Origin of the sequence: Streptomyces sp. NPDC088785 (genome assembly GCF_044750685.1) — a bacterium.
Lineage (GTDB): Bacteria > Actinomycetota > Actinomycetes > Streptomycetales > Streptomycetaceae > Streptomyces.
Genome location: NZ_JBIVKH010000010.1, coordinates 56,215 through 171,557, shown reverse-complemented (window position 1 = coordinate 171,557; position 115,343 = coordinate 56,215). Strand labels below are relative to the sequence as shown.

General features: G+C 72.7%; 91 protein-coding genes and 2 pseudogenes (1 of these 93 running past the window's edge). 45 read left to right on the top strand and 48 right to left on the bottom strand.

Annotation, left to right across the window (positions count from 1 at the left end):
• From ACIP5K_RS25560 to ACIP5K_RS25545, 4 genes are all read left to right on the top strand, one after another.
• Window positions 1-384, top strand: partial view of a VOC family protein gene (locus ACIP5K_RS25560; protein ID WP_401413028.1) — the 3' portion only. The gene continues 18 nt to the left of window position 1, outside the view; 384 of the gene's 402 nt are visible here — the last part of the coding sequence; the start codon falls outside the window, past its left edge; it ends in the stop codon at window positions 382-384.
• 67 nt (window positions 385-451) lie between these two features.
• Entirely contained in the window at window positions 452-1,900 is a 1,449-nt protein-coding gene (locus ACIP5K_RS25555) for an MFS transporter (RefSeq protein ID WP_401413026.1), read from the top strand.
• Window positions 1,901-1,967: 67 nt separating this feature from the next.
• Window positions 1,968-2,342, top strand: coding sequence for a cupin domain-containing protein (locus ACIP5K_RS25550; RefSeq protein WP_401413024.1), 375 nt, complete (start codon window positions 1,968-1,970; stop codon window positions 2,340-2,342).
• Window positions 2,343-2,562: 220 nt separating this feature from the next.
• On the top strand, window positions 2,563-3,411 hold the full coding sequence (locus tag ACIP5K_RS25545) for a LysR family transcriptional regulator (RefSeq protein WP_401413022.1): 849 nt from the start codon (window positions 2,563-2,565) through the stop codon (window positions 3,409-3,411).
• A 33-nt stretch (window positions 3,412-3,444) separates the two neighbouring features.
• On the opposite strand, the gene thpR is transcribed toward ACIP5K_RS25545, so the two are convergent.
• A complete protein-coding gene (gene thpR, locus ACIP5K_RS25540; RefSeq protein WP_401413020.1) occupies window positions 3,445-4,080 on the bottom strand; it encodes an RNA 2',3'-cyclic phosphodiesterase in 636 nt (211 codons plus the stop codon).
• Window positions 4,081-4,408: 328 nt separating this feature from the next.
• Here thpR and ACIP5K_RS25535 point away from each other — a divergent pair, with 328 nt between their 5' ends.
• A complete protein-coding gene (locus tag ACIP5K_RS25535) occupies window positions 4,409-4,633 on the top strand; it encodes a hypothetical protein (protein ID WP_401413018.1) in 225 nt (74 codons plus the stop codon).
• A gap of 7 nt (window positions 4,634-4,640) precedes the next feature.
• On the opposite strand, the gene ACIP5K_RS25530 is transcribed toward ACIP5K_RS25535, so the two are convergent.
• The 8 genes and pseudogenes from ACIP5K_RS25530 to ACIP5K_RS25495 all read right to left on the bottom strand — a co-directional run bounded on the left by ACIP5K_RS25530 (window position 4,641) and on the right by ACIP5K_RS25495 (window position 11,013).
• On the bottom strand, window positions 4,641-5,306 hold the full coding sequence (locus ACIP5K_RS25530; RefSeq protein ID WP_401413016.1) for an HAD family hydrolase: 666 nt from the start codon (window positions 5,304-5,306) through the stop codon (window positions 4,641-4,643).
• Window positions 5,307-5,447: 141 nt separating this feature from the next.
• Window positions 5,448-6,143, bottom strand: coding sequence for an endonuclease (locus tag ACIP5K_RS25525; RefSeq protein ID WP_401413014.1), 696 nt, complete (start codon window positions 6,141-6,143; stop codon window positions 5,448-5,450).
• Window positions 6,144-6,205: 62 nt separating this feature from the next.
• A pseudogene (locus tag ACIP5K_RS25520) lies at window positions 6,206-6,472 on the bottom strand (DNA polymerase ligase N-terminal domain-containing protein); the annotation flags it as partial.
• A 46-nt stretch (window positions 6,473-6,518) separates the two neighbouring features.
• Window positions 6,519-7,277: a glycosyltransferase gene (locus ACIP5K_RS25515; protein ID WP_401413013.1), complete on the bottom strand. Its 759-nt coding sequence runs from the start codon at window positions 7,275-7,277 to the stop codon at window positions 6,519-6,521.
• On the bottom strand, window positions 7,274-7,888 hold the full coding sequence (locus ACIP5K_RS25510) for a class I SAM-dependent methyltransferase (protein ID WP_401413012.1): 615 nt from the start codon (window positions 7,886-7,888) through the stop codon (window positions 7,274-7,276). The genes ACIP5K_RS25515 and ACIP5K_RS25510 overlap by 4 nt, the downstream gene beginning before the upstream one ends.
• Window positions 7,885-8,697 carry a PIG-L deacetylase family protein gene (locus tag ACIP5K_RS25505; protein WP_401413010.1) on the bottom strand — a complete coding sequence of 271 codons (813 nt, stop codon included), beginning with the start codon at window positions 8,695-8,697 and terminating at the stop codon, window positions 7,885-7,887. The genes ACIP5K_RS25510 and ACIP5K_RS25505 overlap by 4 nt, the downstream gene beginning before the upstream one ends.
• Window positions 8,694-9,737 carry an acyl-CoA dehydrogenase gene (locus ACIP5K_RS25500; RefSeq protein WP_401413008.1) on the bottom strand — a complete coding sequence of 348 codons (1,044 nt, stop codon included), beginning with the start codon at window positions 9,735-9,737 and terminating at the stop codon, window positions 8,694-8,696. The genes ACIP5K_RS25505 and ACIP5K_RS25500 overlap by 4 nt, the downstream gene beginning before the upstream one ends.
• 295 nt (window positions 9,738-10,032) lie before the next feature.
• Window positions 10,033-11,013 (bottom strand): TIGR03557 family F420-dependent LLM class oxidoreductase, encoded by a 981-nt coding sequence (locus tag ACIP5K_RS25495; RefSeq protein WP_401413006.1) that lies wholly within the window; start codon window positions 11,011-11,013, stop codon window positions 10,033-10,035.
• Between the two features lie 353 nt (window positions 11,014-11,366).
• Between ACIP5K_RS25495 and ACIP5K_RS25490 the strand changes: the two genes are divergently transcribed.
• The 5 genes from ACIP5K_RS25490 (at window position 11,367) to ACIP5K_RS25470 (ending at window position 22,634) form a co-directional block, all read left to right on the top strand.
• Window positions 11,367-12,497: an aromatic acid exporter family protein gene (locus ACIP5K_RS25490; protein WP_401413004.1), complete on the top strand. Its 1,131-nt coding sequence runs from the start codon at window positions 11,367-11,369 to the stop codon at window positions 12,495-12,497.
• A gap of 110 nt (window positions 12,498-12,607) precedes the next feature.
• Complete coding sequence (locus tag ACIP5K_RS25485; protein ID WP_401413002.1) at window positions 12,608-13,669, top strand: YihY/virulence factor BrkB family protein; 1,062 nt, start codon at window positions 12,608-12,610, stop codon at window positions 13,667-13,669.
• A gap of 66 nt (window positions 13,670-13,735) precedes the next feature.
• Window positions 13,736-16,330 (top strand): S8 family serine peptidase, encoded by a 2,595-nt coding sequence (locus tag ACIP5K_RS25480; RefSeq protein ID WP_401413000.1) that lies wholly within the window; start codon window positions 13,736-13,738, stop codon window positions 16,328-16,330.
• Complete coding sequence (locus ACIP5K_RS25475; protein WP_401412998.1) at window positions 16,330-19,269, top strand: FG-GAP-like repeat-containing protein; 2,940 nt, start codon at window positions 16,330-16,332, stop codon at window positions 19,267-19,269. Before ACIP5K_RS25480 ends, ACIP5K_RS25475 begins: the two co-directional genes overlap by 1 nt.
• 77 nt (window positions 19,270-19,346) lie before the next feature.
• Window positions 19,347-22,634, top strand: coding sequence for an ATP-binding protein (locus ACIP5K_RS25470; protein WP_401412997.1), 3,288 nt, complete (start codon window positions 19,347-19,349; stop codon window positions 22,632-22,634).
• A 40-nt stretch (window positions 22,635-22,674) separates the two neighbouring features.
• Here the strand turns inward: ACIP5K_RS25470 and ACIP5K_RS25465 are convergent, their stop codons facing one another.
• The 7 genes and pseudogenes from ACIP5K_RS25465 to ACIP5K_RS25435 all read right to left on the bottom strand — a co-directional run bounded on the left by ACIP5K_RS25465 (window position 22,675) and on the right by ACIP5K_RS25435 (window position 29,875).
• A complete protein-coding gene (locus ACIP5K_RS25465; RefSeq protein ID WP_401412995.1) occupies window positions 22,675-22,812 on the bottom strand; it encodes a hypothetical protein in 138 nt (45 codons plus the stop codon).
• A 36-nt stretch (window positions 22,813-22,848) separates the two neighbouring features.
• Window positions 22,849-23,181, bottom strand: coding sequence for an ANTAR domain-containing protein (locus ACIP5K_RS25460; RefSeq protein ID WP_401412993.1), 333 nt, complete (start codon window positions 23,179-23,181; stop codon window positions 22,849-22,851).
• A gap of 226 nt (window positions 23,182-23,407) precedes the next feature.
• The gene (locus ACIP5K_RS25455; protein WP_401412992.1) at window positions 23,408-24,148 is read right to left on the bottom strand and encodes a GAF domain-containing protein; all 741 of its coding nucleotides are present in this window, start codon (window positions 24,146-24,148) and stop codon (window positions 23,408-23,410) included.
• On the bottom strand, window positions 24,145-24,948 hold the full coding sequence (locus ACIP5K_RS25450; RefSeq protein ID WP_401412990.1) for an ANTAR domain-containing protein: 804 nt from the start codon (window positions 24,946-24,948) through the stop codon (window positions 24,145-24,147). Before ACIP5K_RS25450 ends, ACIP5K_RS25455 begins: the two co-directional genes overlap by 4 nt.
• 265 nt (window positions 24,949-25,213) lie before the next feature.
• Window positions 25,214-27,430 carry a transketolase gene (gene tkt, locus ACIP5K_RS25445; protein ID WP_401412989.1) on the bottom strand — a complete coding sequence of 739 codons (2,217 nt, stop codon included), beginning with the start codon at window positions 27,428-27,430 and terminating at the stop codon, window positions 25,214-25,216.
• Between the two features lie 658 nt (window positions 27,431-28,088).
• Window positions 28,089-29,222: pseudogene (gene tal / locus ACIP5K_RS25440) on the bottom strand (transaldolase); the annotation flags it as partial.
• A gap of 185 nt (window positions 29,223-29,407) precedes the next feature.
• A complete protein-coding gene (locus ACIP5K_RS25435) occupies window positions 29,408-29,875 on the bottom strand; it encodes an ATP-binding protein (RefSeq protein WP_401412987.1) in 468 nt (155 codons plus the stop codon).
• 156 nt (window positions 29,876-30,031) lie between these two features.
• On the opposite strand from ACIP5K_RS25435, the gene ACIP5K_RS25430 reads away from it, so the two are divergent.
• Window positions 30,032-30,409 carry an STAS domain-containing protein gene (locus ACIP5K_RS25430; RefSeq protein WP_401412984.1) on the top strand — a complete coding sequence of 126 codons (378 nt, stop codon included), beginning with the start codon at window positions 30,032-30,034 and terminating at the stop codon, window positions 30,407-30,409.
• 33 nt (window positions 30,410-30,442) lie between these two features.
• On the opposite strand, the gene ACIP5K_RS25425 is transcribed toward ACIP5K_RS25430, so the two are convergent.
• Window positions 30,443-30,667 (bottom strand): cold-shock protein, encoded by a 225-nt coding sequence (locus ACIP5K_RS25425; RefSeq protein WP_401412982.1) that lies wholly within the window; start codon window positions 30,665-30,667, stop codon window positions 30,443-30,445.
• Between the two features lie 249 nt (window positions 30,668-30,916).
• Here ACIP5K_RS25425 and ACIP5K_RS25420 point away from each other — a divergent pair, with 249 nt between their 5' ends.
• From ACIP5K_RS25420 to ACIP5K_RS25405, 4 genes are all read left to right on the top strand, one after another.
• The gene (locus tag ACIP5K_RS25420) at window positions 30,917-31,318 is read left to right on the top strand and encodes an ATP-binding protein (RefSeq protein ID WP_401412980.1); all 402 of its coding nucleotides are present in this window, start codon (window positions 30,917-30,919) and stop codon (window positions 31,316-31,318) included.
• 228 nt (window positions 31,319-31,546) lie between these two features.
• On the top strand, window positions 31,547-32,971 hold the full coding sequence (locus tag ACIP5K_RS25415) for a GDSL-type esterase/lipase family protein (RefSeq protein WP_401412979.1): 1,425 nt from the start codon (window positions 31,547-31,549) through the stop codon (window positions 32,969-32,971).
• A gap of 199 nt (window positions 32,972-33,170) precedes the next feature.
• A complete protein-coding gene (locus ACIP5K_RS25410) occupies window positions 33,171-38,147 on the top strand; it encodes a DUF5979 domain-containing protein (RefSeq protein WP_401412977.1) in 4,977 nt (1,658 codons plus the stop codon).
• 158 nt (window positions 38,148-38,305) lie between these two features.
• Entirely contained in the window at window positions 38,306-38,587 is a 282-nt protein-coding gene (locus ACIP5K_RS25405; RefSeq protein WP_401412976.1) for a hypothetical protein, read from the top strand.
• Between the two features lie 160 nt (window positions 38,588-38,747).
• Here the strand turns inward: ACIP5K_RS25405 and ACIP5K_RS25400 are convergent, their stop codons facing one another.
• On the bottom strand, window positions 38,748-39,266 hold the full coding sequence (locus tag ACIP5K_RS25400; RefSeq protein ID WP_401412974.1) for a MarR family winged helix-turn-helix transcriptional regulator: 519 nt from the start codon (window positions 39,264-39,266) through the stop codon (window positions 38,748-38,750).
• A gap of 112 nt (window positions 39,267-39,378) precedes the next feature.
• On the opposite strand from ACIP5K_RS25400, the gene ACIP5K_RS25395 reads away from it, so the two are divergent.
• On the top strand, window positions 39,379-40,875 hold the full coding sequence (locus tag ACIP5K_RS25395; protein ID WP_401412973.1) for an MFS transporter: 1,497 nt from the start codon (window positions 39,379-39,381) through the stop codon (window positions 40,873-40,875).
• A gap of 12 nt (window positions 40,876-40,887) precedes the next feature.
• On the opposite strand, the gene ACIP5K_RS25390 is transcribed toward ACIP5K_RS25395, so the two are convergent.
• On the bottom strand, window positions 40,888-41,274 hold the full coding sequence (locus ACIP5K_RS25390) for a hypothetical protein (RefSeq protein WP_401412972.1): 387 nt from the start codon (window positions 41,272-41,274) through the stop codon (window positions 40,888-40,890).
• A gap of 321 nt (window positions 41,275-41,595) precedes the next feature.
• On the opposite strand from ACIP5K_RS25390, the gene ACIP5K_RS25385 reads away from it, so the two are divergent.
• Window positions 41,596-42,168 carry a hypothetical protein gene (locus ACIP5K_RS25385; RefSeq protein ID WP_401412970.1) on the top strand — a complete coding sequence of 191 codons (573 nt, stop codon included), beginning with the start codon at window positions 41,596-41,598 and terminating at the stop codon, window positions 42,166-42,168.
• Window positions 42,169-42,516: 348 nt separating this feature from the next.
• Here the strand turns inward: ACIP5K_RS25385 and ACIP5K_RS25380 are convergent, their stop codons facing one another.
• From ACIP5K_RS25380 to ACIP5K_RS25370, 3 genes are all read right to left on the bottom strand, one after another.
• Complete coding sequence (locus ACIP5K_RS25380) at window positions 42,517-42,900, bottom strand: hypothetical protein (RefSeq protein WP_401412968.1); 384 nt, start codon at window positions 42,898-42,900, stop codon at window positions 42,517-42,519.
• A gap of 169 nt (window positions 42,901-43,069) precedes the next feature.
• A complete protein-coding gene (locus tag ACIP5K_RS25375) occupies window positions 43,070-43,603 on the bottom strand; it encodes an isochorismatase family protein (RefSeq protein WP_401412966.1) in 534 nt (177 codons plus the stop codon).
• A 30-nt stretch (window positions 43,604-43,633) separates the two neighbouring features.
• Window positions 43,634-44,413 (bottom strand): response regulator, encoded by a 780-nt coding sequence (locus tag ACIP5K_RS25370; protein WP_401412964.1) that lies wholly within the window; start codon window positions 44,411-44,413, stop codon window positions 43,634-43,636.
• Window positions 44,414-44,518: 105 nt separating this feature from the next.
• Here ACIP5K_RS25370 and ACIP5K_RS25365 point away from each other — a divergent pair, with 105 nt between their 5' ends.
• Entirely contained in the window at window positions 44,519-46,132 is a 1,614-nt protein-coding gene (locus ACIP5K_RS25365) for an ATP-binding protein (RefSeq protein ID WP_401412963.1), read from the top strand.
• Window positions 46,129-47,388 carry a PP2C family protein-serine/threonine phosphatase gene (locus tag ACIP5K_RS25360; RefSeq protein WP_401412961.1) on the top strand — a complete coding sequence of 420 codons (1,260 nt, stop codon included), beginning with the start codon at window positions 46,129-46,131 and terminating at the stop codon, window positions 47,386-47,388. Before ACIP5K_RS25365 ends, ACIP5K_RS25360 begins: the two co-directional genes overlap by 4 nt.
• Window positions 47,389-47,462: 74 nt before the next feature.
• On the opposite strand, the gene ACIP5K_RS25355 is transcribed toward ACIP5K_RS25360, so the two are convergent.
• Window positions 47,463-48,233 carry an SDR family oxidoreductase gene (locus ACIP5K_RS25355; protein ID WP_401412959.1) on the bottom strand — a complete coding sequence of 257 codons (771 nt, stop codon included), beginning with the start codon at window positions 48,231-48,233 and terminating at the stop codon, window positions 47,463-47,465.
• Between the two features lie 83 nt (window positions 48,234-48,316).
• On the opposite strand from ACIP5K_RS25355, the gene ACIP5K_RS25350 reads away from it, so the two are divergent.
• A complete protein-coding gene (locus tag ACIP5K_RS25350) occupies window positions 48,317-48,643 on the top strand; it encodes a sigma factor (protein ID WP_401412958.1) in 327 nt (108 codons plus the stop codon).
• On the opposite strand, the gene ACIP5K_RS25345 is transcribed toward ACIP5K_RS25350, so the two are convergent.
• Window positions 48,610-49,095, bottom strand: coding sequence for a MarR family winged helix-turn-helix transcriptional regulator (locus ACIP5K_RS25345; protein WP_401412956.1), 486 nt, complete (start codon window positions 49,093-49,095; stop codon window positions 48,610-48,612). The two genes, ACIP5K_RS25350 and ACIP5K_RS25345, sit on opposite strands and share 34 nt — an antisense overlap.
• A 1,067-nt stretch (window positions 49,096-50,162) precedes the next feature.
• Here ACIP5K_RS25345 and ACIP5K_RS25340 point away from each other — a divergent pair.
• Together ACIP5K_RS25340 and ACIP5K_RS25335 are read left to right on the top strand one after the other, a co-directional pair.
• Window positions 50,163-52,484 carry a hypothetical protein gene (locus ACIP5K_RS25340; RefSeq protein ID WP_401412954.1) on the top strand — a complete coding sequence of 774 codons (2,322 nt, stop codon included), beginning with the start codon at window positions 50,163-50,165 and terminating at the stop codon, window positions 52,482-52,484.
• Between the two features lie 79 nt (window positions 52,485-52,563).
• On the top strand, window positions 52,564-58,665 hold the full coding sequence (locus ACIP5K_RS25335; protein ID WP_401412952.1) for a hypothetical protein: 6,102 nt from the start codon (window positions 52,564-52,566) through the stop codon (window positions 58,663-58,665).
• A 432-nt stretch (window positions 58,666-59,097) separates the two neighbouring features.
• Here ACIP5K_RS25335 and ACIP5K_RS25330 read toward each other — a convergent pair whose 3' ends face one another.
• A complete protein-coding gene (locus ACIP5K_RS25330) occupies window positions 59,098-60,237 on the bottom strand; it encodes a magnesium and cobalt transport protein CorA (protein WP_401412950.1) in 1,140 nt (379 codons plus the stop codon).
• Between the two features lie 115 nt (window positions 60,238-60,352).
• On the opposite strand from ACIP5K_RS25330, the gene ACIP5K_RS25325 reads away from it, so the two are divergent.
• A complete protein-coding gene (locus tag ACIP5K_RS25325) occupies window positions 60,353-61,519 on the top strand; it encodes a winged helix DNA-binding domain-containing protein (protein ID WP_401412949.1) in 1,167 nt (388 codons plus the stop codon).
• Window positions 61,520-61,540: 21 nt separating this feature from the next.
• On the opposite strand, the gene ACIP5K_RS25320 is transcribed toward ACIP5K_RS25325, so the two are convergent.
• Together ACIP5K_RS25320 and ACIP5K_RS25315 are read right to left on the bottom strand one after the other, a co-directional pair.
• On the bottom strand, window positions 61,541-62,185 hold the full coding sequence (locus ACIP5K_RS25320; protein ID WP_401412948.1) for a LysE family translocator: 645 nt from the start codon (window positions 62,183-62,185) through the stop codon (window positions 61,541-61,543).
• Window positions 62,186-62,326: 141 nt separating this feature from the next.
• The gene (locus ACIP5K_RS25315) at window positions 62,327-63,160 is read right to left on the bottom strand and encodes a response regulator transcription factor (protein ID WP_401412947.1); all 834 of its coding nucleotides are present in this window, start codon (window positions 63,158-63,160) and stop codon (window positions 62,327-62,329) included.
• 137 nt (window positions 63,161-63,297) lie between these two features.
• Here ACIP5K_RS25315 and ACIP5K_RS25310 point away from each other — a divergent pair, with 137 nt between their 5' ends.
• The 4 genes from ACIP5K_RS25310 (at window position 63,298) to ACIP5K_RS25295 (ending at window position 70,310) form a co-directional block, all read left to right on the top strand.
• Entirely contained in the window at window positions 63,298-64,839 is a 1,542-nt protein-coding gene (locus ACIP5K_RS25310) for an AMP-binding protein (protein ID WP_401412946.1), read from the top strand.
• A gap of 151 nt (window positions 64,840-64,990) precedes the next feature.
• Window positions 64,991-65,215 (top strand): hypothetical protein, encoded by a 225-nt coding sequence (locus tag ACIP5K_RS25305; protein ID WP_401412944.1) that lies wholly within the window; start codon window positions 64,991-64,993, stop codon window positions 65,213-65,215.
• A 471-nt stretch (window positions 65,216-65,686) separates the two neighbouring features.
• Window positions 65,687-68,560: a carbohydrate-binding protein gene (locus tag ACIP5K_RS25300; RefSeq protein ID WP_401412942.1), complete on the top strand. Its 2,874-nt coding sequence runs from the start codon at window positions 65,687-65,689 to the stop codon at window positions 68,558-68,560.
• Window positions 68,561-68,582: 22 nt separating this feature from the next.
• Window positions 68,583-70,310, top strand: a complete 1,728-nt coding sequence (locus ACIP5K_RS25295) for a ThuA domain-containing protein (protein WP_401412941.1) — start codon at window positions 68,583-68,585, stop codon at window positions 70,308-70,310.
• Between the two features lie 66 nt (window positions 70,311-70,376).
• Here ACIP5K_RS25295 and ACIP5K_RS25290 read toward each other — a convergent pair whose 3' ends face one another.
• The 5 genes from ACIP5K_RS25290 to abc-f form a co-directional block, all read right to left on the bottom strand.
• Window positions 70,377-72,941, bottom strand: a complete 2,565-nt coding sequence (locus ACIP5K_RS25290; protein ID WP_401412939.1) for an ABC transporter permease — start codon at window positions 72,939-72,941, stop codon at window positions 70,377-70,379.
• 92 nt (window positions 72,942-73,033) lie between these two features.
• The gene (locus ACIP5K_RS25285) at window positions 73,034-73,804 is read right to left on the bottom strand and encodes an ABC transporter ATP-binding protein (protein WP_401412936.1); all 771 of its coding nucleotides are present in this window, start codon (window positions 73,802-73,804) and stop codon (window positions 73,034-73,036) included.
• A 188-nt stretch (window positions 73,805-73,992) separates the two neighbouring features.
• Window positions 73,993-74,619, bottom strand: a complete 627-nt coding sequence (locus ACIP5K_RS25280) for a response regulator (RefSeq protein WP_401413143.1) — start codon at window positions 74,617-74,619, stop codon at window positions 73,993-73,995.
• A gap of 47 nt (window positions 74,620-74,666) precedes the next feature.
• Complete coding sequence (locus ACIP5K_RS25275; RefSeq protein ID WP_401412934.1) at window positions 74,667-76,376, bottom strand: sensor histidine kinase; 1,710 nt, start codon at window positions 76,374-76,376, stop codon at window positions 74,667-74,669.
• 142 nt (window positions 76,377-76,518) lie between these two features.
• Window positions 76,519-78,153 carry a ribosomal protection-like ABC-F family protein gene (abc-f, locus tag ACIP5K_RS25270; protein WP_401412932.1) on the bottom strand — a complete coding sequence of 545 codons (1,635 nt, stop codon included), beginning with the start codon at window positions 78,151-78,153 and terminating at the stop codon, window positions 76,519-76,521.
• 590 nt (window positions 78,154-78,743) lie between these two features.
• On the opposite strand from abc-f, the gene ACIP5K_RS25265 reads away from it, so the two are divergent.
• On the top strand, window positions 78,744-80,366 hold the full coding sequence (locus ACIP5K_RS25265; protein ID WP_401412930.1) for an AMP-binding protein: 1,623 nt from the start codon (window positions 78,744-78,746) through the stop codon (window positions 80,364-80,366).
• A 22-nt stretch (window positions 80,367-80,388) separates the two neighbouring features.
• On the opposite strand, the gene ACIP5K_RS25260 is transcribed toward ACIP5K_RS25265, so the two are convergent.
• Window positions 80,389-80,895, bottom strand: a complete 507-nt coding sequence (locus ACIP5K_RS25260; RefSeq protein ID WP_401412928.1) for a GNAT family N-acetyltransferase — start codon at window positions 80,893-80,895, stop codon at window positions 80,389-80,391.
• Window positions 80,896-80,932: 37 nt separating this feature from the next.
• Window positions 80,933-81,625, bottom strand: coding sequence for a hypothetical protein (locus tag ACIP5K_RS25255; RefSeq protein ID WP_401412927.1), 693 nt, complete (start codon window positions 81,623-81,625; stop codon window positions 80,933-80,935).
• A gap of 237 nt (window positions 81,626-81,862) precedes the next feature.
• Between ACIP5K_RS25255 and gcl the strand changes: the two genes are divergently transcribed.
• Together gcl and ACIP5K_RS25245 are read left to right on the top strand one after the other, a co-directional pair.
• Window positions 81,863-83,650 carry a glyoxylate carboligase gene (gene gcl / locus ACIP5K_RS25250; protein WP_401412925.1) on the top strand — a complete coding sequence of 596 codons (1,788 nt, stop codon included), beginning with the start codon at window positions 81,863-81,865 and terminating at the stop codon, window positions 83,648-83,650.
• Between the two features lie 140 nt (window positions 83,651-83,790).
• A complete protein-coding gene (locus ACIP5K_RS25245) occupies window positions 83,791-84,222 on the top strand; it encodes a hypothetical protein (protein ID WP_401412924.1) in 432 nt (143 codons plus the stop codon).
• A gap of 381 nt (window positions 84,223-84,603) precedes the next feature.
• Here the strand turns inward: ACIP5K_RS25245 and ACIP5K_RS25240 are convergent, their stop codons facing one another.
• The 3 genes from ACIP5K_RS25240 to ACIP5K_RS25230 all read right to left on the bottom strand — a co-directional run bounded on the left by ACIP5K_RS25240 (window position 84,604) and on the right by ACIP5K_RS25230 (window position 88,077).
• On the bottom strand, window positions 84,604-86,061 hold the full coding sequence (locus tag ACIP5K_RS25240; RefSeq protein ID WP_401412923.1) for a catalase: 1,458 nt from the start codon (window positions 86,059-86,061) through the stop codon (window positions 84,604-84,606).
• A gap of 220 nt (window positions 86,062-86,281) precedes the next feature.
• Window positions 86,282-87,178: a 2-hydroxy-3-oxopropionate reductase gene (locus ACIP5K_RS25235; protein WP_401412921.1), complete on the bottom strand. Its 897-nt coding sequence runs from the start codon at window positions 87,176-87,178 to the stop codon at window positions 86,282-86,284.
• A 62-nt stretch (window positions 87,179-87,240) separates the two neighbouring features.
• Window positions 87,241-88,077 carry a TIM barrel protein gene (locus ACIP5K_RS25230; RefSeq protein WP_401412919.1) on the bottom strand — a complete coding sequence of 279 codons (837 nt, stop codon included), beginning with the start codon at window positions 88,075-88,077 and terminating at the stop codon, window positions 87,241-87,243.
• A 153-nt stretch (window positions 88,078-88,230) separates the two neighbouring features.
• Between ACIP5K_RS25230 and ACIP5K_RS25225 the strand changes: the two genes are divergently transcribed.
• The 8 genes from ACIP5K_RS25225 (at window position 88,231) to ACIP5K_RS25190 (ending at window position 95,529) form a co-directional block, all read left to right on the top strand.
• A complete protein-coding gene (locus ACIP5K_RS25225; protein WP_401412917.1) occupies window positions 88,231-88,494 on the top strand; it encodes a hypothetical protein in 264 nt (87 codons plus the stop codon).
• On the top strand, window positions 88,491-88,859 hold the full coding sequence (locus ACIP5K_RS25220; protein WP_401412915.1) for a helix-turn-helix domain-containing protein: 369 nt from the start codon (window positions 88,491-88,493) through the stop codon (window positions 88,857-88,859). The genes ACIP5K_RS25225 and ACIP5K_RS25220 overlap by 4 nt, the downstream gene beginning before the upstream one ends.
• A gap of 149 nt (window positions 88,860-89,008) precedes the next feature.
• Window positions 89,009-89,533 carry a 2-oxo-4-hydroxy-4-carboxy-5-ureidoimidazoline decarboxylase gene (uraD, locus tag ACIP5K_RS25215; protein WP_401412914.1) on the top strand — a complete coding sequence of 175 codons (525 nt, stop codon included), beginning with the start codon at window positions 89,009-89,011 and terminating at the stop codon, window positions 89,531-89,533.
• Window positions 89,533-89,949 (top strand): hydroxyisourate hydrolase, encoded by a 417-nt coding sequence (gene uraH, locus ACIP5K_RS25210; RefSeq protein WP_401412912.1) that lies wholly within the window; start codon window positions 89,533-89,535, stop codon window positions 89,947-89,949. Before uraD ends, uraH begins: the two co-directional genes overlap by 1 nt.
• A gap of 5 nt (window positions 89,950-89,954) precedes the next feature.
• On the top strand, window positions 89,955-90,890 hold the full coding sequence (pucL, locus tag ACIP5K_RS25205) for a factor-independent urate hydroxylase (RefSeq protein WP_401412910.1): 936 nt from the start codon (window positions 89,955-89,957) through the stop codon (window positions 90,888-90,890).
• Between the two features lie 85 nt (window positions 90,891-90,975).
• A complete protein-coding gene (locus ACIP5K_RS25200) occupies window positions 90,976-92,403 on the top strand; it encodes a nucleobase:cation symporter-2 family protein (RefSeq protein ID WP_401412908.1) in 1,428 nt (475 codons plus the stop codon).
• Between the two features lie 45 nt (window positions 92,404-92,448).
• Complete coding sequence (locus tag ACIP5K_RS25195) at window positions 92,449-93,843, top strand: 8-oxoguanine deaminase (protein WP_401412906.1); 1,395 nt, start codon at window positions 92,449-92,451, stop codon at window positions 93,841-93,843.
• 237 nt (window positions 93,844-94,080) lie between these two features.
• On the top strand, window positions 94,081-95,529 hold the full coding sequence (locus ACIP5K_RS25190) for a nucleobase:cation symporter-2 family protein (protein ID WP_401412904.1): 1,449 nt from the start codon (window positions 94,081-94,083) through the stop codon (window positions 95,527-95,529).
• A gap of 94 nt (window positions 95,530-95,623) precedes the next feature.
• Here ACIP5K_RS25190 and ACIP5K_RS25185 read toward each other — a convergent pair whose 3' ends face one another.
• The 4 genes from ACIP5K_RS25185 to ACIP5K_RS25170 form a co-directional block, all read right to left on the bottom strand.
• Window positions 95,624-96,454: a chitosanase gene (locus ACIP5K_RS25185; RefSeq protein ID WP_401412902.1), complete on the bottom strand. Its 831-nt coding sequence runs from the start codon at window positions 96,452-96,454 to the stop codon at window positions 95,624-95,626.
• Window positions 96,455-96,762: 308 nt separating this feature from the next.
• On the bottom strand, window positions 96,763-97,215 hold the full coding sequence (locus tag ACIP5K_RS25180; RefSeq protein ID WP_401412901.1) for an acyl-CoA thioesterase: 453 nt from the start codon (window positions 97,213-97,215) through the stop codon (window positions 96,763-96,765).
• A 147-nt stretch (window positions 97,216-97,362) separates the two neighbouring features.
• Window positions 97,363-98,004 (bottom strand): hypothetical protein, encoded by a 642-nt coding sequence (locus ACIP5K_RS25175; RefSeq protein ID WP_401412900.1) that lies wholly within the window; start codon window positions 98,002-98,004, stop codon window positions 97,363-97,365.
• A gap of 77 nt (window positions 98,005-98,081) precedes the next feature.
• Entirely contained in the window at window positions 98,082-98,675 is a 594-nt protein-coding gene (locus ACIP5K_RS25170) for a histidine phosphatase family protein (protein ID WP_401412898.1), read from the bottom strand.
• A 284-nt stretch (window positions 98,676-98,959) separates the two neighbouring features.
• Between ACIP5K_RS25170 and ACIP5K_RS25165 the strand changes: the two genes are divergently transcribed.
• Together ACIP5K_RS25165 and ACIP5K_RS25160 are read left to right on the top strand one after the other, a co-directional pair.
• Complete coding sequence (locus tag ACIP5K_RS25165) at window positions 98,960-101,968, top strand: DEAD/DEAH box helicase (RefSeq protein ID WP_401412895.1); 3,009 nt, start codon at window positions 98,960-98,962, stop codon at window positions 101,966-101,968.
• On the top strand, window positions 101,965-103,269 hold the full coding sequence (locus ACIP5K_RS25160) for an SWIM zinc finger family protein (RefSeq protein ID WP_401412893.1): 1,305 nt from the start codon (window positions 101,965-101,967) through the stop codon (window positions 103,267-103,269). Before ACIP5K_RS25165 ends, ACIP5K_RS25160 begins: the two co-directional genes overlap by 4 nt.
• An 83-nt stretch (window positions 103,270-103,352) precedes the next feature.
• On the opposite strand, the gene ACIP5K_RS25155 is transcribed toward ACIP5K_RS25160, so the two are convergent.
• From ACIP5K_RS25155 to ACIP5K_RS25140, 4 genes are read right to left on the bottom strand one after another with little or no spacing between them, the layout of a single operon-like run.
• Window positions 103,353-103,895 carry a hypothetical protein gene (locus ACIP5K_RS25155; protein WP_401412891.1) on the bottom strand — a complete coding sequence of 181 codons (543 nt, stop codon included), beginning with the start codon at window positions 103,893-103,895 and terminating at the stop codon, window positions 103,353-103,355.
• A gap of 36 nt (window positions 103,896-103,931) precedes the next feature.
• On the bottom strand, window positions 103,932-104,390 hold the full coding sequence (locus ACIP5K_RS25150) for a hypothetical protein (RefSeq protein ID WP_401412888.1): 459 nt from the start codon (window positions 104,388-104,390) through the stop codon (window positions 103,932-103,934).
• A gap of 51 nt (window positions 104,391-104,441) precedes the next feature.
• On the bottom strand, window positions 104,442-105,080 hold the full coding sequence (locus ACIP5K_RS25145; protein ID WP_401412886.1) for a peptidase: 639 nt from the start codon (window positions 105,078-105,080) through the stop codon (window positions 104,442-104,444).
• Complete coding sequence (locus ACIP5K_RS25140; protein WP_401412885.1) at window positions 105,077-106,285, bottom strand: pyridoxal phosphate-dependent aminotransferase; 1,209 nt, start codon at window positions 106,283-106,285, stop codon at window positions 105,077-105,079. Before ACIP5K_RS25140 ends, ACIP5K_RS25145 begins: the two co-directional genes overlap by 4 nt.
• Window positions 106,286-106,391: 106 nt before the next feature.
• Between ACIP5K_RS25140 and ACIP5K_RS25135 the strand changes: the two genes are divergently transcribed.
• Window positions 106,392-107,027, top strand: a complete 636-nt coding sequence (locus ACIP5K_RS25135) for a winged helix-turn-helix transcriptional regulator (protein ID WP_401412884.1) — start codon at window positions 106,392-106,394, stop codon at window positions 107,025-107,027.
• Window positions 107,028-107,333: 306 nt separating this feature from the next.
• Here ACIP5K_RS25135 and ACIP5K_RS25130 read toward each other — a convergent pair whose 3' ends face one another.
• The gene (locus ACIP5K_RS25130; RefSeq protein WP_401412882.1) at window positions 107,334-108,098 is read right to left on the bottom strand and encodes a hypothetical protein; all 765 of its coding nucleotides are present in this window, start codon (window positions 108,096-108,098) and stop codon (window positions 107,334-107,336) included.
• A gap of 8 nt (window positions 108,099-108,106) precedes the next feature.
• Window positions 108,107-109,381 (bottom strand): VWA domain-containing protein, encoded by a 1,275-nt coding sequence (locus ACIP5K_RS25125; protein ID WP_401412880.1) that lies wholly within the window; start codon window positions 109,379-109,381, stop codon window positions 108,107-108,109.
• Between the two features lie 442 nt (window positions 109,382-109,823).
• On the opposite strand from ACIP5K_RS25125, the gene ACIP5K_RS25120 reads away from it, so the two are divergent.
• Entirely contained in the window at window positions 109,824-111,296 is a 1,473-nt protein-coding gene (locus ACIP5K_RS25120; RefSeq protein ID WP_401412878.1) for a basic amino acid/polyamine antiporter, read from the top strand.
• 38 nt (window positions 111,297-111,334) lie between these two features.
• On the top strand, window positions 111,335-112,603 hold the full coding sequence (locus ACIP5K_RS25115; RefSeq protein WP_401413141.1) for an arginine deiminase: 1,269 nt from the start codon (window positions 111,335-111,337) through the stop codon (window positions 112,601-112,603).
• Between the two features lie 437 nt (window positions 112,604-113,040).
• On the opposite strand, the gene ACIP5K_RS25110 is transcribed toward ACIP5K_RS25115, so the two are convergent.
• The gene (locus ACIP5K_RS25110) at window positions 113,041-113,814 is read right to left on the bottom strand and encodes a trypsin-like serine peptidase (protein WP_401412877.1); all 774 of its coding nucleotides are present in this window, start codon (window positions 113,812-113,814) and stop codon (window positions 113,041-113,043) included.
• Between the two features lie 77 nt (window positions 113,815-113,891).
• Between ACIP5K_RS25110 and ACIP5K_RS25105 the strand changes: the two genes are divergently transcribed.
• Together ACIP5K_RS25105 and ACIP5K_RS25100 are read left to right on the top strand one after the other, a co-directional pair.
• Window positions 113,892-114,332: an SRPBCC family protein gene (locus tag ACIP5K_RS25105; protein ID WP_401412875.1), complete on the top strand. Its 441-nt coding sequence runs from the start codon at window positions 113,892-113,894 to the stop codon at window positions 114,330-114,332.
• A 34-nt stretch (window positions 114,333-114,366) separates the two neighbouring features.
• Window positions 114,367-115,275, top strand: a complete 909-nt coding sequence (locus ACIP5K_RS25100) for a HipA family kinase (RefSeq protein ID WP_401412873.1) — start codon at window positions 114,367-114,369, stop codon at window positions 115,273-115,275.
• The last annotated feature ends 68 nt before the right edge of the window (window positions 115,276-115,343 follow it).

The following is a 115,343-nucleotide window of genomic DNA, read 5'->3' as shown; positions in this document are numbered from 1 at the left end:
CACATCGGCATCGTGGTCGACGACCTGGCCGCGGCCAGGGAATTCCTGGAAAGCCTGGGAATGGTCCTGGAGCGGGCCCAGGAGGTTCCGGAACGGCAGGTGAAGATCGCGTTCTACCACTGCGGCGACGGCCGTATCGAACTCATCGAACCCACGACGCCGCAGGCGCGCGAGAGCCGGCTGGGCGCGGGCCGCCAGGCCACCCTGGAACACATCGGCGTGGAGGTCGACGACGTGCCGACGATCATGCGGGCCGTACAGGGGCTGGGCGTCGAGCTGACCACGGACGAGCCGGTGCCCGTCGGGCCGAACCTCAACGCCTGGACGCGGCCCGCGACGTCCAGGGGCATCCAGTTCCAGCTGGTCCAGCGGGACGCCGTGTAGTGCGAAGCCGTGCGGCGAGGCCCTATGCTCCGTACATACTAGTAGGTACAGTCAAGGAGCGGATCCCGTGAAGAACACCGCGGTGCGACGGCCGGCCGAGACCGTCGCGGAACCCCAGGAGCCCCCGGAGCCCGGACGCCGGGCCGGATGGGTGCTGGCCGCCCTGCTCGGCGGCATGTTCCTCGGTAACGTGGACATCGCCGTCGTGAACGTGGCCATCCCCTCGATCAGGAGCCACCTGCACGCGACGGGCGGCGAACTCGAACTGATCGTCTCCGGGTACACCCTCGCCTACGCGATGCTCCTGATCACCGGTGCGCGGCTCGGCGAGATCCGCGGGCGCCGCCGCACCTATCTCGTGGGCCTGGCCGTGTTCACCGCGTCCTCGCTGGCCTGCGGACTCGCCCCGAACGGCGCCGCGTTGGTGGCGGCGCGCGTGGTGCAGGGGATCGGCGCCGCCCTGATGGTCTCCCAGGTGCTGACCGGTATCCAGGTCACCTTCCGGGGCGCGGCCCGGCGGCGCGCGCTCGGCGCCTACACCGGCGTCCTCGGCGTCAGCTCGGTCGTCGGGCAGGCCCTGGGCGGCGTGCTGGTGTCGGCGGACATCCTCGGGAGCGGCTGGCGGCCGATCTTCCTCATCAACGTGCCGCTCGGCATCGGCCTGCTGGTCATCGCGTACGTGTTCCTGCCCGCCGAGCGGTCCCCCCGGCGCGGAAAGCTCGACCTGAAGGGCGTGGGCCTGCTCTCCCTGGCCCTGTTCCTGCTGGTCACGCCGCTGGTGCTGGGGCAGGACGCGGGCTGGCCGCTGTGGACCTGGCTGAGCCTCGCGGCCTCCCTGCCGGTCTTCGCGCTGTTCGCGCGGGTCGAGCGGGCCATCGCGCGGCGGGGCGGCGACCCGCTGATGAACGTGTCGCTGCTCTCCCGGAGCCCGGTCTCGCTCGCCCTGGTGTCCCAGGCCGCCACCCGGGCCGGCTACTTCGCCCTCCTCTTCGTCCTCGCGCTCTACCTCCAGCAGGGCCTGGGCAGGAGCGCGGTGTACGCGGGCCTCGTGCCCATCGCCTGGGTGGCGACGTTCGCCGCGGTCGGCCCCCTGCTGGGCCGCATGGGCACGCGCGGCCGCCGGCTGGCGGCGCCCGTGGGCGGCCTGCTCATGGCGGTCGCCTTCGCCGGGATCGCGGCGGGTCTCCAGACCACCGGCTGGCTGGTCCTGCTGCTCGGCATCGGCGGGATCGGCTACGGCGCCGCGTTCAGCGGCACGCTGGCGCACCTCACCGAGTCGGTCGAGCCCCGGTACGCGCCGGACGTCAGCGGCCTGTTCAACACCACGCTCCAGGTCGGCGGAACGATGGGCGTCGCGGTCTTCGGCACCGTCTACCTGGCGCTGGCCGAGCACACCGGATCGGCGCACGGGGCGTTCGGCACGACCAACGCCGTCCTCGCGGCGGTGTCGGTCGTGGCCGCCGGACTGGTCCTCCTCGCCGGACGGTCCGGGGAGCCCGCGCGGCGCGCCGCGTAGCCACCGCACCACCACAGCAAGTCCAGAACAGCAGCAACCCCACCACTCACATCGAGGAGCAAGAGTCATGGACGTCATTCGCCATCCCGGAGACGCGACCAAGGGGCCCGAGGAGCGCTTCCAGGGCGACGTCTGGCTGTGGCCGCGCATCGGCGCCACCGCCCACGCCGAGGTCCGCAACGTCCTGTTCACCCCCGGCTCGCGCAGCGCCTGGCACCGCCACCCGGCCGGCCAGGTCCTGCACGTCACCGAGGGCGTCGGCCTGCTGGGCTTCCGCAGCGGCGAGGTGGAGGAGATCCGGGCCGGTGACACGGTCGTGTGCCACCCGGGCGAGGAGCACTGGCACGGAGCGGGCCCCGGCACCTTCATGACCCACATCGCGGTCACCGACGGCCCGACGGACTGGAAGGAACACGTGACGGAGGAGCAGTACCGCGGCTGAGCGCGCGCCGTCGCACAGGCCCGCCGGAGCGGGGGCCCCGGACCGCGGTCCGGGGCCCCCGCTCCGGCGAATGCGGGCGGGGTAGCGGATATCGGGCGGCAATCTCGACAAATGCGTTGGATTCGAAGGTGATTAATGGGATATGGCCAGAACATTGCAGGAGTGGGACGGCAATGCCGGATGCGGATGGGTGATCGATCGTCTGCATATGCTGCTCGACATGAGTATCGAGCTGCACCACCTGCGCGGATTCCTGGCACTCGCGGAGGACAAGCACTTCACCCGTGCCGCCAAGCGGATGCAGGTGTCGCAGCCCACGCTCAGTCGCAACATACGACGCCTGGAGGAGCTCATCGGCAGACGCCTGCTCGAACGCACGACCCGGCAGGTGGCGCTCACCCCCGCCGGTGAGGCCCTCTACGGCCAGCTCAGCTTTCTCATACCGAGGCTGGAGGCGGCGCTGCGCCCCGAACCGGAGGACGAGACCTTCCGCGTGGGTTTCGCCTGGGGCTTCCCCTCGGGCTGGCCGCAGGAGGCGATCGCGCGGTTCGAGGCGGAGACCGGCCTGTCGGTCCACGTGCGGCGCCACGACGCGAAGCTGGCGGGGGTGGACCGCGGCGACACCGACGTGGCGGTGCTGCGGGGGCGGGTGCAGGCGCCCGGCATGCGCACGGTGACGCTGCTGGAGGAACGCCGGATCGTCGCCGTGTCGACGCGCTCGGAACTGGCCACGCTGGAGGAGATGCGCTGGCAGGAGATCGCGGACCACCAGCTCGTCCTGAACGAGGTCAGCGGCACCACCAACCTGGACGACTGGCCCGCGGACCGGCGCCCCGACGTGGCGGTCGTCTGCCGCAATTTCGACGAGTGGCTGGAGGCGGTCGCCGCGAACAAGGGGCTGGGCGTGGTACCGGAATTCGTCGGCCGCCAGCACTTCCACGCGTTCGTCTCCTTCATCACGATCCCGGACGCGCCGACGGTGCCGCTCAACCTGGTGTACCCGCACCACGGCGGCCACCCCCACATGGAGACGTTCGTCCGCATCGCCCGCGAGACGCTGGCGGCGTGAGCGGCACCCCGCGTGCCCGGCCGCACGCGGACCTCAGCCGTGCGCGGACCCGCCGGGCTCCGGTCCGGTGAACGGCCACGCGGCCACGTCCCGGTAGCGGATCACCCCCGGGCCGCGCCCGAAGTTGCTCGCGACCAGGTGGAGCCGCTCGGTCCGCCACGCCCGCCCGCTGAACCCGGCGAGCCCGTCGGCGGCCAGGCCCACGGAGGCCGGATCGTCGCGCCGGGCCCGCGCGAGCGTCAGGTGGGGCCGCAGCGCCCGGTCCTCGAACGGCACGCCCTGCGCCCGCACGCCCGCCCGCACCTCCGCGGCCAGCCGGTGCAGTTCCGCCAGGTCACCGTCGATGCCGCTCCACAGCACCCGCCCGTCGAAGTGTCCGCCGCCGCGCAGGGCGAGCGTGAGCGGTGGCCGCCGCGCGGCGCACGCGGCGAGCGGCGCGGACAGCAGCGGAACCGTATCGACGGGCAGCTCACCGAGGAAGAGCAGCGTGATGTGCCAGTCCTCGATGCGGTTCCACCGCAGTCGCGGGTGGGCGTCGTACGCCGGGCGCAGCGCCCGGCGGAGTTCGTCCTTGGCCCCGTCGGGCGGGGCGAGGGCGACGAAGGCCCGGACGGTGTCGGTCGGACGGGGGCGCTGGCTTTGGAGGGCGGAGGCATCGCTGGACGGCACGGAGTCCTTCGTACCGCACGCGGCCCTCGTTCGGAAACGACGGGGGCGGCTTCCCGCAGGTCCGCTGGGTCGCTCACCCGTGCGGCACCACCGCGTCGGTGCCGTCCCCGCCCGCGTCTTCTACCGTGACGGGGACGGCGTCCACCGGGACGCCGTGCCAGGGACGGTGACAGGGGAGGAACCGAATGCAGGGTCGACACGGCCGGCGCGGCGTGCTCGGAGCCGCACGGAGACCGGCCGCGCAGGGACTGGCCGCGCAGGGATTGGCCGCGCAGGGATCGGCCGCACCGGGACCGGCGTCGGGGCGGCCGGGGACCGGGCGGCCGGCGTGAGCGCGCCCGATCAGGACGCGGTCTCCCAGGCGGAGGCCGCCGCGGCGTTCCTGGCCGCACAGCAGATCACCGAGCGGGCCTGCGCCGAGTGCGGGACCAGCATCGCGGGGGTCAACGGCCGGTACGCCTGCGGCGGCTGCGGCTGGACGAACCACTGGTCGGACGGCCTGTCGCAGCTCCCCGAGGGGAGCGACGGCACCGGACCGCCGCCCGCCCGGTGACCCGCCCTCAGGCTCCGCCGAACGGGCTGCGGCCGAGACCCGCCAGCAGCTCCGCGGTGTCCGCGTAGACCTCCGCCGCGCCCGCCTCCTCCAGCGCGGCCCGGCTCACCCCGCCGCTGAGCACCGCCACCGGCGTGACCCCCGCACGGCTCGCCGCGCGCATGTCCCACACCGAGTCGCCCACGAAGACGCTGTCCTCGGCGCGCGCCCCCGCCAGCTCCAGCGCGTGCTCGACCGGCTCGGGCGCCGGTTTCCCCTCCTCCACATCGTCGGCGCTCGCGGTCGCGGCGATGACGTCGTCCGCGTCGATCGCCCCGCGCAGAGCGTCGAGTTCGGGGCCGCCGGCCGAGGTGGCCAGGACGACCGTCCACCCCTCGCCGTGCAGGCGGCGGAGCAGATCCGCCGCCCCGTCGAAGGGGGCGAGGCGCTCGAACCAGGTGCCGTACAGGGCCTTGTGGCCCGCGCTGACGGCGTCGTCCCCGTCCCGGTCGCGGTCCTCGCCCAGCAGGTGGTCGAGCAGATCGCCGCCACCGAGGCCGATGGCGCCGTGGACGGCGGTCATCGGCACCCGGTGCCCGGCCTGGCGCAGCGCCTCCCACCAGCACACCGCGTGCAGGTAGTTGGTGTCGACGAGCGTTCCGTCCACGTCGAACACAGCGGCTCGTGCACTCACGGGGTCTCCTTCACAGGGGTTTCCGGTTCACAGCGGTTTCTGTCCACCGCGGTCTTCAGTCGGTATCGGTCATCGGTCATCGGTGTCGGTCATCGGTATCGGTGTCGGTATCGGTCAGCGTCCGCGCCCGCCGTGTTCGCGTCACCGCGCGGCGCCCCCGTCCGGCCGGCGCGCGCCGTGCGCCCGGTCCAGGCAGTCGTCGACCACCCGCTGGTCGAGGGCGGCCCGGACGAGCGCCGCCGCCAGCACCCCCGGGGAGGCGTCGCCCGCGAGGCGGACGAGCGCGTCGGGATCGGTCGGCAGACCGAGGCGTTCGGCGCCGCCCAGGGCCTTCGGGTCCAGGAACGGCGCGTACTCGGGCCAGACGTCCTGCACCTCGCGCAGGAAGACGGCGGAGCCGGTCGCGCCGATGCCGGGCATGCGGCGCAGCAGCGCGCGCAGCGCGTCGGGGTCCCCGTCCGCCCGCTCGCGCAGCGTCCGCAGGTCTCCGCCGAACTCGCCGAGGACCAGCCGCGCGCCGTCCCCGAGCCGGGTCGCCGTCCGCTCGTCGTAGCGGCGGTAGCCGCCCGCGCCCAGGGCGTCGACGCGCCGCTGCCGGGGCGCGTCCGCCATCCGGCGGGGATCGCGCAGCCCGGCGTCGTACAGGGCCCGGGCCGTCGCGACCGCGACCGAGGCCCGGATCCGCGCGCCGAGCAGGAGCGCGAGCACCAGCGTGCGGTAGAGCGGCTGCGGCGTGTTCCGCAGCCGGATGCCCGCCTCGGCGGCGTAGGTCCGGCCGTGCTCGCGCAGCAGGACCCCCAGGACGTCCCGCGGCGCTGTCCGTCGCTGTCGGCTCATGACCGGGTCCGCTCCCCGTCCCCCTCCGCCGCGGCGACCTGGCGCAGGGTGCGGCCGGTGCGCGCCGAGCGGGCCCGCCGCGGGTCGGGGGAGGGCCCCTTGGGGACGGACCAGGACCTGAGCACCCCGTCGACCTCCAGCCGGAAGTCGAAGTGCAGGGTGCTCGCGTCGTGGATCTGGACGACGAACACCGGTTCCGACGCCCGGCCCCGCGCGTCCGGGTCCCGCGCGTCCCGCGCGTCCGGTGCGCCGGGCTCTCCGCGCGGCTCCTTCGTACGGTCGAAGTGCCGCTTGCCGTGGTAGGCCCGCAGGCCGTCCCGCTCGCTCACGGCGACCTCCTCCGTTCCGGTCGTGGACACCGGCTCTCCCTGTCGTTCAACGGTCACACGCGTACGGGACCGGGGCGAGCGGCACGGTCGCGGCCCGGTCCGCCGACCGCTCCAGGGCGGCGAGCAGGTCGGCCAGGCCGCCCGGAGCGCGGCCGCGCAGCCGGTCCGCCGTGCGGACGGGGTGGTCGTCGGCGCGGGCGATGCGGTGGCCCGTCGCCGCCAGCCGCGCCACGAGATCGCGGTCCTCGCCGCTGGTGAGCGGCGCGAAGCCGCCGACCCCTAGATAGGCGGCGGCGGACACGCCCATGTTGGCGCCGTGCACGTGCGGGTGCTCCCAGGGGATCCCGGGCGCCGGGCGGGTGCGGTGGTACAGGGCGTCGTGCCGGTTGCGCACGTGCCGGTGGCCGGGGTGTCCGGGGGCGAGCCGGATGGTGCCGAGGACGGCGTCGTGGCCGCGCCGGGCCCAGGCGGTCTGGCGGGTCAGCCAGTGCGCGGGCACCGTCGAGTCGGCGTCCGTCATGGCCAGCCACGGATGGGGCCCCGCGTCCTCCAGCAGCTCCAGGGCGCGCAGCACACCGGCCGCGCGCGCGGCGCCCACGGCGTGCCGGTCGATCCGTACGACGTGCGCGCCCTCCCGGGCGGCGAGGGCCGCCGTGTCGTCCGTGCACGCGTCGGCGACCACCACGGTCACCACGGGCAGCGGCGCCATCCGGGCCGCCGCCGTGCGGATGGCTCGTACACACGCGACGATCCGGTCCCCCTCGTCGTGGGCGGGGACGACCACCGCCACGGCGGACACGCTCATATCAGGCCCTCGGCGCCGGCCGGCGACAGGGCGGCGCCCGGACCGGCGGCGCGCTCGTGCACGGTGAGGGTGAAGTCCGGGTCGTCGTAGCGGGCCAGCGGGCGCAGCTCCGGCAGCGTGCCGAGCTGCTCGGCGATCTCCGTGCCGGTGCAGGTGTGCTCGGCGACCGGATGGTTCCAGTGCACGGTGACCAGGTGTCCGCCGGGGCTCAGGCTCCCGACGCCGCGCTCCAGGATGCGGGCGCGGGTCGCGGCGTCGAAGTAGTAGAGGAGCTCCGAGAGGACGATCAGGTCGAAGGGGTCCGCGGGCCACTCCTCGGGCACCGCCATGTGCCGCACCGTCGCGTGCGGGTGGCCGGCGAGGCGGCGCGCGGCGGTGTCGACGGCCGGGCGGACCCGGTCGGTGGACAGCAGGGCGTCGCAGCGCCCGGCCAGGAGTTCGCTGAGGACGCCGACGGAGCAGCCGGGCTCGAAGGCGCGGCGGTAGCGGGCGCGGGGGAGCGCCGCGACGGTCAGGCCGTACTTGCGCCGGTCGTACCAGCGCTCGGCCAGGTGCCAGGGGTCGGTGCCGTGGGCGTACTGGCCCTCGAAGTAGCTGACGGGGGTGTTCAACGCATCACCGTTTCGAAGGTGCGGGTGTGGTGGGCGATCTCCTGCGGCGGCAGCACGGGCGCGCTTCCCGTGCCCCGCGGTTCCAGCTGGCTGGTGAAGCGCGTCAGCGCGGCCCGCTTGCGGGCGAGGTCCGCCCCGGCGAGCGGCAGGACGCCGGCCCGGTGCCACGGGACGCGGGGATCGCCGGGGCGGGCCCAGTGCCACATCCACACCGGGTACGTCCACACCGTGACGCCGTGGTCGCCGCCCGCCCGCCGGGCGGCGCGTCCGGCCGCCTCGTGGTCGCTGTGCAGATCGCCCTCCCACGGCGCCAGGCACAGGGCGGCCCCCGCCCGCGCGACGACCTCGCCGACGACCGTACGGGCGTGCTCCTCGTGCCGGTCGAGTGCGGTGTCGGGCAGCCCGGCGTGCACCGGGTCCGGCAGCGGGCCGAGTTCGCGCAGCGCCGCGGCGAGTTCCGCGCGGCGCCGCGCGGCCAGCCGGCCCGTCGTCGCGGTGTCGCCGGGGCCGTGCGAGGCCTCGCCGTCGGTCAGGCACACGATGTGCACGGGCACGCCCGCCGCGCGCAGGCCCGCGACGGTGCCGCCGCAGCCCAGCACCTCGTCGTCGGGGTGGGCGGCCACCACCACGACCGGCCCCTCGGGGACCCGCAGCCGGGGCAGCGCCCGCGGCAGGTCCGCCGCCCGCCAGTCGGCCTCGGGGGTGCCGTCCGCGTCGATCAGCGCCGCGGCCTCCCGCCGGGCGGCGGTGTCCGGACCCATGTCCGTGTCCATGTCCATGTCCGTGCCCGTGTCCGGGGTCCCGCTCACCGGTCCGCTCCCGGCGTGTCCTGCGCCACGAGCCGGCCCAGCTCGGCGAGGTTGCTCTCGGCGTGGTGCTGACGCACGTACACCGTCAGGTCCGCCACCGCCCGCGCGTGCCGTTCGTCGTGGCACAGCGGTCCGGCGCCCGTCGCGCGGCCCACGTGGCCCATCACCTCGGTGCACACCCTCTCGACCAGTGCCCGCACCCGCAGGCCGCGCAGCCGGGCCTCCCCCCGCCGGTCCAGCGGATCGGCGTCGATCGCGTCGCCCGCCTCCCGCACCATCGTCCCGGCGGTGTGCAGGAGCAGGTCCACCGAGCCCAGGTGGGCCGCGGCGTGGTCGTTGAGCCCGCCGCCCGCGGCCCGGTCGTAGAGGGCGGTGGCGACGGCCTGCGCGCCGCCGAGCCAGCAGGCCGCCACGCCGATCCCGCCGTGCAGGAAGCCGGGACGGTCCAGGTAGCCGTCCGGGCCGCCGACGGCCCGCGCGGGGACGTCGGCGAAGGTCACGTCCAGGGTGTCGCTGCCCCGCATGCCGACCGCCGGCCAGGTCCCGTCCACGGGCCGTACCCCGGGGTGGCCGAGCGCCACCGCGAAGAGGCGGTAGCCGTCGTCGGCGTCGGCGGTCACCAGGGCGTGCGTGCAGGACCTGGCGCCGGAGCAGTACGGCTTGAGGCCGCTCAGCAGCCAGCCCTGCCCGGTCCGCCGCGCCCGCACGCCGGGGCCCGGGGGACGGGCCGCCCACACGCCCCAGCGCTCGTCGGGCGCGGGCAGCGTCCCCTCCGTCTCGTGCAGGATCGCGGCCGCGTCGAGATGGCCCTCGGCCAGCCGCGCCAGCGACAGGTCCCGGCGGCCGAGACCGGCCAGCGCCGCGAAGCGGCGGGCGGTCGCCCGGCCGGGCAGCGGCACGTCCGCGGCCTCCTTGGCCACGAAGTCCGCGAACAGCTCACCCGCCCGTGCCTCCGGGGTGGCCGGGGGCGGGCCGTCCCCCTCTCCGGGGTGGTCGGTCCCGTGCGGGAGGTGTCCCTCCTCGCGATGGTCGGTCGTCACGCGGTCCTCCTGTGTCTCGTCGGCGTCCCGTCGCTTGCGGTGGACGTCCCCCGCCCCGCGGGCCGGCCGGTCCCGGTGATCGCGTCCGGGGCGTGAGCTGGGTGCCCTCACGGCGGCGTCCGAAACAGCGCCCGGCCCTTCCGCGAACCGGTGCGCGGGCCCGTCGCCCGCTGGTCGGCCCGGTGGGCCGCCGGTTCGCCGTGCCCGTCGGCGTCCCCGTCGGCGTCCGTCGGCGTCCGGGGTGCCCCGGACGACCGGCGGACGGCGGGCGCGCCGGCCGGACCCGTCGGCGGTGTCAGGACCCGGTGCCGGACGGGGTCAGCCGGCGGATCCGGGCGTCGAGTTCCCGCTGGTAGAAGTCGATGAAGCCGTCCGGGTCCGGGCCCGCGTTCTGCATGACCAGGTGGTCGAAGCCGGCGTCGACGAAGGGCTGGGCCGCGGCGAGGAAGTGCTCCGGGTCGGTGCCGCAGGCGAACTTCTCCCGGATGTCCTCCTCGCGCACCGTCTCCGTGGCCGCCGCGAAGTTCACGGGGTTGGGCAGCTCGCTCATGACCTTCCAGCCGGTCAGCGCCCACCGCGAGGTCTCCAGCGCGGCCTTCGCCGCCGTGTGCTCGTCGGGGGCCCAGGCCAGCGGCACCTCGGCGTAGCGGGGGCCGGTGCCGCCCGCCTCCTCGTAGTGGCGGGTGATGGCCGGCTTGGCCTCGGTGGCGAAGAGGCCGTCGCCCAGCTCGGCGGCGAGCCGCGCGGAGGGCGGACCGCTGGCGGCCACCGCAATGCGCGGAAGCTCGTCGGGGAGGTCGAAGACCCGGGCGTCGTGCAGCTGGAGGTACGTGCCCTCGTAGGACCGGTAGCCGCCGCTCCACAGCAGCCGGATGATCTCCAGGGCCTCCCTGAGCATGGCGTGCCGGGGCGGCACGGTCTGCGGGAAGCCGGGGCCGACGATGTGCTCGTTGAGCCGCTCGCCGGAGCCGACGCCGAGGACGAACCGGCCCTCCGACATCAGCGCCAGCGTCGCGGCGGCCTGCGCGATGATCGCCGGGTGGTAGCGGACGGTCGGACAGGTCACCCCGGTGGCCAGGCCGATCCGCGTGGTCCTGGCGGCGATGCCGCCCAGGACGGACCAGGCGAACGGCGAGTGGCCCTGGTTGTCGAGCCACGGGTGGTAGTGGTCGCTGATCTCCACGAAGTCGAAGCCGGCCTCCTCGGCCAGCACCGCCTGCCGGATCAGTTCCGCGGGCCCGAAGGCCTCGGCGGCGAGCTTGTAACCGACCTGCACGGGTCTCGTCCTTCCGATCGCGAAGTAGTGCCGAACGCGCCGCGCGCTCCGGTGCCGCCTGCGGCGACGGGGACTGCGCGGGGCTCAGCCGTTCAGGTTTCCACCACTTTTCCTTCCAAACAGGACTTCCTACTCTCGTCGCTGTCGCGGCTCCCCGCACCGGGAGCCCGCGTCATGGCCGGGGAACGGGGAAAGCGGGCGCGGAGGCGGCCCGTCCGGCGCTGTCGCCCGCGTCACGGTTTGCTCAGATTTGCAAGGGTTACTTGTGGTGACCTGGTCCTCGATCCGGAGGGCCGCCGGACGAGAGGCAGTCGGGGCGCGTGGTGGAGCGGATTCGCGGAGGATGGGCGTGGGTGCGGCGGGCGGCGGGCTCGTCGGGGCACGAGCGCGACACGGCCCTGCTCATCGGCAAGTGCGTGGTGGCCGCCACCCTGAGCTGGTGGATCGCCCATGCCGTGCTGGACGCGACGTCACCGGCGTTCGCACCGTTCTCCGCCGTACTGACGATGAACGTGACCGTGTCGAAGTCGGTGTGGCAGACCCTGCGCTACATCGCGGCGGTCGTCGTCGGCGTGGCGGTGCAGGCGGCGATCGGCTTCACGGCCGGGCCGGACCTCTTCGCGTTCGTCCTGGTCGCCGTCATCGCCCTCACGCTGGGCCAGTGGCAGGCCCTGGGCGAGCAGCGGTCGCAGGTGGCCACGGCGGCCTTCTTCGCGTTCTCCACCTACACCTCGGCCGCCACCAACGCCGACCGGGCCGCCCAGCTCGGGCAGATCATCCTCCTCGTGCTCATCGGCTGCGGCATCGGCATGGCCGTGAACCTGAGCATCGCCCCGCCCCTGCGCTACCGCAGCGCCGAACAGGGCCTGCACGCCCTGGCGGGGGAGATGGAGTCGCTCCTCGACGACATGGCCGACGGCCTGTGCAGCGGCGACGTGGACGCCGAGCGCGCCGAACGCTGGGTGGCCTCCGGCGAGCGGGTCCAGGCCGCGGTGGGCCAGGCCCGCGCGGGCCTGGAGATGGCGGAGAGCAGCGTGTCCCTCAACCCCCGCCGGTTCCTGCCCGCCCACCGCAGCTACCTCACGTTCACCCGGTACCGCCAGAGCCTGAGCGCCATGGAGCGCGCGGTGTACCAGCTGGGGTCGCTGACCCGGAGCCTGGGCCGCTGGAGCGAGAGCGAGAACACGTACACGTACGGTCCGGCGCTCACCGCCTACGCCGACTTCGCCGGACGGCTGCGCGACATCGCGCACGTCATCGCCGAACTCGACACCGACACCCTGGCCGAGCAGGCCGACGAGATGTGCCGGCTCGCCACCCTCGCCCAGAAGGCGCTCCAGAACGTCCTCGACGCCGCCGACGAGTACGGGCTGCCGCTGGCGGACGCGACCCGGCCCTACGGCGTGCTGATCGTCGAGGCGACGCGCCTCATGGAGGAGTTCCAGAACACGTGTGACGTCCTCAAGGACACGACCGAGGACTGACGGCCGCCCCGCCGACGGCACCCGTCACCCGGACGGGTGAATCGGCCGGTGGGCGGACGGCCGGGACGGCCCGCACGCATGCATGCCTGCCGACGGGACACGTGGTGTGCATGACGAAAAGCACGGACGAGCAGGCCGGCGAGCGGGCCACGGAACCTTCCGACCGGGACACGGAGAGCGGCACAGCGGCGTTCGGCGCGTCCGAGGCCGTCGAGCGGCGGGCCCCCGACTCCCCGACGGACCTGCCCAAGAAGGCCTGGAAGGCCGTGCTCAAGCGGAGCCTGCGCGAGTTCCAGGAGGACGAACTCCTGGACCGCGCGGCGGCGTTGACCTACTACGGCGTCCTGTCGATCTTCCCCGGGCTGCTGGTCGTGGTGGCGATCCTGGGCGTGGCGGGGGAGAGCGCCACCAAGAAGATCCTGGACGGCCTGGAGACGCTGGCACCGGGACCCGTCCGGGACATCCTCACCAAGTCCGTCTCCCAGTTGCAGGGCAACGCGGGAACCGGATCGATCATGGCCGTCATCGGCGTCCTGCTCGCCGTCTGGACGGCCTCGGGATACGTGGGGGCGTTCGTCAGGACGGCGAACAAGGTCTACGACGTGCCCGAGGGCCGGCCCCTGTGGAAGGTGCTCCCGCTGCGCTTCGGCCTCACCCTCGCGCTGATGGCGCTGGCGATGGCGAGCGCGGTGATCGTCGTGTTCACCGGCGGCATCGCCGAGCAGGCGGGAAGCACCATCGGCATCGGGGACAGCGCCCTGGCGATCTGGTCGGTGGCCAAGTGGCCGGTGCTGGCCGTGCTCGTGGTGCTGATGATGGCCCTGCTGTTCTGGGCCACACCGAACGTCAAGGGCCGCGGCTGGCGCTGGGTCACCCCCGGCGGGTTCGTCGCGCTGCTCATCTGGCTCGTGGGATCCGCCGGCTTCTCCTTCTACGTGTCCGGCTTCTCCTCGTACAACAAGACGTACGGGACGATGGCGGGCGTCATCGTCTTCCTCGTCTGGCTGTGGCTCACCAACCTCGCCCTGCTGCTGGGCCTGGAGTTCGACGCCGAGATCACCCGCCAGCGCGCCATGGCCGCCGGCCACCCGGAGAGCGTCGAACCCTTCGTCGAGCCGAGGGACACCCAGGCCTGGGACGAGGAGGACGAGGAAGCGGCACGGGCTCAGTAATTCCTCAGTAACGGGTGCTTCCTAGCGTGCGAACTCCACCGCACCGTTCCCGGAGGAGCACCCCCGATGCACCTGCCCCGACCGCCCCGGCGCAGATCAGCCGCATGGGCGACGGCCGCGCTCGCCGCGACCGCTCTGACCGCCGGCCTGATGCCGGCCGCTGCCGCCGCCGACACCCCGTCCGCCGTGGCCGGCGCGAAGATCGACTCGGCCCTGAGCGGCGCCGTCGCCCACGGCGGCGACGCGACGTTCTTCATCGTCCTGAAGGACAGGGCGGACCTGTCCGCCCCCAGGAAGCGGACCGGCCACGCCGCCAGGGCCACGGCCGCCTACAAGGAACTGCGCGCCCACGCCGACGCCAGCCAGGCACCGCTCAGGTCCTTCCTCGACAAGAAGAAGGTCGGCCACAAGGACTACTGGATCGCCAACACGATCCAGGTCACCGGCGACAAGAACCTCGTCGACGCGCTGGCCCGCCGCCCGGACGTGGCGTCGGTCGTCAAGAAGCGGACGTTCGAGCTCGACGCCATGGAGACCTCCGACAAGAACGTCTCCGCCTCGCGCACCACGCCGGCCGGGCCGGACGCCTCAGCGGACGGCGACGGCGACACGGCGCCCGCGTGGGGCGTGGCCGACATCGGGGCCGACCAGGTCTGGGACCAGTACGCGGACCGCGGCGAGGGCATCGTCGTCGCCAACATCGACTCCGGGGTGCAGTACGACCACCCGGACCTCGTCGCCAACTACCGCGGGAACAACGGCGACGGCACCTTCAGCGACGACTACAACTTCTACGACGCCACCGGCAGCTGCGCCGGCACCGCCCCCTGCGACACCGACGGCCACGGCACCCACACGATGGGCACGATGGCCGGCCGGAACGGCATCGGCGTCGCGCCGGACGCGAAGTGGATCGCGGCCAAGGCCTGCGCCGACAACCTCTGCCCCGACGACGAACTCCTCGCCGCCGGCCAGTGGATCCTCGCGCCGACCGACCGCAACGGGCAGCACCCGCGCCCGGACCTCGCCCCGAACATCGTCAACAACTCCTGGGGGGAGACCGGCGGCACCGACCCCTTCTACACGGACATCCTGGCCGCCTGGGACGCCGCGGGCATCTTCGAGGCGTTCGCCGCGGGCAACTCCGGTGACGGCGCGACCTGCGAGACGTCCGACCCGCCCGGCGCCCAGGCCGACTCCTACGGCGTCGGCGCCTACGACGCGAGCGGCGCGATCGCCGGGTTCTCCGGATTCGGCCCGTCGCGGATCGACGGCTCGGCGAAGCCCGACATCTCCGGTCCCGGCGTCGACGTCCGGTCCGCGTGGCCCGGCTCGTCCTACAACACCATCAGCGGTACGTCGATGGCGACGCCGCACGTCGCGGGCGCGGTCGCGCTGCTGTGGTCGGCGACCCCCTCGCTCATCGGCGACATCGACGGCACCCGCACCCTCCTCGGCGAGGGCGCGCGCGACGTCGACGACACGCACTGCGGCGGCACCGCGGGCGCCAACAACGTCTGGGGCGAGGGCAAGCTCGACATCCTCGCCTCCGTCGACAGGGCCCCGCACACCGCGGCCACCGTCACCGGCAGGGTCACCGACCGGGCGACCGGCCGGGGCCTGGACCACATCACCGTGCGGGCCACCGGCACCGCGGGCGCCGACCGCACGGTCACCACCGCTACCGACGGGACCTACCGACTGCCGCTCACCCCGGGCACGTACTCCTTCGCCTTCAGCGGCTACGGCTACGCGAACGGCTCGACGACCGGCGTCGCCCTCGCCGCCCGGCAGTCCCTCACCCAGGACGTCGCGCTGGACGCGGTCGCCTCGCACAAGGTCTCCGGCACCGTCGTCGACGTCACCGGAAAGGCCCTGCCCGGCGCGCGCGTCGAGCTGACCGGCACACCGCTCGGCGCCGTCACCACCGACGCCAAGGGCAGGTACGCCTTCGCCGAGGTCTCCGAGGGCTCCTACACCCTGACCGTGCGCCCGGCCGCCCCGGTGCTCTGCAACGGCGTCCACACCTCCGCCCTCACCGTCGGCGCCGCGGACCTGACGGCGGACGTCCGGGCCCCCCGCCGCACGGACGGCGCCGGCAACTCCTGCGCCCCGGCCGCGTACTCCTGGACAGCGGGCTCCAAGAAGGTCGCCCTGTCCGGCGACGAGGACGCCGTGAAGGTGCCGCTGCCCTTCCCGGTGCGGCACTACGGCGTCTCGTACACCTCGGCGTCGGTCACCACCGACGGCCTGATCGACTTCCTGTCCGCACGGGTCGGCGACTACGCCAACAGCACCCTCCCGACGACCGGCGCCAACGGCGTGAAGGGCATCATCGCCCCGCTCTGGGACGACCTGACGCTCGACAAGCAGTCCTCGGTGCAGACGGCCACCAACGGCACCAAGGGCCACCGCACGTTCGCCATCGTCTGGAACAACGCCGCCTACGCGAACGGGACATCGGGTCGCGCCACCTTCGAGGCCGTCTTCGACGAGGCCACCGGCGCCGTCACCCTCCAGTACAAGACGGTCGCCGACCACGGGAAGGGCGCCACCGTCGGCATCGCGGACCAGTCCGGCACCGACGCCCTCCAGTACTCCGCCAACCAGCCCGTGCTCGCCGACGGCACCGCCGTCCGCTTCACGCAGGGAGCCAAGTGATGACAGCCCACGGAAGAGCCCCCCACGCGCGGCGGGCCCTGGCGCTCGCCTCCGGCCTGGTCGCGGCGGGCCTGTGCCTGACCGCCGTGCCGCAGGCCCGGGCCGCCGACGCCGACAGCGGTCCGGCGATGAAGCTGACCGGCACCCAGGCCAGGAAGCTCGCCGCCGACGTCACCCTCGACCCGTGGGCCGAGGCGCCGGACACCGCCACCGGCGGCGCGGACGCCAAGGCGGGGGAGAGCGCCGGTGAGCAGGACACCGCCGCCCCCGAGGCCTCCGTCGACCCCGCCACCCAGGTCACCACCACCGCCAAGGCCACGCTGGAAGGCGTGCGCGGCATGGGCGCCACGGTGCCGGCCGGCCGGAACGGCGACTACTTCTCGGTCAACAGCATGGGCTACGTGCAGCTCCACGCCACCGACGGCAGCACGAAGTGGGCCCGCACCAGCAGCTCCTTCTACCCGGACTGGCAGGTCAAGCCCCTCCAGCCGTGGCGGGCCGAGCCGTACCCGGCGCAGATCCTCATGGGCTACAACGCGGTCTCGCCGTTCTCGCCGCACTCGGACTCCGGGTACACGACCGGCGACCTGACCGGCGACGGCGTACCGGACCTGGCGTTCACCGCGCAGGTCGGCACCAGCCCGTACCCGCGCGCGTTCACCTCACCGGGCTCGCCGCTGACCAGCGGCACCTTCGTGACCGTCCTCGACGGCAGGACCGGCGCCACGGTCTGGTCGAAGCTGTACGACCACGCCTCCATGGTGAAGATCGTCGCCGGCACCCTGCTGATCGCCGACGCGCCCCGGATGAGCGGCGACGCGAAGGTCCCGGCCGACGCGACGGCCACCCTCACCGGCATCCGCTTCACGCCCGGCGCCGACGGCGGAGCGACCCCGGCGTCGACCTGGACGTACGACACGAAGGAGGCCCGCCCCGCGAACTGGGGCGACATCCAGGACCTCGGCAAGGGCAAGGTCGCCGTCTCCTGGAACCTGGAGAAGGCCGCGGGCGTCGACGCGCGCGGCCGCACCCTCCTGCTCGACGCCGCCGACGGCTCCGTCACCTGGCAGAGCGACAGCGTCCTGTACAACCGCCAGATGCGGCTGGACGCCGGCCGCAGGCGGATCGTCGCGCTGGAACAGGCGGACGCGACGGACGCGGTGCGCTACGAGGTCGCCGCCTACGACCTGAAGACCGGCCACCGCGCCACGCTCCAGGACCGCGACAACGTGATCCCCACCGCGCTGGCCGTCGGCGACCTCGGCGGCCGGACGGGCGACGAGATCGCGGTCGCCGAGTCCTCGCTCGACGAGAACTACCTGATCAACGCCGCCACGGTGCGCGTCCTCGACGGCACCGGCACGGCGCTGCGCTGGTCGAACTCGGTCAAGCGGGACGACGACGACGGCGACGACGCGCCGAACACCTTCGGCCTGTCCGTCGCCGACGGCAGACTCGTCACGACCGGGCAGGACAACGACCACTTCGAGGACCCCGAGAACCGCGGCGGCACCCGCTTCGCGTCGCTGACCGTGTTCTCCGCCAGGGGCACCGTCGCATGGCAGGCCAAGGGCGTCGCCGGGTCCGCGATGTACCAGGACCTCTACAGCGACGCCCGGGGCACGCACGTCCGCATCGTCGACCCGTCGCAGAACATCCGCACGTACAAGCTCGCCAACGGCAAGGCGCAGAGCGTCACGCCGCTCCAGGGCGACATCGCCTACGCCAAGAGCGCCGACCTCGACAAGGACGGCAAGGACGACGTCGTCATGGGCGGCTCGTCGAACGGCCTGTGGGCGTACTCCGGACCGTCCCTCGTGGACGGCGGCACCCCCCGCGCGCTGTGGCGGGCGACCCTGCCCGGCGCCGTGCACGACATCGAGACCGGCGACGTCGACGGCGACGGCAGGACCGAGATCGTCGTCGCGGCCGACACCGCGACCGTCGTCCTGGACGGCAGGACCGGCAGGACGCGCGCCACGATCGACGGCGGCGGCCAGTTCGTCCACACGGCCGAGCTGACCGACCTCGACGGCGACGGCCGGCAGGACATCCTCGTCCCCACCGACGCCCTGCGCGCCTACTCCGGCGACGGCCACGCCCTGTGGACGTACCGCGCCCCCGCGTCCGCGGGCGACGTCCGCTTCGCCGACCCGTCGGCCGCCGACGGCCGGGTGTACGCCTCGTACGCCAGCCTCGACGCCTACCAGCTGGACACGGCCGTGACGAACGCGGTCGCGCTCGACGCCAGAAACGGCAGGACCCGCTGGTCCGCCGCGCCGAAGGCACCCGCCGACGCGATCGGCGGGATCCGCACCCTCACCCCGAACCACGGCGTCTTCGCCTCCGCGCAGATCCCGTACGCCGACGGACACGCGGTCGTCTACGTGTGGAACGTCGACGCGCCCCTCAAGATCGACGGAGTCAGCTCCATCACCGCGCAGAACCTGTTCGAGATCCGCGACGGCCGCACCGGCGAGGTGCTGCACACCTGGGTCTCCGGCGGCTACCTCACCCACAACAGCTTCTTCGCGAAGGACGGCGCGCTGTACGAGGGCGGCGTCGCCTCGTTCCGCCGGTTCCGGGCCGGCGGCGACGACGTGCAGCAGGGCGTCCTGCCGATGTCGTTCGGCGGCGGCTTCCTGACCGGACCCGGCGGGCGCGACCTGCTGGCCGCCGGCGTGGACGGCGGCCTGTACCTGTGGGACCCGAGCATCTTCGAGTCCGACGACTCCTGGGCCGGGTCCGTCGGCCAGATCCCCGCACTCATGGGCGCCCGCGACTGCTTCGCGGGCGACCTCGACGGGGACGGCGTCGACGAGGTGCTGTCCCTCAACGCCGACAAGTCCGGCCGCGACCGACTCGTCGGCCTGTTCGGCGGCGGGTACTACATGGGCGACTACGCCATCCACCAGGTGACCGCGTACAAGCTGTCCTGACCCGGACCGCCCCACCCGCGGACCCCCCGGGCCTCGCCCGGGGGGTCCGCGGCCCGCTCGGTTACAGTGGCGCCCTCATGAGCGAGCAGCGCACGGACCGTACGACGCCGGCCGCTCCGCTGCTGCGACTGCACCTTTTCGGCGGTTTCACGGCGAGTCGTGACGGCGGCCCCGCACCCGCCGAACGCTGGCCGCGCCCCAGCGCCCGCACCCTGGTCAAACTGCTCGCCGTCGTGCCCGACCACCAGCTCCACCGCGAGCAGGCCATGGACATCTGCTGGCCGGACGCCGACCGGCAGTCCGCGACCGGCAGCCTGCGCGTCGCCCTGCACGCCGCGCGCCGCGCCCTGGAACCCGGACTCGCGCCGCGGGCCACCTCCTCGTACCTGATCACCGACGGCGCGCTGCTGCGGCTCGACCCGGCCACCGTACGCATCGACGCCGACGACGCCGAGGCGGCGGCCCGCACCGCCCTCGCCTCCACCGACCCGGACGAACTCGCCGCCGCCCTCGCCCTCTTCACCGGCGAACTGCTCCCCGAGGACCGGTACGCGCGCTGGGTCCAGCCCCGCCGCGACCGGCTCACCGCACTGCGCGAGGAGGTGCTCCTCGCGCTCGCCGCCGCCCACATGGCGCAGGGCACCTTCGCGGACGCGGCCGCCGCGGCCGCGAAGGTCCTCGCCTCCGCCCCCGCCGCGGAGGCCGCCCACCGCATCCTGATGGAGACACACCTGCGCCAGGGCCTGCGACGGCTCGCGGTGCGCCAGTACCACCTGTGCCGGGCGGCGCTCGACACCGAACTGGGCGTGCGCCCCGGCCCGGAGACCGAGCGGCTGCACCGGCTCGCCCTGACCGACGCCCCGGCCCCGACCCTGCACGCGCCCGCGCTGCCCGCCCCGCTGCGCGCCCCCACCGAGAGCCCGCTGCGCGGCCGTGACAACGTTCTCCACCGGCTCCTCGCCCCCGGCGGCCCACCCATCACGCTGCTCACCGGCGAGGCGGGCGTCGGCAAGACCAGCCTGGCCGGAGAAGCCGCCCGGCGCGCCGCGGCGGCGGGCACCGCCGTGCTGTGGGGCGGCGGCCACGACGCCGAGGGCCACACCCCGTACGGGGCGTTCGCCGAGGCCCTCGACGGCTGGCTCGCCGACGGCGACGCGGGCGAACGCGCCCGGGTGGCCGCCGAACATCCCGAACTCGCCGCGTTCCTCCCGTCGCTGGGGCGCACCGGCGTCGAGGGCGGGCGCTCGCCGGAGGAGGAGCGGGACCGGCTGTTCCGGGCGGCGGGCGCGCTGCTCGGCGAACTCGCCGCCGCCCGGCCCGTACTGGTCGTCCTCGACGACCTGCACGCCGCCGACGAGGGCTCGTTCCAACTGCTGAGCCACCTGGCCAGGCGGGCCGCGGCCGACGGCCCCGACGTGCGGTTCCTGGTCACCCACCGCGACGAGGAGATGCCCGACGGCGACCCGCGCCGCTCGGCGCTCGCCGCACTGCGGCGCGCCCGACTGTGCGTGCGCGAGGACGTCGGCCGCCTCGACCGGGAGGCCTGCCTGGCCGTGGCCCGCGACGGCGGCGCCCCACCCCAGCGGCTCGACCGGGTCTGGGAACTCTCCCTCGGCAACCCGCTGTTCGCCCTGGAACTCGCCCGGCACCCGTGCGCCGACGAACCCCCCGACGGCGTCCGGCAACTGGTGGGCGTCCGGCTCGGACGGCTCGGCCCGGACACCCGGCGGATCGTCGAGGCGCTCGCCGTCGCGGGCGGGGAGACCGCGCTCGGCGAACTCCTCGACATCGCCGAGCACGGGCTGCGGCCCCCGCTCGACGCGGCCGCCGCCGCCGACGCCCTGGAGGACGCCATCGGCGCGGCCCTCGTCGAGGAACGGCAGGTGGTGGTCGCCGGACGGGCCGAGGCGGGCCTCGCCTTCCGGCACCCCCTCGTCCGGCTCACCTGCTACGAGCGGCTGACCGCCGTGCGCCGCAGGCAACTGCACGCCGCGTTCGCACAGACGGTGCTGCGCCGCCGCCCCGACGCCGTCGACACCCTCGCCTCGCACTTCGCCCGCGCCGACGACCCGCGCGCGGCCGCGTACCTGCGCAGGGCCGCGGAACGGGCCGCGGCCGTCTACGCCAACGACACCGCCGACCGCTACTACCGCGACCTGGTGGCCCGGCTCGACGTGGACGCCGCCCGCGCCCGCCTCGGCCACGCCCAAGTGCTGCGCCGCATGGGCGACTTCACGCAGGCGGCGGCCGTCCTGCGGCTCGCGCTCGCGGAGTTCGCGCGGCGCGGCGACCACGACGACACGGTGCTCGCGGCGGCCCGGCTCGCCGAGACGCTGGTCAAGGCCGAGAACCCGGCGGCGGGCCTCGACGTGCTGCGCGCCCACCCGCCGACCGAGGGGACCGGCCCCGAGCCCACCGCCGCCCACCACCTGTCCCGGGGCGTCGCGCTCCGCGTGCGCGGGCGGTACATGGACGGGTACGCCGCCACGCGCGAGGCCCTGGACGCCGCGCTGCGCGTGCCCGGCGTCGTCGGCCAGGGCCTGCTCGCCCGCTGCCACGCCGGCCAGGCCACCGACCTGGCGCTGGCCGGCCGCTTCCGGGAGGCCAGGCAGGCCGCGGACCGGGCGCTCGCGCCCGCCGAGGCGTACGGGGACTCGGCGCTGCTCGGCTCCGTCCTCTCGGTCCTGCGGGAGAACGCCCGGCGCGAGGGACGGCTGCGGGAGGCCGTCGACACCGGGCGGCGGGCGCTCGGCCTCGCCGAGGAGTCCGGCGACCCCACGGCCGCCGCCTTCGAGCGCGCCAACCTGGCCGAACTGTGGCTGCTGCTCGGCGAGTCCGCGGCGGCCGAGGAGACCGCCGAGGCGGCCGTGGCCGGGGTCGACGCCGACGACGCCTGGTCGCTCCCGTACGCGCTGACCGCGCTGGGGCGGGTCCGCATGCGCGACGGCCGCACCGAGCGGGCCGCACCGCTGCTCGACCGGGCCGAGCGGTCGGCGGGGATGGACCAGCAGGCGCGGTTCGAGGTGCGGACCGCCCGCGCCGAACTCGCGCTGCGCCGGGCGCGGCCGGGCCTGGTCGCGGGGCTGCTGCGGGACGGCGAGGCGCCGGTGCTCGCGGCGTGGGGCCACCTGCTCGCCGGGGAGCGGGAGCCGGCCCGCCGGATCGCCGGGCGCGAGCTGGAGCGGGCCCGGAGCACGGGGGAGCGGCTGGCCGAGGTGGACGCCGGGGTGGTCCACGCGGTGGCCCTCGGCGGCGCCGCGGGAGCACGGGCGCTCGGCGCATCCGAGGCGCTGGCGCGGACCCTCCCGTACCCGGCCGGGACGGAACGGGCGCGAACGGCGCGGCAGTTGCTGGCCGCACGCTGATCGCCGCGCGCCTGCCCGCCCGCACCCTGCTGCCGTCGGCCTACGGCCCGGGCTCCCGGCGCTCGCGCGTGCGGGCCGCCTCCCGCGCGGTGAACCGCTGCCGCGCGCACAGCTGTTGTTCCAGCTCCGTGCGGATCTCGGTGGGGAGCAGGCCGGTCCGGGCCCAGCCGACGATCACCCCGCGCCTGCCCGCCCGCACCCTGCTGCCGTCGGCCTACGGCCCGGGCTCCCGGCGCTCGCGCGTGCGGGCCGCCTCCCGCGCGGTGAACCGCTGCCGCGCGCACAGCTGTTGTTCCAGCTCCGTGCGGATCTCCGTGGGGAGCAGGCCGGTCCGGGCCCAGCCGACGATCGCCTCGGCCACGACGCGCACCTTGGTGTTGGTGTGCATCGAGATCTCCCGCAGCACGTCCCAGGCCTCGGCCGGCTCGATGTGCCCGGTGGCCAGAACGACACCGATCGCCTGGTCGACCACCGCGTGCGACGTGATCGCACGCCTGAGGTGGACGATCTCGTCCTCGAGCGCTCGTGTTCGCGCGGCCGTCGACATGGTGCCAGGCCGCCGCACCCCGATATCCAACTCATGCCTCCGCAAGATCCCCAGGAGCCACAGCTCCGGGGACTGGGGGGCCACAGCGTCTCCGCTTCGACCACACTGTCGCTCCGGGCGCCGCATCCCGCAACCCCGCCTCCGGGATCGACGCGGTGCCCACCGCCACGACTGCGGATACGGCCCGGTCAGGACCGGTCCCGCCCGTCCCGCCCGGCCCCCGCGCTCACCGCTCGGTGGTGGGGCGGGGAATGGTGCGGGTGTCGAAGGTGCCGTCGGTGATGCCGAGGGCGAGGGCGGTCAGGGTCAGCTGGTGGGCGCGGGCGTGGGCGCGCAGGCTGTGGAAGGCGGCGTCGGGCGTGGTGTTCCAGCGTTCGGCGAGGACGCCCTTGGCCTGCTCGACGGCGATGCGGCTGTGCAGGGCGTGCTGGAGCTGGTCGCGTTCGGTCTCCACCGCGTCGATGGTGCGCTGTTGCAGCAGGGCGATGGTGGCGACGTCGGCCAGCGCCTGCCCCAGGGCCAGATCGGTGTCCGTCAGCGGCTGCGGGCTGACGCTGAACAGTCCGAGCACGCCGATGGTGCGTCCGCGCAGTTTCAGGGGCAGCGCGCTGGCGCCGGACAGCCCGCCCTCCAGTGCGGCGGGGGTGAAGTGGGGCCATGCGCGCATGGACTGATTGGTCGTCAGGTCGACGCCGGTCAGTGGAGCGCCGGTGCGGTAGCACTCCTGGCAGGGGCCTTCGGTGTGCTGGAGGGCGAACAGCTCCAGCAGGCGGGTGTACTCGTCCGAGGCGGCCAGCACCTGGAGGACGTCGGCGTCGTCCGCGAGCATGACCCCCGCGGCGTCGATGCCGAGCAGGTCCATGCAGTGGCCGCACAGGCGTTGCAGCAGGTCCAGCACGTCGAATTCCGCCGTGAGGGAGTCGGCCATTTCCACGAAGACGGGTGCCAGGAGCTGGTCGCGTTTCATGCGGGCGGGTCCTTGTCGTCTAGGGGGTGGGGGTCGTCGTCGGTGTCGTCGGTGTCGTCCTCGTCCAGCCGGAGCCGCCGGGTGACGATGGCGTGGGCCACGTCGCCGACGGGGTCTCCGCTGGTGTAGGCGAGGGCCCGCAGGCGGACGAGCGCGTCCGGGAGCGGAAGCCGCAGCTGGACGCTGAGCATGCCGGTGGCCTGGTGGATCTCCGCCCGCTCCAGCCGGCCGCCGTTCTCCGGGAGTTCGCCGTCGCCGAGCCCGCTCTCCAGGAACCCGGGCAGGGGCGGATCGGGGCGGTCCGGGCTGCCGTCGGCGGCCTGCCCCAGACAGAAGCGCGTCAGCGCGCGGGCGAGGAGGTCGGCGTCCCGGTTGGCGGTGCCGGTCAGCGATCCGGGACGGGACCGCAGCAGGGTCATGACGCCGATCCGCAGGGCGCCGACCCGCAACGGGAAGCAGAACACGCCGCGGGTCGGCCCGGTGTCGACGGCGGTCAGCGCCGGCCAGCGGTCCTCGCGGACGGAGTCGAGGTCGACGACCCGCACGGTCGAACAGTGCCGCATGCTGTCCAGGCTCGGCCCCTGACCACAGGTGAACTGGAGGTCGCTGAAGGCGCGGGCCGCGGGGTCGGAGAACCACATCGGTTCGAGCGCGCTGCCGCCGTCGATGCTGAGGCACACGATGATCCCGTCGACGCCCAGGACACCGGCCGCCTCGGTCACCGCGTGCGCCGCGCCGTCGGACCATCCGTCCCCCTCCAGCAGGCGGAGCACGCCCATCATCCGGTCGGTGACCACCACGCCCTCCCCTCGGCGCGGTCGGGGAGGGGGCGCCCCCCGGCGCCCGGACGCCGCCCGGGCGGGCGCGAACGGGGTTGTTCCGCAAGGAATCGGGCCATGGACAAGACAAGCTCCCAGGACGTCGGGTGTCGACACTCCGGTGGGTGGCGTCGCGGGCGCCGTACCCGGCGGACGAAGAGTCCGGGCGGGCGCACCGCGGGAACCGGTGCCGGCCCGCGTCGGGGGCTCGGACGTGGGATCAGCCTACTGCCGCCGGGGCCGGGCGTCAGGAGAGGTCGCCGGTGCCCCCGTGGACGGAGGCGCCGCTCTGCTGCCTGCCGCCGGGCCGCGGCGGGCGCCGGACGTCGTCCACGCTGGCGTGCGCGGCCGCCGCGACGGCGTGGGGCGTGATGCCGAACTCGCGGTACAGGCGCTCCTGGTCGGCCGAGGCGCCGTAGTGCTCCAGTCCGACGATGCGTCCCGCGTCGCCGACGATCTCGCGCCAGCCCTGGCCGACGCCCGCCTCGACGCTGACGCGCGCCCGCACGGACGGCGGCAGTACGCGGTCCCGGTACTCCTGGGGCTGTTCGGCGAACCACTCCCGGCACGGCATCGACACCACGCGCACGGCCAGGTCGTCGTCGCTCAGCAACACGCGCGCCTCCAGGGCGAGATGGACCTCGGAGCCGGTCGCGACGAGGATGACGTCGGGGTCGGCGCCGTGCGCGGCGTCGATGAGGACGTAGCCGCCGCGCGCCGCCGCGCCGGCGGCCGCGTACACGCCGTTCTCGCGGTCCAGCACCGGCAGGCTCTGGCGGCTGAGGATCAGCCCCGAGGGGCGGTCCGTGTGCTCCAGGACGGCACGCCAGCAGGCGGCGGTCTCGTTGGCGTCGGCGGGGCGCACGACGTCCAGGCCGGGCACGGCCCGCAGCGCGGCCAGTTGCTCCACCGGCTGATGGGTGGGGCCGTCCTCGCCCAGGCCGATGGAGTCGTGCGTCCAGACGTAGGTGGCGGGCAGCCGCATCAGCGCGGCCAGGCGCACGGCGGGGCGCATGTAGTCGGAGAACGTCAGGAACGTGCCGCCGTAGGGCCGGGTCAGGCTCTGTAGGGCGATGCCGTTGAGGATCGCGCCCATGGCGTGTTCCCGGATGCCGAAGTGCAGGGTGCGGCCGTACGGCCCGCCCTTGTAGTCCTTGGTCTGACGGCTCGCCGGTACGAAGGACGGCTCACCGTCCATGGTGGTGTTGTTGCTTCCGGCCAGGTCGGCGGAGCCGCCCCACAGCTCCGGCAGGACGGGTGCCAGGGCGTCCAGGACGGCGCCGGACGCGGCGCGGGTGGCCATGCCCTTGGCGTCGGCGGGGAAGACGGGGAGGGCGTCGGCCCAGCCGTCGGGGAGGCGTTGGGCCCGGAGCCGCTCCAGCAGCGCCGCGCGCCGCGGGTGCGCGTCCCGCCACGCGGCGAAGAGCGTCTCCCAGCGCTCCCGCGCCGCACGGCCGCGGTCCCGGGCCTGGCGGGTACGGGCCAGCACCCGGTCCTCAAGGGTGAAGCGGGCGTCCGGATCGAAGCCGAGCAGCCGTTTCGTGGCGGCGATCTCGTCCTCGCCCAGCGCCGAGCCGTGCGCCTTGCCGCTGTTCTGCTTGGTCGGCGCCGGCCAGCCGATGAGGGTGCGCAGCACGATCAGCGACGGCCGGCCGGTGTCCTCGCGCGCCGCGTCGATGGCGGCCAGGAGCGCGTCGACGTCCTCCGTGTACGCGTCGGTGCCGGTCCAGTCGACCGTCTGCACATGCCACCCGTAGGCGGCGTGCCGGGCCGCGACGTCCTCGCTGAAGGAGATGTCGGTGTCGTCCTCGATGGAGATGTGGTTGGAGTCGTAGAAGACGACGAGGTTGCCGAGTTCCTGGTGCCCGGCCAGGGAGGCCGCCTCGTGGGTGACGCCCTCCATCATGTCGCCGTCCGAGGCGATGACGTACACGTGGTGGTCGAAGGGGCTGGCGCCGGGTTCGGCGTCGGGGTCGAGCAGGCCGCGCTCGCGCCGGGCCGCCATCGCCATGCCCACCGCGCTCGCCAGTCCCTGCCCCAGCGGCCCGGTCGTGATCTCCACCCCGCGGGTGTGCCGGTGCTCGGGATGCCCGGGCGTCGTCGAGCCCCAGGTCCGGTACGCCGCGATGTCCTCCACCTCCAGCCCGTAGCCCGCCAGGCAGAGCTGGAGGTAGAGCGTCAGGCTGGAATGGCCGCAGGACAGCACGAACCGGTCGCGCCCCAGCCACTGGTCGTCCGCCGGGTCGTGCCGCATGACGTTCTGGAACAGCAGATAGGCCAGGGGGGCCAGGCTCATCGCCGTACCGGGATGGCCGTTGCCGGCTTTCTGCACCGCGTCGGCCGCGAGCAGCCGGACCGTGTCCACCGCGCGTACGTCGGTCTCGTCCCACCCGGCGTCGTGCGCCACCGGCGGTGTCACCGACCGGCCGGGGCGCGGCCGCTTCCCGGCCTTGTCACTCGCCATGTCGCTGCTCCTTCGGGTTGGTCCCGGCCACCGGGCCCGGGCGGTGGTCCGGGGTGCGGGCGGGGCGGCCGAGCGTCCGCGCGGCCACCGCCCGGCGCATGTCTTCGAGGGTCGCGAGCTGCCGCTCGGCCCGTTCGAGCAGGGCGTCCAGGTGCCGCGCGTCCAGCCTCGGCTCGGGGGCCGCCACCTCGCGCAGGGCGCGCCAGCAGGCCGCCTTGCCGCGCACCCCCAGGAGCAGGGCCTCGATCTCCAGGAGGTCGCTGAGCGGGGAGCGGGAGAGCAGGTGCCCGTTGGGCTTGAGCCGGCCCGCCTTCTCCGCGAGCCACCCCAGAGCGACCATGCCCCGGTCGACGCCCACCCCCAGGTCGGCCATGATCTGGGCGAGCGCGACGCGGTCCTCCTCGATCTCCGCGGCCAGCGCGGCGAGGGCTGCGCCGTGCGCACCGCCCCGCTGCGCGCTCGCGGCACGCCGCGCGAGTTCCAGGCCGCCGGTCGCGCCGGACAGATGGTCGTTGAGATAGATCCGCAGCAGGGAATCGCTCCGCGCCCGGCTGCCCGGCCCGCCGGGCGACTTCTCCGAAACGGCGTCCGTGGGGCGCACGGTGTCCTTGGTGTCCTTGGCGTCCTTGGAGCCCACGGCGTCGCCGGTCTTCTCGGCGTCGCCCGTGGCCCGGTCGGGACCCATGACGCGCCGCACGGACGCGCCCAGTTCGGCCCAGCTCTTCTCGAACTTCGTCAGGCCCTCGCGCTCCAGCGTCTCCGTGACGTCCGCGAAGTCGACCCCGACCCGCGCGAGGGCGGCGAAGTGGGCCGTGGCGGCGGCGCGGCGCACGGGCACCGGGTCCCCGGCCGGGACCGTGCCGTGGTCGGCGAACGCGGCCAGGGTGCTCGCGGGCATGGTGTTGACCGTGCCGGCGAGGACGAGTCCGCTGACGTACATGGTGTCGGGATAGGCGGGGTCCTTGACCCCGGTGGAAGCCCACAGCGGGCGCTGTGTACGGGCGCCCGCGGCCGCCAGGGACTGCCAGCGGGCGCCGGCCGTCACCTCCTCGTACACCTGGTGGGCGAGGAGGGCGTTGGCGATCGCCGCCCGCCCCTTGAGCTCCGCGGCCTCGGGGGTGCCCAGCGCGTCGAGGCGCCGGTCCACCTCGGTGTCGACCCGGGAGACGAAGAACGACGCGACCGAGTGGATGCCCGCCAGATCGCGTCCCGCGGACCGGGCCCGCTCCAGACCGCTCTGGTAGGCGTCCAGCACCGCGCGGTAGCGGTCCAGGGAGAACACCAGGGTGGCGTTGACGCTGACGCCCTGGGCGACGACCTCGGTGACCGCCGCCAGTCCCTCACGGGTGGCGGGGATCTTGACCAGCAGATTCGGCTCCCCGACGGTGTCCCACAGCATGACCGCCTGGGCGACGGTGGCGGCGGTGTCGTGCGCGAGGCGGGGGTCGACCTCGATCGACACCCGGCCGTCGACGGTCCCGGTCCGCTCGTGCACGTGACGGAGCGCCCGGCACCCCGTGCGCACGTCGTCCGTGGTGAGGGCGAGGACCGCGGCGTCGACACCGCTCCCCTCCCGGCCCAGGCGGTGCAGCTGATCGTCGTACAGGGTGCCCTTGGTCAACGCCGTGGCGAAGATGGTGGGGTTCGTGGTGACTCCGGCCACGTGCTGGTCCGCGACGAGCTTGTCCAGCTCACCGCCGGACAGGAGTTCGCGGGACAGGTCGTCGAGCCATACCGACACACCCGCGCCGGTCAGGGCGGCCAGTGGATCGGATGCGCTGACACCATTCATGCGTGACCTCCAGACAGGGGCGCCGACCGCTCGGCGGGAGCCGTGCGCACGGATGACCGTGCGGGCCCGGTGGGCGACAGCCGACGGCGGCACGTTGTACGGGGTGTCCACATTCGCCGGGGTCACTCTTCACAGCGGGACCGGTCTTGGGCAGCGGCGCGAACGGGAGCGCGGCGCGGGGAGGGTCAGGCCGCGTGCGGAGAGGTGGAGGGCGTCAGGTCGAGGGACACGGTGACGCGCTTGCCCACGGAGGTCGGCTGCACGGTCAGCGACCGCGCGAGCAGGGAGACGATCTCGAGTCCGTGCTGGCCGATGCGCTGCGGGTCGGTGTCCCGCACGGCGGGCTGCCGGGGATCGCTGTCCCACACCTCGACGAGCACCAGGCCGTCCTGGATCCGCATCTGGAGCAGGGCCGGGCCGGGGGCGTACTTGACCACGTTGGTCACGAGCTCGCTGACGACCAGTTGCGCGTTCTGCACGGCGCGCTCCGCCACCGCCACCCGGTGCACGTCACGGGCCTCCGTCAGGAAGCGGGCCGCGGTGTCGCGGGCCTGCCCGATGCAGCCCGTGCCACCGTCCAGCGCGACGGATATCTCCAGCGGTTCGGGACCGTCCGATTCATCGCGTGAATCCGGTCCGGCACGGTCCGGCATTCACGGCCCTCGCAGTCTTGCTCCATGGATGCCGGTGGACGGCATCGGCAGTGCCTCAGATTACCCGGCGCCCCGCCGACCGCGCGCCGGACTGCGTAGGATGCCACTCACTCGGCGCCGCTCGGCACGGAGCGACAGGTAAGGGTTGAGGAGCACGTGAACGACATCCCCGAGGCGGCGGTCCAGCCATCCGCCCGCCTCTCGATCACCCGGGCCTCGCACGCCGATGCCGAGGTCCTCACCGCCGCGGGCGAGATCGACGCCTCCACCATCCCGCTGCTCAGCGAGGCCCTGAGCGGGGCGAGCACCGCGACGGCCGGCGGGGCCCGCACGGTGCTGGACCTGAGCGCGGTCACCTTCATGGACTCCACCGGCATCAACGCGCTGCTCACGGGGCACCGCGCCGCGGAGGAGGCGGGCGGCTGGCTGCGCCTGGCGGGCCTCGACGGTCCGGTGTGGCGGGTGGTCGAACTCGTGGGTGTGCACCACGTGCTGTCCTGCCACCCGAGCGTCGCGGAGGCGCTGGACGCCTGAGCGGTGCCGCCGCGTCGTGCCGCGCGGCAGCGCTCAGAGCGAGGGCGCGGCGTCCTCGGCCCCGACGCGCGTGATGTTCTCGGCCACCGGGCCCTTGGGGCCGTCGACGATGTCGTAGGTGACCGCCTCGCCCTCGGTCAGCACCCCGCCGTCCTCGGCGCCGGCGCTGCCGACGAACACGTCGAGCCCGTCGCCCTCGGGGGTGATGAAGCCATACCCGCGGTCGGAGTTGAACCACTTCACTGTGCCACGTGCCATGTCGAAGTCCCTTGCAGACGCGGGGGCGGCCGGGCCGGTCACCTGCACAGCGAAAGTCCAACGTCTGTGCGAACGAGCCGCTCACCCGAGACCTACCCGCTCCGCGCGGCGGGACACGGCCCGGCGGCACCCTTGGCCGGTACGCGAACTCGTGGGCCTCTGCGATGCATGAGAGGGAGGTGACCGGGAATGAGGGAGTGGCGGCTGACGTGTGTGTCCTGAAGCCCGGCACGACAGGTGGGTTCCCTGATGCTGATTGACTGCGTTCCCCTGAACATGGGGGTCGTCGAGACGAGTGATGCGGCGGCGGTCCGTCCTCAGGTGGCCGACCTCGCGGTGCGTGCCCTGGCCGGACTGCTGCCCGCCGACGCCGAGCGCGTGCTCGGGGACGTCCAGCTGGTGGCCAGCGAGCTCGTCGCCAACACGGTGCACCACGCGGGCGGCCTCCTCCACTTCCGCGCCTCCGCCCTCGGCGACCGGCTGCGCATGGAGGTCACGGACGCGAGCCCGCACCACCCGCGGACCTCGGCCCTCGATCCCGGGACCCCCGGCGGTTTCGGCTGGCGCCTGGTCCACCGCCTGTGCACCGGCGTCCGCGTCGACAGCGGCCTGCACGGCAAGACCATCGTCGTGGACATGCACCTGGCGTGACACGAGCGTCGGACGCCGACGCCGACGCTGAGACGGCGGGCCGCGGGGGTCCGTGAGAGCGGCGCGCGTCCTCCCGGCCGCGAACTCCTCGCCCGTCGGCCGGTCTTGGGTGCCCTCCGCCGCTCTTCGGAAACGCGATGCGTGCCGCGTCATCCGAACGGTGGAATCTGGCGACTCATCCCGGTCCTTCCCGATTCCGGGACGCCCGGCAGTGGATATGCACTCCCCATGCCAGTCCCGCTGTTGCACCGTCTCGCCGTCGCCCTCGTGCGGCGCGCCTGGGCGTTCGCCGAGACGTACGGCCGGGTGTCCGCGGGGCAGCCGGGCCGTCATCGGTTCGCCCGGCTCGGGGACGGGGCGTGCCTGGCCTTCCCGCCGGGCGCCGTCTTCGGCGAGCAGGCCATCACGATCGGGGACCACACCCTGGTCGGCGCCCAGGTCAGCATCAGCGCCGGCTACGGCCCGGGGCAGGACCTCGGGGGCGAGCTCGTCGTGCGGATCGGCGCCCGGTGCTCGATCGGTCGGGGCAGCCACATCGTGGGCCACCGGTCGGTACGGATCGGGGACGACGTCTTCCTCGCGCCGTACGTGTACGTCACCGACCAGAACCACGGCTACAGCGACCCCCGGCGCCCCATCGGGCGCCAGCTTCCCGTCAACGCGCCGGTGGTGATCGGGGACGGCTGCTGGCTCGGCACCGGAGCGATCGTGCTGCCCGGCGCGCGGCTGGGCCGGCACGTCGTCGTCGCCGGTGGGGCCGTGGTCCGGGGCACCTTCCCCGACCACTGCGTCATCGCGGGCGTCCCGGCCCGGATCGTGCGGCGGTACGTGCCCGGTGAGGGCTGGCGCAGCACCCGTAACCCCCCTCCCGACACCCCCACACCCGAGGAGCAAGGCGCAATGAAGAAGGCACCCGAGGGCGACATCCCTCTCATGATCGTCGGCGATTCCATCAGTCACGGCAGCAGCGGCGACTGGACCTGGCGCTACTTCTTCTGGAAGCACCTGAAGAACCAGGGCCTGAGCATCGACCTGGTCGGACCGAAGGACACCCTCGACAACATCCGCACGGCCGAGGTCGGCGACGACGACGCCACCTACGCCGACCCCGGGTTCGACCGCGACCACGACGCCCAGTGGGGCCGGCCCTACGTCCAGGAGAAGGACGTCATCGAGGAGAAGGTCGCCGAGTACGAGCCGGAGTACCTGCTGGTGCTGCTCGGCATCAACGACCTGTTCTGGTACGGGGTGACGCCCCCTCAGTTCGCGGCCAATCTCCGGGAGTTCCTCGCCAACGCGCGCCGCCCGGCGCCCGGCCTGAAGATCGTGATCGGGACGGTCCTGGAAACCCGCAAGGCCCTCGACGACCCGGAGTTCGCGGCGCTCGTCGACGCGACCAACCGCGAACTGCGGGCGGTCGCCGCGGCGGAGGGGGTGGCGGTGGCCGAGACGGCCGCCGAGTTCCGCGCTCCCGAGCACACCTGGGACGGCACCCACCCCAACCCCGCCGGCGAGGTCCGGATCGCCGCCGCCTTCGCCGACCGCCTCGCCGCGGCGCACGGTCTCGGCGCGCCCTATCCGCGCCCCTACCCGGTCCTCGACTCCGTCGACCCGGCGGCGAAGGCCCCGATGGAGCCGGCCCCCGGCGACTGACACCGGCGGCCGACACCGGTGGCTGACACCGGGATGACGCCCCGGCCGGACATTCGGGTGACGGGAACGCCGGCTCGGGGCGTGTCATCTGATAGTCGGACTTTTTCTTCCTAGGTTCCTTCTGGATATCTCTGACGGCGTGTCGGCAGGCTCGCACGCGCGGAGCGTTTCTCGATCGAACCCAGGGAGAAACACGTAGATGCGCAGGATGCACAGAGGACGGCCCCGCGGACGCACCGTCCTGGCGCTGCTGCTCGCGCAGGCCGCCTTGATGGCGGGGCCCGCCATGGCGGGCCCCGACCCGGCGGCCTCCGGGACCTCGGCCCCGCCCTCTGCCCCTGCCACCGCGCCGCCCCCGGGGAAGAGCGGGGCCACGGCCAAGAGCACGGCCAAGGCCCAGAGCCACAGCAAGGGCAAGGGCAAGGGCAAGGCCCAGAGCCAGGGCAAGGGCAAGGGCAAGAAGGCGGGCCGCAGGGCTGCCGACACCGCGCAGCTCACCGTGGGCAAGGAAGCGGTGGACGTGCCGGACCCGCTCGTCCCGGGCTCGGAGTACACCTACCGCATCACGGTGTCGTGCTCGTCGCTGACCGAGGCGTGCGTCGGCGCGGTCATGGAGGACACCCTGCCCGCCGGTCTCGAACTGGTCGAGGTCCCCTCGGACGGCGCCAACTACACCATCGACTACGACGAGGGGACCGGGAAGCTCACCGCCGACTTCACCGAGTCCCTGCCCACCCCGCCCAACCCCCCGGGCTCGTCCGGCCTCGCCGCGGGCGGCTCGCAGGACATCCTGATCACCGTACGCGTGCCCGAGGACACCGACCTCAACGACGGTGACGCCGTCACCAACACGGCGAAGGCCGACGCCGACAACGCCGCCCCCGTCGAGGACTCCGACACCCAGACGCTGCACGTCCCGCGCCGGCCGATGGTGACCGGCACGAAGACCTGGAGCCCCTCGTCGACCGTGGCGGGCAGCGGCGGCGGGTCGAAGATCTCGCTGGGCGCCGCGAACAAGTCGTCGACCTCCACCGACGTCAACGCGATCACCATCGCCGAGACCGACCCGGACCTCTTCGACAACTTCGACGTCACCCAGGTCGGCCCGGTCACCCGGATGCCGGCCGGCGCCGACCAGGTGCGGGTGTCGGTGTGCGTGAAGCCCGGCGGGAACTGCGCCCCGGACGAGCTGGTCGAGGGACCGGCCGGGCCCGGACCGGACATCCAGCTGCCGCCCGGCGTCGACCCCGCCGACATCACCGGCATCGTCTACACCTTCTCCAACTCGGCCGGCACCCCGCTGCCCGCGGACCCCGAGGGCGCCAAGGTCGACATGAGCGTGGAGCTGCGCGACGAGAACCGCTCCACCGGCGACGCGATCGACCCCGCCGAACGGCAGACCGTGGAGAACTGCGCGCAGCCCGGCATCGACTTCCGGCTCCGCCGCGACCTCGACGGTCCGAGCGTCTGCGCCGACCACGACATCCTGCCCAACGTCGCCTCCATCGACCTCAGCAAGAAGATCTTCTCCGACACCGACGGCGACTGGCAGGCCGACGGCACCGCCGTCATCGGAACCGATCCGGGCATCACGGCGACGATCGACTCCACGAACACCTCGCCGTTCCCGGTCAGCGAGATGACCATCACCGAGCCGTCGGAATCGGCCGCGAACGAGTTCGACAAGACGGACATGACGCGGGCCCGGCTGCGCTTCCCGGCCGGCGCCACCGACGCCACCCTCGCCGTCACCTGCCGCGACGGCACCGTCCTCGCGCCGCGCACCTTCACCAACCCGCCCGCCACGCAGACCACCGACCTCGGCTGCCCCGACGGCGGGCCCGCCGCCTCCATCGCCGTGACCTACCGCGGCACCGACGCGAACGGCAAGGGCACCATCACGCCGGGCGCGACCGCCGGCCTCGACGTGCACGGCACGCTCAACGACCGGGCCGACGAGGGCGACGCCGAGGACGGCGTCAAGGACTGCGCCGACGGCACGGCCGCCAACCCGTCGAACGGTTCCGGCAGCGCCGCGGGCAACGTCTGCACCAGCCTGAACGTGGAGGCCCCCCGCAAGGACGGCCAGGGCACCAAGGACGCCTCGCAGACCTCGGTCCCGCCCGGCCAGCCCGTCACCTTCGGCATCGGCCTCGCCAACCGCGGCAACGTGCCGCTCGACGGGCCCATCGTCGTCAGCGACCCGGTCGACCCGACCGCCGACCCCAACCCGTTCGACTCCGTGCGCGTCACCTCCGTCACCCCGAAGGTCACGCCCGCGAACCTCGACCACGACCTGGAGGTCTACGACCCCGACGCGAACGCCTGGGTCGCCTACGACCCCGACGACGCCGCGCTGCTGGAACGCGCCAAGGGCGTACGGATCGTCGTGCCCGGCGGACTGCCGGTGGGCGCCTCGGTGCACGCCGACATCACCGTCCAACTGCGCGACGGCGTGCCCGACGGCACCGTCATCACCAACTGCGCCGCCGCCACCAGCGACGGCACCGCCCTCGGCGACGACTTCTGCTCGCAGAACGCGACGGTCGGCGACGCCAGCTCCGAGGCGTCGCTCAACAAGACGCTGAGCCCCTCCACCGTGACCCGCCCCTACCCGGGCAGCCCGGCCGCCGACGTGCACGCCACCCTCACGGTCGTCAACAAGGGCAACGTCGACCTCCACCAGCTCGCCGCGACCGACTTCGACACCGACTTCTTCGACGCCGTCGACTTCGTCTCCCTGGACGGCGTCTCCTTCCCCAAGGGCGCCGACCAGGTCAAGGTCGACGTGTGCACCGCCCGCTGCGGCACCGCGGACCCCGCGGTCACCGAGGGCGCCTGGACCGGCAGCGACACCCCCGGGCTGCCCGCCGGCGTCTCGGCCGCCGACGTCCGGGGCATCCGCGTCACCTTCCGCTCCGAGAACGGCGACGCGATCGTCCCCGTCGAAGGCACCCCCACCTTCGGCGGCGCCTGCAAGACCGCCTCGGTCTGCTTCACCGTCAAGCCCCGCCGCACGCTGCGCTCCGACCCGTCGAAGGAGATCCCCGGCCACCTCGCCGACACGGTCACCGGCAGCGGCGCCAGCGACAAGCACGGCACCTTCACCGTCCCGCCCGCCGACGCCGACCTGAACATCGCCGACGGCGACCCGAAGCTGTACGTGGAGAAGAAGAAGGACGCCGTCGTCCAGCCCGGCGTCTCCCAGCCCTTCACCCTGACGGTAAAGAACACCGGCGACGCCCCCGTCGACCCGCTGCGCGTGTCCGACCCGATCCCCGCCGACCTGGTCGTGGACCAGGACTTCGCGGGCAACAGCGGCTACTACTCGATCACCGTCACCACCCCCGACGGCACCGCCGGGCCCGCCGACGTCGCCTTCACCGCCGACCGCGACGACACCGGCAGGATCACCGCTCTGCACTGGGACTTCCCCGGCTGGGTGATGTACCCCGGCGCCACGGTCACCCTCACCTTCCACGTGCGGCTGCGGGGCGGCGTCGCCGCCGGCACCAAGATCCCCAACACCTTCGGGGCCGGCTCACCGGGACACGACGTGCCCTGCGACGCCACCTCCCCGCGCCTCGGCGAGGTGGACGACGACCCGGCCTACGGCGACGGCCACTACTGCACCTCCACGGCGACCCTGACCACCGAGGCCGGCACCGCCTTCGACGCCGACAAGTGGATCACCGGCAACGCGGACCTGGGCTTCTACAACTCCCTGACGGGCGAGTACATCCCGCTCGGCGACACCCGCTGCCCGAACCTCGCCTCCGGCGGCGCGACCTACACCCGCTACCCCTGCACCGCCCTGGTCCTGCCCGGCCAGAACTACCGCCACCTCGTCACCGTCGAGAACATCGGCACCAACCCGGCCACCGACTACGACCTCCTCGACGTCCTGCCGTTCGTCGGGGACACCGGCGTCCTGCTCGGCCAGTCCGCCCGCGGCACCGCCTGGGACCCGCGCCCGCGCCTGGCCGGCCCGGTCACCCTCGACGGCCCCGGCACGCTCGCGGCCGAGTACACCACCACCCCGCGGCCCTGCCGCGACGAGGTGCCCACCCCGCGCCGCGACTGCGCCGCGGACGCCACCTGGGCCGGTGACTGGACGGCCGAGGACACCGCCCTCTTCACCCACATCGACTTCCCCGGCGGCCTCGCCCCCGGCGACGGCTTCACCCTCGGCTTCCCGATGTCGTCGCCGGCCGACCTCACCGACAAGGGCTCGCGCCACGACCTCTCGCTGGCCTGGAACTCCTTCGCCAACAAGGAGACCGTCCAGGTCGGCGGCGGCAGTGTCGTCCTGCCCGTCACCGAGCCGCCCAAGTCCGGCATCGGGATGCTCTTCGGCACGCTGCGCGTCGACAAGACCGTCACCCACGCCCCGAGCGGCCACACCACCGGCCCGTACGGCATCGCCTACGACTGCGTGGTCACCCCCGACACCGGCAGGCCGGTCCACGTGCGGCACGGCACCGGGCAGATCGCGCCCGGCGCCCCGTTCACGGTGACCGGCGTCCCGGCCGGCGCGGTGTGCCGGGTCTGGGAGACCGACACCGACGGCGCGACCGGCGACCACGACGGCGAGGCGCACGCGGCCTCGGTCACCGTCCGGCCCGAGACCACCACGGACGCGCCCAGCGTCGTCGACGTCACCAACGACTACCCGCAGCGCTCCCTGGACGTCGTCAAGAAGGTCGAGGACCCCTCCGGCGCCGGCCACGGCCCCTTCACCGTCGACGTGGACTGCGCCTGGCGGGGCGAGCGGCTGGACGGCTTCCCCCGGCACCTCACCTTCGACGGAGCGGGCCGCCAGAGCGTCGACGGGCTGCCCGTCGGCGCGCGGTGCACGGTCACCGAACCCGGCACCGACGGCGCCGACCAGGTCGTCGTCACCGCCCGGCCCGACGCCGACGAGGACGCCGACGACAGCTCGGCGACCGTCGTCCTGCGGCCCACCGGTCCCGCCGAGGCGACCGTCACCAACACCTACGACAACCCGCCGACCCCGAGCGGCAGCCCCACCCCCTCGCCGCACCCCGGCGGGCACGGGCAACTCCCCGACACGGGCTGGTCGCTCGGCCCGGCGCTCGCCGTCGTCGCGGCGCTGCTCGCGGCGGGACTGCTGCTGATCAGGGCCACCGTGCGCCGCCGCACCCGACGGCACTGACCCGGCAGACCCCGGCAGAAGTTGACCGCGCGGGCACGCTCCACCCGGAGCGTGCCCGCGCGCACGTCCGCTCCCGTGCCGACACGGCGCGTACCCCGTTCGGGGGCAACACGCCCTGGAATTCGGTGAGAAGCGGAATCGCGGGTACAGGGGCCCGCATGGCACCGAAGACTGAAGTTCTCACGTCCCTGCGGGCCCTACGACAACTGCGCCGAACCCGGGGCTTCTACCTGGCGGGCGTCCTGCTCTGGACCGCCGCCGCCGTCTGGACCGGGTGGGCCCACCCCGGAAGCCGCCAGATGTGGGTCTCGCTCCTCCTCGCGGCGGTCTTCGCCGGTCTCCTCGGGACCGCGTCCGTCTGGCTGCACCGTCTGCGAGCCGCCCGACCGCACCGGCCGGTGCACCACGCGGCGACGCGAGGCACCACGGCGGCGGCCTGACGGGCCGACCCCCGGCGCCCCGAACCCGTACCCACACCCGCACCCGCACCCGCACCCGCACCCGCACCCCACGACGGTGCCACCCGGTCGAGCCGGAGGGCGCCGTCGTCCGCTGTCCGCCGGCGTTCGCCGGTTCGTGCGTCCGCGCCGGACCCGGGACTCAGCGGGGTGCGACGTCGCCGGGGGAGTACGGTGCCGTCGCGGCCCGCTCCGTGAGGTGGGCGTCCACCGTCGCGTTCAGGTCCGCCATGAACGACTCGAAGCGGGCGAGGAGTTCCGGCGGATAGTGCGCCATCGCGGTGTCGAGGCGAGCGGCGAGCGGGCCGAAGAACTCGTCCGCCCGGTCCTGGATGTGCGCGCCGCTGCGCAGCGTGATCACGCGCCGGTCGGAGTGCTCCCGGCTGCGGGCGACGTGCCCCCCGGCCTCCAGCCGGTTCAGCAGGGCGGTGGTGGCGCTCGTGGACAGGGAGATGCGCTCGCTCAGCCGCGCCGGTGACAGCGGCGTGCCGCGCTCCTCGGCGGCGGCGATCTCCAGCACGGCGGTCGCGTCGGTGGAGTGCAGGCCGAGCCAGGAGGCGAAGCGTCTGCTGAGTTCGGCGTAGTGGCCGCCGTAGATCCGCAGCCCTTCCATCAGCCGCTCACGCTGCGCCGCGACGTCGTCGCGCACCGCTTCCTCCATCGGGTCACGCCACCTTTCTCGCCCGCCGCACGTCCGCGCCGACGGCCTTTGACAACCTACCGCCACCAAACTAACTTCACCGTGGAACTATTCCACGATGGAGGTATCAGGCATGCGTGATCCGTCCCCCGCGCCCGACGGGACCGCCCGACCCCAGCGATGGCGGTGGCTGATCCTGGCGGTGATGATCGTCGCGGAGCTCATGGACCTCCTCGACGCGTCGATCGTCAACGTCGCCGGGCCGGCGCTGGAGGAGTCGCTCGGCGCGAGCTCCGTCGGCCTCCAGTGGGTGATCGGCGGCTACGCCCTCACGCTGGGGGCCGGACTCGTCCTCGGCGGCCGCCTCGGCGACCGCTACGGGCGCCGCCGCATGTTCCTGACCGGCCTGGCCGCCTTCACCCTCTGTTCCCTGCTCTGCGCGACGGCGCCGGACATCTCGTCCCTCATCGTCTTCCGGCTGATGCAGGGCGCCGCGGGGGCGGTGCTCCTGCCGCAGGGCCTCGGCCTGCTGCGCGAGAACTTCTCCGGGCCCGAACTCACCAGGGTCTTCGCGATCTTCGGGCCCGTCCTCGGACTCGGCGGCATCATCGGTCCGGTCCTCGGCGGCTTCCTCATCGAGGGCGACTTCTTCGGCCTGGGCTGGCGCTCCGTCTTCCTGATCAACCTGCCCATCGGCCTCACCGCGCTGGCCGTCGCCGCCGTGTTCGTCCCCAGGAAGCCGGGCGACCGCGCGGTGCGGGTCGACCTGCCCGGCGCGGCCCTGGTCGCACTCGCGTGCGCCCTGCTGGTGCTGCCCCTCAACCAGGGCCAGGAGAACGGCTGGCCGCTGTGGACCTGGCTGTGCCTGGCCGCCTCCGCGATCGGATTCGCCCTCTTCGCCGTGCAGCAGCGCCGCACGGCCGCGGCGGGCCGGGAACCGCTGGTCACCCCCGGCCTGCTGCGCAAGCCCGCCTTCACCGTCGGACTCGGCGGCATCGCCCTGTTCTTCGGCGGCCTGGTCGGCACCCAGCTGGTCCTGACCCTCTTCCTCCAGATCGGCCGGCACTTCACCGCCGCGGACGCGGGGCTCGGCAACCTGCCGCTCGCCATCGGCACCGCGATCGGCGGAGCCGTCAGCGGCGCCTTCCTCGCCGACCGGATCGGCCGCAAGGTGCTCCAGATCGGCCCGCTGATCCAGCTGGCCGGAGCGGCCGTCCTCTGGACCGAACTGGACGGCCTCGACTCCGCTTCGTTCTCGATCTGGGACATCGCCCCCGGCATCACGGTGGCGGGCGTCGGCGCGGGCATGGTGATCGCCGCCCTGTTCGGCTTCGTCCTCGCCGCGGTCGACGACGACGAGATCGGCTCCGCCTCCGGCGTGCTGTCGGCCGTGCAGGCGGTCGGCGGCTCCCTCGGCGTCGCGGTCTTCGGATCCGTGTTCTTCGCCCGGGCGGAGACCGGCGCCTTCGCCGGCGGCTTCCAGCGCGCACTGATCGTCCAGGCGTGCCTGCTGGTGGCCTTCCTCGCGATCACCTTCCTGCTGCCCGGGCGGGCGCGCCCGGAGGACGAGCAGAACGGCATCGCCGCCGACCCGGCCGACCCCGCCGACACGCCCCGCGCGGCCGTGTGATCCCGGCCGGTCTCAGGGGGACCGGTCGGCCTGTTCGGACCGGCGGGTCCGCGCCACCTCGTCGTCGATGAGGTGCTGTTCGCGGGCGTCGGCGGCGTCGGCGCGGCGCAGTGCCGCGTCGGTGCGGTCCAGTTCGGCCGCGGAGTTCTCCAGGGCGACGCGCGAGCGCTCCAGCGCCTCGTGGGCGCGGCGGCGCGGAGTGCGGGCGGGGGTGCCGGCGATCCGGTGCCGCCGGTCCAGCTTCTCCTCCGCCGCGTCGAGGCGCCGCTCACGCTCGTCGGCCAGCAGTTCGCGTGCGTCGGCGCGCTCGTCGCGCCGGTCGGCGAGCGCGTCCCGCCGGTCCGCGACCTCGTCCCGGCCCACGGGCTGCTTCTCCTGCCCAGGATCTCCTCGGCCCATGTCCCCAGTGTGCCTCCGGCGGCCCCGGACACCAAGGAGTGCTCCGCGATCCCGCGCCATCCCGCACGGGCCCGCGCCGAGACGCCGGCGGCGGACGGCTGGCTAAGGGGCCGGTCCGCCCCTAGGGTGAGCGGGGAGCCCGAGACCCCGGTGACCGATCGCCCGGTCCGACCGACCGGCCCGTCATGGCGTGGCGTACGGGCTCGTCATCGAGCACGAGCCGCGGGTCCCCCTGCCGGAGAGCAGGGAACACCGCACGTCCTCGCGCATGGTCGACGTCGCACCGTCGGAACCGGAGCACCTTCCAACCGAAGGATCGTCATGCCAGAACGCAACACGTTCCTGCGCAGTGCACATGATGTCGGGCTCGCCGCCTGGTTCGGCGGCTCCCTCATGGGGGCGGTCGGAGTCAACGGCGCGGCCCGTGAGGAAGGAGTCACCGAAGTCGGCACGGCCCGGATCGCCTCAGTGGGCTGGGCGAAGTGGGCGCCCATGGGTGTCGCCGCCATCGGCGCCCATCTCGTGGGCGGAGCAGGCCTGTTGGCCGCCAATCAGGCGCGCGTCCGCGGCCAGAAGGGCGTCGCGGGAGCCACCGCGGCCAAGACCGCCCTGACCGGAGCGGCGCTCGGCGCCACGGCGTACACGCGTGTGCTCGGCAAGAAGATCGACCTCGCGTCCACGGAGAAGCGGGAGGACCAGGAGACGGCCGAGGAGATCCCGGTCGGTGTGGAGCAGGCGAAGCGGCAGCTGGCCGCGATGCAGTGGGCGGTCCCGGCCCTGACCGCGGGCCTGCTCGTCCTCAACGCCCTCCAGGGCGAGCAGCAGCGCCCCTCCCAGCAGACGGCGGGCGCCCTGCGCAAGGCTCTGGCGCAGATGGGCCGGCAGAACACGTGACCCGCGCGCCGGGCCCGCACACGAGCCGCCACCACCTCGTCGCCGTCGCGCTCGGCCGGTAGGGCCCACCCGAGGCGACCGGCCACCGGGTACGGGTGCGGGTCGGCGACGTCCCCGTACGTGAGGGCTCCGGCGCCCGGGGCCCGTACCTCACGGACGGTCCCCTCCGTCGCGGCGGGCCACGCCACGACGTGCTCGCGGGCCGACCCCGGCCCGCGAGCACGTCGACCCGATGGTCGCGGGCCGACGGCGGCCCGCGAGCACGTCGACCCGATGGTCGCGGGCCGACGGCGGACGCCGATCGGGGCACCGGCCTCCGGGTGACCGCACCCGGCGCCCCGAGGGCGGTCACCTCTCCAGCAACCCCCACCAGCCGGGGCGCGCGGCCCGCAACTGGTGCACGGGCTCCGGCAGATCCAGCAGCGATCCGGTGCCGCTGCGCAGCTGCTCGTAGGCGCCGGTGAGCCGCGGGCGGGCGCGCACCCCGATCGCGTCCTCCAGTTCGGCCGTGGTGTGCGTGGCGAGCAGCCGGCCCAGCTGGACGGCGGCGCGCAGGCGGGCGGCGACGGCCTCGTTGCGGCGCCGCTGCCCGGTCGTGACGAGGCGGTCCCGTACGGGCTGTCGGGGATGCGGCGCGCGCAGCTGGTCGAGGGCGGAGGTGGCGGTGGGTCCGGACGCGGCGGCGAGGCGCAGGGCGGAGCCGGCGGATGGGGTCTCATCGTGTTCGCTCATGGCTGTTCAACGACACAGCCCCGCGCGCGCAATGCACTCGCGGGCGACTTGAGGCTCATGCGTACGTCGACCGCTGTTCGAGCCGGGCCCGAGCGGGACCGCGGAGCCGGCGGACGCGGGGGCGCGGCGCCCGGCGGCGCGGTGGTCGGGGCGAGGGCCGTGCGGCGGGTCAGGGCGACGACGGCGCGGCGGCCAGGGCCAGTTCACCGACGGCCGCGACGGTGCCGAACCGCGGAAGGTCGAGCGTGACGGCCGCCTCGTGCTCCGGCGCGGTCAGGGCGGTCAGGGCGTCCTCCGCGAACACCAGCTCGTAACCGTGATCGCTCGCGGCCCGCGCCGTCGACTCCACCCCCATGTTCGTGGCGATCCCGCCGAGGACGAGCGTGCCGGCGCCGAGCGAGCGCAGCAGCTCGTCCAGGCCGGTTCCGTGGAAAGCGCCCACCGTCCGCTTGACCACCACGTGGTCCGCGACGGCCGCCACGTCCGGGTGCAGCCCGCTGCCCGCCGGCTGCTCGTCCACCCCCGGCCGGTCCACGCGCACCGCGATCACGGGCGCACCCGCGGCGGCGAACCGCCCCGCGAGCAGCAGGGCGGCGCGCAGCACGGCGTCACCGGTGCGCGGGCCCAGGGGCAGCCCGATGACACGCGGCATGAGGTCGACCAGCAGGAGAGCGGTGCGGCGGGGGTCCAGGGTGATCGTCATGCGCGCACCCTACGGTCGCCCCGGCCGGGCTCAGAGGCGGGGGCGCGTCGCGGTGTCGAGGTAGAAGGCGTCGATGCTCTGCACGGCCTCTTCGAACTGTTCGAGGTTGACGGGCTTGGTCACGTAGGCGTTCGCGTGGCTGCTGTACGCGTCGTGGACGTCGTCCGGCGCGGTGGAGGTGGTGAGCACGACCACGGGGATGGCCTGGAGGTCCTTGTCGCCCTTCAGGACCTTCAGGAGCTCGCGGCCGTTCATGCGGGGCATGTTGAGGTCCAGGACGATGAGGTCGGGGCGCGGCGTGCCGGGGGCGCGCAGGTGCTCCAGGGCGGCGACCCCGTCCGTCACCTGTACGAGGTTGCGGGCGCCGCGCTCGCCGAGGGCTTCCTGGATGAGCATGGCGTCGGCGACGTCGTCCTCGACGAGCAGGACGTCGAAGGGGCGGGAGGGGGTCGTCGTCATCATGGAGGGCTCCGTCGGTCTTTCGGGGGAGTGGTGGAACAGGCCCGGCCAGCGGCGCCGGGCGCCCTGGCGGGTCAGCCCGCAGGCTTCGCCGATCTGGGGGTAGCCGGCACCCGCACGCGCGGCGTTCTCCGCAGCGGTCTGCTGGAGCCGTTCCGCGGCCTGCTGGACATGGCTGAGGAGGTAGAGCGCGGCCAGGGCCCGGGCGGCGGCGTCGTCCGCCGGGGATGCCGAAGCCTCGGGCAGGCGCAGTTCGTCCACCAGGCGCCGCGCGAGGTCCGCGACTTCCACGTCCGCCATGGCAGCCGTCTCCTGCGAGGAGACCCGCAGTTCGAAGTTGCTTCCTGGCATGGGCCGTACTGTAGGGGCCCGCACCGGCCCGCGACAACAACAGTTGTCAACCTTTACAGTGTCACCGCCGCGCCCTCTGCGCGCGGGAGGCCGACGAGGAGTGCGATGACTGCCGGTGGGGGACGGGGACGGGCGCGCGGGCGCGGCCTGCCCTCTTGGACGACGCAGCGCTGGCTGCGCGTCGGCGTGGGCCTGTCCCTCGCCGTGCTGGCCGTGCTGGGCGCCGTGGGAGGCGCCGTCCTCTACCGCACCGGCACCCTCAGCAAGGAACTCGTCGATGTGCGCTCTCCCGCGTTGACCGCGTCCGTGCGCCTCGAATCCGCCGTCCTCAACCAGGAGACCGGGATCCGGGGATACGGGCTCACCGGCGTGGCGGCGTTCAAGGCCCCCTACGCCGCCGGTCTGACCGAGCAGCGGACGAACGTTGCACGCCTCTCGGAGCTGCTGCACGCCGACCGCGCCCGCCTGGACGACCTGAAGGCGGTGGAGGCCGCGCTGCTGCGCTGGCAGGAGCGCTTCGCCCGGCCGATCGCCGCCACGCCCCCGGGCTCCCCGTCACCGCTGGCCACCGGGCGCGCCGCCGAGGGCAAGAAGGCGTTCGACGCGCTCCGCGTCGCCATGGACCGCCAGCAGGAGCGGCTGCGCGCCGACCGGGCCCGCGCACGGGCCCACCTGATGTCCACCATGGTGCTGCGGAACTGGGTGTTCAGCGCCATCGCCGTGCTCATCCTCGCCCTGGCCGCCCTCGTCTTCGAAGGGCTGCGCCGCGGCATCACCAGGCCCCTGAACCGGCTGGGCGCGGACGCGCGCACGATCGCGAACGGCGACTTCGAACACCCCATCGACCCGACGGGCCCCGCGGACCTGCGCCGGCTCAGCGCCGAGATCGACTCCATGCGCCGGCGTCTCGTCCGGGAACTCGCCTTCAGCGAAGAGGCCCGCCACCTGCTGGACGCGCAGACCGCGGAGCTCCAGCGCAGCAACGCCGAGCTGGAGCAGTTCGCCTACGTCGCCTCCCACGACCTCCAGGAGCCGCTGCGCAAGATCTCCAGCTTCACCCAGCTCCTCCAGCGCCGCTACGGCGGCCGGCTCGACGAACGCGCCGACCAGTACATCGACTTCGCCGTCGACGGCGCGAACCGCATGCAGACCCTCATCAACGCCCTGCTGGACTTCTCCCGCGTGGGACGGCTGCACAACGCCCAGGAGAGCGTCGACCTGGCGGAGGTCCTCGGCCAGACCCTCTCCTCGCTGAGCGTCGCCACCGAGGAGTCGCGGGCCACGGTCACCCACGACGCGCTGCCCACCCTGATCGCCGACCCCGTGCAGATGGGCATGCTCTGGCAGAACCTCATCGGCAACGCCATCAAGTTCCGCCGCCCCCAGCAGCCGCCGGTCATCCACATCGGTGCCGAACGCGCGGGCGAGGCATGGCGGTTCACCGTCACGGACAACGGGATCGGCATCGACCCCGAGTACGCCGAGCGGGTCTTCGTCATCTTCCAGCGGCTGCACACGAAGGACGCCTATCCCGGCAGCGGCATCGGCCTCGCCATGTGCAAGAAGATCGTCGAGGCCCACGGCGGCACCATCGCCATCGACACCGCCCACACGGCCGGCACCCGCATCACCTTCACCCTGGCACCCGAACCGGCGGACCCGACCGCGCCCACCGACCCGCCCCGCACGGAACCGGCCGACGCCGGAGCGGTGCGATGACCACCAGCGGCACCCGCGACCGGAACGCCGCCCCCGGCGAGCCCTCGTACCGCATCCTCCTGATCGAGGACGACCCGGGCGACGCCCTGCTGGTGGAGGAACTCCTGCACGACACGGGACTGCCGAGCACCCTGATCACCACGACCACGCTGGCCGGGGCGCGCGCCGAGCTCGCGGCCGGCCCCGTCGACTGCATCCTCCTCGACCTGCACCTGCCCGACGCCTTCGGCACCGACGCCGTCACGGCCGTACGGGCGGCCGCCCCGCACACCGCCGTCATCGTCCTGACCGGGCTGTCCGAGAAACAGGCCGGCCCCGAAGCCATGGCCGCCGGCGCGCAGGACTACCTCGTCAAGGGCACGGTCGAGGCCGAACTGCTCCACCGCACCGTGCGCTACGCCGTCTACCGCAGCCAGACCGAACGCGCGGGCGCCGAGGCACAGGCGGCCCGCCTGCGAACGGCGGAGAACGCCCGCCTGGAACGCGGCCTGCTCCCGCAGCCCCTCCTCACCACCTCCGCCGTACAGGTCACCACGCGCTACCTGCCGAGCGCCGCCATGGCCCTGCTCGGCGGCGACTTCCTCGACGTCGTCGAGGACCACCACGGAGCCCTGCACGCCGTGGTCGGCGACGTCAGCGGACACGGGCCCGACGCCGCCGCCCTCGGCGTCTGCCTGCGCATCGCCTGGCGCTCCCTCGTCCTGGCCGGCCACCGGGGCGACGACCTCCTGAGCCTGATGGAACGCCTCCTGGTCGCCGAACGGGGCGAGCACCCGCTGTTCGCCACCTGCGCCCTGGTGACCCTCGCCCGGAACACCGCCACCCTCCACCTGGCGGGACACGACGCACCCCTGCTCACCACCCCCGGGGGCACGACCGAACTCCCCGCCCGCTACGGCATCGCCCTCGGCATCGCCGACGGCCCGCACACCTGGCCGGCGACGGTCGTCGACCTGCCGCCCACCGGGGCGCTCACCCTGTACACGGACGGCCTCACCGAAGGCCACGACGGCGGCGAGGGCACCCGGCTCGGCGTCGACGGACTCCTGCGCCTCATCGCGCAACTCCCGCCCGCGCAGCCCGGCGCCCACCTGGACCGGCTGATCGAGAGGACCAACGCCCTCGACGCCGGCCGACACACCGACGACCTCGCCGTCCTCCGCCTCGACTGGACGGCCCCTGTTGCGGCCCCGAGGTCGACGATTCGGCGAAGCGTGAGGGAGACGGTATGCACTCCCGAGGGCGGGAAGCATTGACCTGACCTTGGTCTCCGATCGTGGTGCTGCTGCGGGACCGCCCGATGTGGCGAGGGTCGACGGGGCAGGACCGCTCAGGCAACCCGTCCCGTCAGGAACGCCTCCCAGGTCCGCTCGCCGTGCGCGGCCTGCGGCGACGCGAGGTTCACGCCGTCGCGGTAGGCGCGACCGGCCTTCCCGGGCATCCGCATCCCCAGGACAGGACGCCGACGCCCGGCGGCGTCCAGGTAGGAGCGGACCACGTCGTCCATCGTGTACACCTTCGGCCCGGCCAACTCGGCGACGAGACCGGCCGGTTCGCCCAAGGTCAGCTCGACCAGGCGCTGCGCGACGTCGCGGACGTCGACCGGCTCCAGACGCATCCCGGGCGCAGGGACGAAGGGCAGCTTGGCCATCTTGGCGACCATCTGGTGCACCAGGTCGTGGAACTGGGCGGCCCGCAGCATCGTCCACGCGATGCCCGACCCCGTGATCGCCTCCTCCGCCGCGCGCTGCGTCGCGAACCAGGCCATCGGCATCCGGTCCGCGCCGATCACCGAGATGTGCACGAGGTGGCGCACCCCCGCCTGGCAGGCCGCCGTGACGAGGTGCTCCGCCACCACGTCGTCGCCCTTGGCGCCACCGGCCAGGTGCAGCACCGTGTCCACCCCGGCGAGCGCCGCGGCGACGCCCTCGCCGGTCATCAGGTCACCGGTGACGTAGCTGATCCCGTCGGCGTCCGGGTGCGCGCTGCGGCTGAGCACGCGCAGCGGACGGGCCGGCGCCGCCGTGCGCAGCAGCGGCAGCACGTGGCGGCCGAGCGTTCCGGTGCCGCCGGTGACCAGGATCGTGGCGTCAGCAGTCATGGTGTACCCCTCAGTTGATCGTTCGTGTGGCGTGCGCGTGCTGTTCTGCTGCTCTGACGCGCCGCCGTGGGGGAATGTGACAGATGAACGAGGAAAATTTCGGAGCGCGCCTCGGGGCGGAGGCCTTCGAGGCGCACCACCCGCACCTGCGGGCCGTCACCCACCGCAGGCTCGGCTCCCTCGCGGAAGCCGAGAGCGCGGTGCAGGAGACCTGGGTGCACGCCTGCGCCGCCGATGCCGGGGACGTGCGCAACACCGGTCCGCTGCCGGTGTGGATTCGGAACCGCGCCTATCGTCTCGTCCTGCTTCAGGGGCCCGACGAACCGGCTCTTTCGCGAGAGGCCGCGCAGAACGACCGGGGGGTCGCCGATCCGCATCAGTGGTGCCAGGCGTCACCGTGCACGTTGTAGATCATGCGTTGCAGGACCTTGAGGGCGCGGACGTACTCCTCGTCCGGAATGCCCTCGTGCACCTGGCGGCGCAGCTGCGTCTGCCGTGCCGCCGCCCGGGAGTACAGTTCCGCGCCCGACTCGGTCCGCAGCAGGTGCCCGTCCGCGTCCTGGGAGACCAGGCCCCGGGCGACGAGGCCGTCGATGTCGCCCGGCAGGTCATCGCCGGGGCCCGGGTAGTAGCCGAGGAATGCGGTCAGTTCCGCGCGGTGCCAGCCCTGTGGGCGCTCACTGAGCTGGTGCAGGACCCACCAGGCGGGCTGGGTCAGGCCGAGGGCGCCGAGCGCGGTCCTGATGTTCTGGACGACGGCCTGCCCGGCCGCGTTGGCCCAGTAGCCGATGGGCTGGGTGATGAGGCCGGCATCGTCGTGGGAGGGGTTGAAGGGCGCCGAGGTGCCGCTCGAAGTGGTCACGCGAGGACCGTAGAAGCTCAACTCGACTTGAGGTCAAGCACCTTGGAGGGGGGAGCGGACAGGTCGCGCTGCGCTATGCTGACACTTAATTGAACATGTTCAAAAAAGGGGGATGTCTTGGGCGCCGGGTTGGTTCTCGTATGGCCGGTCCTCTTCGTTTACGCGGCTGCCATGGGAGGGCTCAGCATTGCTGTCGGCGCGAAGTCGACTCCGCGCGTCGGGTGGCTGCTTGCCCTCTGCACGGTGGGGCTGCCCTTCGCGTGGTGCTGCGTTTCCTGGGTCGTGCCCCTGTGGCGGGGCGGCGCGTAGGCGACTCCTCCCTGGCGGGGCATCGGCGTGTGCGCCCTGTAAGGAGACGAGCACGCCCTTGGCCACGTCGCGGCGGGCGCCGCCACCGCCAGGGAAGTCACCCTTGGCTCTGCGCTGCTGGCGCTCTGCCAACTGGGTGCCCGCGCGGCGGCCCGCGCCCCTGGCCGATGCACTCACAACACCCGAACATCGCGGCAAAGCCCCGGCGGCGATCGCCCAGTCGCTCGGCCCCTGCCCTCAGGGGCGCCTTGTGCTGCCTGAGGCGCTGTGCTGGAGCCCGTGGGAGCAGGTGGTGAAGAGATCGCCGATGTGGTTTCGGAACTCTCGGTCGTGGATTTGGCAGACGGGGTCGCTGCTGTGGCACCGGAGGTAGCCGAAGGGGCGGGTTAGGTGAAAACTGCGATGCCATCGCTGCTGCGGATCGACAGCAGCATCTCGCCGCCAGCTCATCGGTCTCTTTGAACAGAGGGGCGGGCTCAGCTACGAGATGAAGGGTGGCGAGGTCTACGAGACGTACGGGACGGGGGTTTAGGACTATGGGACTCCTGGAGGCATCAGGCCTGAGCCATGGGGACAAACTCGAGGCCCTGGCAGAGAGTTACTCGCCGCCGGAGCAGTGCCAACACGCTCGGATGTTCGTCATGGGTCGCAGTCGACCATCGCTAGGTGAAAGTGCTTCCGGAATGTGCTGAGTTCACATAACCTGCGGAGATTACTGCACGTCAGACCGCAGCGGCCCGAAGCGCGGCGGAGGTGTCATGGGTGGGGACCCGCATGTTCCAGCGACGGTTTACGAACGTGATCTGCAGGAGGCGTCATTGACGCCTCGCGACAGAGCGCAGGTACCTGACCCGTATGGTGAACGGGCTCTGCTGACCGCTGCCATGACGAAGGGCTACGACGCCGTACCCGACGAAGAACGGCGCCGGTTACAGCGCTATCTCGAGGCGGTCGTGGCAGTTCGCCCGGCACCCGTGCACACCACCGTTGCCTTCAACGCCGTGTATTTCGGATACGACCTCGGCGGTGAAGGTTACGGCGGTAGTCCGCTCTGCCTTGACGATTTCCCAGTGATCACCTTTGGGGAGTGCGCCCCCGTACTCCCCGTGGGCGCGATGGTGCGTGTTGCCACCGGATCTGATCCGTTGTACGCGGAGATCGTCTATCGGGAGGGCGCCCACCCCGCGATGGGCGCCCTCGGGGACGTACCGGCTTGGGTGTCGGGGGCGCCTGCAGGTGCTGAGGGTTCTGGGAAGCAGGGAGGGGGCCTCACGCCTCGGCGAAGAGAGCTCTTGGTCCCGGATCTCCATGCCTTTGGCTCAGCTCTGAGCCTGTCATCGACCCAGCTTCACCGCTTACGCACCCGTCGACGCTGGATCAACGAGGACGGACACGTTCTCGTCGATGTCCGCTACCCGTCCCCAGAAGCAGCCAGACGAGATGACCTGACAGCCTACGCGGATCATCTCCTGACGACAGCACGAAAGCAGCTGCTCAGCCCCTTAGTCCCTGTGTCCCTTGCTGTACTGGCGGGAAGCACCCACGACGGTGACCTGCGGGCCGGGCTTCTCGGGCTCCTCGCCACGATAAAGGGCGTCCTCAACTCCACCGCCTCCCTGCGCACATGGGGTGACTACACCATGACCCGGACGTCCCTCGCGGATTGCTGGCGGGACGCCGGGCCGCTGGGCGGCGATGACCTCAGGTCGCTTGCCGCGTCCGTCGAACGCGCCGCCATGCCGGTGAAGCGCCGACGTGGCCCCACAGCGCCGGTATCTGTGTATACAGCGGTTGGACCACGGCTTCGCGGATTTCCTGGGGCCAAGGAACTGCTCAAGGGCGTGGGGTATGCGGCAGCGGTGTGCCGGGCGAATGTAGCGCTTGCCGACGTCGTGCACGGAGACAGCGATCAGGGCCTGTTTGACAGCGGCTCCCGGATCACGCTTGACGACGCCTTCGAAGGTGGAGGCGTGTGGCGGTCCCACCATCCCGGTGACGCCGAGGCGACCGATGACCCCCTGGCCCCGGTCGGACGCGGCTGGAGGTCCACGTTCCCCGCGCAGTCGGAGCCGGATCCGGGCACAGACCTGGAGGCGGTCGATCTGCCGCTGACCGACGACACGTCCCTCAGCAACTGCGAGCTTCTGCGGAGCGGCGCGCAGGAGGTCGTCTGGCGCACGCCTCTCAGGTTGACTCACCTCATCGACGGTTGGCTCCCTTTGCATACCTCCGTCGTGGAGGAACTCCATCGGTCTCACTGTGCACGTCCCACGATGCGCCTCGAACTCGACCATGCCGGCGAGGTTTTGAACGAGAACGAGGCGGTGCAGGATGTCACCCCCGAACTCGGCGACGACTTGGCCCGGGTGGCCGGGATCGTCTGGCCTCGCAGCTTCTTCCCCGGCCTGATGCTCGAGTTGCGCTGGCTCCGCGACAGCTCGGTGATACACCTTGCCACGACGCGACTCGCGGAACGTGTAAAGGTCGGCGACCGTGAGACCGTGCACTATTACGACGCTCGAGTGCTTACCAGAGAAGACGCTCCGGGAAGTGATCGTCACGGCGACAGCGCTGCCGGGCTCGGCCCCCGGCAGCTGGTGATGCGCACCGTGCGCCGTTGCGGCCTGCTCACTCTGGACGGGCATGCTCTGATGGACCGTTCGGTCCTGCCGAGTGCAGTTTATGGGCGCCGCCCGGCCCGGTCACAGGTAGCTGCCCTGGAGTCGGCTGTCGTGGAACTGCTCGCGGAACGGCTCCTTGAACCGGACCTCGGCAGTCGGGACGCCTGGGGGCAGCCGCACTTCCCACCACTCTCGGGCCAGGTCACCATCCCCCTCATCGCTTACCGCCCGGCCCGGCCGCGGGTGATACGTCCCTGGGGTGGCACCGAACTCGGCTCTGAGGAGCTTCGGGGGGTCCAATTGGTTCCCGGTCACCTGCGCCGCCTGCGACCCGGCTCCTCGCCCAGCGACGTTCAGCGCATGGCCTTTCGGGAGCACTGCCGCAGGCTAGGCAAGGCGGACGGCTGGGAACTTCCCGACGGATACACGTTCGTCACTGAACACACGCGCGGACGCTGATCCAGCACGGTCCTCTGGCCTCTGCGGGGCCGTTCATCGTCCCTCCTTCGTCTTGTTCACAGAAACGGAGTACGTGTATATGCACGACCGCTATCACATCGTCGCGGGGCCGTCGGTGTCCCCGGAGAACGAATTAGCGCAGGACCTCGAGGAACTGGTTGCTGCGCTCAATGCCCTGGACCATCCGGCCATCACTGCCCTGAACGACTTCACAGTCGACATGGTGGAACTGGCTTTCAACTCCCTACGCCCCAAGGGACGACAGGAGTTGCTCGGTAGCCTGGGCATTCGCATGGCGGCCCCGCGGCGGGTGAGCCGCGCGCTCTGCCAGGACGTTCTCGTCCGGCTGCGGCGCGAAGCGCGGCAGCACTCCTGCATCTGTGGAATCAAACGACTCACGGTCACCGTGAAGAATCAGGTAGGCAACTTCGTTTTTGCGCAGGGTGGCGAGACGGTGCCCGACCCCGTTACCCGATGGGGCGCAACCCTCGTCCGGGCCACTGTGTTCGCGTGGTGCAACGCCTCCGTCGGTGACGCCCGCATCCTTGCTTGGGCGGCGGACCATGACTGGCTCGCGGTCACAGCCAGCGACAAAGAGAAGGCTGAGCTCGCCGCCGTCGCAGCCGCAGCGCGGTCCCTCGTGGCGGCCACCCCTGAGTACGCCATCAGCGCATCGGAAGACGACGAGCCGCCGCCTGCGAGCAACGGAAAGCCTTTGAGTGTCGGCGCCGACGCTGAGCAACCGGACACGAAGACCCCCGCTCCCGACCTTGTGTCACCTCACCGAGGGGTCTCTCACCAGCTGACTGCCGCGGAGCCCAACAGCGCCCGGACCGACGCGAGTACGGATCCGGAGGCCGCCTGCCGACAGCTGGAGTCGGACCTTGAACAAGCCCAGGAGGCCGCGAGAAAGGTCTCCCGTGCTGTCGTGGACGGCTGTCCTCCGCAGGGCGAGGACCTGGCCTTCTTGGCCTCGTTGGGCGCCGCCTTTGACAGGGTCGACAGAGTGCTCCGCACGGCGGGGGTCCGGGGGGTGCCCCTCCGCTTGGAGGAATTGAAGCGCGCATCACGCGAGCACCGGGTTGTGCGTGAGCGTGATCTCGAAGCGCGAGAGGCGCTGCGAGAACTGCTGGATGTCGCCTCACAGCCGAACGGCTCTGCCGCCGCCGGCGCTGCCGCCGAAGCCGTGCGCGATGCTGCTAACAGCCTCTTGGGCACGCAGATCTGGGAGGAGCGGCAACGTGAAGAGAGTGCTGCCCTGGCTGCTTTGGCCCGGATCATCAGGCTGGGACGGCAGGCGGATGCCGCAACGGAAATCCTGACTTTGCAGGAGCAGGTCGTGCGGGTGCTGCCCACGTGCGCCATGGCGGTAGTTATGGCACCTGACCTGACACTGACGGCGTCCGAGAGCGTCGGCTACGAACCCACCGGAGCCCAGGCAGACGGCAGCACCGAGTCTGCTGCCGCCGAATCGACCGCGGAGTTCCAGGCTGTAGAGCCGACGGACCAGACGGAGGAGACCGCCAGCCGTTCCACCGAGGAGACAGCGGCTCCCCCTGCCCCCCAACCGGAATCCGCCGCGCCCGCCCAGACCACGCCCACGAATCAGGTCCGTGGCACAGACCTAGCAGTTATACCCGGCGTCTCCACCAACCGGGCATCCCGCACGGGTCGGGAAGAGCCTGTGCCTGCGCCCACCCTCCCCACAATCAGTCCCACTGAAGATGTATCCGTCCGAGAAGCCGCCCTAACCACGGGTGACGACACTCAAGAGGCTTCAGCCGAGCGAGCTTTGGCGCAGCTGGTCGTGGAAGGGCGCTTTGGGCTCGCACACCACTTGGCGAGGGCGGTCGGACACCCCAAGGCCCAAGTGGTGGCGCTTCGCCTAGCCGGTGCTGCCGCCCTGCTCACCCCCGGTGACACCCAGGGCGCCCGACTGACGGCTGACCTACTTCAGGAGTACGGCGGATACGCTGGCCAGGACACCGAGGCCAGCGAACTCCTCCTGCTGCCAGCACTGCTGCGCACCGCGCTGATCACCGGCGATCACACGGCAGGCGCTCAACTCAAAGCGCTGGTGCCACGGCTCCCGGAACGCCTGGGCGGGGCGGCGACAGCAGTTGCCGACCGGGCCCTGAGCGGCGCCCTGATGATGGCTTCCCCTCTGGTTGCCGATGCCACAGAAAACGAGCTGAGGTTGCGGGAGTTGCGCGATCAGTGCCATACCCTGCTCGCGCCGCAGAGGTTGCGGTTCGCGCGGGCTACGGAGATCGCCAAGCGTTGGCTGGCCCCCGACGGGGGGATGCTTGGATCTCTCCTCATGGCCGTGGCCGACGACAACCGTGACGTGATGTCGCATGTCTGCGAGCAAACGGAGCGCCTTTCGAAACTGGCAGAGGTCAACAACGAGATCGACCGCATGGACCGCAAGCACCGCTCGTCCAGCGGCAAGCCACTGCAAGGCTCCGGGCGCCACGACTTGGTGCAGCTCGTGGATCGAGTCGTGGGCCTTGCGAAGGAGTGGTGCCTGGTGGTCGACGGCACCCGCCGAAGCGACCGATCAGACGGCTATCGAGCGGCTAAGGAGATCTCCTCTCTGCGCCAGTCCTTGCTGGAGGGCAGAGAAGCGATTCTGGGCGACCTGGAGCAGCTGGCGCCGCGCTCGGACGCCGTCGCTTCCGCGACGGCCTGGTCGGCATGTGCCTTGATGGAGGAACTGTTTGCGATGCTGGCCGGCGACGCCGAGGCAAGACGTGTCGGCGGATCGTCCAGCCCCGAGGAAATGCTTGATGCGGAACTGCTGAAGGTGTGCGACACCCGTGAAGAGCATCCGCCCCTTGACGAGTTGCTGACCGCGGTCGACCGAAGCTGGCAAGACGCTCTCGACGAGCGACTCGCCCACGATGCCTTCAATGCGGTTCGAAGTATCGCTGAGCTGGCCAGACGAGGGCTGCTGCCTGCCGTCCGGGTCGGAGAATTCGTCCCACCCACGGACGCTGAGATCGAGGACCGGGAGGCTGCGAGGCGCACGAAGCTGCGGGAGATACGCATAGAACTGGCCGCTGAGTTGCACCGAGCGCAGGCCGACGGCGCCGTGACCGAAGACCAGGATCTGGGCCTTCAGGAGCTGCTGGCCGATGCCCAGAACCGCCTCGAAGGCGCGGACCGGCACGACCTGCTGGCCGTGAGGCGCGCGCTGGATACCGTACGGAGCAACCTGCCAGCATTCCGCCAACAAGCGTCTGCTCGGATCCGTGCCCGGCTTGACGCCCTGGACCCCACCGCGGAGGAACGGGTCCAGGTGCTGCGGCGCTTGGAGACGAACGATTTGGCCACCGCTGCCGACCTCGTCTACTTCCTGGAGATCGGCGAACCCGTCCCGGAGATCGAGGGAGGCGAGTCCCACCTGCCGGACTTCTTCCCGGCGGTGCCCGACGGACTGCCTGGAGGTATCGACGCCGGCCTCGTCGAGCTAGTCCGTACCGGCGGCAAGCATCCTATGCTTCCTGTTTTGGACTACGGAGGGCTCTCCAACGACGAGGCGGCACTCGCGGCCGAACTTCTCAACGAGTGGCGCGCCTTGGCCGCCGCTGAGCGGAATGAGCGACTCCAAGTGGCTCCGACAAAGCAGGTGCCGCCGCTCCTCAAACTCCTCGGCTATGACGCCATGAGTGCCAGGTCGCTTGACGATCGCTCCCAGCACCGCCGGGAGTATCGCCTTTTCGAAGCAACCGGGGTGGAGATCAACGGTAGGGCGAAGGCGCCCGCGTTCGGCTCGCAGATCAGGGAACAGGGAGCCAACCTGCGAGTGATGATGGTTTGGGGCAGACCGCCTGCCAAGCTCGTCATGAGCTGGGCAGAGCGAGACACGAGCGATGCGAGCCTCCTCGTGGTCTACTTCGGCACCCTCAGCCGTGAGGCGCGCGTTGAACTAGCTGTCGGAACGAGTAAATTGCAGCCGCTGCTGGTTGTGGACGACGCTGCCCTCGCCTACTTCGCCGCTCGGGGAAATCGACAGGTAAGCACCGCCACTCAGACGTTGTTGCCTTTCTCTGGAGTCAACCCGTACATCAGGGAGAAGCGCGGCCGTATAGGCGGCGAGATGTTTTATGGCCGTGATGCCGAACGTAAGAGCATCCTCGACCCGCGCGGCACGCAGGTCATCTACGGTGGCCGGGGGCTCGGTAAGTCGGCACTGCTCGCCGACGCTGGGGAACGGTTCACGGAGCAGCGCCCCGGTTACCACCAGGCCGTGTACGTAAATCTCGACCAAGAGAACATCGGTAAAGGCAGCTCGTTCGGTCCTGGGATGCTGTGGAGCGTCCTGAAGCGGGAGCTGACTGAGGCGGAAGTGCTCGACGACCGGCCGCAGGGACGCGGGAAACGGCAGAAGACCTCCGAGCAGGTGCGCCTCGGTATCCGCACTTGGCTGGAGGGAGATTCACGCCGCCGATTGCTGATCCTGCTCGACGAGTGCGACCAGTTCTTCGAGGCCGATGCCCCCCGCTTCGACCAGACCAAGATGCTTAAGGGCCTCGGATCCGATACCAAGGACCGAGCCAAGGTCGTCTTCGCCGGACTGCACTCCGTGCAGCGCTTCTCTAAACTCGCGAGTAACGGGCCGTTCGGGCACCTCGCGCAGACTCCGAAGGTTATCGGTCCGCTGGCTCCCCAGTCTGCGGCCGAGCTGCTGGTCGAACCTATGAGGGCGCTAGGGTTCGAGTTCAAGGACCTGGATCTCGTCAACCGGGTCCTCGGCTACTGCTCCTATCAGCCGTTTCTGCTCCAGATGTTCGGGCACCGGTTGGTGGAGCTGATGCACCGAAAGCGGGCACGGCGTGGAGTTGAGGGACCTCCCTACGAGGTAGAAGTGGCCGACATCGAGTTCGTGGAATCGGACGCCGCACTCAGAGATGGCATCTCGGCGGCCTTCAAAGACACGCTGAGCCTCGACCATCGCTACGACGTGATCGCCAACGTGCTGGCGTACCAAGCCCGCCATCACGGTTTGGAGATGCGGCTGAGCGACACCGAGCTGCGCGAGGAGTGCGAGACGTACTGGCGCAAGGGGTTTGAACAGCTTGACACCGAAGGCTTCCGCGCCTATCTATCCGAGATGGTCGGCCTCGGTATTCTCGCGCCCAATCACGACGGTTTGGGCTGGCATCTACGCGGTCCCAACGCCCTGCGCATGATCGGAACCTCCCATGAAGTGGAGGCCCGCCTGCTCAGAGCCGAACAAGACTGTGAACTCCAGGAAAGCATCGTGCAGGAAGGCCGTCCCGAGCTGCCCGAGGGCCAGCCGGCTCCGCTGACCAACACGCAGCTTGACGACCTGCTGGGAGAGCGATCCAATCGGATCAGAGTCGTCCTTGGCACAACCGCCACCGGAGTCAATGACGTTGCTCGGACCTTGCGCACGATCGCCGGACCGATCGATGGCTGGACACTACCGCCCGTCGGCAGGCCCAGCGTCTACAAGCAGGCGCTCATTGGTGGACGCCCCCGCGAACGGCGCGTCGTCATCAGTGACTTCGTCAACTACCGGGAGCCGGTGCGGCCTGAAACCTGCCGTGAGGCCGTCGATCTTGCTGAGACGATGCTGCCCGTAACCCCAGGAGTCACCCGCGCGGCTGTGCTCGTCACCGATGCCACACAGCTGGCCCTGTGGCGCCCCTTGCTGACAGGGAGCGAATCCACATCGGCCGCTCCGGTGGTGCTGCGGCGTCATGACCGCCGGAGCCTGCACGGCTGGGCTCAGCGTGTCAACATGTTCCACACGGAAGACCGCCTGGACCGTCTCCGCGAGCTGACCGGCGGCTGGCCGCTCCTGGTCGGCCGAGCGCATCGCCTACACGGCGAGCTGGGCGATCCTGACGAGGTGTTGCGCCGCATGGCGGAAATCCGCACGGACAGGGCAGAGGCTCGCGCTTTCGCCGAGGCGACCGGGGTGTACGCGAATTCGCTGCTTGCTGTCGGATATCAGGCCCTCAACGACGAGTTCGAGGACGACTTATTCGATCTTGAGGGAGCGGTGACTGCGGTAGCGCTCAAGATCGATGACGAGGACGAGGCGCGGTGGATCGTCAGCTGCCTTGATGCCCTTCAAGTATTCGACCGCGAGAACACCCACTTGCGCCTGGAGCCGCTGTTGCGCCAGTGCGTGGCGCTCTGCGCCTGACAAAGTGTGGCACTAGTCCGGCCGCCCGCATTTCCGGGTGGCCGGACGCCTTTCACTTCCTTGCCTGAACCGGCAGCTTCCCTGCGGCCTCCCGGGCGAGCCCTCATGTCATCGATGTCCACGTGGGCATCCCGTGCGCGCGGCCTCTCGTCCGGGCCGACTAGCAAGCATGGGTCCTGCCACTGTCCGTGATCTGCTGAGCGGTTGGCGCAGCGTCCGAGGAGGCTGTTGGAGGAGCAAGGGCAAGGCCGATGTCGTGTATTTTCCCCAGCGCCGGAGGGGGGAAAGGACTGGTCAGAGCTCTATCGGGGGCAGGGAGATGAGGTCACCCGTATCACTTCTCCCCAAGGGCTCCCCAGGGCCGATTCGGAGCCGATCTGTGACCGATGTGAGAGCAAAGGCCAGAGAGGAGCTTGGCTCGGCAGTAAGTGCTCAGAGCCAGTCCCGTCGCTTGAAAATCACGTACAAACTGCCACAAACAATCCCCATCAGACCGATTGCAAAGGGGTATCCGAGGCTCCAGCCCAGTTCCGGCATGTTCTCGAAGTTCATCCCATAGATCGTCCCCACCAGCGTCGGCGCGAACAGAATGGCCGCCCACGACGAGATCTTCTTGATCTCCTCGTTCTGCTCGAAACCCGCCTCCGCCAGCGCCCGCATCTCCGCGTTCTGCTGCTGGGTCACCAGGGTCGCGTTCACCGTCAGGATGTCGGTCAGGGCCTGGCGGAAGCCGTCCACGCGTTCGCTGGTGTGGGTGACGTGGTCGGCGACGTCGCGCAGGTAGCTCTGGAGTTCCTCGTCCGTGCCGTACTTGGCGAAGCCCGCCATCAGGCCGTGCAGCATGCCCACCAGGGGGCGGGTGGCGCGCTGGAACTCGACCATTTCGCGGGAGAGTTCGTAGATGCGGCGGGAGACCTCGGGGGCGCCGGAGAAGACCTCCGTCTCGATCTCGTCGATGTCGTTCTGGACGCCGTCCACCACCGGCGCGTAGCCGTCGACGACCGCGTCGAGGATCGCGTACAGGATCGCCTCGGGGCCGAGCTTGAGCAGGTCGGGGGACTGCTCCATGCGGCGGCGCACCGCCGACAGGTCCGGGGCCGCGCCGTGCCGGACCGTGATCACGAAGTCCGAGCCGACGAACACGTGCAGCTCGCCGAAGTCGACCTCCTCGGCGGCGTCGAGGTAGCGGGCCGCGCTCAGGACGACGAACAGCGTTTCGCCGTACCGCTCCAGCTTCGGCCGCTGATGCGCCTCCAGCGCGTCCTCGACGGCCAGTTCGTGCAGGTCGAACTCGGCCGCCAGCGACTTGAGTTCCGTCTCCGTGGGACGGGCCAGACCGATCCACGCCGTCGTGTCCGGCTTCTCGCGCAACTGGCGGTACGTGTCCGTGAGCGACGCGGGGCTCGCGACCCGCACCCCGTCCCGGTACAGGGCGGCATGCACCACGCTGTCGGGCGGCACGTCCGGCGCGGCGGCCGGTTCCGTCCCGGGCGCGGACGGGGGTCCCGCCGGCGGGCGGGGGTCCGTGCCCCGGCGCCAGGTGTAGCGGCGTCCCTCCTGCCGTCGCGGCATCGCCGCCTCCTTCCGCGGTCGGGATGGGTCCCAGGCAGCGTAACCAGCGGAGCCCCTCCGCACGGGCAGCGGCATCGCGGACACCGTCGGCCGCGTGCGCCGTTACCGTCACCCCATGACGACGAAGCCGATCACCGCACGCGCCCTCGGCCGGGCCACCCTGGAGCGGCAACTCCTGCTCCGCCGCAGCCCCCTGGAGCCCGAGGACGCGGTCGCCCACCTCCTCGGGCTCCAGGCGCAGGAGGTCCGCCCGCCCTACCTGGCGCTCGCCGCCCGCCTCGACGGCTTCACGCCCGCCGGCCTCTCCGACGCCCTCGCGGCGCGGCGCGTCGCCCGCATCGTCACCCTGCGCTCCACGATCCACCTGCACACCGCCGAGGACTGCATGACGCTGCGCCCCCTGGTGCAGCCCGCCCGGGAGCGCGAACTGCACCTCTTCCGCAAGGGCCTCGACGGCGTCGACCTCACCCGGCTCGCCGCCCTGACCAGGCCGTACGTCGAGGAGGAGCCGCGCACCCCGAAGGAGATCCGCGACCTGCTGGGCGTCCACTGGCCGGACGCCGACCCCCAGGCCCTGTCCGTCGCCGCCCGCGCCTGCCTGCCCCTCGTCCAGGCCACGCCGCGCGGCCTGTGGCGGCGGAGCGGTGGCGTCCGGCTGACCACCGCCGAGCACTGGCTCGGCCTGCCCACCGCGCCCGCCCCCGGCCCCGACGCCGCATCCGACCCCGCATCCGGTCCCGGCACCATTCCCGACCCCGACGACACGATCCTGCGCTACCTCGGCGCCTTCGGGCCCGCCTCCGTGAAGGACTTCCAGCAGTGGGCCGGGCTCACCCGCACCAAGGACGCGTTCGAGCGGCTGCGGCCGCGACTCGTGACGTTCCGCGACGAGCACGGCGCGGAGCTGTTCGACCTGCCCGACGCACCGCGGCCCGACGCCGACACCCCGGCACCGCCCCGGCTGCTCGCCGAGTTCGACAACCTCCTCCTGTCGCACGCCGACCGCACCCGCGTCGTCGCCGAGGCCGACCGGGGCCGCAACTGGCAGGCCAACACCGCCTACGCGACCTTCCTCGTCGACGGCATGCTCGCCGGCCTGTGGACCCTGAAGGAGCCGAAGGGCGTCAAGGCCCGGGCCGCCGGCAGTGTGCTCACCCTCGAACCCTTCCGGACGCTCGCCCGCGCCCGGCGCGAGGAACTCGTCGCCGAGGCCGAGCGCACCGCGGCCGTCCTGGAGGCACCCGGCCCGGTCACCGTCGACTTCGGCACCGTCCGCACCTGAGCCGCGCGCACGGCCGGGAAGTCAGTCGGCGCGGCCCGTCGCCGCCACGGTCACCCCGAGCCCGATCAGCGCGAAGCCGCCCGTCCCGCCGATCATCGACAGGCGGCGGTCCGAACGCGCGAACCAGTCCCGCGCCGCCGACGCCGTCAGCCCCCACAGGGTGTCCGTGACCAGGCCGATGCCGATCGGTATCAGACCCAGGAGCAGCATCTGGAGCGGAACGCGTCCCGCGTCGTGGTTCACGAACTGCGGGAGCACCGCCGCGAAGAACACGATCCCCTTGGGGTTGGTGACACCCACCAGGATGCCGTCGGCCACCGTGCGCCCGACGCCCTTCGCGGGCTCCGCCGGTTCGCGCGGGTCCGACAGCCTCATGGCGTGCCGGTGCCGGAACGCCTGGACGCCCAGGTACACCAGATAGGCGGCACCGGCCAGCTTCACCGCCACGAAGAGCGCCGCCGACCGCTCCACCAGGGAGCCGACCCCGAGGGCCACCGCCACCACCAGCAGGTACGAGCCGACGAGATTGCCCAGCGCCGTCGCCACCGCCGTGCGTCTGCCGTGCGCGAGCGCCCGCCCGATCACGAACAGCACACTCGGCCCCGGAACCACGATCACCAGCAGCGACATCGCCGCGAACGCCAGAAACCTGTCCGTCGACACCACACGCCCACCCCCCACCGGTCACAACGGCCACGACAAGACACGACAGCCACGACAGACACGACGGCTCAGGGACGCCGTCGAGGCCATCCCACCATCCCCTCGTACGCCATTGAAGACCACGGCACCGACAATCGGGTCCCGCTAGGGCAACAGCCCCGCCCGCCGCGCCTGTGCCACGGCCTCACCCCGGGTGCGCGCCCCCAGCCTGCGCATCGCCGACCGCAGATACCCCTTGACCGTCTCGGGGCGCAGTCCGAGCCGGTCCGCCGCCACCGCGTTCGTCGCGCCCTGCGCCACGCACGCCAGCACATCGATCTCGCGGGGCGCGAGCGCCACCGGCGTCTCCCGGTCCGGCGGCGCCCCGGCGGACGCCAGCCGGCCGCACACCGCGAGGAGTTCGGCCCGCAGCGCCGGATCGACGATCCTCGGGGCGAGCGCACGCAGCGCCCCGTGCGCCTCGCGGACCTCCTCCCAGGCGCCGGTGCCCTCGGTGGCCGGCGCGGTCGCCGCGGTCAGCAGGGCCCGTGCCTCGTCGCGCGCCACCAGCGCCTGTTCCACGTCGCGGGCCGCCGCGAGCGCCGCGGTCAGCACCCGGTCGCCGAGCGGCTGGGCGGTGCGCAGCGCCCCGTACAGCACGCCCCGCACCCGGCGGCGCACGACGACGGGCACGGCGAGCACCGAGCGCAGGCCCTCGGCCGCGACGGCGGTGTCGTACTCGTGGCTGATGTGCCGCGAGTCGTGGTAGTCGGTGACCGCGCAGGCCCGGGCCAGGGAGAGGGCCTTGCCGCCGAGTCCGTTGCCCGTCGCCACCGCGAGGCCGCGCAGCGAGTGCGTCGCCGCGCCGCTCAGCTCGCCGATGCGCACCTGTCCCGGGCCCGCCGTCAGCCCGCCGAACGCGACCGGCAGTTCGGTGCCGCGGCGCAGCCGCACCAGTGCCGACCGCAGCTCCACGGCCACGGAGATGTCCGCGCTCACCCTCGCTCTCCCTGCTGTGCTCTGTTCACCCCCGTTCGGGGGTGGTGAGATCCGCGTCACGGACTACACGATGTCAGACACGGTCCGCAAGGGCCGGGTCCGCGGCGCCGCGGGTGCCCAGGGAGCAGGAGAGAACGATGCGCGTTCCGATGACGATCAGCGACTTCTTGGACCGGGCCGAACTGGGGTTCGCCCACAGTCCCGGCGTGATCGACGAACCCGACCAGCCGGCCCCGCCCGTGCCCACGTCCACGTACGGACGTCTCGGTGAGCGGGTGCGGGCCTGGCAGGCCGGTCTCGACGCGCTCGGGGTCGGTGAGGGCGAGCGCGTCGCGGTGCTCAGCCACAACTCCGCCCGCATGTTGGAGCTGCTGTTCGCGGTGCCGATGAGCGGGCGGATCTGCGTACCGGTCAACTTCCGGCTGAAGGCCGAGGAGATCGAGTACGTGGTCCGGCAGAGCGGCGCGTCGGTGCTGCTCGTCGACCCCGAGGTGCAGGAGGTCAGCGCGCACGCCAAGACGGCCCACCGGTTCGTCCTCGGCGAGCAGACCGAGACCGAGCTGATGCGGTTCGGGGTGGAGCCGCGCCCCTGGTCGGCCCCCGACGAGGACGCCACGGCGACCATCAACTACACCTCGGGGACGACCGCGCGCCCCAAGGGCGTGCAGCTCACCCACCGCAACATCTGGGTGAACGGGCTGACCTTCGGCCTGCACACCCGGGCCTGGGAGCAGGACGTGTACATGCACACCCTGCCGATGTTCCACTGCAACGGCTGGGGCATGCCGTTCGTCGCAGCCGGGCTCGGCATGAAGCAGGTCGTGCTCCGCAAGGTCGACGGGGGCGAGATCCTGCGCCGCGTGGACGAGCACGGCGTGACGCTGATGTGCGGCGCGCCCGCGGTGTGGAACGCGGTGCTCGACGCGGCGGCCGGCTGGGACGGCGCGATCCCCGGCCGCGACCGGGTGCGGATCGTCTGCGCGGGCGCCCCGCCGCCGAGCCGCATGATCCAGCGCGTGGAGCAGGAGCTGGGCTGGGAGTTCACCCAGATCTACGGCCTGACCGAGACGTCCCCCGTCCTGACGTTCAACCGCGCGCGGTCGGAGGAGTCCCTGCTGCCCGCCGAGGACCGGGCGCGGCGCCAGTCGCGGGCCGGTGTGCCGGCGCTCGGCGTGAAGCTGCGTGTCGCCGACTCCGGCGAGGTGCTGGCCCGCTCGAACGTCGTGCTCGACGGCTACTGGGAGAAGCCCGAGGAGACGGCCGCCGCCCTGGAGGGCGACTGGTTCCACACCGGGGACGGCGGCACCATCGACCCGGCCGACGGCCACCTCACGATCTCCGACCGCAAGAAGGACGTCATCATCACGGGCGGGGAGAACGTGTCGTCGATCGAGGTCGAGGACACCGTCTTCAGCCACCCCGCGGTGGCCGAGGTCGCGGTGATCGGGGTGCCGGACACCAAGTGGGGCGAGACGATCAAGGCCCTGGTGGTGCTCGTGGACGGCGCCACGGTGACGGAGGCCGAGCTGATCGCGTACTGCAAGGAGCGGGTGGCCGGCTACAAGGCGCCGACGACCGTGGAGTTCCGGGACGTCATCCCGCGGACGGCCACCGGCAAGATCCAGAAGTTCAAGCTGCGCGAGCCGTACTGGGAGGGGCGGGAGCGCGGCGTCAACTGACCCCCGGCCGAGGCCTTGGCGTAGCGCGGCCGTGATGGAACCGTTACGCACAAGGGTTACGGGAGTGCAGGAAAGGGAATTCTGTGGCGCCTGGTGAGATGGAGGGCCCTTCCTACGTACATCTGCGCGATCTGAGGGCACCCGTCACGCCATGACGATCCCTGAGAGTGCCGCCGCCCGCCTGACGCCCATCTATGACCTCCTCGTGGAAGAGCGGGGGGACGCGCTGACGGTGAGCCGCACGGCCGCCGAGGACACGCACGCGTTCGCCCGTCGAGCCCTGGACTGGAGCGGCGTGCGGGACGCGGCGCGCGAGCGGGACGTGGCCTCCTTCTCGCCATTCGGTCACCACAGAGAGAGCGCGGACCTCGCCTGACCGCCCGTCCGGGAAGGAGAGTGAGCGGCTCCCCGCGCAAGGGCTGAGGACGGAGAGCCGCCCGTGACGAGTTCCCCCCCTGCGCCGGCGTACGCGCACCCCGGCCGCGCCCTCGTGGCGCCACGGTGACAGGTGAGCCCGGTACCGCACCCCCGTCGGTACCGGGCTCACCTGTGCGCGGGCGACGGGGGGCGGACGCGTGCCGGACGCGGGCGCCCGTAGCTGGTCGATGCACGTAATCGGCGTCCCGCACGGGTATTTGTGTGGTCCCTTGACAAACTAGGGGGGCGTTGCCAGCATGCGAAATTCGCACGGACTGCATCGCCCCGAGATCCTCCGCACGGATCGGCACCTCCTCCCGGGAACGACGGCTCGTCACCCCCGGAGAGGCATTCCTCCCGCACGCGCCCGGAGTCGACATTGTCATGCCTCCTTCAGGTGCGTATCCCCGCACGGTCAGGAAGGAAGCTCATGTCCGAGAGCCCCAGACGCACGCCCTCCCGCCGGACCCGCCCCCGACGCACCCTGCTCCGCTGGCTCCTCGCCCTCGGCCTGGTGGCGGGCGGCGGCGGCCTGGCCGGGCCCGCGGTCGCCCAGCCCGCGGCGCGCCCCGCCGCGCCCGCCGCCATCCCCGCGGGCGACTACCAGCAGGTCCAACTCGCCGTCGGCGCCGCCGAACTGGGCGAGGCCATGTCCCTCGCCGTCCTGCCCGACCGCGCGGTCGTCCACACGGCCCGCGACGGCACGCTGCGGTACACGGACGCGGCGGGCAACACCAAGACCGCCGGGAAGCTGGACGTGTACACCCACGACGAGGAAGGGCTCCAGGGCGTGGCGGCCGACCCCGGCTTCGCCTCGAACCGCTACCTCTACCTGTACTACTCGCCCAAGCTCAGCACCCCCGCCGGGGACGCGCCGACCACCGGCACCGCGGCCGACTTCGCGGCGTGGAAGGGACACCTGAACCTCTCCCGCTTCACCCTGAAGACCGACGGCACCCTCGACCTGGCCAGCGAGAAGGTCCTCCTGGAGGTCGACAACGACCGGGGCCAGTGCTGCCACGTCGGCGGCGACATCGACTTCGACGCCGCCGGGAACCTGTACCTGACGACCGGCGACGACACCAACCCGTTCGACTCGGCCGGCTACGCGCCCCTCGACGAACGCACCGACCGCAACCCGCAGTTCGACGCCCAGCGCAGCTCGGGCAACACCAACGACCTGCGCGGCAAGGTCCTGCGCATCAAGCCCACGGCGGCCGGCGGCTACACCGTCCCGGCCGGCAACCTGTTCGCGCCGGGGACCGCGAAGACGCGCCCCGAGATCTACGCGATGGGCTTCCGCAACCCGTTCCGGATGTCCGTCGACAAGGCCACGGGCACCGTCTACCTCGGCGACTACGGCCCCGACGCGGGCGCCACCGACGCCACGCGCGGACCCAGCGGGCAGGTCGAGTTCAACCGGATCACCGCCCCGGGCAACTACGGATGGCCGTACTGCACGGGCACGAACACGGCCACCGAGACCTACGGCGAGTACACGTTCCCCAGCGGCCCCTCGGCGGGCAAGTACGCCTGCGCGAGCGGCCCGGCCAACAACTCCTTCCGCAACACCGGACAGGCCACGCTGCCCGCCGCCAAGCCCGCCTGGATCCGGTACGCCGGCGACGCGGGATCGCCGCCCGAGTTCGGCAGCGGCTCCGAGTCGCCGATGGGCGGACCCGTCTACCGGTACGACGCGAACCTCAACTCCGCCGTGAAGTTCCCGCAGTCGCTCGACGGCCGCTTCTTCGCGGGCGAGTACGGCCGCAAGTGGATCAAGGCGATCGAGGTCAAGGCCGACGGCTCGCCCGGCACCATCGAGGACTTTCCCTGGACCGGCACCCAGGTCATGGACCAGGCCTTCGGCCCCGACGGCGCGCTCTACGTGCTCGACTACGGCACCGGCGCCAACAACCAGGCCCTCTACCGCATCGAGTACCTCGCCGGCAGCAACCGCAACCCGATCGCCAAGGCGGCGGCCGACAAGGTCTCCGGCGCCGTCCCGCTCACCGTCGCCTTCTCCTCGGCCGGCAGCTCCGACCCGGAGGGCAGGGCCCTGACCTACGCGTGGGACTTCGGCGACGGGACCAGCTCCAGCGCGGCCAACCCCAGCCACACGTACACCACCAAGGGCACCTTCCGTCCCACGCTCACCGTGCGGGACCCCGAAGGACTCACCGGCACCGCCAGTCTCGTGGTGACCTCCGGCAACACCGCGCCGACCGTCACGCTCCAGACGCCGGGGGACGGCGCACTGTTCTCCTTCGGTGACACCGTGCCCTTCCGGGTCACCGTGAGCGACCCCGAGGACGGCACCGTCGACTGCTCCAAGGTCAAGGTCACCTACCTCCTCGGGCACGACGAGCACCGCCACCAGATCACCCAGGCCACGGGCTGCACCGGCAGCATCGCCGTGCCGACCGACGGCGAGCACGACAGCGCCGCCAACATCTACGGGGTCTTCGACGCCGAGTACACCGACGGGGCGGGCCTGACCACGCACAGCACCCGCGTCCTCCAGCCGCGCCACCGCCAGGGCGAGCACTTCTCCGCCCAGTCCGGCGTGCAGATCGCGCCGCACGCGACCGCGGAGGGCGGCAACACCGTCGGCTACACCGACAACGGCGACTGGATCTCCTTCAAGCCGTACGTGCTCGGCAACGCGAGCAGGATCACCGCGCGGGTCTCCTCCGGCGGCGCGGGCGGGACCCTCGAAGTCCGCGCGGGCTCGGCGACGGGCACCCTGCTCGGCACCGCGACCGTCGCACCGACCGGCGGCTGGGAGAACTTCGTCGACGTCGGCGCGAACCTGAGCGGAGCACCCGCCGGCACCACCGAACTGTTCCTCGTCTTCAAGGGGCCGACGGGCCAGGGCAACCTCTTCGACCTGGACGCCTTCACCTTCGCCACCGCGGGCGCTGGCCAGACCGTCGAGGGCGAGTCGTACAGCTCCTCGCAGGGCGTGCAGATCGCCGACCACGCCCCCGCGAGCGGCGGAAAGACGCTCGGCTACATCGAGAACGGCGACTGGGCCGGCTACGCCTCCGTACCGACCGCCGGGACCAAGACCTTCTCCGCGAAGGTCTCCTCGGCCGGGGCCGGGGGCACCATCCAGATCCGCTCCGGTTCCGCGACCGGCCCCCTGCTGGGTTCGGTCGCCGTCACGGGCACCGGCGGCTGGGAGACCTTCGCCACCGTCTCCACGGCGCTGACCGGGACCGCGAGCTCCGGCGCGCTGTTCCTCACCTTCACCGGAGGATCCGGCTCGCTGTTCGACATCGACACGCTCACCCTCACCAAGTGACCCGTGACGAAGGGAGAAGACAGTGAGGTTCCACCGGCTCCGCGCACGACCACGCGCCGCGGTCGCGGCCGCCGCCCTCGCCCTGGGCGTCGCGGGCTCGCTCCTGAGCCCCGCCCAGCAGGCCGGGGCGGCCGACCCCGCCTACCGGATCCTGGTGTTCAGCAAGACCGCCGGTTTCCGGCACGACTCCATCCCGGCCGGCACCCAGGCCCTGCGCGACCTGGGAGCGGCCAACAACTTCACGGTCACCGCCACGGAGGACGCGGGCGCCTTCACCACCGCCAACCTGGCGGGATACAAGGCCGTCGTCTTCCTCTCCACCACCGGCGACGTCCTCGACCCCGCCCAGCAGACCGCCCTCCAGGGGTATGTCGACGGCGGCGGCGGCTTCCTGGGCGTCCACGCGGCGGCCGACACCGAGTACGACTGGCCCTACTACCAGCAGCTGGCCGGCGCCTGGTTCAAGTCCCACCCCGCCATCCAGCAGGCCACGGTGAGGACCGAGGACCGGGCGCACGCCGCCACCGCGCACCTGGGCCGCACCTGGAGCCGCACCGACGAGTGGTACAACTACCGCACCAACCCGCGCTCCACCGCCCACGTCCTCCAGAGCCTCGACGAGAGCAGCTACTCCGGAGGCGAGATGGCGGGCGACCACCCCATCACGTGGTGCCACCCGCAGGGAACCGGCCGCTCCTTCTACACCGGGCTCGGCCACACCCAGGAGTCGTACGCGGACCCCGCGTTCCGCACGCTGCTGCTCGGCGGCATCCGGTACGCGGCCGGCTACGCCAGGGCCGACTGCCGCCCCGAGACCGGGTACACCCCCCTGTACGACGGCTCCACCGCCGGCTGGTCCCAGGCCGGCCCCGGCGGGTTCACCTCCGCCGACGCGACCCTGTCCGCACAGGGCGGAATGGGCCTGTACTGGTACCAGGCGAAGCAGTTCGCGTCGTACTCGCTCAAGCTGGACTGGCGGATGCCGGGCGACGACAACTCCGGTGTCTTCGTGGGCTTCCCGGCCTCCGGCGACCCCAACTCGGCCGTCCAGCAGGGGTACGAGATCCAGATCGACGCCACCGACTCCGCCGACCGCACCACCGGGTCGGTCTACGGGTTCCGGTCGGCGGACATCGCGGCCCGGGACCGGGCGCTGAACCCGCCGGGCAGCTGGAACACGTACGAGATCCGGGTGGAGGGGGAACGGCTCCAGGTCTTCCTCAACGGAGACCGGATCAACGACTTCACCAACACGGACCCGGTCCGCTCCCTCCAGCAGGGATACATCGGCATCCAGAACCACGCGGCCGGTGACGACATCTCCTTCCGGAACATCCGGATCAAGGAGCTGGGGGGAACGCCCCCCGCCACCACGACCTACGAGGGGGAGGCGTACACGTCCGCGCAGGGCGTCCAGGTCGCCGACCACGGCCCGGCGAGCGGTGGAAGGACGCTCGGCTACATCGAGAACGGCGACTGGGCGGGCTACGGACAGGCCCCGCTCGACGGAGCCCGCACCTTCTCGGCGCGGGTCTCCTCGGCCGGAGCGGGCGGCACCCTCCAGGTCCGTTCGGGCTCCGCGACCGGTCCCGTCGTGGGATCGGTGGCCGTCCCCAACACCGGCGGCTGGGAGACCTTCGCCACCGTGTCGACCGGGCTGACGGGCACGCCGGGCGGACCGGTGTTCCTGACGTTCAGCGGGGGAGCGGGGTCGCTCTTCGACGTCGACACCTTCACCCTCGGCCGGTGACGGACCCGCTCCCCGTGCGCGCCGGACGCGCACGGGGAGCGGGCCGGCCCGCTCCGGTGGGCCCCGCTATCCCCGGCCGACCGCCCGGAGCGGACTCAGCGCGGCCGCCCGGCGGGCCGGGACCGCGGCCGTGACCGCCCCGACGGCGAGGGACACGAGGGTGATGAGCGCGAGCGACGCCCAGGGCGGGGAGAAGGCGTATTGCGGGATCGCGCCGTTGAGCAGCCCGCTGATCCGCCACGCTCCGAACAGGCCGCAGGCCAGGCCGAGCAGGGTGCCGAACGCCGCGATGCAGAGGGACTCGAGACGGATCATGCGGCGCACGTCCGGGCGGTCCGTCCCGATGGCGCGCAGGACGCCGATCTCACGGGTGCGTTCGGTGACGGACATGGCGAGGGTGTTCACCATGCCGAGAGCGGAGATCAGCACCCCGACGGCCAGCAGGCCGAAGACCGTGGACATCAGGCTCCCGGCGGTTCCGGCCTGTTCCCGCACCAGTTGGTCGCGGTTCTGGACCTTCAGCAGCGGACTCGCGCCGACGGCGGCGCGCAGCCTCTTCTCCATGTCGCCGTCGACGGCGTCGCCGGTGGTGCGCACCAGGACGCGCTGCACGGAAGCGCGGAGCAGCGCCCCCTGCTGGACGTCGGCGCGGTCACCGAGGACGTCCTGGGCGGTGGGGTTGTCCCGGTATACGCCGACGACGGTGAACGGCCGGTCCCGGTCGTCCGTGCCGGGGCCGATGTGCGTCCGGATCCGCCGGCCCGTGGTGATCCGCTGCTCGTGGGCGAAGCTCTCGGACACCGCGATCCGGCCGGGGCCGAGGTCCTTCAGGGCGCCGCTCAGGAAGCGCAGGTTCAGCACGTCGCCCGCGGTGCCCGGGTCGACGCCCGAGATGTTCGCGACGGAGCCGTGGGCCAGGCTGGAGTCCGCGACCGCGGAGACGGTCCGCACGCCGGGGAGCGCGGCGAGCCGCCGGACGGCGGCGGGATCGACCGCGGCGCCGCTGTCGTGGGTGCTGATCACGTAGTCGGCGCTCAGCCCGGCGGCGGCCTGGGAGTCCAGCGCCTTGTGCGACGACTGGTCGATGACCGCGAGCGAGGCGACCAGCGCCGTGCTGAGCATCAGCGCGGCCGCGGTGGCCGCGGTGCGCCGCGGGTCGCGCAGCGTGTTCTGCCGGGCCAGGTCACCGACCGCGCCGAAGGGGGCGAGGGAGCGGCCGAGCAGGCGGATCACCGGGCCGGCGAGCAGCGGCGCGAGGACGAGGACCCCCAGGACGAGGAGGCCGCCGCCGAACAGGGCGTCCCGCACGTTGTCGTCGGTGGCGCTGGTCGCGTCGTGGAGGGAGAGCAGCAGCCCCGCACCCGCGGCGAGCAGGACCAGGCCGACGGCGCCGCGGATCCGGGACACCGCGGCGGGCGGCGGCTGCTCGGCGCTGCGCATCGCCTCGACGGGCGCGGTCCGGGCGGCGCGCCGGGCCGGCAGCCAGGCGGCGGCCACGGTCACGCCGACGCCCACGGCGAGCGCGGCGAGGACCGGCACCGCGCCGATGACCAGCGGGCCGTCGGGCATGAGGTCGTCGGAGGTGTCCAGGAGCGTGGGCAGCAGCTCGGCGACGCCCAGGCCGAGGGCGAACCCGAGGGCGGAGGCGACCAGCCCCACCAGGGCCGCTTCGGCGAGGACCGAGCGGACGACCTGGCGGCGGGTGGCACCGACGGCCCGGAGCAGGGCGATCTCGCGGGTCCTGCGGGACACCAGCATCGTGAAGGTGTTGACGATGAGGAACGAGCCGATGAACAGGGAGACCACGGCGAAGAGCATCGGGAGACGTTCGTAGCCGCTGGTCTTCGCCGCGACGAACACGGCCTGCTGGTCGGCCTGGGCGGCGGCGGTGACGGCCTCGGCCCGGCCGGCGGGCAGCACCGCGGCGACCCGGTCCCGGAGCCGGAACTGGTCGGTGCCCGGCGCGGCGGTCAGGTCGATGCCGTTGTAGTGGCCGGGGACGGCGAACAGCTTCTGCGCGGTGGCCCTGTCGAACACGGCGAGGGTGCCGCCGGCGTCGACCCGGCTGTCCGTGGTGGACACCAGGCCCACCAGGCGCTTCGTGAGCACGGGCCCGTCGACGGCGAGGGTGACGGTGTCGCCGAGGGAGTAGCCGGCGGCCTTCGCCGTGCCCCGGTCCAGGGCCACCTCGTGGCTGTCGGCGGGGGCGCGGCCGGCCGTCAGCGGGTAGCGCGGGTCCCCGCCGTCCGGGCGGGGCACGTAGGCGGCGCCGAACCGGCCCATCATGTCGTCGGCGCGCAGGGGCCTGCCGTCCTTCGCGGCGAGCGTGACCGAGCCGCTCGCGTCGGGGCGGACGGAGGCGACGCCGTCGACGCCGGCCAGCTCGCGCACCAGGGCGTCGTCGAGGGCACCGAACCGCTCGTCGCCGGTGGCGCCCGGCTCCGCTGTCGGGGTGACGCTCACGTCCAGGTCGGCGAAGTCCCGGGTGACCGCGGCGCGGTGGGCGGCCGTGAGGGTGTCGGTGAAGACGAGGGAACCGGAGATGAACGCGACGCCGAGACAGACCGCGAGGACGGTCATGGCCAGGCGTGCCTTGTGCGCGCGGACGTTGCGCAGCGCTGTTCGCAGCATGGGGGGCTTTCGGGAGAAGAGGGAGAGGGGATAAGGGGGGTGCCGGGTGCCGGGTGCCGGGTGCCGGGTGCCGGGTGCCGGATGCGTGGGCGTCAGCGCGTTCGCGCGGCCTGCGTCTCGAAGGCGAGCATCCGGTCGAGCACCGCGTCGGCGCCGGGCTCGTGCAACTCGTCCACGAGACGCCCGTCGGACAGGAACACCACGCGATCGGCGTGGGCGGCGGCGACCGGGTCGTGGGTGACCATCACCACGGTCTGGCCCAGGTCCCGTACGGAGTCCCGCAGGAAGCCCAGCAGTTCCGCGCCCGACCGGGAGTCGAGGTTGCCGGTGGGCTCGTCCGCGAACACGATGTCCGGGCGGGACACCAGGGCGCGGGCGACCGCGACGCGCTGTTGCTGGCCGCCGGACAACTGCGACGGCCGGTGGGCGAGCCGGTCGCCGAGTCCGACGGTCGCGACCACCGTGTCGAGCCACGCGGCATCCGGCTCGCGGCCCGCCAGACGCAGGGGGAGCGTCATGTTCTCCAGCGCGGTCTGGGTGGGCAGCAGGTTGAATCCCTGGAAGACGAAGCCGACCTTCTCCCGGCGCAGCGCGGTGAGTTCGCGGTCGGTCAGCGAGGCGAGTTCGACGCCGCCGATACGCGTCGAGCCGGAACTGACGGAGTCCAGTCCCGCCATGCAGTGCATCAGCGTCGACTTGCCCGAGCCGGAGGGGCCCATCACGGCGGTGAACCGGCCGCGCGCGAACTCCACGGACACCGCGTCGAGGGCGACGACCCGGGTGTCTCCCTTCCCGTAGGCCTTGGTGAGGTCGGTGGCGCGGGCGGCCGGTTCCCCGGCGGGGGCGGTGAGATGGGGTGACATGGGAACTCCGAAGGGGGACGGAGGCCGCTCGCACGAGGCGCAGCGAACCGGGACATCCCCATCCTCAACGCGTCCACCTGCGCGAACATCGGCCGCGAGGCGGTGATCGAGGTCTTCAGAAGGAGAGGGCCGAGGGCCCGGTCTCTGCCTTTCGGCACACCTTTCGGCACACCGCGTCGGCGCAGCCGTCAGGGCCGCAGGTCGGTGCGATGAGCGAGCAGCGCCGCCTGTACGCGGCTGGCGCACCCGGTCTTCTCCAGCACCGCTCGCACATGCGTCTTCACCGTGCCGACGCCGATGCCCAGGCGCTCGGCGAGGTCCTGGTTCGACAGCCCCTCGCCGAGCATCGCCAGGACCTGCCGCTCGCGCGCGGTGAGCCGGGCGAGCCGTTCGTCCTCGGAATCCGGGTGGCCGAGGGCGGGGGAGGCGCCGCGCAGCATGCGGGCGATCACGGATCCGGTGACGCCGGGGGAGAGCACCGCGTCCCCGGCGGCGGCCGCCCGCAGCGCGCTGATCAGCTCCTGCGGCCCCTCGTCCTTGAGGATGAAGCCGCAGGCACCGTCGTGCAGGGCGCGCAGCACGTTCGGTTCGTCGCCGAAGGTCGTCAGCATGACCACGCGTGGCGCCGGATCGAGGGCGAGCAGGGGCCGGATCGCGGCCAGTCCGTCACCGCCCGGCATCCGGATGTCCAGCAGCACCACGTCCGGCCGGTGCTCGGCGGCCTCCGCGACCGCGCGGACCCCGTCGGGTGCCTCGGCGACCACGTCGATGCCGTCGGTGTGCTTCAGGATCAGGCGCACTCCGTGCCGGATCATCGCCTCGTCGTCGGCGAGCAGGACACGGATGGCGGGCGCGCGGCCGCTCACGGGGCCTCCCAGGGCGGGCCGTCCGGCACGGACGGCACGGTGAAATGGTCGATGGCGAGGAGACGGCGGGACCCGTCGAAGCAGTAGCGGTCGATCCGCAGCACGTCCCGCGCCCCCGCGGGATCTCCGTGGCGGTACACGCAGCCCGCGGTCCGCGCGGGCCGCGACGGTTCGCGTCCGGTGGCGGCGGCCCGCGTCCCCGGGTCGTCGTACACGCCCTTCAGCTGCTCGTAGGTCATGCCCGGGCGCGGTACGGGCGGCGGGGTCACCCCGCGCGGAAGGCCGTAGACCATGACGATGCCGGCGCCCATCGTCACCCACAGGGCCACCGCGCCCAGCGCGAGGACCCGGTGCCCGGTCCGCCGCGGGGTGCGGGCGAGCGCCGTCGCCCCGGCACCCGCCGATACCGTGCCCTCGGCGGCGTCGGCGTCCTCGGCGGCGGCGGACGGCTCCGGCGGGCCGGGCGGAGCCGTCCCGGTCCCGTCCGGGGCCGTCGGGACGGTCGCGCGCACCTGGAACCCGCCGGACGGCAGCGGAGCCGCCTCCAGTACGCCGCCCAGCAGCCCGACCCGCTCGCGCAGCCCCGTCAGACCGCGTCCGGTACCGAGCCCGTCCGGCCCGTCCGGCCCGTCCGGCGCGGTGGCCGCGGGGCCGTTGCGGACGGTCACCCGCACCGTCCCGTCGCCGTGCGCGACCCGGACGGCGACGGAGGCGTCCGGCGCGTAGCGGTGCACGTTGGTGAGCGCTTCCCGCACCACCCGGTGCACGGCCCGGCGCACGGCCGCGGGGCAGCCGTCGACATCGGGGCCCGTCCACTCCAGGTCCACGCGCACGCCGCCGTCCCGGGACGCCGCCACCAGCGCCGTGACGTCGGCGCGGGTGCCGGTCGCCTCGGTCAGCGCGTCCGGGCCGGTGTCCCGGCCGAGCGGGCCGAGGACGCCGAGGGCCTGACGCAGGTCGCGCATCGCGTCGCGGGTGGTGCGGCGGACGAGGACGGCCTCCTCGCGCAGCTCCGGCGCGGACCGCCGCAGAGCCATTTCGAGGCCGCCCGCGTGCAGCGAGACGAGGCTGAGCCGGTGGCCCAGGAGATCGTGCATCTCGGCCGCGATCCGGGACCGCTCACGGGCCCGGGCCTCGCCGTCCGCGGAGCGCCGGGCCCGCTCGGCCGCGTCGCCCCGCTCGCGCAGGGCGCGCAGCAGCCGTGCCTGCTGCCCGGCGACCGTCCCGATCAGCCCGGGCACCACGACGGCGGTGACCGCCAGCACCAGGCCCTGCGCCGGACCGTACGCGGCGCGGCCGGGTCCGAGGACGACGGCGGTGGCGGACGCGGTGGCCACCACCAGCAGGCTCCCGCCGACCAGGGCCCGTATCCGGTCGCGCGGGCGCACCGTGTCCAGGGACACGGTGTACGCGGCCACCGCCAGGACCGGCCCGGTGACCGGGGCGGCCCCGGCCAGCACGGCGAGAGCCGTCAGCACGGTCAGGGGCAGCCGCCACCGCAGGGAGAGGAGGGCCGCCGCGATCGGCACGCAGGCGAGCTGGAACCCCGGGTGCGGGGGGTCGGAGAGCCCCAGGACGCACCGGAGGAGCAGGAGGGAGGCCGCCGCGGCACCGATCGTCTCCGCGAGGACCCGGCCGCGGCCCGGACGCGCCGAGGAGGCGCCGTCCGGGGGGACGGGAGGACGGAAACCGCTGATGAGGGGCACGCCCTCCAGTATTGCCGCCCCCGGGGCGCACCGGCGTGATCCGCAAGGCCGATGGCGGGCTCTGCCTTTCGGCAGAGCCACCGGTCCGCCCCGGAGCCCGCCGGGGTGCGGGTGCAGGCGAGCCCCGGAGCCCGCCGGCGGCTCACCCCTCGGGGCCGCCGCTCTCGTGCAGCGTGCCGTCGGCCACCCGCAGCCAGCGGTTCACGCCGATCTCGGTGAGGAACCGCTCGTCGTGGCTGACCACGATGAACGCCCCCTGGTAGGAGTTGAGCGCGCCCTCCAGCTGGCCCGCGCTGACGAGGTCCAGGTTGTTCGTCGGCTCGTCGAGCAGCAGCAGGTGCGGGGCGGGCTCCGCGCACAGCACACAGGCCAGCGTGGCGCGCAGCCGCTCGCCGCCCGACAGCAGCCCGACCGGCAGGTGCGCGTGGGCGCCCCGGAAGAGGAAGCGGGCCAGCAGGTTCATCCGCTCGGCCTCGGGCCGCTCGGGCGCGTACGCGGCGAAGTTCTCCGCCACCGTCAGCTCCGGGTCCAGCAGGTCGAGCCGCTGCGACAGATACGCGACCCGGCCCTCGCTCCGCCTGATCTCCCCGCCGTCCGGGGCGAGTTCGCCGGTGATCAGCCGCAGCAGGGTGGTCTTGCCCGCGCCGTTGGGCCCGGTCAGCGCGATCCGCTCGGGGCCGCGCACGGTCAGGCCGACGCCGCCGTCGGCGAACACCGGCCGCCCGCCGTGCCGGGCCTGGAGCCCCTCGCCGATGAACAGGTTGCGCCCGGCGGGCACGTGGGTGTCCGGCAGTTCCAGGGTGAGCCGCTGCTCGTCGCGGACCGCGCGCCCGGCCTCGTCGAGGCGCGCCTTGGCGTCGCCGACCCGGGACGCGTGCACCTGCCCGGAGCGGCCCGCGGATTCCTGCGCGCCGCGCTTCATGGTCCCGGCGAAGATCTTGGGCAGTCCGGCGCTCTTGAGGTTCTTCGTCGCGTTGCTCTGCCGCCGCTCGGCGCGCTCGCGGGCCTGTTGCATCTCCCGCTTCTCGCGCTTGAGTTCCTGCGCGGCGTTGCGCACGTTCTTCTCGGCGACCTCCTGCTCGGCGCGCACGGCTTCCTCGTACGCGGTGAAGTTGCCCCCGTAGAAGCGCAGTTCGCCGTTGCCGAGCTCCGCGACGCGGTCCATCCGGTCGAGCAGCGCCCGGTCGTGGCTGACCAGCAGCAGGCAGCCGGAGAAGTCCGCCAGCACGTCGTACAGCTGGTGCCGGGCCGCCAGGTCGAGGTTGTTGGTCGGCTCGTCGAGCAGCAGCACGTCGGGCCGCTTCAGCAGCTGGGCGGCGAGGCCCAGCGAGACGACCTGGCCGCCGCTGAGCGTGCCCAGGTCGCGGTCGAGGGCGAGGCCGGCCAGACCGAGCCGGTCGAGCTGGGCGCGGGTGCGCTCCTCGATGTCCCAGTCGTCGCCGATGGTGGTGAAGTGCTCCTCGGCCACGTCGCCGGACTCGACGGCGTCGATGGCCCGGATGACGGGCGCGACCCCGAGCACCTCGGAGACCGTGAGGCCGTCCGTCAGCGGCAGGGTCTGCGGGAGGTGGGCGAGCGTGCCGTCGACCGACACCGATCCCGCCGTCGGCGTCAGCTCGCCCGCGATCAGCTTGAGCAGCGTGCTCTTGCCGGAGCCGTTGGGCGCGACCAGGCCGGTGCGGCCCGGGGCGACGGTGAAGGACAGGTCCTGGAAGACGGGGGTGTCGTCGGGCCAGGAGAAGGAGAGGTTCGAGCAGACGATGGAGGCGTCGGACATGGAGGTGACCTCGGAGGGACGCGGGCAGACGGACCTCTGCCCTGAGCGGCGCGGGAAAAGGGGTACGACGGACCGGCCACTGCCGGCAGCGCTCTCTCAGCGCCCGCCGGTGGCCTGTCAGCTCCGGGTCTCACCCGGAGATGTCGTCGTCACCCGCCACGACTGCCACTCCTCGCTCACGAAGCTCAAGAACCGTTCGCCCTGATCGCACACGTCAGGTCACTCGAAGCGTAACAGGCGGCCCCGCGCCACGGCGGGCCGCGGACACGGCCCACACCCGGGCCCAGCCGCCGACGGCTCACGTCCCGGCCCGCGGCCGACGGGTCACGTCGCCCGGCGGACGGAGGCGCGCCCGCCGTCCGGTGAAGTGCCCCGTGCCGTCGCCGAGGGCGGAACGGGCCCGGTGGCGGGCGGCGGCCACCGGCCGCAACGGCGGCCCGGGCGGTTCCCGGACGACGGTGACGTACGAGCGGGCCGCCGCCGAGACGGCCGCTGACGAGGGGGTACGAACTCGCGGCACGCCCGGTTAGGTTGCTCACCGGGCGTGCCGCGACGGGCCCGCCCGCCGCCCGCCCAAGGAGGACCCGCCGGTGACCGTCCCCTCGACCGCACTCTCGTACACGCACGGCACCAGTGCGACGCCCCTGCTCGGCGACACCATCGGCGCCAACCTCCGGCGTGCCGTGGACGCCTGGCCCGACCGCGAGGCGCTCGTCGACGTGGCCGGCGGGCGCCGCTGGACGTACCGCCGGTTCGGCGCGGACGTCGAGGAGCTGGCGCGCGGGCTGCTCGCGCGGGGCGTCGCGAAGGGGGACCGGGTCGGGATCTGGGCGGTCAACTGCCCCGAGTGGGTGCTCGTCCAGTACGCGACCGCGCGCATCGGCGCGATCATGGTGAATATCAACCCGGCCTACCGGGCGCACGAACTGGCCTATGTGCTGCGGCAGTCGGGCGTCAGCATGCTCATCGCGTCCCCCGCGCACAAGGACACCGACTACCGCGAGCTGGTGCGCCGGGTCGCCCCCGAGTGCCCGGAGCTGCGCGAGCGCGTCTTCATCGGCGACCACAGCTGGGACGCGCTCGTCGCGGGCGCGCAGGCGGTGACGGCCGGGCAACTGGCGGCCCGCGAGGCCGAGTTGTCCTGCGACGACCCGGTCAACATCCAGTACACCTCGGGCACCACCGGCTTCCCGAAGGGCGCCACCCTCTCCCACCACAACATCCTCAACAACGGCTTCTGGGTGGGCGAGACGGTCGGCTACAGCGAGCAGGACCGGGTGTGCCTGCCCGTCCCGTTCTACCACTGCTTCGGGATGGTGATGGGCAATCTGGGCGCCACCTCGCACGGCGCCTGCATCGTCATCCCCGCCCCCGCCTTCGACCCGGCGGCCACGCTGCGCGCGGTGGAGCGGGAGCGGTGCACCTCGCTGTACGGGGTGCCCACCATGTTCATCGCCGAGCTGAACCTGCCGGACTTCGCCGCTCACGACCTGTCGAGCCTGCGCACCGGGATCATGGCGGGCTCGCCGTGCCCCGTCGAGGTGATGAAGCGGGTCGTCGCCGAGATGCACATGGCCGAGGTCTCCATCTGCTACGGCATGACGGAGACCTCGCCCGTCTCCCTCCAGACCCGGCGCGACGACGACCTGGAGCGCCGCACCGGCACCGTCGGCCGCGTCCTGCCGCACATCGAGGTCAAGGTGGTCGACCCGGTCACCGGCGTCACCGTGCCGCGCGGCGAGCCCGGCGAGCTGTGCACCCGGGGCTACAGCGTGATGCTCGGCTACTGGGGCGAGCCCGAGAGGACCGCCGAGGTCGTCGACGCCGGCCGGTGGATGCACACCGGCGATCTGGCGGTGCTGCGCGAGGACGGGTATGCGCAGATCGTCGGCCGCATCAAGGACATGATCATCCGCGGCGGCGAGAACATCTACCCCCGCGAGATCGAGGAGTTCCTGTACGCGCATCCGAAGATCGCCGACGTCCAGGTGGTCGGCGTGCCGCACGAGAAGTACGGGGAGGAGGTCCTGGCCTGCGTGATCCTTCGGGACCCGGCGGACCCCCTCACCCTGGACGAGCTGCGCGCGTACTGCCGCGACCGGCTCGCGCACTACAAGGTGCCGAGCCGGCTGCGGCTGCTCGACGCGTTCCCGATGACGGTCAGCGGCAAGGTCCGCAAGGTCGAACTCCGCGAGGGGTACGCGCCGCGCTGAGCGGCCCGGTGCGCGGCGCCGGTCAGCCGTCGCGGCGCATGCAGATCCGGGGCCACCGGTCCAGGCCGAGCCGCGCCTCCGCCGCGCGGATCCGGCGCAGCCCCGGGGTGAGCGCGGCGCCGGTCAGCGGGCGGAATCCCAGCCGCTCGTAGTAGGGGGCGTTCCAGGGCACCTCGGTGAAGGTGGTCAGGGTCAGCCCGGCCAGGCCCGCGCGGTGGGCGTGGTCGGCGGCGTGCGCGATCAGGGCCCGGCCGACCCCGCGCCGGGCGGTGGCCGGGTGCACGGTGACCTGCTCGATGTGGAAGGCGCCGTCCACCGTCTCGCCGACCAGGTACGCGAGCACGGTCCCGGCCTCGTCGACCGCCACCCAGGCGTGCCCGGCCGCGCGGTAGCGCTCCAGGTCGGCGAGCGCGGGCGGGTCGTCGTCGGCGACGGCGTCCATGCCGAGCGGGCGGAACAGCTCGCCCGCGGCCCGCTCCAGCTCTTGCAGTCGGGGCAGCTCGGCCGCCTCGGCGCTACGAATGATCATGGCGTCAGTATGCGACAGGGCCCGCAGAGCGCGGGTGTCACGTCCCCCCGGCGATCATCTCGTCGGCCGGGCTGTTCACCGGCTGGGGCGCACCGGTCACGTCGAGCACGAAGAGCGGGACGAGCAGCTCGTCCGCGCGGGTGCGGGCCTCGTCCGCGTAGCCGGCGAGGGAGAAGTAGACGCAGGCCGCCGACTCCGTCATCGACTGGAGCCACAGGCACTCCACGTCGCGCACGGTCGCGGGCCGCACCGAGGGTTCGAGCTGGGCCACGAGCCCGCGCGCGGCGAGCCCGATGCCGGACGGCGGGCGCTGGTCGGCGCGGCGCACGTCCGGATAGCCGAGCCAGCGCAGATAGAGCGCGACGGCGGTCACCGCGTCGCGCGCGGTGCGGATGGCGACGGGCTGGAACGCGGGCCGGGGCGGGGCCGCCGTCCGCGGCAGCGGTATGTGCTGCGGCGGGGGCGCCTGGTCGTCCTGGACCGGCAGGCGGAGCAGCGCTCCGCAGTCGCAGCCCAGTTCGGGGCGCGGCCAGCGGTCGCGGCGGCCGCACACCGGGCACCGCAGGGTGACCCAGTCGTCGTCCCAGGTGTGGTCGCTGACCGCCTCGGCGGCGGCGCCGCGGACCAGCGGCGGGGCCACCGGCGCACCGCACGCGCACGGCAGTGCCGCGGGGACGTAGGTGTGCTCGCGCGGGCAGGCCGGGCAGCGGACGCGCACAGGCTCGGCCATCACACCCCCTGATGGGCCGAAGGATTCCGGATCGGTCGAGTCTCATCATCCACCTTGACGGCCTTCCTGACCCCCCTCTACATTGCTTCCATATAGCAGAAGCTAGTTTCCACAATACGGAAAAGCGTACGGAATTCAGAGCTCGCCGCGGGGCGCGACGGGAGCGTGAATCCGACATCCGAAGACAGAGCTGACAAGTCAGTGACCGCAAGTCACTGCAAGGAGTCGGGAGCACTCATGGCTCGAATGACCGCAGTCCGCGCGGCAGTTGAGATCCTCAAGCGCGAGGGCGTCACGAACGCGTTCGGCGTGCCCGGTGCCGCCATCAACCCCTTCTACAAGGCGCTCAAGGAGGGTGGCGGCATCGACCACACCCTCGCCCGGCACGTCGAGGGCGCCTCGCACATGGCCGAGGGCTACACGCGCGCGAACCCGGGCAACATCGGTGTCTGCATCGGCACCTCGGGGCCCGCGGGCACCGACATGATCACCGGTCTCTACTCCGCCATCGGCGACTCGATCCCGATCCTCTGCATCACGGGCCAGGCGCCGACGCACCTGCTCCACAAGGAGGACTTCCAGGCCGTCGACATCGCGACGATCGCCAAGCCGGTCACCAAGATGGCCGTCACGGTCCTGGAGGCGGCGCAGGTCCCGGGCGTCTTCCAGCAGGCCTTCCACCTGATGCGCTCCGGCCGTCCGGGCCCGGTCCTCATCGACCTGCCCATCGACGTCCAGCAGACCGAGATCGAGTTCGACCCCGACACGTACGAGCCGCTGCCGGTCTACAAGCCGGCCGCGACCCGGGCCCAGATCGAGAAGGCGATCGGCTTCCTGCTGGAGTCCGAGAAGCCGCTGATCGTCGCGGGCGGCGGCATCATCAACGCCGACGCGAGCGACCTGCTCGTCGAGTTCGCGGAGCTCACCGGCACCCCCGTCGTGCCGACCCTGATGGGCTGGGGCACGATCCCCGACGACCACGACCTGAACGCGGGCATGGTCGGCCAGCAGACCGGCCACCGCTACGGCAACGCCACGTTCCTGGAGTCGGACTTCGTCCTCGGCATCGGCAACCGCTGGGCCAACCGCCACACCGGCTACAAGCTCGACGTCTACCAGGGCGAGCGGAAGTTCGTGCACGTCGACATCGAGCCCACCCAGATCGGCAAGATCTTCGCGCCGGACTACGGGATCACGTCCGACGCCAAGGCGGCCCTGGAGCTGTTCGTGGAGGTCGCCAAGGAGCTGAAGGCGGCCGGGAAGCTGCCCGACCGCTCCGCGTGGATCGCCTCCCACCTGGAGCGCAAGGAGACCCTCCAGCGCCGGACGCACTTCGACGACATCCCCATGAAGCCGCAGCGCGTCTACGAGGAGATGAACAAGGCGTTCGGCAAGGACACCCGGTACGTGACGACCATCGGCCTGTCGCAGATCGCCGGCGCCCAGATGCTGCACGTCTACAAGCCGCGCCACTGGATCAACTGCGGCCAGGCGGGCCCGCTGGGCTGGACCATCCCGGCCGCGCTCGGCGTCGCCAAGGCCGACCCGGACACCCAGGTGGTCGCCCTCTCCGGCGACTACGACTTCCAGTTCATGATCGAGGAGCTGGCGGTCGGCGCGCAGCACCGGATCCCGTACGTCCACGTCCTGGTGAACAACGCCTACCTGGGGCTGATCCGGCAGGCGCAGATCGGCCTGGACATCAACTTCCAGGTCAACCTGGAGTTCGAGAACCAGAACAGCCCGGAGCTGGGCGTCTACGGCGTCGACCACGTCAAGGTCGCCGAGGGCCTGGGCTGCAAGGCGATCCGGGTGACGGACCCCGCCGAGCTGGCGACCGCCTTCGAGCAGGCCCGCAAGCTCGCGCAGGAGCACCGGGTGCCGGTCGTCGTCGAGGCGATCCTGGAGCGCATCACGAACATCGCGATGAGCCCCACGGCCGACATCAGCGCGGTCAAGGAGTTCGAGGAGCTCGCGACGGAGCCGGGGCACGCGCCCACGGCGATCAGGCCGCTGAAGGTCTGACCCCGCGGCTCCGACGAGGGGCAGCTCCCGCGGACACGGACGGGCGGGCCACCGGTGCACACCGGTGGCCCGCCCGTCCGCGTTGTCGGTGCGGTGCCCTACCGTTCATGACAGAGGCCGAAGATCGCGGGGAGTGCCGCATGGGCGCATGGATGGACTACTTCAGTGCAGTCGACGACGAGACGGCCGCGGAGCAGCTGGACGTCGGCGAGGTGCCCGGCGCCGTCTGCGGCAACGGGATCGACCCGGCCGTGATGATGGCCAACCTGGAGTCCCTGCTGACCGGCCGGGGCTACGAGGAGGTGCGGGCGCAGCCCCGCCAGTGCGCCCTCGTCGCGCAGGAGGGGGACTGCGCGGTCGTCGTGACGACGCTGACGGACGCGGTGCGCGACGCGCTGGCGGGCGCGGACCCGGGGGAGCTGCGGACGGCCGCGGCGGCCTGGGGCCGCACCGAGGAGTTCGACGGCGACGAGGCGGAGGACGAACTGGCGGCGCTCGTCGAGTCCTTCGCCGAGCTGGCCCGCGAGGCGCGGGCGGCCGGCCACCGGCTGTACTGCCGCGTCAGCATGTGAGGCGGGCGGCGGGCGGCCGGCCACCGGCTGACACGGAGGAGCCCCCGGGTACGGACCGTCGTACCCGGGGGCTCCGGAGTGGGAGGTGGTGGCCGTCCGACGGCGCGCGACTGGCGATACATGCATGCGCGCCACCGGACGGAGCTCTGCGGTGGCTGGGACCGCGGCGGCGGTACGACGGTCTCCGGAGCCGCCTGCCTCAGGTCGACAGGGGGCCGGAACCTTCACCACCGCACTGGCGCGTACGCCGCCGCGGTCCTCGTCCGCCCGTACCGCCCCGGGACCACCCCTCATCCGGGTCCCGAAGCGGTTCGGGTCTGCGCGTACGGAGCCGACCTCCCATCGGTCCCGTACGCAGTCTGTGTGTCGCCGCGGTGCGGCTCAGTCCTCGCGCAGGGCGCGGACCGCCGCCTCCACGCGCTTGCCGTAGTCGGGGTCGGCGGCGTGGAAGTGGGCGAGGTTCTTCTCCACGATGTCGTCGTGCGAGACCTGGGAGAGTCCGCCGGCGATGTTCGCCACCAGACGCCCCTTCTCGTCCTCCGACATCAGGCGGTACAGCTCGCCCGCCTGGAAGAAGTCGTCGTCCTTGGTGTGGGCCGGGGCCTCGTGGGTGCCCGTGTACCCGGCGACGGCCAGCGGCGAGGCGAGCGGGCGGCCGGTCTCGACGGGGCCGTCGAAGGAGTTCGGCTCGTAGTTCTTGCGGGTGCGGCCGTAGGCGTTGGTCGCCATCACGCCGTCCCGGCCGTAGTTGTCCGCCGCGGTCGCCCTCGGCGCGTTCACCGGCAGCTGGGTGTGGTTGACGCCCAGGCGGTAGCGGTGCGCGTCCGCGTAGGCGAAGAGGCGGCCCTGGAGCATCTTGTCCGGGGAGGGACCGATGCCGGGCACGAAGTTGTTGGGGGAGAACGCGGCCTGCTCGACCTCGGCGAACACGTTGTCCGGGTTGCGGTCGAGGACCAGGCGGCCCACGCGCTGGAGCGGGTAGTCCTTGTGCGGCCACACCTTGGTGAGGTCGAACGGGTTGAAGCGGTAGTCCGCCGCCTCGGCCGCCGGCATGATCTGGACGTAGAGCGTCCAGGACGGGTGCACACCCCGCTCGATGGCCTGGAGCAGGTCCGTCTGGTGGGAGTTGGCGTCCTTGCCGACGATCTCCTGGGCCTGCTCGGTGGAGAGCGAGCGGACCCCCTGGTTCGTCTTGAAGTGGTACTTCACGAAGAAGGCTTCGCCCTGCTCGTTCGTCCACTGGTAGGTGTGCGAGCCGTAGCCGTTCATGTGCCGGTACGAGGCCGGGATGCCGCGGTCGCCCATCAGCCAGGTCACCTGGTGCGTGGCCTCGGGGGCGTGCGCCCAGAAGTCCCAGACGTTCTCCGGCTCCTGCTTGCCCGTGAAGGGGTCGCGCTTCTGGGAGTGGATGAAGTCGGGGAACTTCAGCGGGTCCTTGATGAAGAACACCGGGGTGTTGTTGCCGACGAGGTCGTAGTTGCCCTCTTCGGTGTAGAACTTCAGCGCGAAGCCGCGGGGGTCGCGGACGGCGTCCGAACCACCGAGGTTGTCGGCGACGGTCGAGAAGCGCAGGAAGACCTCGGTGCGCTTGCCGATCGTGCTGAGGAAGTCGGCGTGGGTGAAGCCGGTGACGTCGTCGGTCACCTCGAAGTGGCCGTAGGCGCCGGAGCCGCGGGCGTGCACCACGCGCTCCGGGATGCGCTCACGGTTGAAGCGGGCGAGCTTCTCCAGGAGGTGCTGGTCCTGGAGCAGGATCGGGCCGCCCACGCCTGCGGTGGCGGAGTTCTGGTTGTCGGCGACTGGGGCGCCGGACTCGGTCGTGAGCACACGCTTCGGCATTATTCGAGGCGACCTTCCGTGCAGTGGCAGCTGACGATGGCTGGCGATGTGGGGGAGCGTAAGGACCCCTGAACTGCCACGTCAACAGTTTGTTGAAGTTATCGGTGGAGCTTGTTCAACATTTTGTTGAACGGTAGGGCATGAGTGGTTCCGGGCCGCGGCGACGCCTGGGCGCGACAGGACAGGTGTCAGCGCCGCCACGGCCCGGAAGTCTGGAGGGTTACGCGACCTGGTCGCCGGAGAGGCGCTCGACGCCGCGGAGCAGGGCCGAGTGGTCCAGGCCGCCGTCGCCCTGGGCGCGCAGCGAGGCGACCAGCTGGGCCACCACGGCGCCGACCGGCAGGGCCGCACCGACATTGCGGGCGGCGTCGGTGACGATGCCCATGTCCTTGTGGTGCAGGTCGATGCGGAAGCCCGGCTTGAAGTCCCGGTCGAGGAAGTTGTCCTTCTTGCGGGTCAGCACGGTGGAGCCGGCGAGCCCGCCGTTGAGGACGTCGAGCGCGGCCTTCAGGTCCACGCCGGACTTCTCCAGGAAGACCACGGCCTCGGCGCACGCCTGGATGTTCACGGCGACGATCAGCTGGTTGGCGGCCTTCACCGTCTGGCCCGAACCGTGCGGACCGCACAGCACGATGGTCTTGCCGAGCGCGTCGAGCAGCGGCCTGGCCTCGTCGAAGTCGGCCTGCGCGCCGCCGACCATGATGGACAGGACGGCCTCGATGGCGCCGGCCTCGCCGCCGGAGACGGGGGCGTCGATGACGCGGATGCCCTTCTCCTCGGCGTTCTTCGCCAGGTCGACCGAGGTCTGCGGGGTGATCGACGACATGTCGACGATCAGGGCGCCCGACCGCGCGTTCTCCAGGATGCCGTCGGGGCCGTAGGCGATCGCCTCGACCTGCGGGGACGCCGGGACCATGGTGACGATGACGTCGGCGTCCGCGACCGCCTCGGCGATCGACTTCGCGGCCGTGCCGCCGGCCGCGGCGAGGCGGTCCAGCTTGTCCTGCTCCAGCGTGTAGCCCGTGACGTCGTAACCGGCCTTGATCAGGTTCTCCGACATGGGCGAGCCCATGATGCCGAGCCCGATCCACGCGACCTTGGGGAGGTTGTTGCTCATGAGGGTGACTCCAAAGACTGTGAAAGCTCTGATACGTCGATGAGTTGGCGAGCGGGGACCGCTCAGGCCGCGCGGTGCTCGTGCGGCAGCCAGCCGAAGGACTCGGCGCTCGGGGCGTCGCCCGGCTTGTACTCCAGGCCCACGTAGCCCTCGTAGCCGGCCTTGCGGAGCTGGTCGAGCAGGTCCGCGAGGGGCAGCGAGCCGGTGCCCGGCGCGCCGCGGCCCGGGTTGTCGGCGATCTGCACGTGCCCGGTCCGGTCCGCGTAGGCGCTGATCACCTGCGGCAGGTCCTCGCCGTTCATGGACAGGTGGTACAGGTCCATGAGGAACGTGGCGTTGCCGAGGCCGGTCGCCGCGTTCACCTTGTCCACGATCTCGATCGCCTTGGGGGCGCTCACGATCGGGCACTTCGGCGACTCGGGCCGGTTGAGCGCCTCGATGAGCAGCACGGCGCCGACGCGGTCCGCGGCGCGGGCCGCGAGGACCAGGTTCTCCAGGGCCAGCTCGTCCTGGACGGCCGGGTCCACGCCCTCGACCCGGTTGCCGTACAGCGCGTTGAGCGCCTTGCAGCCGAGGGAGGCGGCGAAGTCCGCGGCGACGTCGAGGTTCGCACGGAACTTCTCGCTCTCCTCGCCCGGGACGGACAGGGCGCCCCGGTCGGGGCCGGGCAGCTGGCCCGCGTAGAAGTTCAGGCCGGTCAGCTGGACGCCGGCGTCCTTGATCGCGTCCCGCAGGGCGTCGAGCTCGGACTGCGCGGGGGTGGGGGAGTCGACCCAGGGCCACCACAGCTCGACCGCGGTGAAGCCCGCCGCGGCGGCGGCCGCGGGGCGCTCCAGGAGCGGGAGCTCGGTGAAGAGGATCGACAGATTGACATTGAAGCGCTGGTCGGCGAATCCCATCAGGGTCGGCGCTCCCTTCTGGTTCGTGTTCCGCGTGACGTCATGTTCCGTATTGCGGAAGTTCGTTTCTGCTTGATGGAAGGTTGCCTGTGGGGGGCGGGGGCTGTCAAGAGGGGCTGCCGGAAAATCGGCGAACGGCGCTAGGTTGAGCGCGTGCGATTGAGAGTGGAGTTCACGACCGAGCCCTTCGACCTCGACGAGGCGCCGCCGCACGCGGTGGCCGCCCGCGACGTACTGGAAGGGGCCGCGCTCGACGCGGTCGACGTCGGACCGTTCGGCAACACCGCCGAGGGGGAGTCCGGCGGGGTGCTGACCGCGGTCGACGCGCTGCTGCGCGAGGCGCTCGCCGCGGGCGCCACCCGGGTCTCGCTCCAGGTGAACGTGATCGGGGACGAGCCCGGGGAGGCGGATAAGTGACCGGTCTCGGGGACGATCCCTTCGTCCGGGCGGTCAAGCCGCTCGTCGACGCCATGGGGGGCGAGATGCTGCCGCCGCACGCGGCCGGCAAGGACGACGTCGTGCTGACCTGGGAGGGCGTGGACGTCCTGGCCGTCCGCCTCCCCCAGCTGGCCGACTCCCTCGATCACATCCTGGCGGCCATGGAGCGCAGGCAGGGCAAGCCGCTGGCCGACCTCGACCGCAAGGAGAAGCAGGAGGCCGTGCGCGCCCTGGAGGCGCGGGGCGCCTTCGCCGTGCGGCACGGCGTGGAGACCGTCGCCGGGGCCCTCGGCGTCTCCCGTTTCACCGTGTACAACTACCTCAACCGCGAGAAGTCCTCCTGACCTGCATCGACTCTTCGAAACCCGCGCCGCCGTCCGTTCATCGGGCGGCGGTTTTTGTCACTCCAAGTTTTCAACAAAGTGTTGACGCCGTGTTTCCGAGGGCGTTAGCTATCCGCAGCCCGTCCAGCACAAGGCCACGGAGGCATCCCGTGACTTCAGGTACGTCAGGTACTCATCGGGGGTTGACCCGGTTCAACACCTCGGACGCGAGCACGGCCCAGGCCGAGCTCCACGAGGTGTGCGCTTCATCGGCGTGGGGCGCCAAGCTGCTCGCCCAGCGCCCCTTCGCCACCGTGGAGGCCCTCTTCGAAGCCAGTGACGCCGCGACGGCCGAACTGAGCGACGACGATCTCGCCGAGGCGATGGCGGGACACCCGCCGATCGGCCGCCCGAAGCCCGGCGACCCCACCTCCTCGCGTGAACAGCGCGGCATGGCCGGGGCCTCCGAGGAACTCAAGGCGGAGATGCTCGAACGGAACCTGGCCTACCAGGACCGGTTCGGACATGTCTTCCTCATCTGCGCCACCGGAGCCACCGGCGAGCAGATGCTCGAAGCGCTCAAGGCGCGCATCGCGAACACGCCCGACCAGGAGCGGGAGATCGTCCGCACCGAACTGGGCAAGATCAACCGCATCCGCCTGACCCGCCTCGCAGAAGAAGGGGACAACGCCTGATGAGCACCGAGACCACGGCGTCGGTGTCCACGCACATCCTGGACACCAGCATCGGACGCCCCGCCGAGGGCGTCACCATCTCCCTTGCGGCACGCGCCGGTTCGGGCGCCGCCTGGGTGGCGCTCGGCGGCTCGGCCACCGACGCGGACGGGCGCTGCAAGGACCTTCCGGCGCTGCCGGAGGGCACCACCCACGTCCGTCTCGACTTCGAGACGGAAGCGTATTTCGCGAAGCGCGCGACGTACGACCACCAGCAAGCCGATGCGCAGCAGGACGCCCCCGCGAATCGGGACAGCGGCACGACCGGAGCGTTCTTCCCGGAGGTGGCGATCACGTTCGCCGTCGTCCCGGGCGAGCACTACCACGTACCGCTGCTGCTCAACCCGTTCGGCTACTCCGTTTACCGAGGGAGCTAGCAGACATGCCCACGATTCTGGGATCCAACCAGTACGGCAAGGCCGAGAACCGGGTCGTAAAGATCACGCGGGACGGCGACACCCACCACATCAAGGACCTCAACGTCTCGGTCGCGCTCAGCGGCGACCTCGACGACGTCCACCTCACCGGGTCGAACGCCAACTGCCTGCCGACCGACACCACCAAGAACACCTGCTTCGCCTTCGCCAAGGAAGTGGGCATCGAGTCGGCGGAGCAGTACGGCGTCGCCCTCGCCCGGCACTTCGTCGACAGCCAGCCGTCCATCCACCGGGCGCGCATCCGCATCGAGGAGTACAGCTGGGAGCGGATCGCCGGCTCCGACGCGGGCTCGAACTTCATCGGCGCCGACGAGGTCAAGCACTCCTTCGTCCGCAAGGGCCAGGAGACCCGGCTCGTCCAGGTCACCTACGACGGCACGAAGTTCGAGGTCCTCTCCGGACTCAAGGACCTGACCGTGATGAACACCACGAACTCCGAGTTCTGGGGCTTCATCAAGGACAAGTACACGACGCTCAAGGAGGACTACGACCGCATCCTCGCCACCTCCCTGTCGACGTGGTGGCGGCACAACTGGACGGGCGAGGACGGCCAGCGCACCCCGAACTGGAACAAGTCGTACGACCAGGCCAAGAAGCACATCCTCCAGGCCTTCGTCGAGACGTACTCGCTGTCGCTCCAGCAGACCCTCTTCCAGATGGGCTCGCGCGTCATCAACAACCGCAGCGAGATCGACGAGATCCGCTTCTCCGCGCCGAACAAGCACCACTTCCGCCAGGACCTGTCGCCCTTCGGCCTGGACAACGAGGCGAAGGACGGTGCCGTGTACTGGGCCGCCGACCGCCCCTACGGCCTGATCGAGGCCACCATCCTGCGCGACGGCGCGGACCAGCGCATACCGCTGGACATGACCAACCTCTGACGCCCCAGGCGCAGTCGATGCGGTGAGTGCACCCCCGTCCACCCGCAGGAGACGGGGGTGCGCCGTACCGGAGGGAACATAAGCAATGGCAGTGCCTGCAAAGGGGCCGGCAGAAGCTGAGGGCCCGTGTTCTGACCCCACCGGCCCGTCGGAGCGGTCCGCGAGAGACGTCGCGGCGCACCCGGTGGACGAGAAGCTCCACGTCTCGCGGCTCGTCCCCGCCGCACTCCAGCACATCGCCGCCATGTACGCCGGCGTCGTCACCCCTCCGCTCATCATCGGCCAGGCCGTCCGCCTCGACACCGCGGGCCAGACCCGGCTGATCGCCGCGTCGCTGCTCATCGCGGGCGTGGCCACCCTGCTCCAGACGCTCGGCGTCAAGGGCTTCGTCGGCAACCGGCTGCCGTTCGTCAACGCGGCGTCGTCGGCGGGCATCGCGCCCATGCTGGCCATCGCCGAGACCAACGCGCAGGGCTCCCAACTCCCCGCCATCTACGGCGCGGTCATGGTCGCGGGCGTCTTCTGCCTCGCCATCGGGCCCTTCTTCGGGCGGCTCCTGCGCTTCTTCCCGCCGCTGGTCACCGGCGTCGTCATCACCCTCATCGGGGTGACCCTGATGCCCGTGCCGGTCGGCTGGGCCCAGGGCGGCGACAAGACGGCCGCCGACTACGGCGACATGCGCTATCTCGCCCTCGCCGCCTTCACGCTCGTCGTGATCCTGCTCATCCAGCGCTTCGGACGCGGCTTCGTCAAGCAAGTCGCCCTGCTCTTCGGCCTGTTGATCGGCACGCTCGCCGCGGTCCCGTTCGGCATGGCGGACTTCAGCTCCATCCGCTCCGCGCCGATCGCCGCGCTCCCCACGCCCTTCGCCTTCGGGGCGCCCGAGTTCCAGCCCGCCGCGATCGTCTCGCTCTGCCTCGTCATGCTCGTCCTGATGACCGAGTCGTCGGCCGGCATGCTCGCCATCGGCGAGATCTGCGAGCGCGACTGCGACGGACGGACCATCACCCGCGGCCTGCGCACCGACGGCATCGCCACCTTCCTCGGCCCGGTCTTCGGCGGCTTCCCCACCTCGGCCTTCGCGCAGAACGTCGGCGTCGTCTCGCTCACCAAGGTGCGCAGCCGCTACGTCGTCGCCGTCGCCGGCGCCGCCCTGCTCGTCCTCGGCGCCTTCCCGGTGCTCGGCGCGGTCGTCTCGATGGTCCCGATGCCGGTCCTCGGCGGCGCGGGGATCGTCCTCTTCGGCTCCATCGCCGTCAGCGGCATCCGCACGCTCTCCGAGGCGGGCCTCGACGACAGCTCCAACATCATCCTGGTGGCCGTCTCGCTGGGCGCCGGCATCATCCCGCTGGCCGCACCCACCTTCTACGCCGACTTCCCGGCCTGGGCGCAGACCGTGCTCGGCTCCGGCATCAGCGCCGGCGCGCTCGTCGCCGTGTCGCTGAACCTCTTCTTCCACCATCTCGGCACCCGCGGCAGCGCCACCGCCGCCGCGGCACTCAAATCCTCCTAGGGTCCTGCCGTGCCCAATCGCCACTCAAGAAATGAAGGAAGCACCATGGCACCTTCCACGGCTTCGTCGGCAGACCGCATCGTCATCGAGAACGTCGCCATCGCCACGGTCGACGCGCAGGACACCGAGTACGCCTCGGGTCACATCGTCGTCGCGGGCAACATCATCGAGTCCATCGGCGCGGGCGACGCGCCGGCCGGCCTGGAGAACGTCGTACGCCGTATCGACGGCACCGGCCACCTCGCCACGCCCGGCCTCGTCAACACCCACCACCACTTCTACCAGTGGATCACCCGCGGTCTCGCCACGGACCACAACCTGTTCAACTGGCTGGTGGCGCTGTACCCGACGTGGGCGCGCATCGACGAGCAGATGACGTACGCGGCCGCGCAGGGCTCCCTCGCCATGATGGCCCGCGGCGGTGTGACCACCGCGATGGACCACCACTACGTCTTCCCGCAGGGCTCGGGCGACCTCTCCGGCTCGATCATCCGCGCCGCCTCCGAGATGGGCGTGCGCTTCACCCTGGCCCGCGGCTCCATGGACCGCAGCGAGAAGGACGGCGGCCTGCCGCCGGACTTCGCCGTCGAGACCCTCGAAGGCGCCCTCGCCGCGACCGAGGAGACCGTCAAGAAGCACCACGACTCCTCCTTCGGCGCGATGACCCAGGTGGCCGTCGCCCCCTGTTCGCCCTTCTCCGTCTCCACCGAACTCCTCAAGCAGGGCGCCGAATTGGCGCGCCGCCTCGGCGTACGGCTGCACACCCACGGCAGCGAGACGGTCGAGGAGGAGAAGTTCTGCCACGAGCTGTTCGGCATGGGCCCCACCGACTACTTCGAGTCCACCGGCTGGCTGGGCGAGGACGTGTGGATGGCGCACAGCGTCCACATGAACGACTCCGACATCGCCGCCTTCGGCCGCACCAAGACGGGCGTCGCGCACTGCCCGTCCTCGAACGCGCGCCTCGCGGCGGGCATCGCCCGCGTCCCCGACATGCTCGCGGCCGGCGTCCCGGTCGGCCTCGGCGTCGACGGCACCGCCTCCAACGAGTCCGGCGAACTCCACACCGAGCTGCGCAACGCGCTGCTGATCAACCGCCTCGGCGCCCACCGCGAAGCCGCCCTGAACGCCCGTCAGGCGCTGCGCCTGGGCACCTACGGCGGCGCCCAAGTGCTGGGCAGGGCCGGGGAGATCGGCTCGCTGGAGACCGGCAAGCTCGCCGACCTCGTGCTGTGGCGGATGGACACCCTCGCCCACTCCTCGATCCTGGACCCGGTCACCGCGCTCGTCTTCGGCGCGGCCGCCCCGGTCACCCTCTCCCTCGTCAACGGCGTGCCGGTGGTGGAGGACAGCCGCCTCCTGCACGTCGACGAGGACGCCATCGCCCGCTCCACGCGGGACGAGGCACAGCGCCTGGCGCGGATCGCCGCGCAGGCGTAGCGCCTCCCGAGAACTCCGGCCGGGGAGGACGGTCCCCGGCCGGACCCGAACTGCCGAGCGGGCAGTTCGGGAGCCGCCCCGGAACGCGGCCCCAGCTTCGCGTTCCCGGGGCGGTCAGCACTGCCTGGGCACCCCACAACTTCATACGGGTTCCATCCAGCACCACCTTGCACCACCTCCCAGAAGCGAAAAGTGCCGGCGGCCCGCCGGGACTGGAAAACAACCGGAGGAGCCGCAGTGGCGACGACGCCCAGGTTCACCAAGCAAGGCACCACCCCCGCCGAACAGGACGCGGGACATACCAAACATCCGGTCGACGAGACCCTGCCCCCGCTGAAGATGGCCACCACCGGCCTTCAGCACGTGGCAGCCATGTACGCGGGCGTGGTCGCGCCCCCGCTCATCGTCGGCGCCTACATAGGACTCTCCGCGAAGGAACTCACCTTCCTGACCGGCGCCTGCCTCTTCACGGCCGGCCTCGCCACCTTCCTCCAGACGCTCGGCATCTGGAAGATCGGCGCCCGGCTGCCCTTCGTCAACGGCGTCACGTTCGCGGGCGTCGCCCCGATGCTCGCCGTCGTCGACTCGACGAAGGACAAGGACGACGCCCTGCCGATCATCTTCGGCGCGGTGATCGTCGCGGGTGTGCTCGGCTTCGTCGCCGCACCCTTCTTCTCCAAGGCGATACGTTTCTTCCCACCGGTCGTGACGGGAACGGTCATCACGCTCATCGGCATCTCGCTGATGCCGGTCGCCTTCGGCTGGGCGCAGGGGCCCGACGCCAAGGCATCCGACTACGGCTCCATGAAGAACCTGGCCCTCGCCGGGATCACCCTCGTCATCGTGCTGCTGCTGCGCCGCTTCACCACCGGCTTCGTCAAGCAGATCGCGGTGCTTCTCGGCCTGGTCGTCGGCACGGTCGTCGCGATCCCGTTCGGCGTCACGGACTTCTCGCCGATCGGTGACGCGGACGTCGTGGGCTTCCCGACCCCGTTCCACTTCGGGGCCCCGCAGTTCGCCGGCGCGGCCATCGTCTCGATGATCGTCGTCATGGTCGTGTCGATGACGGAGTCGACGGCGGACATGCTCGCGCTCGGCGAGATCGTCGACCGCCCCGCGGACGAGAAGACGATCGCGGCCGGCCTGCGCGCCGACACCCTCGGCACGGCGATCAGCCCGGTCTTCAACGGCTTCATGTGCAGTGCCTTCGCCCAGAACATCGGCCTGGTGGCGATGACCAGGATCCGCAGCCGGTTCGTGGTCGCGGTCGGCGGCGGCTTCCTCGTGCTGATGGGCCTGTGCCCGATGGCCGCGTCCCTGATCGCGGTCGTGCCCCGCCCGGTCCTCGGCGGCGCCGGCGTCGTCCTCTTCGGTTCGGTCGCCGCCAGCGGCATCCAGACCCTGGTCAAGGCCCGTCTGGAGAAGGACAACAACGTCCTGATCGTCGCCGTCTCGCTCGCCGTGGGTCTCATCCCGATCGCGGCGCCGGAGTTCTACCACGCGTTCCCGGAGCGCGCGAAGATCATCCTGGACTCGGGGATCTCCACCGGCTGCGTCGCCGCCGTCCTGCTCAACCTGGTCTTCAACCACCTGGGCCGCAATCGCGACGCGGACGAGGTGACGGCCCCGATGGAGTCGGGAGGGGCGATCGCGGAGCAGCGCACCACGTCCGCCGCGGCGCACTGACCCCCCGCCGCCCCGCACGGCCGACGCCGCCCCCGGGAACCGGGGGCGGCGCGGCACTGTCACGGGGGAGTACCGACCGGGGTGCCGGCCCCGGTCAGCCGATGTGGAAGCTGTCCCCGTACACCTTCCAGTCCAGCGGCGGGTCCAGGGCGAGGTTGCCCTTCTTCAGGAACACGCGCTGGGCGGTGTCGACGCGGCTCGTGTCGCTGTGCGCCTCCTCCTGCTGCATCGCCCACACGCGCGCGTCGAGGAACGCGTTGAGCCAGGTGGTCTCGTTGCCGCCCTGCGCGGGCGGCTTCGCCTTGCCGAGGGCGCGCTTGCGGATGCCGGAGAAGCTCGTCGGGTCGCCGCCGTCGCCGTGCATCACGATGGCGTCGTAGTACGCGAACTGCCCGAGCGTGCCGACCCCGTCGGCCTTGCCCTGCTTGACCGCCGGGTTGAAGTACACCCGGTCGCGCTCGTCGTTCTGGGCCTGCTGGAACGCCGGGTCCTGGGCGGCCTTCGCCCAGTCCTTCGTGAAGTTCGGGTCCAGGCCGTCGTGCGAGTCGCTGCCGTCCACGTCCCGCAGCGCGGGCAGGTACTTGGCGAGGACGTTGCCGGGCTTGCGCTGCGCGTACAGCTCGACGAGGTCGAGCATGTCGCCGGTGCCGGAGCAGAAGCCGATGATCCCGGCGGTGTAGCCGCGGCCGTCGCCGATGTCCTCGATGTACTTGTACTGGGCCTTCCAGTCGAGCGAGGAGTTCTCCGCGCTCGACACGAGCTTCATGGCGATCTCCTTCTTCGCCGGGTCGTCGAGGCCGGTGGCGGCGGGGGCGGCGCCGGCGAGCTGCGTGGACAGGAGCGGGGCCGCGACCACCGTGGTGCCCAGAAGGGCGAGGAGGGTGCGACGGGAGGGGCGTGCAGTGCGTATGTGGGGGCTGGACACGGGTCCTCCAGAGGGGAGTTCGTCGTTCCGTCGACTGTTAGGAAGGTTTCCTACCAGAAATTTGGAGTGACGTATACCCGTCAAGACAGCGTGGGGTGTGGGCAGTTGGCGCCGGGGGCGGCCCGAGGGGGCCGGTCGGGGCGGGCCCGGGGAGCCGGTCATCGGGTTCCGAGGTGCCGGTCATGGGCGGTGGCCTGCGCGCACGCAGCGGTGCGCGCAGGTGGCCCGGACCGGTGGGATCCGATGGAGGGGGCGGACGAGACGCGGCGGATCCCGGTGGTGGAGTGCGGCGGGGGCCGGTGTCGCCGTTACAGGCCGAGAGGGGCGGGGTCCTTCGCCAGCTCCTCGAAGGCCTTCCTCGGGTCCGCCAGCAGCTTGCGCCGCTCCAGGTCCAGCACGCCGCCCACAGCGGTGATCTCGGCCGACAGGGTGCCGTCGGTCTTCCTGATCGCCTGACGCACCCGGAACGTCTTGCCCTCGCCCCACTCGAAGACGCACTCCACGTCCACGGTGTCGCCGGCGCGCAGCTCCCGCAGATAGCGGATGTTCGTCTCCAGGACGACGGGACCCACACGACGCGCGAGCAGATCGCTCTGGTCGATGCCGGTGTGCCGCAGCAGCGCCCACCGGGCGTGCTCCGCGTACTGCAAATACACCGCCTGGTTGAGGTGGCCCTGCACGTCGGTCTCGTACCCGCGCACCTCGACCCGCACGGAAAACGGCTCTGCGACGGACGGTTGTGCCACGAACGGTTCTGCCACGGTGGTCCTCTCGATGATCCGGGTGGCGCCGACCGGTGGACCCGGTGCCCGGGCGCCGCCGATCGGCGGACCGGCTCTGAGCGCTTGCTCAGGTCCGGCCGACGGGTTCAACAGGGCGGTGCGGCACGGCATTCCGTGCGCGGGTGCTCAGACCCGGCGCGGCGACGCCAGCAGCCAGCGGCCCCCGCGCGGCTGCGCGTGCTCGCTCACCTGCCAGCCCGCCCGCCGGAGCGCCCCCGCGCACTCCGCGAGGGCGGCCGGCTCGGGGTGCCGGACGGCGACGGCCTCGGGCTGCGGGGTGTCCGTCACGCGGTAACCGGGCGCCGCCCCCGTCGCCGGGACGCACCCCGCCGCCTCCAGGGCCAGCGCGGCGGAGTGGGTGAGACGGCCCCGCTCCCACGCGCAGGGCCGGTCGGTCGCGCCGTCCGGATGTGTCATCCGGCGTATCTCCAGCAGCCCCTGCCAGGCGGTGCGCACCTCGCGGGCCCGCGCGGGCGTGGCGACGGCGTCCGGCTCGCCGCCGAGCCGCGCCGCGAAGACACCGCCCGGCGCGGCGGGCTCCGCGACGGGCTCCGGATGCGGCGCGGCCGTCGCCGGGGCGCTCGCGGCCTCGCGGATCCGGTGGCCGGCCGGGGTCAGGAAGTGCTCGTGCGGCGGCCTCGGGTGCCGGAACGCGAGGCGCAGCGCGACGAGCCGCGCGAGCTGCGTCGCGGTGCCGGTGAGCCGGCCCGTCTCCGGCTCGGCGGCTTCGATGACGCGCCGCTGCGCGGCGGTCGGCGGTCTGGTCATGGCACACCCCGGCTCCGGAGGATCGTCGGCTGCGGACTCCCTGCCGACGATGGTGCACGACGGGTCCGACAACGCCCTCAGGGCCGCAGGTTCCAGCCCGAGATCACGGGGCGGCCGTGCTCGAAGGTCAGCCGGCTCACCGTGCCGGTCGCCAGCAGGAAGTGGGCGCCCCCCGACGGCGGCAGTCCCAGGCGGCGCGCGGTCAGCACCCGCAGGAAGTGGCCGTGCGAGACGAGCACCACGCTGCCCTCGTTGTTGGCGAGCGCGGCGTCGACCTTGGACAGCATCCGGTCCGCCCGGGCGCCCACCTCCTCCGGGCTCTCGCCGGGATGCTCCGGCGGCCCCGGCGGCACCCCGTCGTCGAAGAGGAACCAGTCGGGCCGCGTGCGCTGGATCTCCCGGGTGGTGACGCCCTCGTAGGCGCCGTAGTCCCACTCGACCAGGTCGCGGTCGACGGTCACCCGGGAGAGTCCGGCCAGCTCGGCGGTCTCGCGCGCGCGGTGCAGCGGGCTGACGAAGACGGCCCCCACGTGGTAACTGCCGACGAGCGGGGCGACGCGGCGCGCCTCCTCCCGGCCGTTCTCGGTCAGCGGGAGGTCGGTCAGGCCGGTGTGCTGGCCCGTCAGGGCCCACTCGGTCTCACCGTGCCGGACAAGGAGCAGGTCACCCAAGGCGCGCACCGTTCTGTCTGGGTTCGGAAGGATCGGTGATCGGAAGGCCGGTGTTCGAAAGGATCGGTGTTCGCAGGGATCGGATCGGTCACCGGACGGTCCGTGGACATTCTCGCTGGAACCGTACCCGGGGCGCGCGTCGCCGCAGGCAGCGGGGATTGTCGGACCCGGCCCGTAAGGTTTCAGGGGTCGGACCGATCGGGCCGACCGAGTGGCGAGCGGACCGAGGGGTCCGGTGGCTCCGCCGGGTGCGCGGAGCCGACGAGTGCAAGAGGGGAGGCCGGGTGGCCGTGCGGGAACTGCCGGGTGCCGTGCTCCGGGCCGCCGCCGTCTTCCTGCCCGCGCCGCTGCCGCGCGAGGGCCGGGTGGCCTTCTGGTCGCCCGACGACCCGGCCGGCCCGCCCGGCGCCGACACGGAGATCACCGTGGTCCGCCCGCACGGGTCGGGCGTGCGCAGCCGCCAGGTGCCCGCCCTCGTCCTGCCGGTCGTCGACGCGCTGCCGCCGCTGGTGCGGGCCCGCCGCACCCCCGGCGCCCACCCCGCCGCCGCGGCCTGGGGCGCGGCGGCGGCGCACGCGCTGCACCTGGTCGCCCGCGGCCGGCTGCTGCCCGGACTCACCGCGTCCGACCACGACGCCTGGCGCGCGGGCCCGCTCGACGAGGACGACGTCGCGCAGCTCCGGGGCATCGCCGCCGCCCTGCCGCCGGAGGGCTTCGCCGTCCCGGTGGCCGGCCGCAGACCCGTCCAGGTGCCGGAGCCGCAGGCCCTCGTGCGGGCGTTCCTGGACGCCGTGGCCGACGCGCTGCCGCGCACCCCGGCGGCGGCGCACGCGGCGGGCGCCCCGTTCGCCGCCGCCGCTCCCCAGCACCTCCCGCGGGCCCGCCCCTGGGCGGTCGAGGCGGCGGCGGGGCTCGACGCGGGCGTGCGGATCTCGCTCCGGCTCGACCTGTCCCACCAGGACTTCTTCGACGCGGACGACCCCGACCCCGGCCCCGACACCGGCGCCGACCCCGGCCCGGACACCGACCTCGATGCCGGCACGGTCACCGGCACCGTCCCGGGCGCCGGGGGCAGCGGCGCCGCTTGGGAGGCCCGGCGCGCGGGGACCGCCATCGTCCAGGTGCACAGCCTCGCCGACCCCACGCGCGTGGTCGACGCCGCCCACCTGTGGGCGGGCGACGCCGACGACCACTTCGGGCCGCGCGCCCGGATCGACGCCGTCCTCGCGGTGCGCCGCGCGGTCGCCGCCTGGCCGCCGCTCGGCCGCCTCCTGGAGCAGGACGTCCCCGACGTCCTCGCCCTCGCCGAGAGCGAGCTGATCGACCTGCTCGGGCCCGGCGCGGCCCGGCTCGCCAGGGCCGGCGTCACCCTGCACTGGCCGCGCGAGCTGGCCCGCTCCCTGACCGCCACCGCCGTCGTCCGCGCACAGACCGCGCCCGGCTCCGCGACGGACGGCACGACGTTCTTCGACGCCGACGAGCTGATGGCGTTCAACTGGCAGCTCGCGCTCGACGGGGACCCGCTGACCGAGCGCGAGATGGACCGGCTCGCCGAGTCGCACCGCGCCGTCGTCCGGCTGCGCGACCAGTGGGTCGTCGTCGACCCCGACCTGGTGCGCAAGGCCCGCAAGCGCGAGCTGGGCCTGCTCCAGCCCGTCGACGCCCTCGCGGTCGCCCTCACCGGGGAGGCCGAGGTCGACGGCGAGCGGGTCGCCGCCGTGCCCACCGGCCGCCTCGCCGAGCTGCGCGACCGCCTCACCCGGGGCCTCGACACCGTCGAGCCGCCGCCCGCCCTGCGCGCCACCCTGCGCGACTACCAGCTGCGCGGCCTCGCCTGGCTCGACCTCATGACCTCGCTCGGCCTCGGCGGCTGCCTCGCCGACGACATGGGCCTCGGCAAGACGGTCACCCTCATCGCGCTGCACCTGCGCCGCGACCGGCCCCGGCCCACCCTCGTGGTCTGCCCCGCGTCCCTGCTCGGGAACTGGCAGCGGGAGATCGAGAAGTTCGCGCCCGGCGTCCCCGTGCGCCGCTTCCACGGCGCCGACCGCAGCCTCGACGACGGCACCGGCGGCTTCGTCCTCACCACGTACGGCACCCTGCGCACCCGCGCCGCCGAACTCGCGGCGCACGAGTGGGGCATGGTCGTCGCCGACGAGGCACAGCACGTCAAGAACCCCAACTCGGCGACGGCGAAGGCCCTGCGCACCCTCGACACCCCCGCGCGCGTGGCCCTCACCGGCACCCCCGTGGAGAACAACCTCAGCGAGCTGTGGGCGCTCCTCGACTGGACGACCCCGGGCCTGCTCGGCCCGCTCAAGGCGTTCCGCGCACGCCACGCGCGCGCCGTCGAGGGCGAGGGGCCGCTGGAGAACCCGGAGGCCATCGAGCGGCTGTCCCGGCTGATCCGCCCGTTCGTCCTGCGCCGCAAGAAGTCCGACCCGGGCATCGTGCCCGAGCTGCCGCCCAAGACCGAGTCCGACCACCCCGCGCCGCTCACCCGCGAACAGGCCTCGCTCTACGAAGCGGTCGTCCGGGAGTCCATGGCGCAGATCGAGGCCGCCGAGGGCATCGGCAGACGCGGCCTCATCATGAAGCTGCTGACCTCCCTGAAGCAGGTGTGCAACCACCCCGCGCAGTACCTGAAGGAGGGCGAGGGGACCCGCCCGCGCCTGGCCGGACGCTCCGGCAAGCTCGACCTCCTGGACGAACTGCTGGACACCATCCTCGCGGAGTTCTACGAAGCGCCGGAGCGGCTGCCACGGGACAGCGGCGGCGGGCGGCCACCGGCCGGCTCCGGCGGTTCGGGCGGCTCCGGCGGCTCGGTGCTCGTCTTCACCCAGTACGTGTCCATGGCGCGGCTGCTGTCCACGCACCTCACCACCCGCGGGATCGCCAGCCAGCTGCTGCACGGCGGCACCCCGGTCGCCGAGCGCGAGCGCATGGTGGACCGCTTCCAGTCCGGTGACGTCCCCGTCTTCCTGCTGTCCCTGAAGGCGGCCGGCACCGGGCTCAACCTCACGCGCGCGGGCCACGTCATCCACTTCGACCGCTGGTGGAACCCGGCGGTGGAGGAGCAGGCCACCGACCGCGCCTACCGCATCGGCCAGACCCAGCCCGTGCAGGTCCACCGGCTCATCACCGAGGGCACGGTCGAGGACCGGATCGCCGAACTCCTCGCGGCCAAGCGGGCCCTCGCGGACGCCGTCCTCGGCTCCGGCGACGCGGCGCTCACCGAACTGACCGACCGCGAGCTGAGCGACCTCGTGTCCCTGAGGAGGGGGTCGGCGTGAGGCGCGGCGGCACCGGGCGCCACAGCGCCCACATTCCCGGCCGGGCCACCGCGGCCGAGCAGGCCCGGGCCCGGCACACCGACGGCCGCCGCACCTTCCCGCCGCTGCCGCCGCGCGCCCAGAGCGGCGACGCCGCGCTGACCTGGTGGGGGACCGCGTGGGTCGACGCCCTGGAGGACACCGCCCTCGACCCGGCCCGCCTCGCCCGCGGCCGGACCTACGCGGACCGCGGCCACGTCGACGCGATCACCGTCACCCCGGGCCGCGCCGTCGCCTACGTGCACGGCTCCCGCCCCCGCCCCTACCGCGCCGAGCTGCGGCTGCGCCCCCTCTCCGACGAGGCCTGGGACCGCTTCCTCGGCACCGCCGCCGCCCGCCCCGACCACATGGCCTCCCTGCTCGACAAGGACGTGCCGCACGCGCTGGCCGCCGTCGTCGACCTGCTGCCGGTCGCCGACGACCTGACGCCCGAGTGCACCTGCCCCGACCGCGCCCACCCGTGCAAGCACGCGGCGGCGCTCTGCTACCAGACGGCACGGCTCCTCGACGAGGACCCGTTCGTGCTGTTCCTGCTGCGCGGGCGCGGCGAGCAGGACCTGCTCACGGCCCTGACCCGCCGCAACGCCACCCACACGGCGGCCGAGCGGACCGGTGCGACGGCCCCGGCCACCGACACCGTCCCCGCCCGGGGCCTCTACGCCGACCGCCCCGAACTCCCGCCCCTGCCCCCCGAGTTCCCCGCCCCGGCGCACCCCGAGCGGCCGCCCTCCTACCCGCAGCACCCGCAGGGCCCCGACCCGCTCGCCCTCGATCTGCTCGCCACCGAGGCGGGCGCCCGCGCGCACACCCTGCTCACCACCGGCGACGACCCGATCGCGCGGCTCACCCCCTGGCAGGACGCCGTCCGCGTCGCCGCCGGGCATCCCGGCTCCGGCCTGACCGCCGCCACCCGCGCGCTGTACGCCTCGCTCGCCCGCGGCACCGGCCGCACCCCCGCCGACCTGGCCCGCGCGGTCGCCGCCTGGCGCCAGGGCGGACTGAAGGGGCTGCACGTCTTGGAGGAGGAGTGGGACCCGCCCGCGGGCCCCTTCGACCGGGCCCGCCCGGCGCTGCTCGCCCAGGGCCACCCCGAGTTCCGCCCGCGCCGCAACCACCTCTCGACGCCGTCGCTCCAGCTCCGCCTCGGCCGCGACGGCCTGTGGTACGGCTACGAGTCCGACCCCGGCCGCGACGACTGGTGGCCCCGGGGCGACCCCGCCCGCGACCCGCTGACCACCCTCGACTCCCTCCTGGGCCGCTGACCGGGCCGCACCCCTGCACCCCGCCGCTCCCGCGCACCGTCCACCGGCTCACAGCGACCCGGCACACCGCTCACGAGGCACCGCTAGGCGCGCTCCAACTCCTCGGCCCAGGAGCGCAGTCGGGCGAAGTCGGCGGCCCGCAGGCCGTGCCGCGGCGGGATCGTGAGGAGCAGCGCGGGCGCCGTGTGCCGCTCCTTCACGTACGCGACGTCGGCCTCGGTGAGCATGTCGTCCACCCAGGCGAAGGGCCGTCCCGCCGCCCACTCCACGAGGTGCCGCGTCTTCCAGTACAGGCCGTCCGGGTCCGCCGCGAACAGCTCCGGCCACTCGATGACCGGCAGGTCCCGCGACAGGCCGACCGCCGGCGCGATCAGCTCGTTGGCGTCGTGCATCCAGGTCGTCGCCCAGGCCAGCTCGTACGGCAGCGCCCGCAACAGCGCGCCGTGCCCCGGGTGCAGCACGACGCGCAGCCCCCGCCGGTACGGGCGGGACCCCGGCTCCTGCCGCGACAGCCAGCCGGAAGGCTTCAGCCGGTGCGTGCGGTACCCGTGCAGCCGGGCCAGACGGTCCTTGTACGGGTTGAGCGGGCCGTCCACGTCGAGCAGCAGCAGCGGCTTCTCCGTCATGGGGCAAGCGTGCCCATGACAGAGCGGCCCTACGCGTCAGCGCACCGTCGGGGCCGCCGCCGACACGAAGGCGTCCAGCGTCCGCTTCGCCCGCTGGGAGCGCCGGTCGCGGTCCGCCGCGTCGGTGGCCTCGTGCAGACAGTTGACGTACTCGAAGGACTGCTCGGCCAGTTGCCGCATCTGTGGATCGTCGCAGATCAGCTGCACGCGGGTGAGCGCGGAGCGGGCGGTGATCCGGGCCTCGTACGACATGAACCGGGACGCGTCGACGACGGCCTCCGGCGCGTTCTCGTGCGTCCGGAACCAGCGGTCGTTCTGGCTGCGCCGGTAGTCGTGCAGCGCGCCCGCGAACGCGCTGTAACTGGAGATCCGCTCCTGCCGCAACTGCTCGGCCCGCGCCAGCTCCGCGCCGCGCACCGTCGCCCGCCCCTGGAAGAAGTGGGTGACCACCGAGCCGAGCAGGGTGCCGAGCACCGCTATGAGAGCCGCGTCCACCGTTCCGTACTCCTCGACCCGCCGCCGGTTCCGTCGGTCTTCGTGGGCAGGTTACGCCTGAAGCGCCGCCGCCCGCGGGGGAGCGAGCGACATGCCGCGCCCCGCGAAGAACTCCGCGAACCGGCCCGCGGGCAGCGACGCGGTGCGGGTCGCCGCGTCCGTGCCCGACGGGTTGTGGAAGTGGTATCCGGACCCGTCCGGCGTGCGGGCGGTGACCAGGACCAGATGGCCGCCCCGGCCGGGCGCCGGCTCGTGCGGGCGGCGGATGGCGTAGTGCACGGAGGCGACGACGAGCCGTCCCGCGTCGAGGAGCCCGCCGATGCCGTCCACCGTCAGCTCCCGGTGCACGGCCGCGTCCGTCCCGTGCTCGGCGCGCAGGTACGCCACGGCCGGCGCGTAGACCATCCCGTGGATGTCCCCGTCGGCGTCCACGGTGTACGCGCCGAACGCCAGCGCGTCGTCCCGGAGCCGGAAGAGGCTCGGCGCCGCGGTGCCGAGCGCCATCCGCAGACAGGTCGCCCCGCACAGGTGCCCGCACCAGCGCGCGTAGTCCTCGACCGTCGCCGCGCCCGACTCCGCCCAGGCCGGGTCGAGCGCCCGGTCGAAGCCCTCCTCCACGATGGGCCCGACCAGGCCGGGCGAGGCGAACTGGGTGTGGCTCGGATACGGGCAGGCGGCGCAGGGGCTCACTGGCGGTATCCGCTCAGGAAGCGCCCGATCCGGCTGATCGCGGCGTCGAGATCGTCGGCGTGCGGGAGGGTGAGGATCCGGAAGTGGTCCGGGCGCGGCCAGTTGAAGCCCGTGCCCTGCACCACCTGGATCTTCTCCCGCAGCAGCAGATCGAGGACGAACCGCTCGTCGTCGACCAGCGGATGCACCTTCGGGTCCAGCCGCGGGAACGCGTACAGCGACCCCTTCGGCTTGACGCAGCTGACGCCCGGGATCTCGTTGAGCTTCTCCCACGCCGTGTCGCGCTGCTCGCGCAACCGGCCGCCGGGCGCGGTGAGTTCGTGGATGGACTGGCGGCCACCGAGCGCGGCCTGGATGGCGTACTGGGCGGGCGCGTTCGGGCACAGCCGCATGGAGGCCAGCATGGTCAGGCCCTCCAGGTAGTTCTTCGCGTGCTGCTTCGGCCCGGTGATCACCAGCCAGCCGGAGCGGAAGCCCGCCACGCGGTACGTCTTCGACAGTCCGCAGAAAGTGAGGACGACCAGGTCGGGGGCGAGCGCGGCGGCGCTGTGGTGCACGGCGTCGTCGTACAGGATCTGGTCGTAGATCTCGTCCGCGAACACCATCAGGCCGTGGCGGCGGGCCAGGTCGAGGATGCCCTCGACGATCTCCTTGGGGTAGACGGCGCCGGTGGGGTTGTTGGGATTGATGATGACGACCGCCTTGGTGCGGTCGGTGATCTTGGCCTCCATGTCGGCCAGGTCCGGGTACCACTCGGCCTGTTCGTCGCACAGGTAGTGCACGGCCCTGCCGCCGGAGAGCGTCGTGACCGCCGTCCACAGCGGGAAGTCCGGGGCGGGGATGAGGACTTCGTCGCCGTCCTCGATAAGGGCCTGTACGGCCATGGAGACCAGCTCCGAGACGCCGTTGCCGAGGAAGACGTCCTCGACGCCGACCTCGATCCCGAGTGTCTGGTAGCGCTGGGCGACGGCGCGGCGGGCCGACAGGATGCCGCGCGAGTCGGTGTACCCGTGCGCCTGCGGGAGCATCCGGATCATGTCCTGGACGATCTCCTCGGGCGCCTCGAAGCCGAACAGCGCCGGGTTGCCCGTGTTCAGGCGCAGCACGCTGTGGCCCGCCTCCTCCAGCGCGTTGGCGTGCTCGATCACCGGGCCGCGGATCTCGTAGCAGACCTCGCTCAGCTTGCTCGACTGCCGGAACTCCATGCGCTTGCCCTCCAGGCGGACCAGGTGTCACTGTGCCGGACCATTGTTACTTGGTTTTACCAAGTGGACGCTTGGAAAGTCCAACGAGTTGCATAGACTGCGCGTCATGCCACGCCGAAGCTACGACCAGTACTGCGCCGCAGCCCGCGCCCTCGACTCCGTCGGGGACCGCTGGACCCTCCTGATCGTGCGCGAACTCCTCGCCGGGCCGCGCCGCTACACCGACCTGCACGCCGATCTGCCCGGCGTCAGCACGGACATGCTCGCCACGCGGCTGAAGGACATGGAGCGCGACGGGCTCGCCACGCGGCGCAGGCTCGGCGCCCCCGCCGCGGTGTACGTGTACGAACTCACCGCACGCGGCCGGGAGTTGCTGCCCGTGCTGGTGGCGCTGGGGGAGTGGGGCGCGGCCGATCTCGGCGCGCGGCGGGCCACCGACGCGGTGCGGGCCCACTGGCTGGCGCTGCCCCTGCTGGGGCAGTTGGAGCGGCTCGGGGAGGCCGGGGTGGTCGAGGTGCGGGTGGACGAAGGGGTGTTCCACCTGCGGCTCGGCGAGGAGCCGGGGTACGGGGACGGGGCGGTGGCGCAGGGGGCCTTCGATGTGCGGCTGACCCTGGACGCCGAGGTGTGCGGGGCCGTCGCCCGGGGGGAGGTCGGGGTGGTCGACGCGGCGCGGGCCGGGCGGGTCGCCGTCCTCGGGGACGGCGCCCTGGCGAAGCGGTTGCGCGCCGTCGGGGGGTGAGCCGGCCCGGAACGGGCGACTCCTCGGCGCGGGGGTCGGCCGGTGGGTGGGTGCGCCGTGTCGTCGGGGTGCCTCGGCGCGGGGGTCGGCCGGTGGGTCGGTGTGCCTCGGTGCGGGTGTCGGCCGGTGGGTGGGTGTGCCGCGTCGTGGGGGTCGTGGGCGGTGGACGGGTGCGCCTCGCGTCGTGGCCGGTCGCGCCGTTCCCCGCGCCCCTGGAGGCATGCGCTGCGCGCAGCCTCCCCCACCAGCGGCCCCGCAGTCCTCAGGGGCGCGGGGACGGTGGGAGCCGTCCCCGCGTCCATCGAGTTACGGCGCGCCCACCGGGCGGCGGCCCGAGCCGCGGGTCAGGGTGTAGCCGCCGATGCCGGCCAGCGCCGCCAGCACGGCTCCGGCCGCCGTCCACACCCAGCGGCCCGTCCACCAGCCGGAGGCCCAGCCGTCCGTCGGCGCCGCCTTCCCGGCGGCGGCCGTGGTGCCCGGGACCAGCGGGGTGGACAGCTTGCCGTCGACGGCCGCCGACGAGCCGAGATCCTTCGCGTGCGCCTCGACCGAGGCCGACACCGGCTGCCCGAGGTCGGCGTCCGCGAGCGAGGTCACCGTCAGCCGGACGAAGTACGTGCCGGGCAGCGGGTCGTTGGCCCATGCATCCGACCAGGCCCGCACCGGCCGCAGCGTGCAGGCGAGGTCCACGCTCCGCGCCTCGGCGGGCACCGTGCGCGCCTGGGAGCCGTACATGCACGACTGGCGGCGCCGCAGCCCGTCGTACACGTCTATCCGCCAGGTCTGCGACCCGTGCCGCGCCTGCGCCGACGACAGGTCGACCCGCGCGGTCACCGTGGGGCGCTGTCCCGCGTCGGCCGGGTACGACCAGTACAGGTAGTCGCCCGTGGACGCGCTCGCCGTCGCCTTCTGGTCCTGCTGCATCGCGGCCGCCGTGCGGAACGACGTCCCCGCCTCGGTCGGCGCCCGGCCGGCCTCGGCGTCGTCGTCGGCGGCGACCGGTCCGGCCAGCGCGAGCAGCGCGGTGGCGGCGCCCAGCACGGCGCCCGTCAACAGTCTCGTACGTCGCATCAGTCGCATCAGTTGGTCCTCCAGACGGCGACACGCCAGCGTGAGAGCCAGCCCCAGATCACGCCGGCGAGGAAGCCGGCCACGACGAGTGCGAGCAGCAGCCACCAGCCGTTGCCGAGCCCGAACGCGGCCACGTCCGACGCCTGCTCCGGGCCGTCCACGAGGTCGACCGTCAGCTCGACCGGCAGGCCGGGGCTCGTCTTCACCGACGCGGGCGCCGAGTAGGAGTTCGAGACCTGGAGGCAGACCGTCTCCGGCGCCGACCCGGCGTCGTCCTCGTCGTCGGCCTCCGGCCTCGGGTAGCGCAGGCCCGTCGAGATGGCGTCCGTGCGGCCGTCGCCGGACTCCTGGCCGCGCACGATCTCCCGGCCGTGCGTGGTGACCGCGCGCAGCAGCACGCCGTAGTCCTGGTGGACGGCGCGGTCGGCCGCCACGCTCACCGAGGCGCGCAGCTCCTGCCCGGGATCGACGTCGACCCGGTAGAAGCGGTGCTCGCCGAACTCCTCCCGGTCGCTGAACAGGCCGGGCTTGATCTTCGGCGCGTCGGCGCACTGCCCGGCGCCGTCGACGGCCACCGGATTGACGACCGGGTCGGCGGCCCGGTCGACCAGCTGGCCGACCTTCTTGGAGAGCTGGTTCTTGTGCCGCACCGCGGTGTACGTGCCGCCGGTGGCGTCGGCGATGCAGGAGAGCTGTGCGCGGGTCTTGGCGTCCGCGACCAGGCCGAGCGTGTCGATGGTCAGCCCGATGCCCTTGGCGGCGATCTCGCGCGCCACCTCGCACGGGTCGAGCGGCTGGCAGGTGTCCTCGCCGTCGCTGATGAGGACGATGCGCTTGGCGGCGTCGCCGGAGCCGAAGTCGCCGGCGGCCTTCAGCAGCGCGGGACCGATCGGGGTCCACCCGGTGGGTTGCAGCGTGGCCACCGCGGTCTTGGCGTCGGTGCGGTCCAACGGACCGACCGGGTAGAGCCGTTGGGTGTCCTTGCAGCCCGTCCTGCGGTCGTCGCCGGGGTAGTTGGCGCCCAGCGTGCGTATGCCGAGTTCCACCTCTTCGGGGGTGGCGTCGAGGACCTCGTTGAACGCCTGCTTCGCCGCGGCCATGCGCGAGCCGCCGTCGATGTCGCGGGCGCGCATGGATCCGCTGACGTCCAGGACGAGTTCGACCTGCGGGGCGGGTCCGCGGTCGGTCTCGTCCGCGTACGCCGCCGCGGGCGCGAGGCCACCGGCTGTCAGGGCGGCGAGCAGGGCGCACAGGCCCGCCGCCAGCCGTTGTCTGATGATCATCCGCCGGATCCTATGGACCGGAGGCGCCCGGCACCAAAACGAGCCCGGGGAGCGGCCGTGCGGGTGCCGCTCCGTCAGGAGCGTCGCATGCGCGCGGCCTTGGCCGTCGGGCGCGGTGGCGGCGGCCCGGTGGCGGCGGCCCGGTGCCGGTGCCGGTGGCGTGCGGCCGGGCCGCGGCGTCTGCGGCGGGTCCCCCGGCCGGGAGGCGGCGCCGACACCCGTGGTCGGCCCCGGCGCCGCTCCGTCCACGCCACCGTGCTCGCCCCGCCGCGTCGGCGCCGCCTCCCGGCCGGGGGACCGTCGGCCGTCCCCCTCGCGCGCCGGTACGACGGTCCGGGCCACTGGACCGGGGCCCCGCACCGGCCCCGGCGGGCCGCCGTCGCATGCACCCTGCACGCGCAAAAGGTGCAGAAACCAGTATTCCGGTAGAAGACTGAAGCGTATGGATCAGGCCGCGGACTCCACCGGGACCGGGGACACCGCCCGGGACAGCCCTTCCGGCACCGCCAAGCTGACGCTGTTCACGCTGACGACGATGGTCGTCGGCTCCATGGTCGGCGCGGGGGTCTTCTCGCTGCCCCGCCGGTTCGCGGACGAGACCGGCGTCGCCGGAGCGCTCATCGCCTGGGTCGTCGCGGGCACGGGCATGCTGATGCTGGCCTTCGTCTTCCAGCGCCTCGCGCTGCGCAGGCCGGATCTCGACGCGGGGGTGTACGCGTACGCCAAGGCCGGGTTCGGCGAGTACCTGGGCTTCTTCTCGGCGTTCGGCTACTGGGCCAGCGCCTGCGTCGGCAACGTGACGTACTGGGTGCTGATCATGTCCACGGTGGGCGCGATCGCCCCGGCGCTCGGCGACGGCGACACCTTCCTGGCGATCGTGCTGTCCTCGGTGGGCCTGTGGGGCTTCTTCCTGCTCATCCGGCGCGGCGTGCGGGAGGCCGCGACGATCAACCGGATCGTCACGGTCGCCAAGGTCGTCCCCATCGTGGTCTTCGTGATCCTGGCGCTGTTCTTCTTCAAGCCGCACGTCTTCGCCGAGAACTGGGGCGGCGCCGACTACGCGGGCTCCCTCTTCAACCAGGTCCGCGGCACCATGCTGGCGACCGTCTTCGTCTTCCTCGGCGTCGAGGGCGCCAGCGTCTACTCGCGGCACGCCGAGCGCCGCGAGGACGTCGGCCGGGCCACCGTCCTCGGCTTCCTCAGCGTCTTCGCGATCTTCGCCTCGGTCACCATCGTCTCGTACGGGATCCTGCCGATGAGCGAGATCGCCGGCCTGCGCCAGCCGTCGATGGCCGGAGTGCTCCAGGAGGCGGTCGGCACCTGGGGCGAGGTCTTCGTCAGCGTCGGCCTGATCGTCTCGGTGCTCGGCGCCTACCTCGCCTGGACCCTGATGGCCGCCGAGGTGCTGTTCGTCGCCGCCCAGGACCACGACATGCCGCGCTTCCTGGGCCGCGCGACGGCCAAGGACGTGCCGGTGCCCGCCCTGCTGATGACGACGATCCTGTCCCAGGTCGTCCTCGTCGTCACCCTGTTCTCCGACGACGCCTTCAACTTCGCGCTCGACCTCACCAGCTCCCTGACGCTGATCCCGTTCCTGCTGGCCGCCGCGTTCGCGCTGAAGATCGCGCTGCGGCCCGATCCGCGCACGGTCGGCGGCGGCACCGGCCTCTCCTCCGACCTGGTGGTGGCCGCCCTCGCCACCGTCTACACCGCGTTCCTGCTGTACGCGGCCGGGCTCAAGTTCGTCCTCGTCTCGTTCATCTTCTACGCCCCCGCCAGCGTCCTCTTCGTCATGGCCCGCCGCGAGCAGGGCCGGCGCGTCTTCTCCGCCCGGGAGCTGATCATCCTGGCCGTCTCCGTCGCCGGCGCCGTCCTCGGTGTCGTCGCGCTGGCCGTCGGCTGGATCAGCCTGTGACCCCCTCCACCACCGGCTCGACCACCGGAAGGCAGACCGTGACCGACCACGACCCGACCCCCGTCTCCGCCGCGTACGGCGTGCACTCCGAGGTGGGCCGGCTGCGCAAGGTCCTGGTGTGCGCGCCCGGCCTCGCGCACCGCAGACTCACCCCGACCAACTCCGACGACCTGCTCTTCGACGACGTCATGTGGGTGGAGAACGCCCAGCGCGACCACGCCGCCTTCGTCGACGAGCTGACCCGGCGCGGGGTCGAGGTGGTCGAGCTGCACGAACTGCTCGCGCAGACCATGGCGCTGCCCGAGGCCAGGAGCTGGCTCCTGGACCGCAAGATCGTGGCGAACCAGGTCGGCGTCGGCCTCATCGACGACACCCGCGCGTTCCTGGAGAGCCTGACGCCGCGGCGCCTCGCCGAGTACCTGATCGGCGGGCTGGCCACCACCGACCTGCCGGACGACTTCCGCTCCCCGTACGTGGCGCTGGCCCGGGAGACGGCGGGCGTGCGCGAATACCTGATGCCGCCGCTGCCCAACACCCTCTACACCCGGGACACCACCTGCTGGCTGTACGGCGGACTCACCCTCAACCCGCTCTACTGGCCCGCACGCCATGACGAGACGCTCCTGATGAAGGCGGTGTACCTCTTCCACCCGGACTTCGTGGGGTCGACCGTGTGGTGGGGCGATCCCGAGCGGGAGTGGGCGCAGGCCACCTTCGAGGGCGGCGACATCATGCCCGTCGGCAACGGCGTGGTGCTGATGGGCATGAGCGAGCGGACGTCCCGCCAGGCCATCACCCAGGTCGCGACCGCGCTGTTCGAGCGCGGCGCCGCCGACCGGGTCATCGTCGCGGGCATGCCCCGGCTGCGCTCCGCGATGCACCTCGACACCGTCTTCACCTTCGCCGACCGCGACATCGTCACCCTCTACCCGAAGATCATGGACTCGGTGCACACGTTCACGCTGCGCCCCGCGGACCGGGCGCCCGGCCTCGACATCACCGACGAGGGGTCCGCGCCGTTCGTCGACGTCGTCGGCAGGGCGCTCGGGATCTCCGGCGGTCTGCGGGTGATCGAGACCGGCGGCGACGTCTACGCCTCCGAGCGCCAGCAGTGGGACAGCGGCAACAACGCCGTCGCCGTCGAGCCCGGCGTCGTCTTCACCTACGACCGCAACACCCAGACCAACACGCTGCTGCGCCGGGCCGGCGTCGAGGTCATCACCATCGTGGGCGCCGAACTGGGCCGGGGCCGCGGCGGCGGCCACTGCATGACCTGCCCGATCATCCGCGACCCGATCGACTTCTGACCGCCCGCTGTCGGATCGGCCTGACCCGACCGCCCCGCCTGATCGGCCTGACCCGACTGCCCCTGTCTGATCGGCCTGACCCGACCGCCTCCCCGCCCGACCGGCCTGGCCCGACCGACCGCCTGATCGACCCGCCCGACCCGCCCGACCGACCCGACCCGACCCGCCCGCCCGGCCGACCCGACCCGCCCGGCCGACCTGACCGACCCGGCTGACCTGACCGACCCGATCGACCGACCCGCCCGATCGGCCTGACCCGACAGGCCTGCCCCGGCCGACCGTCTGCCCCGGCCCGACCGGCCCGCACGACCGCCTGCCCCGGCCTGCCCGGGTCGACCGACTCGACCGACCCGGCCGACTCACACCGACCGACCAACCGACACCGCCCTCCCGACCGCCCCGGCCGCCCGACCGACCCGCCCGCCCCACCCACCGCCTCAGCAGGCGTTCGCCGTGAAGCCGATCGGGGCCAGGTCGCCCCTGCCGCCGGCGGTCGCCCGGGCGAACAGGGTCCGTACGTCGTCGCCGAAGGGGGTGCTGTACTCCACGTCCGGTGCGCAGCCGCCCTGTTCGAGGCCGCCGATCACGCCGACCAGCTGTCCGTCCTGGAGCCAGGTGCCCCCGCTCGTCCCGCTGCCGAACCCGGCGCAGTGGATGCCGGAGTAGCCGTCGACGTCCTCCAGCGGGGCGGTGCAGGTGAGGGGGCGGCCCCGGCTACCCATCGGGTAGCCGCTGACCGTGACCGGCTGCTGCGCCCGCGGCGTGCCCAGGGGCGCTCCCGGCACCACGTCCTCGATCTTCTTGCCGGCCTGCGGCGCGACGCGCAGGAAGGCGACGTCGTGCCGCGGGTCGAAGGACCTCGTCCACGCCGGGTCGATGTAGACGCCGGTCACCGACCAGACGCCGCCGGGGAGTTCGCTGTCGTGCAGCAGGGGCGCGAACTCGATGGTGGCCCCGCCCCCGAAGACGCAGTGGGCGGCGGTCACCAGCAGATCGCGCGAGGGCGAGTGGACGATGCCCGCCGAGCAGAAGTGCGGGCCGCCGAGCCGCGGGACCGCCCCCAGCACGCTGGGGTAGAAGAGGGCTCCGGTCGCCGGAGCGGTCTCCACCGGGTGGGCCGCGGGGACGTCCGCCTGTGACGCGTGCGCGGCGGGCGGGAGCGCCGCGAGACCGAGCAGGAATCCGATGAGAACCGCGATGATCCGACGCATCGTCGGATGCTAATGACAAACGTGCCATTCATGAAGGCCCGGGGAGCGGAAACCGGCGCCTGCGTCATGATGTGCACATGCCTACCGAGGAGTTCGGCCGCAGCGTCACCGTCGCCGCCACGGCGGCCCGGGTCTTCGCACACCTGGCACACCCGGACAACTACGTCGGCCTGGCACCGCTGGTCGTCGCGGTGCGGGACGTGACGACGCTGCCGGACGAGGTGCGCTACGTCGCGGTGGAGCGGTTCCGGTTCGGGTCGCTGCGCTGGGACAACCCGATCCGCGTGTCGATGACGTTCCCCGCCGCCGGCCACCGGATCGTGAGCGAGGTGCGCAGTCCCGGCGGCGTCCGGCTCACGGCGACGGTGCAGCTGACCGGCGTCCCCGAGGGCACCCGGGTGTGCGAGACGGTCCGCGTGGTCTGCCCGAGACCGCTGCGGCCCTTCGTGGTCGGTCAGGCGGCGCAGGCGCAGCGCCACCGGCTGGCCGAGCTGGCGCGGCGGATGGGCCGGCCGTGAAATGCTGGGCTTTTGATCCATGGAGCCCTGGACCATGCTGAGAGAAGTCACGGCGACCCGCTACGTCACCCCGCTGCACGCCGGCGGGTCGGTCCCCGGTGTCGTGGAGGCCGACGACCTGGGCACGTACGTGCTGAAGTTCACCGGGTCCGCGCAGGGGGTCAAGGCGCTGGTCGCCGAGATCGTCGTCGGGGAGCTGGCGCGCCGCCTCGGCCTGCGCTTCCCGGAGCTGGTCCTCGCCCGCTTCGACCCGGCCGTCGCGGCGGGCGAACCGCACCAGGAGGTCCAGGACCTGCTGCACGCGAGCGCGGGGCTCAACCTCGGCATGGACTATCTGCCGGGCGCCGCCGACTTCACCCCCGAGATCGCCGAGGTGTTCCCCGTCGACCCGGTCGAGGCGGGCCGGATCGTGTGGCTCGACGCGTTCACCGTCAACGTCGACCGCACCGTGCACAGCTCGAACCTGATGGTCTGGCCGACCCTCGGCATCGCCCCGCCGAAGCTGTGGCTCATCGACCACGGCGCCGCCCTCGTCTTCCACCACCGCTGGGAGGGGGCCGCGCCCGAGCGGGCCTACGACTTCCGGCACCACGCGCTGGGCGGGTACGGGCCCGACACCCGCGCCGCCGACGCGGAGCTCCGCCCGAAGGTGACGGAGGGGCTGCTGCGCGAGGTGCTGGCCCTGGTGCCGGACGCCTGGCTCACGTCCGACTTCGCGTCGCCGGGACAGGCGCGGGACGCGTACGTGGCGTACCTGCTGGCCCGCGCCCGCGGGTCCGCCTCCTGGCTGCCCACGGACTTCCCGGGCCGGGACGAGCTGGCCGCGGCGGACGCCCGGCGGGCCGCCGCGACGCGGAGGGCGCGCCCGGCGTGGCTGAAGCGGGTGCCCGACCTGCACGGCAAGCCGGGCGCCGAGCAGGACTGGTCCGTGCACCTGGGCTGACCGGGGCCGTGCCGCCCGGCCCCCGCACCGCCCGGCCCGCGGTCGAAGACGGCGGAACCCCGGCGCCG

Bases quoted from the DNA above. Each gene is read 5' to 3' on its own strand.
- ACIP5K_RS25550 (WP_401413024.1), top strand. From the start codon at position 1,968: ATGGACGTCATTCGCCATCCCGGAGACGCGACCAAGGGGCCCGAGGAG.
- ACIP5K_RS25545 (WP_401413022.1), top strand. From the start codon at position 2,563: ATGAGTATCGAGCTGCACCACCTGCGCGGATTCCTGGCACTCGCGGAG.
- ACIP5K_RS25525 (WP_401413014.1), bottom strand. From the start codon at position 6,143: ATGAGCCGACAGCGACGGACAGCGCCGCGGGACGTCCTGGGGGTCCTG.
- ACIP5K_RS25515 (WP_401413013.1), bottom strand. From the start codon at position 7,277: ATGAGCGTGTCCGCCGTGGCGGTGGTCGTCCCCGCCCACGACGAGGGG.
- ACIP5K_RS25485 (WP_401413002.1), top strand. From the start codon at position 12,608: ATGACGAAAAGCACGGACGAGCAGGCCGGCGAGCGGGCCACGGAACCT.
- ACIP5K_RS25480 (WP_401413000.1), top strand. From the start codon at position 13,736: ATGCACCTGCCCCGACCGCCCCGGCGCAGATCAGCCGCATGGGCGACG.
- ACIP5K_RS25475 (WP_401412998.1), top strand. From the start codon at position 16,330: ATGACAGCCCACGGAAGAGCCCCCCACGCGCGGCGGGCCCTGGCGCTC.
- ACIP5K_RS25470 (WP_401412997.1), top strand. From the start codon at position 19,347: ATGAGCGAGCAGCGCACGGACCGTACGACGCCGGCCGCTCCGCTGCTG.
- ACIP5K_RS25460 (WP_401412993.1), bottom strand. From the start codon at position 23,181: ATGTCGACGGCCGCGCGAACACGAGCGCTCGAGGACGAGATCGTCCAC.
- ACIP5K_RS25455 (WP_401412992.1), bottom strand. From the start codon at position 24,148: ATGAAACGCGACCAGCTCCTGGCACCCGTCTTCGTGGAAATGGCCGAC.
- tkt (WP_401412989.1), bottom strand. From the start codon at position 27,430: ATGGCGAGTGACAAGGCCGGGAAGCGGCCGCGCCCCGGCCGGTCGGTG.
- ACIP5K_RS25435 (WP_401412987.1), bottom strand. From the start codon at position 29,875: ATGCCGGACCGTGCCGGACCGGATTCACGCGATGAATCGGACGGTCCC.
- ACIP5K_RS25425 (WP_401412982.1), bottom strand. From the start codon at position 30,667: ATGGCACGTGGCACAGTGAAGTGGTTCAACTCCGACCGCGGGTATGGC.
- ACIP5K_RS25420 (WP_401412980.1), top strand. From the start codon at position 30,917: ATGCTGATTGACTGCGTTCCCCTGAACATGGGGGTCGTCGAGACGAGT.
- ACIP5K_RS25415 (WP_401412979.1), top strand. From the start codon at position 31,547: ATGCCAGTCCCGCTGTTGCACCGTCTCGCCGTCGCCCTCGTGCGGCGC.
- ACIP5K_RS25410 (WP_401412977.1), top strand. From the start codon at position 33,171: ATGCGCAGGATGCACAGAGGACGGCCCCGCGGACGCACCGTCCTGGCG.
- ACIP5K_RS25405 (WP_401412976.1), top strand. From the start codon at position 38,306: ATGGCACCGAAGACTGAAGTTCTCACGTCCCTGCGGGCCCTACGACAA.
- ACIP5K_RS25400 (WP_401412974.1), bottom strand. From the start codon at position 39,266: ATGGAGGAAGCGGTGCGCGACGACGTCGCGGCGCAGCGTGAGCGGCTG.
- ACIP5K_RS25395 (WP_401412973.1), top strand. From the start codon at position 39,379: ATGCGTGATCCGTCCCCCGCGCCCGACGGGACCGCCCGACCCCAGCGA.
- ACIP5K_RS25390 (WP_401412972.1), bottom strand. From the start codon at position 41,274: ATGGGCCGAGGAGATCCTGGGCAGGAGAAGCAGCCCGTGGGCCGGGAC.
- ACIP5K_RS25385 (WP_401412970.1), top strand. From the start codon at position 41,596: ATGCCAGAACGCAACACGTTCCTGCGCAGTGCACATGATGTCGGGCTC.
- ACIP5K_RS25380 (WP_401412968.1), bottom strand. From the start codon at position 42,900: ATGAGCGAACACGATGAGACCCCATCCGCCGGCTCCGCCCTGCGCCTC.
- ACIP5K_RS25375 (WP_401412966.1), bottom strand. From the start codon at position 43,603: ATGACGATCACCCTGGACCCCCGCCGCACCGCTCTCCTGCTGGTCGAC.
- ACIP5K_RS25370 (WP_401412964.1), bottom strand. From the start codon at position 44,413: ATGCCAGGAAGCAACTTCGAACTGCGGGTCTCCTCGCAGGAGACGGCT.
- ACIP5K_RS25365 (WP_401412963.1), top strand. From the start codon at position 44,519: ATGACTGCCGGTGGGGGACGGGGACGGGCGCGCGGGCGCGGCCTGCCC.
- ACIP5K_RS25360 (WP_401412961.1), top strand. From the start codon at position 46,129: ATGACCACCAGCGGCACCCGCGACCGGAACGCCGCCCCCGGCGAGCCC.
- ACIP5K_RS25355 (WP_401412959.1), bottom strand. From the start codon at position 48,233: ATGACTGCTGACGCCACGATCCTGGTCACCGGCGGCACCGGAACGCTC.
- ACIP5K_RS25350 (WP_401412958.1), top strand. From the start codon at position 48,317: ATGAACGAGGAAAATTTCGGAGCGCGCCTCGGGGCGGAGGCCTTCGAG.
- ACIP5K_RS25340 (WP_401412954.1), top strand. From the start codon at position 50,163: ATGGGTGGGGACCCGCATGTTCCAGCGACGGTTTACGAACGTGATCTG.
- ACIP5K_RS25335 (WP_401412952.1), top strand. From the start codon at position 52,564: ATGCACGACCGCTATCACATCGTCGCGGGGCCGTCGGTGTCCCCGGAG.
- ACIP5K_RS25330 (WP_401412950.1), bottom strand. From the start codon at position 60,237: ATGCCGCGACGGCAGGAGGGACGCCGCTACACCTGGCGCCGGGGCACG.
- ACIP5K_RS25325 (WP_401412949.1), top strand. From the start codon at position 60,353: ATGACGACGAAGCCGATCACCGCACGCGCCCTCGGCCGGGCCACCCTG.
- ACIP5K_RS25310 (WP_401412946.1), top strand. From the start codon at position 63,298: ATGCGCGTTCCGATGACGATCAGCGACTTCTTGGACCGGGCCGAACTG.
- ACIP5K_RS25305 (WP_401412944.1), top strand. From the start codon at position 64,991: ATGACGATCCCTGAGAGTGCCGCCGCCCGCCTGACGCCCATCTATGAC.
- ACIP5K_RS25300 (WP_401412942.1), top strand. From the start codon at position 65,687: ATGTCCGAGAGCCCCAGACGCACGCCCTCCCGCCGGACCCGCCCCCGA.
- ACIP5K_RS25290 (WP_401412939.1), bottom strand. From the start codon at position 72,941: ATGCTGCGAACAGCGCTGCGCAACGTCCGCGCGCACAAGGCACGCCTG.
- ACIP5K_RS25285 (WP_401412936.1), bottom strand. From the start codon at position 73,804: ATGTCACCCCATCTCACCGCCCCCGCCGGGGAACCGGCCGCCCGCGCC.
- ACIP5K_RS25280 (WP_401413143.1), bottom strand. From the start codon at position 74,619: ATGATCCGGCACGGAGTGCGCCTGATCCTGAAGCACACCGACGGCATC.
- abc-f (WP_401412932.1), bottom strand. From the start codon at position 78,153: ATGTCCGACGCCTCCATCGTCTGCTCGAACCTCTCCTTCTCCTGGCCC.
- ACIP5K_RS25260 (WP_401412928.1), bottom strand. From the start codon at position 80,895: ATGATCATTCGTAGCGCCGAGGCGGCCGAGCTGCCCCGACTGCAAGAG.
- ACIP5K_RS25255 (WP_401412927.1), bottom strand. From the start codon at position 81,625: ATGGCCGAGCCTGTGCGCGTCCGCTGCCCGGCCTGCCCGCGCGAGCAC.
- gcl (WP_401412925.1), top strand. From the start codon at position 81,863: ATGGCTCGAATGACCGCAGTCCGCGCGGCAGTTGAGATCCTCAAGCGC.
- ACIP5K_RS25245 (WP_401412924.1), top strand. From the start codon at position 83,791: ATGGGCGCATGGATGGACTACTTCAGTGCAGTCGACGACGAGACGGCC.
- ACIP5K_RS25240 (WP_401412923.1), bottom strand. From the start codon at position 86,061: ATGCCGAAGCGTGTGCTCACGACCGAGTCCGGCGCCCCAGTCGCCGAC.
- ACIP5K_RS25235 (WP_401412921.1), bottom strand. From the start codon at position 87,178: ATGAGCAACAACCTCCCCAAGGTCGCGTGGATCGGGCTCGGCATCATG.
- ACIP5K_RS25230 (WP_401412919.1), bottom strand. From the start codon at position 88,077: ATGGGATTCGCCGACCAGCGCTTCAATGTCAATCTGTCGATCCTCTTC.
- uraH (WP_401412912.1), top strand. From the start codon at position 89,533: ATGAGCACCGAGACCACGGCGTCGGTGTCCACGCACATCCTGGACACC.
- pucL (WP_401412910.1), top strand. From the start codon at position 89,955: ATGCCCACGATTCTGGGATCCAACCAGTACGGCAAGGCCGAGAACCGG.
- ACIP5K_RS25200 (WP_401412908.1), top strand. From the start codon at position 90,976: ATGGCAGTGCCTGCAAAGGGGCCGGCAGAAGCTGAGGGCCCGTGTTCT.
- ACIP5K_RS25195 (WP_401412906.1), top strand. From the start codon at position 92,449: ATGGCACCTTCCACGGCTTCGTCGGCAGACCGCATCGTCATCGAGAAC.
- ACIP5K_RS25175 (WP_401412900.1), bottom strand. From the start codon at position 98,004: ATGACCAGACCGCCGACCGCCGCGCAGCGGCGCGTCATCGAAGCCGCC.
- ACIP5K_RS25155 (WP_401412891.1), bottom strand. From the start codon at position 103,895: ATGACGGAGAAGCCGCTGCTGCTGCTCGACGTGGACGGCCCGCTCAAC.
- ACIP5K_RS25140 (WP_401412885.1), bottom strand. From the start codon at position 106,285: ATGGAGTTCCGGCAGTCGAGCAAGCTGAGCGAGGTCTGCTACGAGATC.
- ACIP5K_RS25135 (WP_401412884.1), top strand. From the start codon at position 106,392: ATGCCACGCCGAAGCTACGACCAGTACTGCGCCGCAGCCCGCGCCCTC.
- ACIP5K_RS25130 (WP_401412882.1), bottom strand. From the start codon at position 108,098: ATGCGACGTACGAGACTGTTGACGGGCGCCGTGCTGGGCGCCGCCACC.
- ACIP5K_RS25125 (WP_401412880.1), bottom strand. From the start codon at position 109,381: ATGATCATCAGACAACGGCTGGCGGCGGGCCTGTGCGCCCTGCTCGCC.
- ACIP5K_RS25120 (WP_401412878.1), top strand. From the start codon at position 109,824: ATGGATCAGGCCGCGGACTCCACCGGGACCGGGGACACCGCCCGGGAC.
- ACIP5K_RS25110 (WP_401412877.1), bottom strand. From the start codon at position 113,814: ATGCGTCGGATCATCGCGGTTCTCATCGGATTCCTGCTCGGTCTCGCG.
- ACIP5K_RS25105 (WP_401412875.1), top strand. From the start codon at position 113,892: ATGCCTACCGAGGAGTTCGGCCGCAGCGTCACCGTCGCCGCCACGGCG.
- ACIP5K_RS25100 (WP_401412873.1), top strand. From the start codon at position 114,367: ATGCTGAGAGAAGTCACGGCGACCCGCTACGTCACCCCGCTGCACGCC.